This is a genomic window from Paenarthrobacter sp. 10N417 (assembly GCF_056394745.1).
The window spans coordinates 230,687-346,029 of sequence record NZ_JBFTIL010000001.1; the positions used below are offsets into that span (position 1 = coordinate 230,687).

Here is a 115,343-nt window from a genome sequence, read left to right on the forward strand (position 1 = left end):
GCGTTCGTTGTCTTGAAGTCTTTGATGGACTTATTGACTGCCAGGGCCGGTGCCCGCTGGACAAGGGCGAGGTTGAAGGCCTGGTCCACCATGTAGGCCCCAAGTGCAGCGTTGGCGGCGGCGACGTTATCCTGGTTGGCCGATTGGGCAGCGGAGATGAGCCGTTCATACTCCGGGCTTGTGAAATGGGTGCCGCCGTTGGGACGCAGATGTGCTGTTGCAGTTGCTGTCGTTGCCGGTGAAAGGCTTCCGAATCCTGTCCGGTGCAGGAACATCGGGCCCAGGGCGCCCTTGGAGTTGCGGGCGACGAAGTCTGTGGTTTCGATGACATTTGGCGTAGCCTTCAAGCCGGCTGCTTCGAAGTTGTTCCTGACAATGTCCAGGATGGCACGGGCCACGAGGTCTCCGGAATTGACCGTGAATGGAACCTCTGTGCCCGCCAGACCCAGTGCCTCGAGCTCCTTCTTGGCTTCGTCCGGTTTGTACGTGTAGGTATTTGCCGTCTTCTCATCCCAACCGGGGGTTCCCTTTCCCCACCATAGGTTGCTGACTTCAGCAGAGCCTTTGAATACCTGATCGTTGATGCGGTTCCTGTCGATGGCCTTGGCTATTGCCTTGCGAACCTTGAGATTGTTGAACGGCGCCGTGCTGGCATCCAAACCGACGACGAAGGCTTCGATACCTCCGCTGTTCGGGGTTTGGACGTCGCCTCCGGAGATGGTGGACAGATCCAACGGACTCAAGCCCTGGGTAATTTGGGACCGGTTGGACCGGGCGGCGGCGATCAGGGCCTGGGATTGGGTGATGATGGCGATTTCGACTGCTTCGAAGTGCGGGGCGCCGCTGACCCAGTAATCGGGGTTCTTCTCAAGCTGGACGGAGGCACCCGGGCTGAAGCTCTTCCACTTGTAAGGCCCGGTACCGACTACCTGCTTGCCGCCTTGAAGACCGTCCAGTGTTTTCTGGTCCACAACTGGAACGAGTTGGAACAGGTCGAACAGCTGGCTCGTGGGCTTGCTTAGCTTGAGAGTGACGGTGTTCCCCGAAGCAGAACCTTCCTGGATCAGATTGGCCACCGAGCGCAACTGGCAGCCAGCGGCTTCTTCCTTTGCCCGGTTCAGCGAGAAGACGACGTCCTCTCCGGTCATTTCCCTGCCGTCATGGAATTTGACTCCCTGACGGATCTTCAGCGTCGTGGTCAGTCCGTCCGCGCTGGTTTCCCAGCTTTGGGCCAGGACTGGCTGGGGCTTTCCGCTGGTATCAAGGTCTGTCAGGTGGTTGAAGACCAGTCGCTGCCACGGGCAGTTTGTTTGGTTGGCCTGCATGACCAACTGAGGCTGGGGGTCCGCCGAGGTTGCGATCACGATCTTTTTGAGCGCATTGCTGTTGCCGGCGGTGGAGGCTCCCCCCGAGGGGCCGCATCCAGTGAGGGCAAGAAGGGTTCCGGCTGTCGCCGTGAAACCGATGAAGCCGCGGCGGGAAAGAGCTGCCTCGGAGCGGAAGATGTTCGATTCTTTCATGGTTGAAACTCCTCGTTGAGTCGGTGAGATTTAGTCGGTGAGATGAGGTGGCGTCTGCCGATGGTGGATTAGATGACCGGCGTCGCCAGGGGTGCTGCGAAATGACAGGCCGAAGGATGCGGCGAGTCGTCACGTTGGATCAACGCCGGGACCTTCTCGGCGCAGATATCCTGCGCCTTCCAGCAACGGGTGCGGAACTTGCAACCCGAGGGCGGGTTGGAAGGGCTGGGCGGGTCACCTTCGAGGATGATTCTGGTCCTGTTGCCGCGTGCGCTTGGGTCAGGAATGGGCACGGCCGAAAGTAGAGCCTGAGTGTAAGGGTGGGTCGGATGCTCGTAAATCTGATCCGCGTCGCCGATCTCAACAATGTTGCCCAGATACATCACCGCTACCCGATCCGAGATGTGCCGAACAACGGACAAATCGTGGGCGATGAAGACGTACGACATCTGAAGCCGGTCTTTCAGTTCGGCAAGCAGATTCATCACCTGTGCCTGGACAGAGACGTCCAGGGCTGAGACCGGTTCGTCGCAGATGAGGACTTTCGGATTCAGGGCCAAGGCCCGTGCGATACCAATCCGCTGTCGTTGTCCGCCGGAGAATTGATGCGGGTACCGGTTTGCGTAGTCCGGGTTAATGCCCACGAGCTCCAGCAGTTCCCGGACCCTTGCCCGTCGTTCCTTTGCTGGCACCAGATCGGAATGGATCTCAAAGGGTTCAATAACGATCTGTCCGACAGTCATTTTGGGGTTCAGGGACGTGTACGGGTCCTGAAAGACCATTTGGATGTCCCGGCGGTGCCGGCGCATCGCTTTCGCTCCGAGGCCGGCGATTTCGTGGCCGAGGACGGAGATACTGCCTGCGGTGGGATGCTCCAGGCCCATCAGCATCCGGGCAAGAGTGGATTTTCCGCAGCCGGACTCGCCGACGAGTCCGAGCGTCTCGCCTTCCCGCAGTTCCAGGTCTATTCCGTCAACGGCTTTCACTGAATGACTCAGCCGCCTCACGATCGTTCCCGTGTGTATCGGGTAGTGCATCTGGAGCCCCGAGGTGCGCAGGACCGTTGCGGGTGAATCCTGGAAGGCCTGGTGGTCGGCGAGGGTGTGTGGATGGGTCGTTTTCATGAGGCCACGACCGCTTCCCAGTAGTGGCAGCGGCTGCTGCGTTCAGAGCTAATGTCGTAAAGAGGTGGTGAGTCTACCCGGCATTCTTCGCGGGCGAAACGGCACCGTGGCGCGAACGAGCAACCTGCGGGGAGCCTACTTAGATCAGGTGGCAGCCCGCCGATCGCAGCCAGTTCCGTACCTCTGTCGTCCAGTCGCGGGATGGATTCCAGGAGGGCCTTCGTATACGGGTGGGCGGGCCGGCGGTAGACATCGATAGCGTCGGCGCTTTCGACGATCTGACCGGCGTACATCACGGCAATCCGGTCTGCTATCTCCGCCACCACGCCCATATCATGGGTTATGAGGATTAGCCCCATATTTCGATCGCGCCGGAGGTCGTCGAGTAAGGACATGATCTGCGCTTGGACTGTAACGTCAAGAGCTGTTGTCGGTTCATCCGCGATGAGGACCTCGGGGTCCAACGCCAAAGCCATGGCAATAACTACACGTTGACGCATACCGCCCGAGAACTGGTGCGGGTAGTCATCCAAGCGACTTTTGGCATCCGGAATCCGCACAGCTTCGAGCATCTCAACTGCCTTGAGGCGGGCATCATGGCGGGACATTCCACGGTGAACGGTGAACATCTCGCTGAGCTGAAAACCCACCGTAAAGACAGGGTTCAGCGCGGACAACGCGTCCTGGAAGACCATCGCTACCTTCGTGCTGCGCAAGGAGCGTCGCTTCTTTTCGGGCAGTTTCAGCAGGTCCACACCATGGAAGCGGATGCTTCCTGACTTTACTTCGCCAGGCGGCACGTCCAGGATGCCCATGATGGTTTTGGCCGTGACACTCTTGCCGCACCCGGATTCTCCCAGCAGGGCAAGCGTCTCGCCCGCTTCGAGGCTGAAGCTTACTTTCCTCAGTGCATGCGCAACATTGTTGCGTAGGCGAAAGTCCACGCTGAGACTCTCGACAGCCAGCAACGGCGCTGCGTCGTCGAAATGGAGCCCGATTGGGGCTCTCTCCAGAAGTTTCACTATGATTCCAATCCCTTTACTGCTTCGGCCTGCTGGCTCGTGGGCGGGTCGCGACATTAACTGCGCTTTATCGGGGTTCAAATTTCGGAGGCCGGTGGCACCTACATGGGATCGTCTGTGATCGTCCATGTTGCGTCGCCGCATCTGTTTTTGTGGCAGCCGTCACAGCTGCTATTCACAAGCTAACACATTAGACCTCTAGAGGTCCAACCTGTGATAGAGTTCACATAAATTGCTGATGACAGAGCAACGAAGGAGTATCGCTATGAGAAGCAGTCACTATGCTTGGGCAGTCCCTTACCAACAGGAGACGGCGCCAGGCACCACTTTCGGACTGCCGGTCGGTGCTGAATGACGGACGAACGCGCAGGAGCAACACTGCTCTCCAAATATGCGGTTGACCGCCCCCTGAACGACACGTACCCCAAGGAGTTCACCGATGTTTGAGCGCCGTAGCTTGGCCGCCCAGGTCGCTGATTCCTTTCGTCAGCGAATCGGCGAGGACCTGCACCCCGGAGACAGGCTTCCAGGGGAAAAGGACTTGGCCGTCGAGTTAGGTGTCAGCCGGACAACCCTTCGAGATGCACTCCAACTGCTATGGAAGGAGGGAATCGTTGTCCGACGCCATGGCATCGGAACCTTCATCCGCGAGACAGGAGGGCCCGTACTGGTGAGTCTTTCCGACCTCGTAGCCCACAGGGACGTGATCCTTGCATCCGGGCACGAGCCAGCCATCGCCGAATTCGTGTTGACCCGATCAGTGCCTTCGCGAGACATCTCGTCGCTGATTGCGCTGGAAGACGGCGAAGAAGCGTGGAAAGTCGAAAGGGTCTTCTCGGTCGACGGCATTCGTGCAGTAAAAATCACTGACACGCTGCCCGTTAGCATCAACGGCGTCGCTCTCGATCTTGAACCACTCAAAGACATTGACGTGGACATGATTCACCTCCTCCAGGAACAGGCCCGGTGCCCTGTGCTCCTTCAGGACGGTGACCTGGACGTCGTACCCGCTTCCGAAGAACTCGCAACAGTATTTGATATCAAGCCAGACACCCCGCTCCTGAAGCTAACCCAGCTCAACTTCACAGACGAGGAACGGCCCTTTATGCATAGTGTGATCTACAACCGTTCGGATGTCATGAAGTTCAGGCTTATCCGCAGACCGTCGCACTAGCTAGTGCCGGTGTCACCGTTGCCCACACTTGAAAAGAGGGCAGCACTCCCGTAGCGCCGACACCCCCGGTGGACGGCCAGCGGGATGGGCGTACCGCCTCCCCTAGTGCGTGCCATGAACGGCTCGGACTGGACGAACAAAACATCAGGAGCAACGCAGCTCCAGCCAGATAGGTTAAGCCCAATGCCAGGACCAAACATTGTGTATATCCTCGCCGACGATATGGGGTACGGAGACCTGCCGTGCTTCAACAACCGATCACAGATTCCCACTCCCAACCTTGACCGACTCGCAGCACAGGGCATGCGCTTTACCGACGCCCACGCAACATCATCGGTCTGCTCTCCCAGCCGCTACAGTCTGCTCAGTGGCCAATATAACTGGCGATCCCGCCTCAAGTCCGGGGTGATCTGCCGGTGGGACGGCCCCGTTTTTGAGGATGGCGAAGTCACCGTCCCCAGTTTCCTGAAGTCTCAGGGTTACGACACGGCGTGCATCGGCAAATGGCATCTGGGCTGGAACTGGCCAACAACCACAGGTCGAAGCCCCAACCAGGTTTTGCCCTATGCAATCGACACCCCTGAAGTTGAGCTGCGCCGGGACGAATTCTGGAAAGAAATTGACTTCTCTGCACCGATCGCCGGGGGTCCCATTGAGCATGGTTTCGACACCTACTTCGGTGTAGACGTACCAAATTACCCGCCCTATTCGTGGTTCCAGGACGACCGGCTGACTGCTCAGCCGACTAGGCCCAAATCCGCCGTCATCTACGGTGACATCGGTCCCTCCGTTGAAAACTGGTCCCACGAAGCGATGCTTCCGGAGTTCACACGGCGGACCGTGGAGTACGTCGAGTCACACAGCAGCGATGCCAGCACGATAGGGAAAAATCCGTTCTTCCTCTTCCTTTCCCTGACCGCTCCCCACTCCCCCGTCAGCCCGGGGCCAGAATTCAGAGGTCGCAGCGGCATCGGCCCCTACGGTGACCTCGTTTCCGAAATCGACTGGCTTGTTGGTCAGGTCCTGGACGCGGTGGAGCGCTCAGGACTGGCCGATGACACACTGCTCATCTTCACCAGCGACAACGGACCTGAGCTGGGCACCAAGGACGATGAGGGGGCTTTCGAACGCGCCCGGCGCACCGGGCATTACAGCATGGGAGATCTCAGGGGGATCAAGCATGACGTTTGGGAAGGAGGCCACCGAGTCCCCTTCATTGCCTCATGGCCCGGCACAATTCCGAGCAACACGGTATGCAGTGAGCTGGTCAGCCTCATGGACCTTATGGCCACGTGCGCCGACATACTCCACGCCCCGCTGCCTTCCTCAGCCGGCCGGGACAGCATCTCCATGCTGCCTCTGTTGCAAGGCAACGCTGACCAGCCGTTGCGGGGCTCACTAGTCGGCCACTCGCGTAACGGGAAGTTCTCCATCCGGAAGGACGAATGGGTCTTCATCGACTCGCCGCCCTGTTCAGAAAATACGGAACCTGAATGGTTCCACACAGAACGCGGCTACCCGGACGATGACAGCGAAGCCGGCCTTTACAACCTGACCGAAGACATCTCGCAACGCGATAACAAACACTCGGACCAACCCGAAGTGGCACAGGTGCTGGGCCGGGAGCTGGAATCTGTTCGGTACATTGCTCCCAAGCGCAAAATCGCCCCATCCAGATCCAGCCCACAGTCATGATGAGCGCGCCAGCACCACGAACAGGATGCCTTACGCCGGCCAAAGAAGCCCAGGACCTGAAGATCAGAGTCCACAAGTATTCACCGGTGCCGTTGTACTTTCAAATCGCCGAGGCTATCTCCGCAGAGATACAGCTGAACCATCTGAACCACGGTGACAAGCTCAAGACCGAGCGGGAACTCGCACGGGAACTGGGAGTCTCACTCGGAACAGTCCGGCATGCCTTTCAACGCTTGGAAGACAACCATCTCGTGCATCGCAAGCAGGGATCCGGGACCTACATAGCCTGATGACCGCACCTTGGAAAGGAAAATCAGACGTGGATACCTCGTTCTTAGTGAAAGGCCCGCCCTCATGACGTCTGTGAAGAACTGCAGTCCCAGGGCTTGAAGCGCAATGAAACCAACTGTCATGCCAGTCCTTAGCGGTAAGAACCGCCTAAAAATTGCTTTACTCCTGGAGGAACACGGACTTCTCACCCCGACCGAACTGGCTCGGCTGCTTCACTGTACACAGGGTCACGTATCCAACGATCTGACAAGAATGCGCAGCCACGGGCTTGTCGCGGCCAGCGCTGAGGGTATTCACACCCGCTACCGGTTGCTGGAGACAGCTGCAGGCCGGATCGACGCCGCCGTTCGAAATTACAACACCGAAGAAACGATCATCGATGATGAACTTTTGCGCTGCCTCATCGAAAAGCGAACGGCTTCAAAGGGCCCTGCACCGGGCATGCCGGAACCAGCGGGCAACCAGGAGCGTAGGTCCGCGCCGCATCTTCAAACCGTCCATCATCCACTCCCTTGACCAGCCAACGACGTCTGCGAATTTTTCCAGTTAGTAAGCGCCGGAGCATCTCATCGCTACTACCGGCAGAGACATTTCATATCAGTGCACGGAGGAACCATGATGGTGACCGGATCCGGATCGCAGTCCATAGGAAAAAGCTGCTGCGCCCCGTCCCGCAAGAATGCAACACTAACCGCTGGGCAACCGCCCCTTGCCGGAGCGGCAGGCCGATTTGCAGAGCGTCCGCCACAAGTGCGCATCCCCGCTGGAACCTTCCTGATGGGCGATGCCTTTGATGAGGGCTATTCGAGCGACGGAGAAAGGCCAGTACACGCAGTTCACATAGATGCCTTCAGCATCGATTCCACCGCCGTCACCAACACCATGTTTGCCGAATTTGTGGCCGACACGGGATACCGCACGGATGCCGAAATTTTCGGATCCTCGGCCGTTTTCCACCTCCTCAAACGTGCGCCGCGTTCCAGCATTCTTGGCTTTGCCTCCGGCGCTCCCTGGTGGCTAAACATCCAGGGGGCTGACTGGGCCCACCCGGCCGGGCCCGCATCACACTGGAAGCACGTAGCGGATCACCCCGTTGTACACGCCTCACACAACGACTCCCTCGCATATTGCCGCTGGGCAGGACGACGTCTTCCGACCGAGGCCGAATGGGAATACGCAGCAAGAGGAGGCTTGGTGGGCCAACGCTACGCCTGGGGGAACGACCTCCGCGGCCCCTCAGGTGAACACCTCTGCAATATCTGGCAGGGCACCTTCCCCATCGAAAACACCACCGAGGACGGATTTGCCGGGACATCACCCGTCAAATCCTTCCCCGCCAACGGGTATGGGCTCTACGACGTCGCCGGGAACGTATGGGAATGGTGCGCCGATTGGTTCTTGCCGGGCTACTACCAGAACTCGCCCGCGACAAATCCTCAAGGACCAATCATCGGCGCAGGACGCGTGATGCGCGGTGGTTCCTATCTGTGTCACGACTCGTATTGCAACAGATACAGAGTGTCATCCCGGAGCTCAAACACTCCTGATTCCTCCAGCGGTAACTGCGGATTCCGAACCGTAGCCTTGCCTCCGGAACCACCGGCCTGAGCTGGCGAACAAATGGAAGACTCAACTGTGATCAACGAACCCACCGACCAGCCCTTCCAAAACAGAGCACGCTTCTCTTCTTGGCTCCTTAAGGGTGGCGCGGAGCCTGACCCCCGTTTCACGTTAGCCAACGAACGAACCTTCCTGGCATGGATCCGAACATCACTGGCCCTGCTCGCTGGCGGTGTCGCGGTCGAAGCATTCATGTCCGGGCTGTTTGCCCCGGAGTTGCGGAAGACCCTCTCCATCGTTCTGCTCACGATGGCACTGCTGATCAGTGCCGGGTCCTTGTTCAGATGGCTGAACGTCGAGCGCGCAATGCGTCGGAAGGCACCTTTGCCGCTACCTCTTATCACTCCTTTTTTAGCGCTGGGTGGCGCCGGCGTAGCCGCAGGCATGATCACGTTCGCGGCGATCCGCTAGAAGGCATCATTGACTACCGACTCCACCCGCCCGAGCCACGACGATCCCGGCCTGCAACCTGAACGAACTGACCTCGCGTGGAACCGGACAATGCTTTCAATGATGGCGTCGGCCGGCGTCTTTCTACGCTGGCTTCCCCAACACGGCTGGTTCGCCGGATGCCTGATAGCAACCGCCACAATCACCACGGTGGCAATCGGACTGGGACGGAAACGACGATTACAACGGGCCATCGAAGGCATCCATCAAGGCATCGTGCAACCCCCCGCCGCCACTGTGACTGCCTTAGCGGCCAGTGTCATCACCCTGTCATTACTAGGAATCTGCGCTATCTTGTTCAATTCTTTGGCAGTGTGAAGGGCGCAATTATAGCCGCGCTTGGCAGCACCTCCACCTCAGACGCTAATCAGGTGCAGGGTTGGTGACCCCATTTCGACCACATATCGAGGTGGCTTCTGGCGGCCCGTCTCACGGCGTGCCTGCATCTCTTGATAACTCCCGACGGGCCAGCGAGCTTCCTGATTGGACACTGTTCTCCACCCCAAAGCATGTTTGCGTGGCGTAGCCAAACAGGAGCACCGTCTTTCCGGAGTCGGGTTCAGCGGTATCCGGAAAGACGTGACGAGTCTGGCCAACTACACCCCAACCCGACATCAGGTTTGGGTGTGAACGCGGGTCAGAACAGGGTCCGCGGAGGCGTTAATGGACGGGTCCCGTGCATGCTCTTAGACTTCAGCCTGACGAACTGTGCGACCAGAACGGCCAGGCGCTGCCAGCGAGCAAGCTGCTGCGTGAAGTTTGACGGGGCGTTCCCGTTGCGTTCCAAAGTCCGATTCATGATCGGGTTCAACAGCACGTTGCGTGACCACCCCTACTCATCCTGACAGCCCGTGACATTAATGGGATCTTCATCTCACTCGGTGCTTCCTTGGGTCGGATCGTGCTTCGGCGCAGGCACCGCAGCAACAGTCAAGAGTGCAACAGCTTGTTGCACTTTTAGCGTCGCTGGTCCCGGCAATACTCGCTACCCGCTTGGGTGCTGCAACGTCACCTGACACTCAACCCACACCCTCATTAACCAGGTTATCGCCATGGCCGCGTCATCACGCTCAGAAAGCCCCGCAGATCTTCCGCGCCGGCTGCACCGCAAGCACCCACCCCGGCCCAGGAAAGATACCCCAGGACCTGGACGGGCCGCTCAGACCCGCTGCGTCCAAGACCAGTCATGTTGTTCTAAGCATGCCCGCCAATGAAGGTATGTGAGCAAACAATCCGAGGCGCACCCTGCACTTAGAAAAGCAGATTTAAGTGTGCAAAATGTGCACACCCTCTTTGGCCGGACAAACCCGGCAACCCGGCAATCGTTGCTGACTGACACTGGACCAGTTCGGAGCAGAATCTCACAAAACATTTGTCAAAGTCATGTCATCGGTACATGCACGGACCATGAAGTCGTGAACGGCCAACAGGGGCCGCCGCAACACCCACAAAGGATGACTGAATGACCCCACAACCCAGCCAGCGGAGCGCCCACCAGCCAGGGCACTGAACCCGCTCCCCCACCCAAACTGAACAGGCCGCACCCGGCGGCCAGGTACCATCCGGGACGACTAATCAGAGGCACGTGTCAAGCTTTGTACACACTTAAAAGCAAAAACCCCTCTGACGAGGGATTATGCCGTGCCCGAGGTGGGACTCGAACGCGATTCCCTGCCTTGTCATTGCTGGGAAGTCGCGGAAACCTGCGGAATCCGGGGCAGTCCGGCCGCTGTACGAGCCAGTCCGGGGCCAAAGGTGTGCACATTGTGCACACCTCCTTTTTACCCATACGGTTAGCCGGCTGGACGACGTCCCTGGCATGGGGATGCAGCGCACAGCGGGGCACGCGGAAAGTACGCATTGGTTGCCGGTGCTGGCTGTTGCCGAGCAAGACATTGGCATCAGATTTCCTCCTTTCGCGTGTTCATAGCGGTTCGAACAGACGGCGACATGACTTGGCGGCTCAGCGAACAACGGTTAGCTGACGGGCTCGCCCGCATGCGCGCCGACAACACATTTCAGATCCGCATCGACATGGCCCGAAGCGTCACCCTCCAGGTGTACGTGGGAGCAACTGGCATGAACGCAGACCCTGTCACTGCCCCCGAGCTACGACATACCTCCGCCTGGTCCCTCAGGAGAGTTACCGTAGTGCAGTTGCTGCAGAAGGGCAGCCAGTTGCCCGTCCACTTTGGGGATGCTGGTACCAAATCTGGCCCATTGCCCGCCGCACAGATGGCGACCCTCGTAGTCGCCGTTCCCGTACTGATACAGAATCCAAACATGTAAGTCCGAAAGAGGCGGATCCAGGAAGGGCGGCAAAAAATCGTTCACATTCGACGGCGGCATGTAGTGACTGAACTCGGCTGTCAGATTCTCCGGAGGCCCAAACGGGTACATCACCAGATGCTTGTGCGGGTACCCACTGAGCTTTTCGGCCAACGCTTGGATTCCGCCGTGCTGCTTCCTGGCTTTTTGCAGCGACTGTCCAAGTAACTGCCAAGGATCAACTGAAGAAGGACGGTGCACAACAGACCATTCGACGCGGTGGCGCCCGTCGGCTGGATGCCGGCATTGTTGAATGCAGTACGCCGTGACGCCACCGTCGAGCGCACCAAGGAAAAGCAGTGGGTTTGAAGCCCTGGCGGGGCCCAACGAATGCTCCGCTAACGGCGGCCAGTGTTCCTTGCAACAGTCGGCCGCTGTGAGCGCCACGACTTCTTCCTGGATCTCGTGCCATCGCTTTTTACCCGTCATTCCCAAGAGCGTGAACGGCACAGCAACCCGAACGCAGTGCGGTAGATCCAAAACAGGTACGGCGGTCAGATGCTGCCGCGCTTCCCGGGCCTTGCCAGGGACAGTAGTGATCACCTCAGCAACGTGCCGTCCCTCCATGGACAGGAGATCGGGCATGTTGTTCGCAGAGCCGTCATCGTAATGGCGGAGACCCAAGCCAAGCTCGGCTTCCAAAACGATTCTCGCGTGCTCTTCTTCCGGGCGAACCGACCATTCCCGTCCTGCCACTATCTTCCTCCCCCAACGATTCAGCCGTACGTTCCTGATCTCAACTTCCTCCCATGCTACGACGCATCGCCCCAAGCCCGATGGCCTCGTGCGATCAGCAACTTCAAAGTGTTTCCTGTGGCAACCGGCCTCCTGCGGCAGCGATCCAGGACGCATACCGGCTCTGGACTGTCATGCTGGGCAGCAATGACTACCCGACCGATTAGGACGCCCTGAAATTCGTCGCCTACTTCCAGTCGGCCCGTATTCGGGACCAGCTCATGGCCGACACCACAGCCATCGACCACCGTCGGCGGCAAGATCCGTGATCAGCGGGTAGATCTGTAGTGGTCATTTTGGGTTGATGTCCCTGGCCAGATGGGCAGCTGCTCGGCGCAGGACCTCGTTCTCCTGCTCCAGCAAACGGTTGCGCTTCTTCAGCTCGCGCATCTCGGCCGAAGAGCCACATCAATAACAGCCTGGCTGAACTCCGCCCCATAAGCCGTGGGCATGGTCAACATCCTTCCACGAGCACAGGCTCGCTAGGTCAAGGAGTCAACAAAACCCGGGGCAGTCCCCTGCACTCTTTGAACCCGCCGAGTACTCGTGCGGTCGATTGCCAGAACTGTTCTGTGGCTTTGATCGGAATCGTTTAGTCGCCCCGGCGCCCCTGTCCCACCGCATGTTCCCCCCAAGCCTGGACAGCGACCACACCCGTCCACTAATCACAAGCTTGATGCGATATGACGTGCCGGAAGGGATGGCCTTGAATCGAGGATGACGCCCATGGATGGTCTAACTAGTAGAACGGGCACGGCTAGACCGAAGCAAGCACTAGTCTGATTAATCGGAAAGTCGGGTCGCAGAAATTCAGGATGGATTTAGCACCTTGTGGATCTTGGTGCAGGTCAGCGTCCAACGTCGCAGGCGGCCCGGGAGTTGCCCCACCTCCCGATAGTGGCCGCACCGACGTCTCGGCGGTGTGGTCGCGGCTAAGTCCGGCAGTATCGTGAACGGGGTCGAGCAGTGCAGAAGTGACCGATCGAGGCCCCGCCGTCGAGGACCAATCCTGTCTCCGCGCGGCCACGGCTTGTTGGTCGCACCGTTTGACTCGTCCCCTTCAGGACGGAGTAGTAGATGCCCGGGCTCGGATCCTGCACGATGACCTGATGAAGGTTGGCGAATCGAGCCCACTTTCGTTCGGGGCTGGGCCGTCACGTTGCCTATCGATCACGGGGCGGTTTGGATCGAGGAACGTTAAGCGAGTGAAATGCCCCCATCCACGACCAGGGTGTGTCCGTTGACGTACGACGAAGCGTCTGATGCCAGGTACACCATGGCAGAGGCTATTTCTTCTGGTGTTCCGAGCCGTCGGCTTGGTGTCCGCGACATGTATTCGTCGTAGACCTCCGACGAAGACCGCATCCAACTGCTCATCGGAGTTTCGATGTAGCCAGGGGCAATCGCATTGACCCGCAGTCCCAGTGGACCCCATTCGACGGCGAGGCATGAAGTCAGGTGCGAGATGCCCGCCTTTGACACGGCGTAGTCGGCACAGTTCGGCCTGCCCTTCAATCCCGCATAGCTGGAGACGTTGATGATGGTTCCCTGGCCGATCTTGATCATTACCCGCGCGGCGGCCTGTGCTGCGAAGAAGGCGCCGCGCAGGTTCACTCCCATCGTGAGGTCCCAGGCCTCAGCAGTGATATCGATTGCCGGGGACCGCCTGAGCATTCCCGCGTTGTTGACCCAGCAATCCAGCCGTCCGGTTTGCGCCACAATCTCACCTGCCAAGGCCGCAACAGCGTCTATATCGGTGATGTCGATTTGTATGCTGGTAACTGAGTCCCTTCCGTTGTTCGCTTCCCGGGGAGTGTCCCGGTCAACGGCGAAAACTGAAGCGCCCTGGTTGACGAAAGCTTCGACTGCAGCGGCGCCAATGGCACCGTTAGCACCCGTTACGACGACTGTGTGGCTTTCAAATTGTTGAGTTCTAGCCTGCGGCGCGGTCATCGTACGGCACCTTCCATGTCCAGTGAGCCTGAGTTGTCGGTCCACAGTGGGGTGGGTCCACTGAGGTGCTGTTTAAACCAATCCGTCGCGGCCTTGCGGGTCTGTTCAAAATGGTCCGTGTAAACGGAGTAGTGGCCACCGGGTACCAACAGCTGTCGTTTGGGATGGTGGGCCCTTTGATATGCCTCCTGCTGTAGTCCGGATGGGGTGGTGACATCCGAGTCTGCGACGATCATGAGGAGAGGCGTGGGGGCGATTCTGGTAACGTACGTGCCGGGTTCATAGGTTCGGGCAAGCTCAAGAGATCGTACCGTCACCTCGTTTCTCCATGTGTCACAGACCTCGGACTGTCCCCCCATATATTCATAGGAGTCAGGACCGGGGTAGGCAACAGCAGCATGTGGATCTGCGCTGATCATAGGAATGGACTGGGCCGGCTCGCCGCGGAACCGCGCTTCCCGGTCTTCTTCAAACCACTGCTGCTGGGCAATAAGGTCTGTGGCCGAAGTACGTTGCCGCGCCGCCTGCCAGCCACTGATCGTTGGAACCTGGGAAACAACACATTTCACCCGCCGGTCTATGGCTGCAACCACCAGGGCATGTCCGCCGCTGTAGCTGCTGCCCCACAGGCCGATACGCTCGCCGTCGACATCACCCCGGGACCGAACATAACTGATAGCTCCCCGGAAATCCTCAACCTGACGGTAAGGATCAATTTCCTGCCGGGGCTCTCCGCCACTGGCGCCCAGATTGCGGAAGTCGAAGGTGAAAGCACCAAAGCCGGCATCTACGAAGGCGGCGGCATACTCTTCCAAGTCTCCGCCGGAGACCATGCCCCAACCGTGCGCCAAAACTATGGTCGGCCACGGGCTGCTTGAAGCATCTGGAGAGTAGAAAGTTCCACGGACTGTTGCCTCCTCGACAGAGAACTCCACGCGCTCCCCCCGAAGACCCGAGGGTGCAGAAAGGGAATCATCTATTGGCACGACACTCATCCTAAAAATCAACATAAATGAACAGTTGTTTAGAGACTAGCACTCATCGATTGCTCCGCCTAGCCCTCGCGGACATGAGGGTTACTGATCACCGTCCTCCCGCCAGGCAAGGCGCTGGGAATCCTTGGAGCTGATGGCCGGGGAAGCAGGAGTTCGGCTGGTGCCTGGAAATTGGGCTGTCGGCATGCCAGGCCTGATGCAGTTTGCTTTGCGTGCCCCACGATCGCACAAGTGCGATGCAGGGAGAGGAACGGGCGACAGCGATTTCGCTTCCCGTCCACAGGGGCTTTGCCCGGTCCGAATACTTCGTGAGGCTGGTGCGAACCGTCCATGGACGCGTGAGCCCTTGAACCTGGCGACGCCCAGCGCCGACTTCACGTTGAGCAGGCCGGAGTCAGCAAAGACGGGTGTCGGTGATTCCTAGTGTCCGAGAATGTGCCAGATGACCTGGAGATATTCTCTGACTACCGTTTCCGGATCGAGTGATGCCGTTTCGGGGCGAGGTTCAGCACTTGCTGAGTCACAGAGGACGAGGATTGCTCGTGCCTGAATTTCCGTACGGGCAGCGGCGTTTTCGCTTCTTAGTTGGGCAACTTCAGCGCGAATCGCCTCGTAGTAGCTGGCTCTGGCCTGCCTTAGGAGGGCGACAGTGTTGGGGTCGACAACCTGCAGAATGGTCTCGTTCATGAGCAGGGTGTCACTTGCCGCGGCGACGGCGCGGTTCTCCATCTGAAACTTGATATGCCTCCGGCATAGGCCCTTCAGTCGCGCATCCCGGCCTGGCGAATCCTGAGGGACCACCACGTCCAGCAGAAACTTCCGGTAAGCCCTGGCGAGGGCTGCAGAAAGGATCGCTTCCTTGGAGTCGAAATGCGCGTAGACGGCCCCCGGGGTGATTTTCACGGCGGCGGCCAGGGACCGTATGGTAGTTGCCTTGAAGCCGTCGGAGGCGAAAGCCGGCATAGCTGCAGCGAGGAGCCTCTCCCTGGTGTCCTTTCGCTCTTCAACTGACCCCGCGCTGGCCTCAGTCAAGCCTGTGATCAGCGATGAGAGCTCGTCACTTACCCCCTGCAAGCCCTCTTCGGCAATTGCGTMAAGAGTCATAACATTGCTTCCTTTTGTTTCTAACCGAACATGCGTTCAAGTACAGGATAGCCCCCGGCCCGGCCGACGAGGCACAAGGAACCCGGCCGCTGACGGCGTCCGGACATTCGCCATCGACCATTGACGGGCTATCTAAACTAATGTTCAATTAGTTTGAGTCGCCCAGGCGTAGGTCGACGATCCCCCTCGTGAAGCAAAGGAGCATCATGGCGAACATTGACTGGAATCGGGTGTCCAAAGGCGTTTCCCGTGAGAACGAAAAGATGATCTGGCGGCCGTACGGCATCCCGACGGTGATGGACCTGGAATCCACGTGTTTCCACGATGCGCCGATTTCTGAGCCGTGGAGCGAAGTGCCGCAGGAAATGATTGTATCCGTAGCCATTACTGGGGCATTTTTCCGCCACGACCAGAACCCGAACCAGCCCCTGACCACCGAGGCCATTCTGGCTTCGGCCCGTGAGGTCGCTGCTGCCGGTGCCAGTGCCGTGCATATCCACGTCCGTGACGATGACGGCTACAATGTCCTGTCCCCGGAACGCTTTGAAGCCGTAATCCAGCCCCTGCACGATGAGTTTCCTGATGTGCCCGTGGACGCCTGCTTGGTCCCGGCGCTGGATGGTGAATGGGACAAGATGAACCAGGTACTTGAGTCCGGGCTTCTTGATGCAGCCCCCATTAACACCACTGCCACCTACGTCGGCGATTCCCTTTTCGTCAAGCCCACTCCGATCCTGTTGGAAAAGACCCGCAGGATCCTTGAAGCAGGATCGGTGCCGGAAATCGCTGTTTACACCGATGCCGACGTTTCCAACGCCGACAGGTACCTGTTCAAATCGGGACTGTTGAAGAGCGGTGCAGTGTGGCTGGTCCTCCCTGCCCTGCCGGGATGCAGCCCCATGGAGAACCCGCGCCAGATGATCTCCGGCCTTACCCGTACTGTTGAAGCCATCCGCGACGTCGATCCGGAGGCTGTGATCATGGTCTGCGCCGCCGGCCGGGCCTCGACGTACCTGGCCACCCTGGCCGCCGTCATGGGCTTGCACATCCGCGTCGGCATGGAAGACACCTATTTCAAGTGGCCACACCGCGATGACCGCATTGAAAGCAACCTTGAGGCTCTCCGTTTGGCGCAGCAGCTAGCGGAAGTCGTCGGCCGCCGGGTCGCAACGCCTTCCGAAGCTCGGGCCATCATGGGCCTGAAGGAACGGACCGCAACAGCGCAGCCCGCTCAGTAGAGGCTCATGCATCCCCCTGTCTTTCAAAGGAGATAGATATGGAACTAAAGGGAACGGCCGCAATTGTCACGGGGGCAGGTTCGGGTCTCGGACTTGCCACGTTGCGCCGCCTCCTCTCCGAGGGCTGCGACGTGGTGGCCATCGACAGGAATATTGACGGGCTGAAGGACATCGGGGCGGACCTGAAAGCTGTTATCGCTGCAGATGTTACGTCCGCTGATGAGCTGGAGGCGGCATTCGAGCAGGCGGCTAGCGCCTGCGGCGAGATCCGGATCCTCGTCCACTGCGCCGGGGTCCTCGGCAACGGCGCAGTGCTGAGCCCCAGCAGGGGAACCCTGCCGCTGCAACGGTTCGCCGACGTCATCGCCGTGAACCTCACAGGCACCTTCAACAGCATTCGGCTGGCCGCGGAGCACATGCAGACGCTTCCGCCACTGGAGGACGGAGAACGGGGGGTCCTCATTACGACCGCTTCGATCGCAGCGTGGGATGCCCTTTCGGGCCAGGCTGCTTATGCAGCCAGCAAGGGCGGTGTGGCAGCTATGACCCTTCCGCTTGCCCGCGAACTTGCAGTGCACGGGATCAGGGTGATGAGCATCGCTCCTGGCATGTTCAGTACCGCATTGCTGGACAACATCCCCGACGAGACACTGGAGCACCTGGTTGCCGACGTGCCTTTCCCCCGGCGTGCGGGGCATGGTGACGAATTCGCTGAGCTGGCCGCGGCCATCGTCCACAACAAAATGCTAAACGGGGAGGTCATCCGACTCGACGGGGCCTTGCGGATGCGCAACCCGGACCGGCATGACGGCAGGTAGCAGTGACCGCTTATCGCGGTCACCCGGCAGAGGAAGGAACCACCATGAACGGTGCTGCCTACAACGGTGAGGAAGTCCCGCAAGGCCAACCACTCAGCGGGTTGATGCAGGACTGGCCCCTGACGCTGGACCGGATTCTGCGGCGAATGGAAACCGCAACCGCATCTGCGACGCTGTCCGTTGCAACGGATTCAGGAACAGCACGATATTCTTTCCGCGAAACAGCGCTCCGGGCACGGCAGCTTGGCGCGGCACTTCACGGGTACGGTATCGGACAGGGCGAGCGGGTGGCGTCCATCGGCTTCAACACCCGCCAGCATCTGGAGTTGTTCCTGGGGGTGCCCGCCAATGGAACGGTGTTGCACACGGTGAATCCACGGCTGAGCGAAGATCACCTCGAATACGTCATAGGGCACGGGGGCAGCCGCCTGGTCTTCGTCGATGCCCTGGTCGCCGGGCAGGTCATCCCGTTACTTAGGCGATCACCCCGGGTCGAACAGATCATACAAATCGAAACCGACGAATACGAGGAGTTCCTTGGTTCTGCACGCTCAAATCCCGGAGCGTCGGTGCCGCTGAATGAGCGGCAGGCAGCAGCACTCTGCTATACCAGCGGCACGACCGGGTTGCCGAAGGGTGTGTTGTACTCTCACCGTTCAAATTTCCTGCACGCACTCGGCATCTGTCTGGCTGACGGAATGGGCGTGGGAAGCAGGGACACCATCCTGCCTATCGTGCCTCTGTTCCATGCCAACGCCTGGGGCTTGCCCCACGCAGCGGGGTTGACGGGCGCCAACATCGTGCTGCCGGGCAGGGACACGTCCGGGGACGCCCTGGCGCGCCTCATCCATGCCGAAAAGGTCACGTTTACCGCTGGTGTTCCCACGGTACTGAGCTCGCTGCTGGAAGCGGCCAACCGGAATCCCGGGGTTTTGGATTCACTGGAAACCGCCGTTACCGGCGGTGCGCCGATGACGAAGTCGCTGTTTGACGGGTTTGCCCGCCATGGAGTGACTGTGTTGCAGGGATGGGGTATGACGGAGACCAGCCCCAACGTGTCGCTCTCCAGGCCGCCCCGGGAAACGGACGGGACTGCCCAGGCAATTCCCTACCTGCTGAGCGCCGGACGGCTGAACGCCATGGTCGATGCCCGTTTGGTCGATGCCGACGGGAAGGAGCTGCCCTGGGATGGCTCCTCGGCCGGGGAAATCCAGCTGTCCAGCCCCCATGCCGCGTCCGGCTACTTCCGCAACCCGGCCGCGGGAGACGAGCTAATGGACGGGCCGTGGCTCCGCACCGGTGATCTCGCGACGATCGACTCCTGCGGGTACGTACGGCTAAAAGACCGGATGAAGGATCTTATCAAGTCCGGAGGCGAGTGGATTCCGACCGCTGAACTAGAGGAAGTCATCCGTTCCAGTCCCCGAGTCGTCGATGTCGCTGTCGTAGCCCGGCCCGATGAACGATGGGGGGAGCGCCCGGTGGCCTTCGTGGTCGCACAGGCGGGATCCTCGATCGATGTCGCCGAGCTCAGGGGCTGCCTCAAGAGTCGCGTTCCCGGCTGGTGGATCCCTGACACGTTTGAGGTCATCGACAGTCTGCCGCTCACGTCTGTGGGCAAAGTCGACAAGAAGGCGCTCCGCAACCAGGTCAGTGCCGTATAGTGCGCTACCAGGTGATCAACAGAAAGTCTCCGCACCCTATGTGGGTGCGGAGACTTTCTGTTGGGTGAAGCCGTGTCCGGCATCCGCCGTTCCGTTTAGCTCAGCACGGCGTCCGCTTCGATTTCCACCAGGAGCTGGGCCGTGGCCAGGGACTGGACATGCAGGACTGCGGTTGCCGGCCGGATTCCGCTGAAAACCTCCCCGTGGATGCGCCCCACGGCTTCGAGGTCGGACATGTTGGTGAGGTAGATCCGAGTGCGGATGACGTCCTCAAAGGAGCCACCTGCCTCTTTCAGGGCGTCCCCGATGCGGTTGAATATTTCGCGGGTCTGGGCTGCGACATCGTCGCCGCCCACGGGCCCCGTGCCGGTATTGGCCGTGATGCCGGCAACGGCGACGTGCTTACCGATTCTGACGGCGCGGGAATAGCCCAGTAGGGACTCCCCTGTTGATCCTGATGAGATGTTTTGACGTTGGGACATTGTCGCTCCTTTTGTGGTGGCGGGCATGTAAAGAGCCGGTCGCCCGGTAGTGAAAGAGGGATAAGGAATGAGGAGCCCCTGCATCGGCATTTTGCGGACGCGGGGGCTCCTCAACGGTGGAGAAGGTGTCGGGGTGAACTTAGTGCTCAGGCAAGAACCGTGGAGCCCTCGTAGAGGAGTTCCGCGCGCGGGACGTTCCAGTGTTCAGCGACCAGGGAAAAGAACGGTTCGGTGTAGAGGATGCGTTCGGGCGGGAATACTCCTGCCGGCAGATCCCGTCCCATGGTGGTGGCCACGGTGACTGCGAAAGGGACACCGGTGCCGATGGCCATCGGTTCGGGTTTGTTGCGGGTAGCGGCGAACTGGGTGACACGCTGCCCATCGCTGCGCCCAGTCGCAGCGACAAAGTAGATGGGAAGGTCCTCCACCCCAGGGTACTGCGACGCATCCCGGGAGGCCTGGGCCCGGACCGTGGCGTCGCGGGCGACCAGGAGGTCGACGGCCTGACCCACCGTCAGCTCGCCGGATTCAATGCGTGCTTTGTAGATGCTGAATTCGGCGGCCCGCTCTGGGGTCACAAGGCAGAGGCTTCGGCAATCCCCCTTCAGCCTGAAGCTGCCGCGGAAGGTGATGGGTTCGGGATGGCCCACGATGTAGCCGCTGCCCTTACCCAGGCCCGGGATGTCGATGGGGTACGGGACGAGTGCGGGCATCTGGGCGTATTCACCGCCGTCCAGAACTGTCACCGTGCCGGTGATTTGTTCAAAGAAGTGCTCAAGTGCAGCCTGGCTTTGGCCTTTGAAGGACCGCAGAAGGTCCCAGTCCTGGTAACTACTGTTGAAGGACCATGCTGAGGTTACGTCTTCGATGTCGGTCAGTCCTCGGGTTGCCAGGACGCCGAGCATGTTCATGAATCCCGGACTCGCCCCGGCGCCGACGATCGCCGTGACGCCGGCGGCCTTGGCCTCGGCGTCCAACCCCAGCATCTCCAGGGTTGGCTCCGGATCGTCGCAAATGTCGTAATACCTGGTCCCGGTGGCGATCGCCGCCTTCAGGATCGGGACACCGAAGCGAAAAAACGGACCCACGCTGTTCATGACCACGTCAAAGCCGGCGAGGACTTCACGAAGCCGGGCATCGTCAGTTACATCCAGTTCAAGGGCGGATGCATTAATGCCGGCGAGCTTGAGCTCGTTGGCAACGGCTTCGGCTGCGGCCCTGTTCCGGTCCGCTACGACGATCTCGTCCGGCGTGGACACCTGCGCAAGGGTGCTGAGGGCCAGGTGGCCCATGGCCCCGGATCCCCCCAATGCCAGTATTTTCATTGCTTCTCCTCGAGGTCAAGCGGCTAAAGTATCTAAACAAACGTATGTTTAAGTTCTAGCCGCTACAGCACCGTAAGGCAAGGCCCTCCCGGTGGCTGCTTCATGAAAAATCTCATTCGAAACCGGGCCTTTACACGAGACCCATCTAACTGTACGTTTGTTTACGTAGCATTGAATCTGTGAGGAGCATCACCATGATCGACATAGCCACTTTGAAGCCCATTATCAGCGGGGACGAATACCAGTCGGGTTCCGACCTGGACGTTTACGAACCGGCCACGGGCAACGTTATCGGTGGCATTCTGGATGTGGGCGTTGAGGGCGTGGAAGCAGCCGTGGCCAGCGCCAAGAAGGCCGGCCTCTCCTGGCGGGCAACCACACCGAAGGATCGTGCAGTCAAGCTGCTCGCCATCGCCGACGCCATCGACGCCAACGCCGAGCAGCTGGGCACGTTGGAATCCCGCGACGTGGGAAAGCCCTTGGCTGACGCGATCGCGGAAATGCACTCCGCAGCCGACAAGTACCGGTTCTTTGCAGGCGCGGCCCGATCGATGACCACTCCTGCCCCCGGCGAGTACAAGCCCGGCATTACCAGTTTCGTCCGCCGCGAACCTGTCGGCGTCGTGGCCGCCCTGACTCCGTGGAATTACCCTATGGGCCTTACCAGCTGGAAAATCGCCCCTGCCCTGGCAGCAGGCAACACCGTCGTGCTTAAGCCGCCGACAGAGGCCTCACTGACCACGCTCTTCCTCGCCCGGCTCATCGCCGACATTCTCCCCGCCGGCGTCCTGAACGTCGTCACGGGCCGCGGCTCCGGAGTGGGCGCAGCCCTCGCCGGACACAAGGACGTCGGCCTTGTCTCCCTCACAGGCGGAACCTCAACTGGCAAGACCATCATGCGCCAGGCCGCCGACACCATGAAGATTGTCCACCTCGAACTCGGCGGCAAGGCCCCGGTCCTGGTCTTCAACGACGCGGACCTGGAGAAGTTCACCGCAACGATGAAGGGCGCCATCTACCGCAACTCCGGCCAGGACTGCACCGCGGCGACCCGCATCTACGCCCACGAGAGCATTAAGGACGAAGTCGTGGAGCGCGTATCTCACATCGCGAATTCCCTTGTGATTGGCAACGGCTTTGTTGATCCGTCGGTGGAGATGGGCCCCGTGGTTTCCCAGCGGCAGCAGGAGGTCGTGGCAGGATTCGTTGACCGGGCACGGGCCACCGGACACATCCGGGTAGCTGCCGGCGGCGGAAGGCCGGATCTCAGCGGCGCGTACTACTCCCCCACCGTTGTCACCAACGTGCGACAGGAGGACGAGATCGTCCAGGAAGAAATCTTCGGGCCGGTCGTATCGGTCAGCTCCTTCTCCACCGACGAGGAAGCCGTCGTCAAAGCCAACGGCGTCGCCTACGGCCTGGCCGCGTCTGTCTGGACGAAGGACGTGGACCGGGCACTCGTCAGCTCCGCCCTGATCGAGGCGGGCACGGTCTGGGTCAACGACCACGGCCCCACCACTGCGGAAATGCCCTTCGGCGGATACAAGCAGTCCGGGGTCGGCCGCGACCTGTCGATCCACGCTATCGAAGAGCACATGCACCTCAAACACGTAGCGATCTCCCATGGCCGCGCACTCTGAGCTTCCGGAAGGGGTAGACCTCATGAGCATCACCAATGACCCATCCCTGTCCCCTTCTACCCAAGACCGAATCAATAAGATCATCGCTGAAATGGACACGCCGGAGCTGCGGGGTGACCTGAAAATCACTTCCCTCTCCGGCGGGGCAAGCAATGTCAACGTCCGCATCGACTCGCCTGCCGGTTCCTACGTGCTGCGGGTCTGCGCTCCCGATGCCCAGCGCTGGGGAGTGGACCGAAAGGCGGCCCTCATCGCCCAGCACGACGCAGCAGCGCTGGGCTTGGCCCCCACGATCGTGGCCTCGCTGCTCCCGGAAGGGCACTTCCTTTCTGAGTACATCGCCTCCACTCCGGTGAACTCCGACGTGGTCCGCACAGAGAAGCTGATCCCCCTGGTGGCCCACACTCTGCTGGAACTGAAGAAGGGATCCACGACAGCCCGTGACTTCTCACCGTTCGATGATCTCCGCACCTTTGTGGAGCTCGGAGACGCCGAAGGAGCAAATGCTCCCGAGGACCTGGAAATCCTGCTGGCTGCCTGCTTCAGGATCGAAGCCCTTTTCGCCAACTCCCAGGCGCCGCGTGGTTTCTGCCACAGCGACCTGGTCCCGCAGAACTTCCTCCTCCTCCAGGACCGGCTCATGATGGTCGACTTCGACTACGCGGGTAACGGATGGGTAGCCTTTGAGCTGGGCTCTTTCGCCTGCCAGGCCGAGCTGAGCGATGAGGAAACCGAGCTGTTCCTTTCCAGCTATGACCCGAAATTCGGCGATGGCGAGCGGGCCCGCGTCGCACTCATGCGGCTGGTCGCCGGGGTGCGTGACGGGGCCTGGGCACTAATGGCAGAACCCATCCTCGGAAACGAGACCGTCCCGCTCGATGGGTGGACATACCAGAAGTACGCCCAGAACAACTTCGCGCAGGCCCGCGCCGTCATCGATAGCGGCGACTTCGCACGGTACCTGAAAGAGGCACGGAATGTCTCGCCACAAGCACGCATCTGAATGCACCCCCGTTGCGGGCTGCAGGGTTGGTAAGAAGATATGACGGACCTTACGGGTAAAACGATTGCCATCACTGGAGGGTCGCGGGGCCTTGGCCTTGAGATGGCCCGGACCGTCCTTGCACACGGAGCGGCAGTAGCGCTGATCGGACGCACCAAAGCGACACTTGAAGAAGCGGCCGGAAGACTCTCAGCCGGAGCAGGTACGCCACTTGGCAAAGGCTCGAGGATCAGCATCCATGTTGCTGACGTCGCAGATGACGCACAGGTCCGGGACGCCTTTGCTGGGATCCTTGACCATCATGGACGACTCGACGGCTTGGTCAACAACGCTGGCATCGCGGAGGAATACGCCTTTCTCGATACCCCCGCGGAGAGCTGGCGGCGTGTCCTGGAAATCAACCTCACCGCACCGTTCACCTGTATGCAGCACGCAGCGCGCGCCATGGGCCCGGGCAGCGCCATCGTGAACATCGCTTCCGTCGACGCCCATGGAGCCGACGGGCCCTACGCGAGCTACGTCGCAGCCAAGACAGGCCTCCTCGGACTCACCAGGGCCGCAGCAGTCGAGCTCGGGCCCCTTGGCATCCGGGTGGTCTCGGTGAGTCCTGGCTGGACGTTGACGGACATGGCGGCAGAGTCGGTGACCCCGGAAATGCTGCACAGCATGCGCACCAACTTCAAGCGCACACCCTTGGGCCGAATGAACACAAGCGACGAAGTCGCCAACACCGTCCTGTTCCTCCTGAGCGACCTGGCCTCCGGCATCACCGGAGAAGACATTCTCGTGGACGCCGGAACCAGGGCCAACCTCTACATTCTCGAGTCCCTCGAGACAGGAACACCCAGCGAAGAAGGATCTACTCCGTGACTATCAGAATTGCCGTCATCGGTGCCGGAACAGCCGGCTCCGGAGCAGCCCGCCGGGCAGTGGAACTCGGCGCCTCCGTTACCCTCATCGAACGTGATGCCCCGGCCAGCGGCTCGTCCGGGCGCTCCGCGGCCATCTACAACGTCCAGACGGTCGATCCCCTGCACATCGAACTGCGGATGCGGGCCCGCGAACTGTTCTTCCGTCTCGAAGCCGAGCACGGGCTTCCGCTCAAACGAATCGGCAACGTCCGTGTGGCTTGGAGCGATGCTGACCTCGAGCGCCTCGAAGCTGTCAACCAGGTTCAGCGGGAACTTGGCCTCGGTCCCGAAGATGCCCTGCTGATCAATCGCGAGGAACTTCAGCAGCTTGTCCCCGATCTGGACACCACCGACCTGGCCGGCGGTCTTTTCGGTCCCAGGGACGGCACCGTCAACGGTGAAATCATGTGCCAGGCGCTCGTGACCGAAGCCGTGGAACTAGGCGCCGTCTACAAGAAGGCAGAAATCCTCGGACACGTTCGGCAGGACGATGGCACACACCTGCTCAGCACATCCGACGGCCATGTGGTCGCTGACGTAGTCATCAACGCTGCAGGAGCATGGGCCGGCATTGTCGGCGACATGCTCGGACATCCCGTCCCGGTCCTTCCCCAGGTCCACGACATCGTCAAGGTAACGCTGGAAAAGCCGTTGAGCTACACCGTGCCAATGGTCAATCTGTACATGCCCGGTTCCGACGAGGAAGCCCTGTACTTCCGCCAGTTCGACGAAACCACCCTACTGGCCGGCTTCCACACCTATAAGGTCGTCGAAGGCCACCCCATCGCCGACCCGAACAACTTCCGTGGCGAAGTGGAACCGAGCTACGTGGCCGCTGTCCAGGAGGCCATCACCGAACGCTTCCATGTTCCCGGCATGACCGCCCACGCAGGCTGGACCGGCCTCTACCCCTGCACCGCCGACGAGGAATTCATCATCGGTCCCGAACCGGGCGACAACTCCGTGATCACCTGCACCGGTCTGGGCGGCGTAGGCGTGACCTCCGGTGCAATCGCCGGCTACAGCGCAGCCGAATGGGCCGTCACCGGCCAGCCCACAACCGTTCCCGGCGCCACACGATGGCTGCCGGGCCGCAAGAGCCTGAAAGGAACCACCAAATGAGCATTCTTCTGGTCAACGACGACGGAGTAGAGTCCCCCGGACTGCATTCCCTCCGGAACGGACTCATCAAGGCAGGGCACCGCGTCATCACCATGGCCCCGGCCGTTCCCCGCAGCGGGACCTCCCGCAGCGCCACTTTTCGGCCCCCGGTCCTGTTCACCCAGGTCGACGGCGACGAAACGAACCCCGTGTACGCCTGCGACGGTACCCCGACCGACTGCGTCCGGGTGGCTTTGATGTCCGACCTCGCACGTGACGTCGAACTCGTCCTCTCAGGAATCAACGAGGGCGGAAACCTCGGCGATGACTCGACTTACTCCAGCACCGTCGGTGCAGCCATCGAAGGTTCGCTCTTCGGCTTGCCCGCGATCGCAGCTTCCCAGCAGTCCCGAGACGGGCTGTTTCGTCTCGTCGACCTTGACGGCTACGACTGGGACTTCGGCGTCGACTTCACTATCTGGCTGGCCGAGGCAGTCCTCAAGGCCGGAATGCCTACCCGAACCGTGATCAACGTCAACGTTCCCGGCCAACCCAGCGGTGACGCAGCCCCCCTGCTGACCCGACTCGGAAAACGTGCATGGAAGCGCAATGAACTCCAGGTCGAGACCTACGGCTCACTCCGTGGTTACTTCACTTTTGGCGTCAACCACGAAGGAAGTGCCCCCTTCATCGAAGAAGAAGGCACCGATTTCGCGGCCCTGGCCCAGGGACGTGTCAGCCTCACCCCGCTGTCCGTCCACTGGTCAGAACCCCATGCCGTCCGCGAACTGCAGGACTGGCTGGAACAGTTTGTCGCAACAGGCAGCGCCCCCACCCCCCAACCTGCCAGCCTCAAGCAATAACCCCTACCCCTCCCCAACATGTTCAAGGGATACAGCTATGACTGAGATATTCCCGGCAGCGACCGATCTGAAAAAACCCCAAGGCTCTCACAAGCTGACCGGGACACTGAACACCGCAGACATCGTCTTCACCGTTCTGGCCTTCAACGCCCCGCTGTCCGTTTTTATCGGTTTCATCCCCGTTATCATCGGCGCCGGCAACGGGCTCGGCGCACCAATGGCCTATGCCGTTGCCGGCGCCCTGATCCTGCTCTTCACCGTCGGTTTCACCGCCATGGGCCGACGGCTTCCAAACCCCGGCGCTTTCTACGCCTACATCACAGCCGGCCTCGGCCGCCCGACCGGTCTGGGTGCGGCTTTCCTAGCCGTAATCTCCTACTTCTTCATCCTTGTCGGCGGCTATGCCTTCGGTGGCATAGCCCTCGAAACCCTGGTCAGGGACGTCTTCAACGGGCCCGACATCAGCTGGTGGGTCTGGGTCCTGGTGCTCATGGCACTGGCCGGAACCTTCGGCTACTTCCGCATCACCCTGTCAGCCAAAATCCTGACTTACTTCATGATCGCCGAACTGATCGTCATCATCGCCTATAACGCTGTCGTCTTCGCCACCGGAGGAGCCGAAGGCGTCTCCGCCGAACCGTTTATAGCCAGCAACATCCTCTCCGGCAACGTCGGTCTCGCCTTGCTGTTCGGCATCGTTTGCTTCTCGGGATTCGAGGCGACGGCGGTCTTCCGGGAAGAAGCCCGGAACCCCGCGCGGACCATCCCCCGGGCCACCTACATCGCCGTTGCCATGATGGCGGGCCTCTACGCCCTTTCAGCTTGGGCGCAGATTACTGGAGTCGGGGCAGGCCAGATCGTGGACCAGGCAGCGACCGACCCCACAGGAACCGTTCTGGCCTCGGTCACTGCATTCCTGAGCAAGACCGTGGCCGACATCGTGAACGTCCTGCTGGTAACCAGCATTTTCGCCGCCAACCTCGCCACGCACAACGTCACCGGAAGATACGTGTACTCCCTCAGCATGGACCGGATCTTCCCGGCCGCGTTGAGCGAGGTACACCACAAACACGGCTCACCCCACCGCGCCTCCATCGTGACCTCGGTGATTGCCGTGCTCTTCCTGATGGCACTCGTCCTGGCCAATGTTGACGGCCTCACCATCTACGCGGTGCTCATCGGGATCGGAGGCTACGCCCTGATCCTCCTGCTCCTGATGACCAGCGTCGCCGTCGTCCGATACTTCAGGATCCCATCAGCCGAACCTGTCTCGATATGGAAGCACACGGTCGCCCCGGCAGTTGCCGCCCTCGGACTGGTCGTTGCGCTCGTTCTAGCGACACAAAATGTCGCGGTCCTCATCGGTGGCGACGAAACCCTCGCAGCCGCTCTCATGGCTCTCTTCTACGGCTCCGTCGTCGTAGGGATCGTCTACGCGCTCGTCCTGCGCAAGAAGAACAATGCTGTTTACCTTCGCATCGGGCGCCAGGAACTGTAACTGAGGGTTGCAGAAAGCCCGCCACCTCTCCTAAAGGAAAATCCCGCATGACCACCAGCAGCACCGCCCACACTATTCACGGCTCTGCCGAGGAACTGGACAGAGCCGCCTGCTTTATCGGCGGTGGCGTGGCATCCGGGCTCAGGCGGGCTCTGCAGCCCCAGCCCCTCTCCTTCGATCATGGCTCGGGGAGCCACCTGACCGACGTCGACGGAAACGACTACATCGACTACGTGCTGGGTTGGGGCCCGGCGATACTTGGCCACAACCACCCAGCAGTGACTGAGGCCGTTCAGCATCAACTCCACAAGGGCCAGGTCTTCGGAGCCATCCACGCTGGGGAGCGCCGCGCAGCCGAACGTCTCCTGGACTGCCTTCCCGCGTTCGAACGCATACTGTTCAACAACACCGGCACCGAAGCAGTCCAGGGGGCACTGCGCCTGGCACGCGCAGCCACGGGAAAAAATCTCATCGTCAAATGCGCCGGCGCTTATCATGGCTGGCACGACACCATGCTCCTGAGCTACCACGGCCACCCAGGCGGCCACCGCCCCGTCGCCAACAGCCTCGGGCAAAACCCGCGCAGCCTTGATGACGTCCTCGTCGTCGAATTCAATGACCCCGCAACCCTCTCGGACGTTTTCTCCCGACACGGACAAGACATCGCAGCCGTCATCATCGACCCGATCATGTCCAACAGCGGCGTCATTGCACCCACCGTTGACTTCCTTCACGCCCTGCGGGAGGAATGCAACCAGGCCGGTGCGCTTCTGATCTTCGATGAAGTCATCTCAGGCTTCCGCGTCGGCCTCGGCGGCGCGGTGGAAGTCTATGGAGTCGTGCCCGACCTCGCCATTTATGCCAAAGCCATGGGCAACGGCTTCCCGATCAGCGCCATCGCCGGCCGGGCAGACGTGATCGATCTCGTCACCAAAGGCGTGGTCCACGCGGGAACCTACAACGGCAACGCCGCCGCGACCGCCGCGACGATCGCGACTGTGGATACCCTCGCCGAACCAGGTACATACGATAATCTCCGCGCGACAGCCAAGTCCCTGGCCACAGGTCTGCAGGAGATCTTCGCGGGTGAAGGGATAAACGTCAACGTCCACCATCTCGGCCCAATCGTGCAGCTTCTATTCGCCGACACGAGCCCGACCACAGCGGACAGGTTCGACAGCACCGACTGGAGTACCTGGGACCGGTGGACACGTTCCCTGTCTGCTCACGGTCTGTTCCTCCTGCCGCACGGCAGATTGTTCCTCTCCGTCGCCCACACCGCTGCAGACGTAGAAGCAACGCTGCAGGCCTTCAAAGCCATCGACCTTCAGGACACCACTCAATGACTAACCCCGCAGAGCACCCCTCGGACCGAACCGCCAGCCCCAGGCCCACCGCGCTCATCACGGGAGCAAGCGGAGGTATCGGCCTCGCCGTCGCACTGGAATTCGCAACGACTCACAACATCGTGGCCATCGACCGGGACGAAGCCCGGCTCGCGGACCTGGCAACTGAGGCCGACCTCCGAGGTGCTCAAACGCTCACCCGCGGCGCGGACGTCACCGATGAACAAGCCCTGATCACCATCGTCGCGGAAGCGGAGCAGGCCTTCGGTTCACTGCACGCCGTCATCGCCTGCGCCGGCATTGCCCCCAGCGGCACTGTTGAAACCACTACACTTCAGGACTGGCAGCGGGTCCTCGCGGTCAACCTCACCGGCGCCTTCGTCACCGCCCGCACCACCATCCAGTCCCTCAAGAAATCCAAAGGTTCCTTCATCGCCATCGCCTCCGATGCAGGAACCACCGGCGCCCAGGACCTTGCTGCCTACGTCGCCTCAAAGCACGGAGTTGTCGGGCTCATAAAGTCCATGGCACTGGACTTCGGACCCGACGGAGTGCGGTCAAACGCTATCTGCCCCGGCTTCGTCGAAACAGCAATGATGAAGCACATCTTCAAAGAGTCCCCTGAAGGCACCGAAGACTATTACCGGAACACCGTGCCGCTCGGACGCTTCGCGCAGGCCATCGAAATCGCAGGAATTGCCCGGCACCTCACCGAATCCACCTACGCCAACGGCATGACGTACGCGGTGGACGGCGGGTCCACCGCCGGCTACTTCCAATCCTCCACGTCGCCCCAGAACTAACCGCCCCCTCGCCTCAATAAGGAACCTCTCCTCGATGTACACCCACCGCAAAGAACAGGACTCGAGCAGCCTCGAGACCAACCAGCTCGTAGGCGTAGAAGAACATGGACGACCGAAATACCCAGCGACCATTGACGCCAAGACCGAAGACTCCACTGTCCTTTCGATACTGCCGCACGGGGACCACCACCGGGCCATCCATTCCGTAGACGGCGCAGTGCTTGACCCGCAGCCAACACACGCACAGCCCTAACTAACCACGGACCGACATACACGGTAGCCCGAAAGGAATGGTTCAGCCATGACAAAGACGTCGCTCAAGAACAAAGAACTGGACATCAGTACCTCCACCGATGAACACAACCGCGCCAAGGCAGTGATCCCCGGCGGGCTGGTCTCTCTCGTCCGGCGTAGGGACCACCAGGTGGTCTTCGAACGGGGCGAGGGAGCCTACCTTTGGGACGTTGACGGTAACCGATACATTGACTGCGTCATGGCGCACGGTCCCGTGCTCCTGGGACATGCCCACCCTGAAATAAACCGTGCCGCCGCCCGCTCCCTTGACAACGGCATCCAGTTCGGCGGATCAACCCCGGGGGAAACTGCGCTGGCGGAGGCAGTCCTTAAGCAACTCGGATACGCCGACAAGGTCACCTTCATGACCACCGGCACCGAAGCCGTCCAGCTAGCCATCAGGGTGGCCCGGACAACCACCGGCCGAAACCTCATAGTGAAATTCCACGGGCACTACCATGGGTGGATTGACCCGGTCTACGTCAACATCCCTGGCTACGACGTCCAGGGCCCGTCCACGCAGGACGGCGCTGGGGGAGCTCCCGGAAGCCTGGCAATCCAGCCCGCAGTGGACGGCTCGGCTATCCCCGAAGGCATACTGGTCACGACCTGGAACGACCTGGACGGCTTCGCCCGCCTCATGGATGAGATCGGAGACCGGACAGCTGCGGTCATCATGGAGCCCTTCCTCACCGGTTTCGGAACCTTCGAACCCGCCCCCGGCTACCTCCAGGGCTTGAAGGACATCTGCCATGACCACGGGGCGCTGGTGATCTATGACGAGATTGTCACCGGCTTCCGGGTGTCCCCGTCTGGGGCCGCGGGCATCGTTGGCGTTTCCCCGGATCTGGGCACCTACGCCAAAGCCATGGGCAACGGCTTCCCCATCAGTATGGTTGCTGGGACGCAGGAAGCGATGGCATGCCTCGAAGACGGAACCGTGCCAGCGGCAGGAACCTACAGCGGCACACCGGCCTCCGTCGCCGCCGCAAGAGCAACACTGGCCGAGATCGCTGAAGAAGGACCCAGCTTCTACGCCTATCTCGACCGCATCGGCTCACAGTTGCGCCAAGGGCTCGAACAAGAAGGACAGTCACGGTCCATTTCCATCAGAGTGAACCAAATCGGATCACTCGTCCAAATCCTATGCGGGCTGATCGAGGATCCCCGATCAGTCGAAGGAGCCTACGCCTCTGACCGGGACTTCGTCACCGAAATCTGTGAAGCCATGATCGGCCGCGGCATTTACATGACCCGCAAGGGCCTCATCTTCCTGAGCAGAGCACACACGACGGCCGACATCCAGGAGATCGTGTCCGTATTTGGCAAGGCCTTGGACAGTGTCCAGCGTGGGGCATGAGTTCGAGTGTTGCCGGGATGTGGCGTTCACACTTATATCGGGAGAAGCAAGGATATTTGCGGCCCGGGACCCGTCCGGGGGAGGACTACCTTAATAACCGACAGCCCCCGGCAAACAACATTCCGCCACGGGCAGAGCCGCAACAAACTCACATTTTCACCAGACGCAATGTGGGCAGGCACGCCTTCCACCGCAACCGGAACGGCCAAACTGGTATTTTTCCGTGATTTAGGAAGACAAAGGTAGCACTTTTCGCAGTGACGCTCTGGCCCAGCCTTCATCCAACGGTTCGTCCAGGCCCAGGCCGTACAGCATGATTCCGTCGAACATCGCAATCACCAGTCTGATGTCGTCCTCAGAAAGGTGAGGCCTCAGTATCCCCGCAAACGCGATCTCCCACCTTTGATTTAAGGGGCGCAAGGCCGGTCGCCGGTAGGCCAGAACATGCACTTCATATTCAAGGATGCTCACATCCCGCCTGTCGTTGGTGTAGAGAAGCACAAGGTCCACCAGCGCGTTTTCGAGGTCTTCGCGCAGGTCCCATGAAAGGCGCCACTGCTCAAGGACACGCAGTTCGCCTTCGCTGATCCACTCCAACGCGGCGGCCAGCAGGCCATCCAGATCATCAAAATGGTAGGTAATGGATCCCAGAGGCACGTCGGCGTAGGCAGCAACGGCTCTGTGGTTGAGGGCCAAGATCCCATCACGCTCAAGCACTTCAGCCGCGGCTTGGGTCAGGCGTTTCCTCCGGTCCGGATCATGCCTTCTGGGACGGCGCACGGCTTTTGCTGGGTTTGTGTTTGCTTCCACAGGCGGAGTGCGGGGTGGCTTGGCGGAGCTCAGTTGACCCGAGTCATTTCCCATCGAGTTGATCTCCTGCACCTGCGGCGGTCACTGGCTTGTTTGAGTCGGTACGGCCCGTTCTCGCATCAGTTTCCAGGCGTCGTCCGGTCCGGCTGCGGCGGGCGGCACCGCGCACCGAAGACTGTTTACCAGGGCTAACAATTCTCGCTGTAACCAATTGTGGTAGGGAATCCATCATCCGGAGCACTTTCAGCGAAACATGCAGGTCGACGACGTCGTCCATGCAGTCCAGTCGGAGGCCCGTGAGTTCGGTGACTCGGCCTAGTCTGTATCGCAGTGTCTGGCGGTGAACCCGTAGTTCAGTGCTAGCCGACTCCCATGAACGGTTGGCTTCCAAAAAAACTTCCGTTGACCGCACCAAGTCACTGCGGTGGCCCACGTCGTACTGGAGTAGTGGGCCTAGGACCGATTCAACCAATTCTTTCGCTTGCTGCAGGCTAACCGGAACCAGTCTGCGAGCCGCATGGACTCTTTCTTTATTGCTCTCGGAGTCCAGCTGCCTTCGCCATGCGGCGGACTGTGCCGCGTCAATCAACGAGTCCAGCGCCCAAAAGGGTTCACTATCGAAAAACTGGTGGTCGCCAGAACATGCCAGCCAACGCTCGTCGAATTTTTCGCCTCCGACAAGGACCGACGCTCCCCCGTCGTATTTGAGTGCCAGATGAGGAATGCTCTGCTGCCCGAGTCTGCTTCGAAGCGTGGCACAGTCCTCAGCGCGGCAGTCGATCATTCTCCATGGTGCAAGACCCAGGCCACGCCGGGCCAATGACGACATCATGGTTTCGCTATCGATGTGGCCGCTGAAGTACTCCATCATGTTCTCCCGCAGCGCATCGGCGTCGTGTTCATCCTGGAGACGACTGCGCTGCAGCTCGGCAGAAAAGAAGGAGCAGAGTTGCTCCAGCGCCTGCCCACCTAAGAGCGTCTGTGCCGTTGAGACCCATAGGGAAACGTTGTGTCCGCCCACAGGGCACACAAAGTAATCGAGGCCATTGAGTGTTACGGTCTTGCCGCCTGTGGAAGGCCCATACTTTCTCCGCGTCTGGCATATGTCCTGACCGGCGGGTGACCGGGTCAGCAGAGACATGCCCGTGAGGTGGTCGACGAGTTCGATCCGCACCCCCACGATCGCCGATACGTCGTCGCTCAAAAACACCCGGACTTTTTGGCTGTCGGCCCCGTTGCAAGCCCTGTACACCTCAATGACTTTGAGCAAGTCGTCCCAGGCGTGCTCGGCTACGTGGGCGGCTACGGCGGCGAAGGGCGTCGCCCATTTGACCTGAAGCAACGGGAAGCCGAGCCTGTTGGCGGTCTCTCGCATCGCCGTTCCAAATACGAGCCGCCCCTTTGTGTCCGATACTATGAGCCCTGCCATCCCCTGACGGTCAAGAAGCTGGACCAGAAGCTGCTGCCGATGGCTGTCGACCGGCAGAGCCGTGCTGGGCAACATAAGGAGTTCGCCAGCGGCAAGCCAGCGCCAGGGTTCCGGTTCAGAGCAAACATTTGCCGCTTTAATAGCCCGCCCCTCGCCCGCACGCCCAGCTTCAAGCCAAATCCCTATCGAGGGGCAATCAATGAGTTCTCGAATGGTCAGCATCTTCGCTCCTGCATCTGCATCGTTATGAACGATTGTACATATGGGTGGGATGTGTGCCACAAGTATGAACAGATCAACGATATTCATGGGTCTTCCGGCAAATCTAAGCTGGCTGAAGCACCCCCGCCTCCCGGTCGGGCAGATCCACGGCATGTGGGCCGCTCCCGTAGGGGTGGAGGCGTCGAATGCAATCCGCTGCATTACCTGGACCGATGCGGCCTTGATCTACGAACAGGAACCACACCATGAGCTACGTTTGGACCCCGGAACAAATCCAACGGTATTTCGGGTACTACGACGGACTCGCGACCCGGAACACATACTCCTACCTGACGTTTTCCACGACGCCGGAGTTCGCCCACGCCGTCCTGCCACCCTGCCTTGAACCGACAAATTCCCCTGAGATCACGGTCTCGTTCATGTCGTTCATGGAAGTGGCGGATGGGCGCACGAACAGAACCGGCAGGGACCGGTGCGCCATGATCCACATCAACGCCAACTTTGGCGAAGTCGAAGGTATCTACTACCTCACCGTGCTGGAGACGGAGGAAGTGAATCTGGAAACAGGGCGGGAACTTTGGGGCATGCCCAAGAAGCTGGGTACCATCGACTCTTTCGACGATGGTGAGACGCTTTTTGCAGTAGTCGAACGCAAGAACCACCGGATCATCGAGTTCGAAGCCGAAATGGGCATGGAGGAGGGCAGCCAGCCCTTCCAGGAAGAGTTCTACTTCGAACTCCGCGGACACTTCGGCGCAGACGGATTCAATCTCCAAAACCGCGAGCTAGTCGTCTTCAAGCTGGGTTCGACCGTCAACCGCTACCGGCCACTCCGTAACCCCCATGTCGTTCTCCAAGGTTCGCCCTGGGATCCAGGCGTCGGGACTGTCCCCCTGGGAGAATTCACGACCGGGGGCATGACTGGGGGCCGAATGACGTGGGACATCGTCGACGTGATCAACCTCAACGAGGACGGCAATGACTACGCTCCGTACATCCTCGGTCGTCTTTATGACGACTGGCCGGACCTGCGCAGCGACGACAGCCGCCGTCCCAACATCGATGCATCCCGGGATGCTCGATCCGAATTGGCCTCGGCCTGAACCATGGGTCAGCGGCAACCGGGATGCTTTAGGCCAAGCCATTGGTGGCAGGGCTTTCAAGATAGTCAATGGAGACTCTCATGACACAAGACAATGCTGTTAGTTCCCAGCAAACAAATGAATCAACACTTCGTCACGGTCAGACGTCACTTTTCTCGGTGACCGTGCTTGGATTGTCCGCCCAACAGATCGGCCCGGGTGTTGCCTTGGCCGGGGGCTACATGATCGTTTACGCCGGAGACGCCTCATGGGTGTCCATGCTGATTGCGCTCATCGGTGCCTGCACGATCGGGGCGATGGTGACGACCTTTTCCCGGCGTCTTGTCGCAACAGGCGGCTTGATGTCGTATGTTGCCTCGGTGCTTGGGCCGTACGCCCGCGCTCTGGTCGGCGCCGGGTATATTCTGGGCATCCTGATCGCAGTCGCGGCGGTAGTGACAGGGGTCGTGATCTTCAGTTCCAGCTTCTTGGTGGAAATGGGAATAGACTGGGCCGCGACACCCGCCGGGCAGGCACTGTCGGCTGTTGTCATAGCAGTCGCTGCAGGTGCGATCGCTTATCGGGGCGTGGACGCATCCGTAAAAGTCTCGGCGGTGCTGTCGTTCATCGGCATCCCCTTCGTCATCTGGGTCACCGTGGCCGCAGCGGGAGCAACCGAAGGCTATTCCTTGGCTCCTCAGTTCAATTTCTCCAGCGACACGATGTCATGGGACACAATCCTTCAAGGCACGTTGATCGCGATGGCCTACTTCGTCGGCTTCGAGGGTCTCAGCGCCATGGCAGGCGAAACCAAAGATCCCAAGCGTAATGTTCCACGCCTGGTCGTATGGCTCCTCGGTATCACGGGTTCAGCATACATTCTCATCTTGTGGTTTCAGATCCCGTCCTTGGGCGCCGGCCTCGACCAACTGGCCGCCGGCGAGTCACCGGCCGCCGTCCTGGCCCACCTCGGTGGGGTTGAATACCTGGCAGCTCCGCTGGATCTTCTTCTGGCTGCAGCGACGTTTGCCGGCCTCATCGCAACTTTCAACTACGGCTCGCGCATCGTGGCAACTGCAGCCTCGGCAGGTCTCCTGCCTCACCGCCTGTCACATATCCACAAGCGTCACCGCTCCCCTTCCGCTGCGGTGTTCTTCATGACGTTTATAGCGGCCGGACTGCCCATTGCCCTGCAGTTCGTCTCCGCTGCACCGCCGCTGGAATCCTCCGTGTATCTATATACACTGTTCTCCTACTGCTACCTGCTCCCGTATGTCGTAGGGGCTGTGGCTGCCGTTGTGTTGGTCGTCCGTGAAGATCGATCCAACCCGGTTCTCATCGCTGTGTTTGTGATCGGCGGAGCCGCCTGTGCCTACTTGCTGTACTACGCCCTCACAAGCGCAGGGGAAGGCATCTTCGGGGCCCTGCCTTGGATCGCCCTGGCCTTGACGGCCGTAGCCTTTCTGGCCTTCGTGGTGGCCCACAAGCGACGGCCCGCGGCAGAAGACGAACTATCTGATCTCCTGTAGCAACCGTCAACCACCTGTGCGGGTGCGACAGCGCTAGAAAACCGAACGCCACAGCAAATCGAGCCCATTCTGTGGCTGGTGGGACAGCGAACCAGGTTTGTTACGCAAGGGCCCGTGATTAGGACAGGGACCGAGGACACCATGGTGTCCTCGGTCCCTGTCGGCTTGCAGGGCGAACGGGGCAACATCCCAATCAGTTTGATCAAGACGAGGAAACGTCCATTGAGGCCTTACTCGCCCTACCCAAATGCTTCGTGCAGAACCGACCGATCAGGTCGTCGACGGCGGTCCCGCGGCCGGATACCTGGAAGTCGAGAACCAAGTCCCATGGGCTCGTGCTTACCAAATGTCATGCCACGGCGGCCATGGAGAACGCCAGTTCCTCAACACGTGTAATCCGCACATTCTCTACTACCGGCCCCCTCCCTGTCGCCCGCGCTGTTCGCTCAGACCATGAAACGTTCGCCTGCTCGCAGGTAAGAGACGGCGTCTCCTGTAGTGAATCACCGTTACGCGCTATTGCACACCCTGAGTTGTCAGTGCTGTCGGACCGCTGCCCAACACGTACGAAAGTGATCAGAACGGTCAAAACGAGGACCTACCCGTTACGGTGATAACCATCACAAATTTTTGCATGAGTATGATGACCCTCACAATTTCATTGCTTCGTACTATTGGGTGGCGCAGCGAGTGGTGGTTTTGTTGGTGTTAGCACCCTTGCAGCCCTAGACCAAGGGCGCTACACCAGCTAAGAAAGGGCATCTCATGCCGGGATATGTGAAGACCAAAGAAGAAGTTCAGAGGATCGAGGACTTCGTTGCGCCGTCCAGGTTCACTTGCGACGAAATCGGCGTCTATTTCAAGACGACGTGGGACTACGCCAAGTCTGTCCTTCCTCCCATCTTTGAGCCCCTGGGCGACGAAGAAGCCGGGACTTGTGACGCATACGCGAACGTCACCCAGTACGAAAGCGCCTACTGCGGAACTTTCGACGGAGCCATCGTTTCCATCCTTTGCAAGTACGGTGACATCGAGGGTTACTGGATGTTGACCGAGATCATTTCGCCCGAACTTCCCGTGGCGATCGGACGCGAGCTCTGGGGTGAAGTCAAGAAAAACGGCAACGGACGGATCTGGCGGGATGGTGCAAACGTCCGCGCGACGGGTGACCGACGTGGTATCCAGGTCATGGAAATCAACGCCGACATCACCGGCCCTGACCAAGGACCACACGTTGTTGACAGCAACGGGTTCGACATCAAGATGTTCCCCCACTCCAACGGGCGTGGCCTCCAGTACCCGCCGCTGTTGAACATTTGGGACATCAAGTACGAGTACACCTCCTACCGCGAAGGCACCGCCACTCTCGAGTGGGGTCACTCCAAGTGGGACCCTACGGACACCATCCCCATTGTCTCCGTCGACAAAGCCATTGACGCCCAGTTCGCCGGTTACTGGCCCCTCGGGCAGCAGATCGAACTCGAGGATCCCGATAACGTCTACGCCGGGTACATGTGGGGTCGCGGCTTTGATGATCCGACCTGGATGCCAATCGCCCACCGCTTCAAGGGCCTGGACCAGTTGAACCCTGATCCTGACCGTCAGACAGCAAAACTCAACGCCTAAAGCCGCCGAGAATCCAGGCTTCAAATTGACTTCTCCGAGATGGAGCCTGGATCTCTGGGGGGCTGCCGGGCCCGAAACCGGCATCCCGCTCCATCCGATCATTGGAAGGAACCCGCAATGATGTGGCCGCTTCTCATACTCGCTATAGCAGCAGAGGTTGCGGCAACAACCTTGCTGCCGAAAACCAAAGAATTCCGACGATTGAAACCCACACTCGTCGTTGCCTGTCTGTACACGATCGCTTTTGCGCTGCTTGCCCAGATACTCCGGTTCACTGACATGGGGATCGCATACGCACTCTGGGCCGGCCTGGGAACAGCAGCCATCGCGGCTGTGGGGATCATTTTCCGCGGCGAGCAGGCTAGTTGGAAGCATGGCCTAGGGATGGTTTTGGTCGTGTCAGGCATCGTGGCACTGAACCTTCAATCCCATTGACCCACATTCAATCGATGGCAACATCCCTGTAAGGACGAACATCATGCACACCAACAAACGGCTCGAAGGTATGACGGTCCTGATTACCGGCGGCGCCCGCGGCATGGGTGCAAGTCACGCAGAGGTTCTCGCTCAGCATGGAGCACGGATTGTCATCGGTGACATCCTTGACGGCATCGGTGATGAATTTGCAGAAGCCGCAAGTGGGCGGGGCCTGTCCATCCGATACGTCCACCTGGATGTCACTGACGAAGCATCATGGGCAGACGTGCTCACGGATATCAATGGTTCCGAAGGCGAAGTCAATGTTCTGGTCAACAACGCCGGTATCACTGGCGCACCGGGAGGCTTCGAAGTCGAAGACCCGGCAGCCTGGAGCAAGACCGTTGCTGTGAACCAAACAGGTTCCTACTTGGGCATGCGCGCGGTTGTCCCCTCGATGCGCCGCGCTGGGGGTGGTTCCATCATCAACATTTCCTCCATCCTCGGTTACATCGGCGATGGGGAGTATTTCGCGTATAACGCGACGAAGGGTGCGTTGCGGCTTATGACCCGCAGCGCCGCAGTAAAGCTCGCACCTGACAATATCCGGGTAAACACCGTGTGCCCGGGAATGGTGCGTACACCGATGAACGAAGCGGAGGTCGACGCTGACTCCTACGTCGCAGCCACGCCCATGAAGCGGATGGCTGACCCGGCGGAAATCTCCAACGCAGTCCTGTTCCTGGCCTCCGGCGAATCATCCTTCGTCACCGGCACGGACCTAGTAGTGGATGGAGGATACCTTGCACTCTGACGAGCAAACCCTTCCCCACGAGCGCACTGGAATCCCGGCCAGGAAAATGCCGATGAGGGGCTGGCTGTTCCTTTCCGGGGCAATTGGCGCCGAGATTACCGGCACAATACTTCTTGATTACTCTGAAGGATTTCAGCTCCCCGTACAAACTACGACGGCGCTCACACTCTATGCACTCTCGTTCTACCTCTTAACACATGCCCTCAGGTCTGTCGCTCTGAGCATTGCCTACGCCACATGGTCGGGCATCGGCACCGTCGCCGTGGCAGCCGCCGGAGTCCTCCTGCACAACGAAGTGGTTTCCTGGGGGAAAGCCGCCGCCATCGCCGCCGTGATAGGCGGAGTTGTTCTTATCAACTTCGCCAACCGTCAGCAGCAGCCGCCACCCGGAGCCCATCCGGCCCCGGAACAGGCCCACTGAAGAACCTTGTCCCTTCTACGCAACTTCACCTGCTTGATTCTGGGGACTCAGCAGGACCTCGTTGCACTCCCTCCACCCGCGCAATCCCGCGCTCATATCCTTAGTCAAATTGGAGCCAGTCATGAGCACCGTTAACGATCTAACGGCCGTCCCCGATTCAGAACCAGGGGCACCAGCCTCCGGCCGCCGACTCACCGGCAAACTCAGCACCTTCGACATCGTCTTCACCGTCCTGGCGTTCAACGCGCCCCTGTCGGTGTTCGTCGGGTTCATTCCAGTCATCATCGGCTCCGGCAACCAGCTAGGGGCTCCAACCGCCTACCTGGCCGCAGGAGCGTTGATTCTGCTGTTCGCTGTCGGATTCACCACCATGGGCCGGCACCTTCCGAACCCGGGAGCCTTCTACGCCTACATCACTGCCGGCCTCGGAAAGCCACTGGGACTAGGGTCATCCTTCTTGGCCGTTGTTTCGTATTTCTTCATCTTGGTGGGCGGTTACGCCTTTGGGGGCATTTCCCTGGAGGCCCTCGTCACGGACGTTCTGGGAGGGCCCGAGGTACCGTGGTGGGTCTACACATTGGTGCTGATGACAGCTGCCGGGACTTTGGGCTACTTCAAGATCAGCCTCTCGGCCAAAATCCTCACTATCTCAATGATCTGCGAAGTGATCCTGATGGTCGCCTTCGACATCGCAGCCTTCATCAACGGGGGCCCTGAAGGCATCAGCGCCAAACCCTTCGAACCGGCAAACATCGTCTCCGGCAACATCGGCCTGGCCCTGCTGTTCGGCATCGTCTGCTACGCCGGATTCGAGGCGACCGCAGTCTTCCGAGAAGAAGCACGCGAACCCGAAAAAACCGTCCCGCGGGCCACCTACATCGCGATCCTGTCCATGGGCGCCATCTACGCCCTGACCGCTTGGGCACAGATCACGGCCATCGGCACGGGAACCGTTGTCGAAGCCTCCGCGACCGACCCAACCGGAACCGTTCTGACGGTCGTCTCCCAGCTTCTGGGCAAAATCGTCATGGACGTCATGATCGTGCTCCTGTGCTCCAGCATCTTCGCGGCCAACCTCGCAACACACAACATCAGCGCACGCTACCTCTACTCCCTGAGCGTCGACCGTGTGTTCCCGGCCGCACTGAGCCGCGTACATGGCAAACACGACTCACCGCACGTGGCCTCACTGTCGACCAGCGTAATCGCTTTGATCTTCCTCGCAGTCGTTGTCGCCGCCGGAGCAGACGGAGCCACCCTATATGCCGTCCTTGTAGGCGTCGGCGGATACGCCCTGATCCTCTTGCTGATACTCACCAGCGCAGCCGTGGTGGTCTACTTCCACAAACGCCCGGAACTGAAAGTCAACCGCTGGAAGTCGCAGATGGCTCCCGTCCTGGCAACCCTGGGATTGATCGTCGCCGGCGTGTTGGCCACTCAGAACATCGCCATCATGATCGGCGGCGACGAAGCCCTAGCCACATTCCTGATGGCGTTGTTCTACGGATGCATCGTCCTTGGGATCATCCTTGCCCTGATCTTCAAGCGCACAAAGCCTGAAACCTATGCACGTATCGGCCGCCAGGACCTCTAAACGCCCTCAAACCCATCGATAAAGGAACCGAACATCATGACTTCCACCAACAAGCCTGTCGCTCTTGTGACCGGAGCAGCGGGTGGCATCGGCAGGGCAACGGCGCTGAACCTGTCCCGGACCCACACGGTCATCCTCGTGGACCGCGATCAGAATCAGTTGGAGAAGTCCGCGAATCTCATCTCAGAAGCCGGAGGAAGCCCGGCTGCGTTCGTCGCCGACGTCACGGATTTGAACTCGATGCAAGGCGTCGTACGCGACGGCGAAGCGTTCCTGGGACCCATTAGTGCAGCCATTGCCTGCGCCGGGATCGAAGTACAAGGCAGCGTCCTGGACCTGACATTGGAGGAATGGAACCGTTCCTTGGCGGTCAACCTCACCGGTTCTTTCGTTACGGCCAAGACCACCATGAAATCCCTCATCGCCAGCAATGGAACTTTCACAGCCATCGCTTCCGACGCCGGTACCAACGGCGCGCAGGGCTACTCAGCGTACGTCGCCGCCAAGCATGGTGTGGTTGGTCTGATTCGATGCCTGGCCTTGGATTTTGGACCGGCAGGTGTCCGGAGCAACGTGATTTGCCCGGGATTCGTGGAGACGCCCATGGCACGACGTCTGTTCGCCCAAAGCTCCGAGGATGAGGTGCAATTTTACAAGAGCTCGGTGCCGCTTGGACGCTTCGCCAAGCCTGAGGAGATCGCGGAGACTGTTCGGCACTTTGTGGAATCCACGTATGCCAACGGCAATGTCTACGCGATCGATGGCGGGGCCACCGCCGGCTACTTCGTGGGTGAGCCGTTCCAGCAGACCCACGTCGCCTCCTGACTTCACAGGGAACGGCTCTGTTGTGCAGCAACGCTTTCACCAGCTGCATAACGGAGCCGTTGGTGTTTAAGGACGTTTCCGACTAAAGAACGTCCCCTGCTGCAGCACCTTCCCGGGGACGATGACGAGAAACCGTTCCACCCCTACTCTTCGAATCATCTTGCATTGATATAAGAAGGTCCGATTTTTCTGACATTTACAGTATGGAGATGCCATTCCGGCTCATCTAAATTCGAAGGTACTCAGCTGTTAGCCCACTATTCGCTGATTCGACATTCTCCCCCATCGCGGTTGGCGTTTCTTCACGTACCCCCTGCTTTGATGGGCTTCCCCTAGGAGCAACCTATGGAGCACGATCCCACACGAGAAGTGATTCTCTCTCTCAGCTGTCAGGACACTGTCGGTATCGTCCATGCCGTTTCAGGTTTTCTGGTCGAACAAGGCTGCAACATCCTTGCCAGCCAGCAGTTTGATGACGCATCAATAAATCGCTTCTTCATGCGCGTCCAAGCGAGCTACCCGTCTTCCGTCGCCATCGGCGACTTGAGGGCGGCTTTTCAAGCAACGGCCGATGAATATGCCATGAATTGGACCATGTCCGACGCTACCAACAGGCCACGGATTGCGCTCCTTGTCTCGAAGGCTGAGCACTGCCTCAACGACCTGCTCTTTCGCTGGAGGGCAGGACAGCTAAAGGTTGACTTCCCCTTCATCGCGTCCAACCATGTGACCCTGCAGCCGGTGGCCGAGGCGAACGGCATCCCGTTCTTCCATATCCCGGTCACCCCAGAAACAAAACGGGCAGCAGAGGAGAAGCTTCTGGCGCTGCTCGCCGAACACCAGGTGGACTTGACTGTTCTGGCCCGGTACATGCAGGTACTCAGCGATGACCTCTGCAGCGAACTTGCCGGCAAGGCAATCAATATCCATCACTCGTTTCTTCCCGGCTTTAAGGGCGCCAAGCCCTACCACCAGGCTTTCGACCGCGGCGTCAAGCTTGTCGGGGCCACCGCACACTATGTGACAGCTGAACTCGACGAAGGCCCGATCATCGAGCAGGAAGTGCTTCGTGTAGGCCACGACTACAGCCCCGCTCAACTGGCAATCACCGGGCAGGACGCCGAGCGCCTTGCCCTGGCACGAGCCGTCCAGTGGCACGCCGAACAACGAGTCCTGCTTAACGGCAACCGCACTGTTGTCTTCAACTGACGAACCAACGACATCCCTGCGCCCCTTCCAGGGGGCACCCACCCGAAGAGAAGTGAGTATTACCATGGACCGCCTCGTCGACCGCACCATCAGTGCAAAAGCTTTTACAGACTCATCCCGGGATCCCCTGCCCCAACGGGTACGGACGGTCGTCGTCGGTGGTGGGATCGTAGGCAGCAGCATCGCGTACCACCTGGTAGCAGCAGGTGACAACGACGTTCTGCTGCTCGAAAGCAACGTTCTCGGCAGCGGAACCTCATGGCACGCGGCCGGTCTTGTGACAGGGGCGCGCGGCTCCTCCACTCTGACCAAGCTGGCCAAGTACGGCCTGGAGATGTACGCCCAGCTCGAGGAGATGTCCGGCATTGACGTGTCCTTCCAACGATGCGGATCTCTGAGCGTCGCCCGCACACCTGGGCGCCTCGATGAGATCCTTTACGCCAAAGACGTCGCCGACCAGCAGGGTGTCCGCACCGAACTGCTCAGCGAAGAACGCTTTGCAGACGTATGGCCCTTGGCCAGCCATGCAGGGGTTCTCGGCGCATTGCTGCTTCCAGATGACGGACACATCAACCCTGGCTACGCCACCATCGCATTCGCCAAGCTGGCTCACCAGCTGGGCGCGCAGATCCGCGAAGGCGTGACGGTCGAGAAGATCCTGCAGGAGGACGACAAGGTCGTGGGCGTCCGCACGACTCAGGGCATTGTCGAGTGCGACCGGGTGGTTCTGGCTTGTGGACTGTGGACACGGGACCTGGCCCGCAGCGCCGGAGTTCATGTGCCGCTGTACGCCGCCGAGCACGTACATGTCCGGTCCGGCCCGATAGATGGTGCCGCGCCCGAGCTGCCCGTTTTCCGCGATCTCGACAGCAGCTACTATCTTCGCCACGAACAAGGCAGCCTGTTGGTTGGCGCCTTCGAACCGGACGGGCTCCCCCGCCCGGTAGAAGACATCTCGACAACCGGTTTTGCCGAATTTGATCCTAACTGGCATCATTTCGCACCGATCCGGGCGAAAGCTGAAACCACTGTCCCGATGCTGTCCACGGCCGGATATGACCGTTTCCTCAACGCACCAGAGAGTTTCACTCCCGATGCGAACTTCGCCATTGGGGAGACCTCGGAAGTTGCCAGCCTCTACGTCGCTGCTGGTTTCAATTCCCAGGGCATCATTTTCGCCCCTGGGGTCGGTAAAGAGCTTGCTGATTGGATCATCTCAGGAGCTACCCGCTTTGATTCTTCCAGTGTCGACGTCCAGCGCTTTTCGCGCCATCAGAACAGCCGCAAGTACCTGCAGGCCCGGACCAAGGAAGGTCTCGGTCGGCTTTATGCCATGCACTGGCCGAACCTGCAGATGGAGACGGCACGGAATGTACGCCGGACGCCTCTCCACCACCGGTTGGCCGAACTCGGGGCGTGTTTCGGGGAAGTCAATGGTGGCGAACGCGCGAACTGGTATGGGGATCCGGGGACACAGCCTGCCTATGACTACAGCTACGGTCGCGCCAACTGGTTCTCGAGGGTCGCGGAGGAACACAAGGCCGCGCGCGAAGGTGTGGTTTTGTTCGACCTGAGCCCTTTCGCAAAGTTTGAGGTCGCCGGCCCCGACGCGTTGGCCGTGTGCCAGCAGGCTGCCACAGCCGACATTGACGTTGAGGTGAACAAAGCTGTCTACACACTGTTCCTCAACAACGCCGCAGGAATTGAGCTCGACGGCACCATCACCCGCCTGGGAGAGGACCGGTTCCTGGTCGTGACCCCTTCCTTCACACAACAAAAATCGCTGGCGTATCTGAAGCGTCTCGCAAAGGGCAGAGCCGCATCAGTGTTTGATTGCACAGCCGCCTTGGCCACCATCGGAGTCATGGGGCCCAAGAGCCGGGAGCTGCTTTCCCGTATCTCCCCGGAGGACTGGTCGGATGAAGCCCAAGGGTACACACACGGCCGTACCGTAGAAATCGCCGATGGATACGCGTACAGCTTACGGGTCAGCTTCGTCGGTGAACTCGGCTACGAGCTTTACCCCAGCGCAGACCTGGCTGTAAACATTTTTGACGCTCTCTGGGAAGCGGGCCAAGACCTGGGCATCCGTTTGGCCGGCTACCACGCGCTGGACTCTCTCCGCAGTGAGAAGGGGTTCAGGCACCTGGGCCACGACATCGGCCCGATCGATGATCCGTATTCGGCAGCTCTTCGTTTCACCGTTGCTCTGGACAAGCCTGGCGAGTTCGTTGGGAAAGATGCGTTGCTTAAACTCGATCCTTCAGCCCCGGAGCATCGGACCGTCTACATCGCACTTGAAGACCCCGAGCCGGTGTTTGTCCACGACGAGACCGTCTACTGCAATAACGTCCCCGTTGGCAGGATGACCAGCGGAAGCTACGGGCACACGCTGGGGAGGGCCGTGGGAATCGCAGCAATCGAGCCGGACACGGACCTAACTGGTTCGTTCAAAGTGCAGTGCAAGGGCCAGCTTTACCCGGCAACTGTTTCCCGGCGTCCGTTCTACGACCCTAAGGGCGAACGTCTCCGCGGCTAAGAGTCTCGCAACCACGTCCGCAGCTCCATCAGGAGCTGCGGACACAATGCCTGCCCGGGTGAATCCCGGTGCCCCATGAAAGGAATGACCGATGTCAGAGAACGTATTGGAACGGGAAAACTCCGTTGCCCACCACGGTTTGGGCCGCGTCCTGGACGGTAAAGCCATGGCTGGAACCATCAAGGGCGAGCTCGCCGAACGAGTAGCCGCATTGAAGGAAGCCGGCGCGGCCGTAGGCCTGGGCACGGTCCTGGTCGGGGATGATCCTGCGAGCCACTCGTATGTGGCCGGTAAGCACCGCGATTGCGCAGAAGTGGGTATCGAATCAATCCGCAAAGATCTTCCCGCTGACATTTCACAGGACGAGTTGGAAACGGTCCTGGATGAACTCAACGCTGACCCGGGCACGACCGGATACATTGTCCAGCTCCCGCTGCCGGCGCACATTGATCAGAACGCTGTCCTGGAAAAGATCTCGCCCGAAAAGGACGCCGACGGTCTGCACCCGATTAACCTTGGCCGGCTCGTGCTGAATGTCGCAGGTTCGATCGACTCTCCCCTACCCTGCACACCCAGTGCCATCGTTGAGCTCCTGTCCCGGCATGGGATCGCGTTGCAAGGCTTGGAAGTGCTTGTGATCGGTCGTGGTGTGACCGTTGGCCGGCCGCTTGGCCTGTTGCTTACTCGCCGCGCCGTCAACGCCACGGTGACACTTGCCCATACAGGCTCGGCCGATCTGGGCAAACTCATCTCCCGCGCTGACGTTGTCGTTGCCGCGGCCGGAGTGCCGGGGATGGTCAAGACCAACCAGCTCAAACCGGGCGCGGTAGTCCTTGACGTTGGTGTATCAAGAACAGTGGACGATGCTACCGGTAAGTCCAAGCTCCAGGGTGATGTTGAGTCCGGGGCCGACGCTGTAGCGAGCTGGTACTCCCCGAACCCCGGCGGCGTTGGACCGATGACCAGGGCTATGTTGCTGGTCAATGTCGTGGACATTGCTGCACGAATGGCCTTGAGCGCAGACTAATTTGACCATCAACCCATGCTTCGTCGTCCCCAGCGGCTGCGCAGGCTCGCAACAAGCTCACTACTCCCGCTGAGCATAACGACGAATACCGGCGGTCGGGCATGGATCGGTCCGCCACAGCGAAGTGCCCCGCTTCTGAGGAAGCGGGGCACTTTCGTTGTCACTGCCCTGGCCATAAATCGGCTCCTGCCTTTGGAAATGAACCTGGGGATCAAACAGCAGCAGCGCGGGTCTTTTACGGCCCGCGCTGCTGCTGTTTTGTGTCAGACTCTGTAGAGGGTCAGCAGATCTTCGCTCAGGTGCAGGGAACTCCATCCGATGGGTTCGCTCCGGAGCCAGATGATGCTTCCATCTTCGAAGAGCGCGTCCACGACGGCGCGGGTGATCCGGCCATCGCCGGGATCGACAAGTACTGGCTGGCCAAGAGTCAGCTCCTTCCAGTCGGAGATTTCATTGGTCCGGGCGCGATCCGCGGCCGTGGTTCGGCTCATGGCTGCTCGGTTCCTTCTGTGCGGGGAGCGATCCAGAGGGTCTTCATGTTGGTGAATTCGCGGATGCCGTGACGACCGAGTTCGCGTCCATAACCGGATTTCTTGATGCCGCCAAATGGCAGGCGTGGGTCTGAGACCACCATGCCGTTGATAAAGACCGCTCCAGCGTCGAGGCGGCGCACAATGTCCCTGGCCTTGTCTGTGTCCTTGGTCCACAATGAGGCCGCCAGTCCGAATTCTGTCTGGTTGGCAAACACGATCGCTTCTTCGGTGGACGCGGCACGGGTAATGGCAGCGACCGGGCCAAAAGTCTCTTCGTCGAAAGCCGCCTGCCCCGGGACGACACGATCGATGATGGTTGGCGGGTAGTAATAGCCAGACCCTGCAGGAAGCTCTCCTCCCAGCAGGAGCCGTCCACCGGCTTCCAGGGTACGTTTGACCTGATCGTGGAGCGTGGCCCGGAGGTTCTCCCTGGCCATGGGGCCGATATCGGTTGCAGGGTCCAGCGGGTCACCGAGAATCAGTTCCCGGGCTTGGATTACAAATTCAGCAACGAACTCGTCAGCGATGTCGTCGGCAATGATGAAGCGTTTGGCATTGATGCAGGCCTGGCCGGCGTTGGTGAAACGGGCCTTGACTGCCGTCCGGGCCGCTTCCTTGATATCGGCGTCCGACAGAACGATGAACGGGTCGGAACCGCCGAGTTCCAGAACCTGCTTTTTCAACGCCGCTCCGGCCTGCGAAGCAACGATGGCACCAACCTGAGTGGAGCCCGTCAGCGCGACGGCGGCGATCCTGTCGTCGGCAATGATGTCAGCGACCCGCTCCGGTTCGATCAGGACCGTGGCACAGAGGCCGGGCGCCAAGCCTGCCCTGTCCAGGATGTCCTGAATAGCCAACGCCGAGCGTGGAACGTTGTTCGCGTGTTTGAGGATTACCCCGTTTCCAGCTGCCAGCGCAGGAAGCGCGAAACGGAAAAATTGCCAGAAGGGGTAGTTCCAAGGCATGATGGCCAGCACCACGCCCAGGGGCTCGTAGGCGACGCCGCTCTCTTGAACACCTGCGTCAATGGATTCGAAATCCAAGAATCTCGCAGCATTTTCCGCGTAGAAGTCCGCCGTAGCGGCAGACTTTTCAATTTCGGCCCTGGCCTCGGAAATGGGCTTACCCATTTCAAGGGTGATCAGATGCGCATATTCGTTGACATTCTCACGCAGGATCTTGGCTGTGTTCCGAAGGATTTGCACGCGATCCTCTACCGGTATGAGCCGCCAGGCCCTCTGAGCATCAACGGCGGCAGTGAGGATCCCGTCCAGCTGGAAGTTTGAGTGCGTATCGAATGTTTGCAGTTGTTTGCCCGTAGCCGGGTTGATCGTGGAGATCATGGGATTCTTCCTTTGGGAAAGCGGATAAATGTCCCGTTGTTGGACCAGTCCGGGCAACCGCGGGAAAGTACTCCGCCGCCGTGTTCCGGCTGCGCTTATCAGTCAGAACACGGCGGCAGCTTGGGCTGGTTTACCAGTTCCGTCGCACCAAAGAGGTCATCCGTGCGGCCGTGCCAACAAGGTTGAGAACTTGTGGTCCGATGACCTCAGGTGTCCTAGGGTCAGGCTCCTGCAGCTGCATATGAGTGGGAGCTCTGGTCAGCAGATTCTTCGCTGGTCTGGGCACCCTGCCAGGCTTCCTTGTCCTGGTAGGGGAACCACCAGAAGTCGTGGCTGGAAGCTGCCGGGTCGATCATGACGAGCTTGGTGTGACGGAACGTATCCAGGCCCTCGGCACCGAGTTGGCGGCCGATGCCGGACATCTTACGACCACCGAAGGGGCCTGCGTCATTGTCGAGAATCGGAGCGTTGATCCAGACCATGCCACTGACGATTTCGTTGGTGGCCCGGGTGATTTCTTCGACGTCCTTGGAGTACAACGTGGCGCCAAGGCCGAACGGGGAGTCGTTGGCGACTTTCAGGGCCTCTTCGAAGCTGGAGACCTTGTACACCGGAGCGACTGGTCCGAAGACCTCAGTGGTGAAGAGGTCCATGTCAGGGCGCAATCCTTCAAGAATGGTGGGTGCGTAGAAGAACCCGTCCTGCAGTTCCCCACCGAGGTTGAGCCTGTTTCCGCCGAGAGTGACGGTGGCGCCTTGTTCGACGGCCCGGGCTACGAGCTGTTCAACACGGGCAACCTCTCGTGCGTTTTCCATGGGGCCGAAATCGACCTTGTCGAGGCCGTGTCCGATGCGCAGCTGCTTGACGTTGGCGATGAAGGCTTCCATGAACTGCTCGTAGACGTCTTCGTGGACGAGGATCTTCTCGGCAGAGGTGCAGACCTGGCCAGCGTTAAAGAAGGACGCAAAGGTTGCCGCGCGGGCGGCGACGTCAATGGGAGCAGACGGCATCACCAGGAAAGCGTCACTGCCCGAGGCTTCAATGAGGTGCGGCTTGAAGTGTTCGGCACAGGCACGAGAAACGGCCTGGCCAGTGGCGACGCTGCCGGTGAAGGCGATCATGTGGGTATTTTTGTGGGAAACGAGCTGCTTTGCGGTGTCGGCTCCACCGGAGACGCACTGGACCAGTCCGGCTGGCAGGTGACGGAAGGCCCGCATGAAGGAAAGAGTGGTCAGTGAGGCGTTTTCCGAGGGCTTGACGATCACGGAGTTACCCGCTGCCAAGGCGGCGGCAGCGGACCAGATGAACAGCAGGATCGGGAAGTTCGCGGGCAGGATGCTCACCACCGTACCCATGGGTTCTTTCAGCGTGTAGTGGGTCTGCCCAGGAACGGTAGAGCCAAGAACCGAGCCAATGGAGTGCCGGCCAAGTTCTGCGTAGTAGTCCACTGCCGAGACCGACCACATCAATTCGTCGGCGCTTTCCTTGTAGGGCTTGCCGGTTTCAAGGGTGAGAAGTTCCGCGATTTCGGGAGTGAGCTTCTTGATCTCAGCGGCTACTTCGTGGAGGATCTCCGCGCGCTCAAGTGCAGTCCGGGCGTACCAGGCTTTCTGGGCGGCGTTGGCTGTGGCGACAACGGCTTCGATGTCGTCGTGGCCGACCTCGGCCATTTGGCCGATGACTTTGTTGTTGGAGGGATCCACGACGTCTCGGCCCTGCTCTGCGGGGACGTATTCCCCGTTATGGAAAAAGGTGTTGCTGACTCGAGCGAATTCGAGATTGGCATTCATGAGTGATTCCTTACGTTGTTCATTGGTGAGGTAAGAAGTAAAGCGAGTGGAGAGGCCAAGCTGGTGTCGATGGTTGGTTTGTTGGTGAAAGCCCTACTTTGTCCGGACGATGGAATACGACTTCACGAGCTCTCTTTGTACCTTCCACCGGCCCGTCCATCCTTCCGGGAGGGCCACAACGGTCCCGGTCCGGAGCTCTATTTCCTGCCCTGTGTCCTCGATGAGTTGCCCATGGCCCTCTATGATGTGGATGAACTCCCGGTAGCCGGTCAGTTTGGTGGTGAATTCGCCGGGAGCGACCTTCCAAAGCCCAGAGTCCGTGGTGGGATCGCTATAGAGCACCAGCGTGCTGGCTGCCGGCTCTCCCGAAATAACGCGTTCGGGACTGATAGCGACAGGTGCCGGCCACTGGATATCATCCGTCGTTGTTACTGCCGTGGTCATGCGCTGACCGCCTCGGCCTTTGGGCCCCGAACAGCGGTTCGGATCCTGGCCGCTGCGCGTTCGCCGCTGCGCAGTGCACCTTCCATCAGTCCGGTGAAGTCCGGATCAGCGTATTCACCTGCGAAGAAAATGCTGCCCACAGGGCGTTCGAGCTCTTCTGAATCCTGTTTTCCGCCGCCAGGGGCGAAAGCGCCGTAAGCACCGCGTGCGAGAGGGTCGTTGCGCCAAACGGTGGTTACGGCCTCGCTGTCGCTGAAGTCCAGTTCCGGGCGAATGTACCGGGCATGGGTGATCCAGGCGTTGAAATCCCCGTCGCCTTGTGCACGATCCAAGGCCCCAGGGGAGCCCATGAAAGAATTGAGTACAGGAGTGACCGTGCCTGTGTTATCCAAAGCAGTCCAAGTCCAGAACCGACCGTTCGTCGACATAACCGCACTGGTTTTTGGGACGGACTTCAAGGGAAGGTGAAGCTTTGCGGCATGTCCTTGCAGGACCCGGTTCAGTGCAGCTTTCTTCCACCCGGGAACCGATATAGCAATCGCGGACGGGTCACGCACGATAGATAACGGAAGGGCTGCAACAACTGCATCGTAGACGGCACTGCCGGTCGATGTTTCCACGAGTACTTCGTCCCCGAGGTCGGTCACGGAGTGAACGGATTCCCGGTAGCGTACAGCAGTGCCAAGACGTGCGGCCAGGGCCCTTGGGAGTTCCTGGTTTCCGCCGCTTATTCTCCAGCTCGGGCGTGGTTCGAAAGAAGCTATGTGCTCAAGAGTGTCAGCGCTGACTTGATCTGCCGCAACGGCGGTTGAGATTTCGATGCGCCCGCGGAGTGCATCAACGAGCCGGTCGTTGCCTTCCAAGCGTTGCAGGACGGTTTCTGCTGATGGCGGGGATGGGTAAGTCCGGGCGATGGTTGCAGCAGCCCGGCCTGCTTCGACCACGTCCTGGGTGCTGATTTCGGGAGTGTCCGCCAACGCTCGAACGTAGTAGCTCATGCCGGTGTCCACGAGCGAAAGACCGGTCAAATCCAGTAACCGCCGCATCGTCGTGTAGCCATGCAAGACGAACTCCGCGCCTCGCTCGATGACGCAGGGCCGGTCGTGGCCGGCAGTAATTGTCTCTGACCATACACGGCCACCGGACCGGTCCCGAGCCTCGAAAACGGTTACATCGAATCCATCGGCTTTCAGCTGCGTGGCAGCTGCCAGACCGGCGAGTCCGGCGCCCAGTACCGCGACGCGCGAACCTTCACGAAGTGCGCTCATGATGCAACCTCCATCCAACGGGCCAGGGTTACGCGCGCCCGGACACCACTTCTCCACGCTGCGGCCCGCACCGCGGAGGAAGGGGCAATATCTGAGGCCATGTCTGAGTCATCTCCTTTGATGAGTTTTGTTGTTGTGTGACTCACAGTAATGACCGCAACATCAGAGATGTATCGTACAGAAGTAAGAATTTTGAGGCCTATTAGTATAGGTGTAATGTTTTAGAGATGGAACAGTCAGTGCTGACGGTCAACGACCTCGTGGAGACTCAAAGCTTGGGAACCCGCGTACTCGCCGGCGCGAGCGGTCTCGAACGCCAAGTCCTTTGGGCCCACAGCTGTGAACTCAACGACCCGGCGCGGTGGCTCGGTCCCCACGAACTCCTCATGACCGTCGGTCTGTGCGTTCCGCAAGGAGCTGAAGATCAAAGCGAGTTCATCCGCAGGCTGCATGAGGCCGGTCTTGCGGGCGTGGCCCTCGGCGACCACCCCAGTCTCCCGGCACTGACGCAAGAGCTCCTGGATGAAGCCGATAAATTGGGCTTTCCTGTCCTTCTGACAGCCGAGGAAACACCGTTTGCTGCAATAGGCCGCACCGTCGCGGCTGCCACAGCCACCACACAAACACTTCAAGTCCTCAAGCTCAGCAAGCTATACCAGCTTTCAACTTACGCGCACGCGGACCCCGAACGCCTCATAGACGACTTGCAAGCCCTTTTCAGGTCTCGACTTACAGTCCAGGACGTCCATAGCGGCCTGACCATCCTAGAAGGACCACCGCTCCCCTCACTGACCTCAACCGCACGGCAACGCTCCTACACACTTCCCGGCGAGCGTGGCGTCAAACTGCTGGTTGGGGAATACCCTGGTGAGGAAATCAGCAGTTTTCTGCTGATTCACATTCTTCAGGTCGTGGACGTGGCCGTGAGCCAACTGTTGACTTCGATCCGGGAACGCGCGGAGCGCTACAGGATCATGCTCGAAGCGATTTTGGAAGGACGCATTCCTGAGAATATCGATGATGTCCTCAAGCCCAGCGCCATGACTGAAGGGTACAAGATCGTCGCCATCAAAACCGACGATGGGCCGAAAGCAGCAAGGGCGATTTCTATCGCCGCGCTGCCCGTCCTTACGGGAGCGGGACGGAAATCATACTTTCTGATGGCTCCCGAGCCGTCTCTTTCCGACACGCGCAAACTCATCGAAGACCTCGGCATCCGCGCCGCAGCGTCCTCGACATATATGGATGTCCGGGATGCAAAAGTCGCAGCCGAGGAAGCTTATAAAGTCCTATCCTCCGGTGGGGCCAACGACAACTGGGTAGACTTTTCAGGGGCACCGATATCGCTCCTGGCCAGATCAAGGAAAGAAGCGGCTGGCATCATCCAGCAAGTGCTCGGAGAACTGGCAGCCGCCGATCCGAAAACAACGGCCCTGCGGAACACGCTCTTCAGTTTTCTCGAAAATGACCGCCGATGGAACGAAACGGCGGCAGAACTGGGAATCCACCGCCAGACGCTGTCTTACCGACTGTCAAAAATCAAAGAGACAACCGGAAGAGATACGTCGTCATCGGCCGACTTCGCCGCCCTCTGGCTTGCCTATCAAGCATGGCTGTCCTATCCGCCAGTGAATGGATAGCAGCACAGGGGCTATTACGATTCGGTGCAAGCGTCAGGCCGCACTACACCCGAGGTCATAGACCTCATCCTGACAGTCCGACGGATTCGAGACAGCGAAGCGCCGGAACAGCGCCATGGTTTTCGCMTGGTCATGTCGTCATATCCGGCGAGCGGAATGAACACGTGACGGCAAGAAAGAGAGCAGACCGTGGTCAGAAACAAAACAGACTTAAGTGTGCACACTGTACACACCCCCTTTGGCCCGACAAAGCGACTCTTCGCCACCGGCACAGGCACGGAAATCTCATGGCTGAAACCGACGAAACAAAAATCCATCGAAGTCATGTCGTATCTAATCCATTAGCCCATGAACATGTGTAGGCCACTCCAGACCTACCGGACAGAACCGAAAGAAGGAATCGACATGACCCCAGCTCAGAGCCAGCGGAGCGCCCACCAGCCAGGGCACTGAGCCCGCTCCCCCACCCCAACTGAACAGGCCGCACCCGGCGGCCAGGCACCATCCGGGACATTGAGGCAGAGGTACATGTCAAGCTTTGTACACACTTAAAAGCAAAAACCCCTCTGACGAGGGGTTATGCCGTGCCCGAGGTGGGACTCGAACGGGATTCCAGGCCTTGCGAACACTGGGAAATGGCGAAAACGTGCGGAATCCGGGGCAGTCCGGCGGTTGTACGAGGCAGTCCGTGGTGGAAGGTGTGGACATTGTCCACACCTCCTTTTTGCCGCTGTCGGTGATTGCCGGGACCCCGACCGCGGCCCACGAAACACGACGCACAACGAAGGAGACGCCCGGCACACCGCGGCTACCGGAACTTCCCGTAGGGGTTGAGCAAAGACCCTTCATTAGATTTCCTTCCTTCACACGTTCATAGCGATTCGACCCACGGGCAACATGACGTTACAAGACACTCTGAGACACTCACCGAGAGCTCCAACAACGTCCCGACCCGCTCCCCACAGGGTCATTACTGCCATTCGTTTCGCGGCGCACACAGGGCATGCGGTTCGTTCCGCCTTCGGAGTCGTGACGCACGGTTGACTTGCCTAACCCAACCCATGCTCAATGAGACTCCCCCGGTGCCACCAGCCATCACGGGTAACCCTAGATCGCAAACGAACAACATGCTCCGGGTTCTGCCTAGTTGCTGTTTGGCGCAATTCTGACCCCACTCATAAGAGCCAAGAGAGATCAGCCGCCGCTCATGCCCTTCGTGCTTGGCGTTCGGCATCGGGTGTCGTGTTGCGGCCTGACTCTCTAGAACCGATAGGTTTCTGGGATGGAATCAGAACAAATGAGGATCGATGAAGTTTTGGAGAGCTTCGGTGTGACCAGAGGCCGCGCTGACAACGTTAGGGTCGGCATCCGATCTTTCACATTGTTCAGCGGTGACCAGATTCATTTGGACCACCCCGGCGTGACCGTAGTCGTCGGCGCAAACAACTGCGGCAAGTCGACTCTCTTGGCCGAGTTGAACGCCCATCTTATCGCCCGAAGCCACGCAGCCCCTAGGATTATCGGGTCTGTTGAGGTCATCAACGACGGTGAACTGGAGGACTACGCCGACTGGCTAGCCCGGAATGCGCATCTCATGACGTTGGATCACACTGGTCCCATCTTCAGCAGGCTAGGAGCGACGGTAGAGGTCCGGTCCCTTCAAAGCCACGTTGGATATAGCCCCAGCAGCGCATTCCCCGCCGACTTCTTCGTAAAGTTCCTGCGCTCCGGTGACCGCGAGATCAGGGGATCTATGCGGAAGGAACTTGTACTTGGACCGCCTGAAGATGCTTTGCAAATGCTGTCAGGCAGCACATCGTTGATGGATGAACTCAACGCCATCACCTACAAGATCCTGAAGCAACGGATCGTTCATGATGACCTTAACCAGCACACGGTTCTGAGAGTTGGGGCGACGACTGTCCCCTATCCGGAAGGCCGCCACGATGACGCCACGGCCTACCAGACGGAGGTAAACTCGCTTCCCTTGCTCAATGAGCAAGGCGATGGGATGCGTAGCCTGATGAACATCCTTATTCCTCTAGTTACAGCAACATACCCTGTTCTCATCATCGATGAACCAGAAGCATTCCTCCACCCTCCTCAAGCATTCGCACTGGGGCAGGAACTTGGCAGAATTGCCGGCGCCAAGAATGTACAGGTCGTTTTGGCAACTCATGATCGTCACCTGCTGGCCGGATTGGTCAACGCGGATGCTCCGCTCTCAGTGGTGAGATTAGTTCGCGATGCCTCCAACACGGCCAGAGCCCATCAACTGCGTTCGGGAGACCTACGCGACGTCATGAAGGATCCAGTCCTGAAGTACAGCCACGTGCTTGACGGGCTTTTCCATGAGGTTGTTATCCTGGCCGAAGCTGAACGTGATTGCCGGTTCTACGAGGCGGCAATCGATGCCCACGATAGCGCAAGTCCTGAATCCGACGGCGGCCGCTTGCCCCTGCCAGTGACCGAGATCCTCTTTATCCCAACTTCGGGGACTAGCTCGATGCCGCGCGTCGCGAAAGCTCTGAGATCCTTGAACGTGCCCGTCATGGTCTGCGCGGATCTCGATGTCCTGGACAACGATTCTGTGCTCAAGAACATCTTGGAATCCCTAGGCCAATCCTGGGCCGATCTCGCGAGCGACTGGCTGACCGCCATCAAACCACTCAATGATGCAATAAGCGCCGAACCTTTGGCCGCAGTCAATCTTAGGGTGAAGAAGGTTTTCGACCGGATTCTGAAGGACAATCATCTCGCGCTCTACGATGGAGATGCAAAGAAGGCTGTCGCCGAGGCCCTGCGTGCGCCCAGCAGGCCGTGGGACGAAGTCAAGCATCACGGCGTGGATGAACTCATGCGAAGGAATAAAGGCAACGCCGAGGCGGTAAGACGGCTTCTCGACGGCCTTGCAAAGCGAAACTTCGTCGTTGTACGTGCGGGTGAGCTCGAAAGCTTTGGCCACGAGCTGGGAGCTTACAAGGGCAAGAACTGGTTGCCGGCCGCGTTTGAGGCGGACTTGCAGAGGTCACCGAAAGTCCAAGAGCACGTGCGCCAGTTGCTTGCCGTCGCAGTGCCGCTAACTTCTCGCGCTAACCAAACAGCGGATGGGTGGCCAGTGTCGCGTTAACACTTCTTGTATTACTGCCAAATACTGTGGCAGAGGTTGGACTCGAACGCGATTCCCGGCCTTATCATTGCTAGGAAGACGCGGAAACATGCGGAATCCGGGCCGGTTCGGCGGCTGTACGGGGCAGTCGGCGGCGAAGGATGCGCACATCGTGCACGCCCTCTATCCGGCACCCATCTATTTCGAGCCTTCACCGATGACATGGCGCGAGAAGCGTCAAAACTTCCGAATCGATGATTTGACGGAGCGAACGTCACAACGCGGATAGGGCAAGAATCTTTCATTCCGTCGGCTGCCTTTTCCGCCTCCGTGGCTGGCCCGAACCTTGGCCGCAGGATCTCCATCCGATACGTCCGAGACGACTCCCCCGGATGACTCCGATAGCCGGTGTCACGACCAGGGAGCGCTCAGAAAACCGTAGGAGCTGATAGGAGTTCCCCGCGAGTCCGCACTTACAACTCGAGGGCTGGAACCGATCGCCACCCGCGACTTATGAATAGGCCTGCTTAGTGTGGGTGACGCCGGCAGATGCGACATGGGTACTTCATTCCCCACGACCGCAAAGCTTGAGCAACCCTGCGCGAGCCGCGGGAAGCATTGGCAGATTCATGGCCCCCTCATGCGACTCCCACCGAACCTCGATCAGTTCCTCCGTTTGTACGCGTACCTCGCGACTACCCACTCGCGCCGACCAGACATACATGTTTCCGGGCCCCCTATCACGGGGGCTTACTGAGACAGGTCTGAGGTCCTTCCGATCCAGCACAATGCCCGTTTCCTCGCGGACCTCCCTGATCGCAGTCGCCAGCGGATCTTCATCGGAAGGTTCGGCCTGCCCTCCCACCGGATGCCAAAAGCTAGAGTACCTGTGCGTCCGAGCCACAAGAATGGCGCTGTCATTCTCAAGGTAAACGAACGACACCCATCGATCATTGGGACTTTCAGTCGAATACTGTGCATCCAGCTCCCTGACGACCGAATAGAGGTCCGGCAACGACTCTCTGCGGTTAACCAGCTCTTCCGCGGATTCCGAAGGGGCCAAAACGCGGGAAGCGTTCCCTTGAACTTCTTCAGTTGCAGCCAGTGTCACCGCATAGCCTACGTTCGAAAATGGACGAGTTTCATGAAACTGACCGACAGGTAGCAGGAAAGCAGGATCGACAGCTGACCTTATTTCCGTCGAAACCTCCTTTGGGCGAAGCCGTTGGTCCAGGCGTCGAAGAACACTCTTCCCAACCCCAATGTCGCTGGCAACCCCGTAAGCGTCCCAAGTTGGACCCGTGTCTGAGGAATGGACATCGGCAAGCACATAGCTCACCTGCTCCACTTTGCCGAGCAAGACCTTGGTCCAGATAGTCCATCCATGCGAATGTACACGTTGATCTATCGTGCGGCGTTGGGCCGCAAAGCGGTCGAATGCGTCACGGCCCGGCCAGATATGTACTCTTATTCCCCAACCCGGAAAGGCGAAAATAGGCAGCCGTACGACAATGAAGCCGTACGGATGGACATAGGCATTTTCTTCTGCCCCGAGAACTTCTGATGAGAAATCGACCCAAGTTTGACTGGACAACCACGATGGTAAATCCTGAGGTTCAGGCATAAGGATCCTTTGTCTTTTTTATAGTTTTCAACAGTTGCTTATCAAGAACCGGATCTAGAACATCGCGCAATCCCAACTGCCTAAGAGCTGCATCAATACTCTTCAGGTCCAAAAGTGTCGTAATTGTTAGATCATTCAGCGTCAGCAAAGAGCAAGCCTTCGAGCTTAGCTGGAGATCCTCCATAACCGATCCATAGAAGGTGCTCCTTGAGGAAAAGAAGATGGCATCTTGATTGGCCTTTTCACGCGTAATGACACAACCACTGTCGGAAAGATCGGTGGTGAAAGCCGATAGGCTAGAACGAAGGTAGATCTTCGCCTCAAGGTTGGTGGTCCGGGCGGCTTCCGTCGCCACGAGAAGTATCGTAGCCAAAACCTCAATCTTCGCAGTTTCGTTGGTCCACTTGGCATGCCTTGTTGGGCTTATATCCTTTCGGTATACAACGAAGCTCGATATGGTTGTGATATCCCTGGGGTCCAAAAGTTCCAATGAAATGTTTGTTGGCCCTCCAGCGCTTCTTGCCCTTTTCTTGAGCTCAGGAAAGACCTTGTTTCTAAAATATCGCCCCGTATGACCACGATAACTCCACCTGCTAGCATTGTCTAATAACTCTTTCAAGTGGCGTGCAATCAGCGAAGGAGACAGAAGATCCATGGCCCCCAATTCAAGTTGACGCTTTGGAAAAAAGAAAGCCACGAATAACATTAAAATTACTGTTGAGGCGGTGACACCTATGAGCGAATCAATGATTTGCGATAAACTAGTGAGTGGCGTGACCTTAACCTCAGAATCCAACGCGGGCAAAAGTTCCAGTCGCACATAGACGAGCCCAGCAACCAACACAAGTAGCGATATAAAGTAACCTCGCCAGGTTACGACTATTTCCTTCAATTTATCCCATCCTTCGACCAGCACTCTGTAAGTTGCTGAATACCCACTGCCTGGTAGTCAGTCACGGCTGCACAGAAGCCATTCTCGTACATAACTTCCCAATCTACGAAGATGCGATAATGACTGAAAGGTGCAGGCACTTCCCGACCGAATCCGCCGAAGGGATAGCTCGGGTGAGCTCTTGCGACGTGCATGACTTATCCGGAAGCAGCGAGTGACTCCAAGGAGCAGCGCGGTGTTGTAGCCGTAGTGGTCGATAATTCTCGCGCCCCTGAACGCCGACCGACACCCCTAAAGCGACTTCCAGTGCTTTAGACATCCGCGGCCGGAGTGCCGCTGGCGGATAGGGTACGGGACGCTTCCACCCCGATAGACAGAATGCCGATAATGGCGCATATGTGGGGACTGAAAGCAGTCCCCCGGCCCATCCGGCGCAGCGGCCCCGCCAAGCGATGCCACATGCCGAAGACTAGGGCCGCTCAGTCATGACGCTGCACATCGGGCTGCCCATGAATAGGCAGAAGCAACAACGCTGTTTGTCATTCTGATATCCCGATCATCGCTGGGTGGCCCTTCGCGCAGCCAGGGCGCTACCGCGCCGGACCCAAACCGGAAATTTCGCTCGGCGCACCTACGTCGCCAATCTCCTCTTGAAACTTCCGGCCCTGTCCCGGTACCCCAAGTTGCTCCGGCCTTCCCCAGCGCGCAGGTCTCCTATCAGAACGACCCACAGGACCAACGACCACAGTCTCACCTATAAGGGCAAAGGAACAGGACAATGAATGCGCTCACCATCAAAGACCCGGCAGACCTGCTGAGCTTCATCGGGCACACCCTCGGCTTCTGGCCCAACGAGAGCTTAGTCTGCATCACCCTGGACAAAGGCAAGGTCGGGGCGACCCTCCGCATCGATCTCCCCCGACAACCCGGAACAGAACTCACCTATGCCAAGACTATCACCAGTTATCTCACCAGTGACACCAGCGCGACAAGCATCGTCTTCGCCCTCTACACCTCCCAGAACTGCGAACCAGGTCAACCCAAACCCCACGCAGCCACCATCGCCGCACTCACCGGAGTCCTCGCCGAAAACGGCATCACCATCCGCGACGGGATCTTCGTCAGCGACGACACCTACTCCCCCTACGACAGCGAACCCGGACAAGACATCAGCCTGCCCATCAGCACCACGGAATACAGCCGCGTCAACGCCGAATTCATCTACCGCGGCAGCACCATCGAACCCACAAACCGAATCACCCTCCCAACACCGACCCGCGAAGCAGACAATGCCACCGCCGTCGAAAACCGCATGAACACCATCCGAGTCCAGGCACCCCACCAAGCCGCGCTTCAAGCCAGCCAGCTCTGGACGGGCATGCTGGATTCAAACGACTTCCCGACCGACGAAGACTGCACCATGCTCATCGCGAACTTCCAATTCCCCCACATCCGCGACCGGCTTATGGCAGATATCCCCGGCATCGACGAACCACCGCAACACATCCTCTTCGCCCAAACCGCCACGGCACCTCAATGGTCGCGGATCGAATGGGCACAACAACTACTCATCCATGCCTACACACGGACCAGCCCCCAACACGCAGCACCTATCCTCACCACCATCGGCTACATCAGCTGGTGGGAAGGCCGGGGATCCAAAGCACACCAATACATGCAACTCGCCCTCGACACAGACCCCGGATACCGCTTCGCCAGACTCACCGACCAAATGCTCGGAGCCGGAATCATCGCCGGCTGGAACACCAACAAAAACACCGCCTACAAAACCCACCTCGACATGCCCTGAGGCATTGGTGTCCGAGTCCCAACAGGTTGACCGAATCTCCGATATCGGTGTTTGAGAATGGCTGGTGGCCTGTAGCCGGGGCTGTTTCTTCTATCATTTGTCGCCTTTTACCAACTCGCAAAGTCCGAACTGTTCACTTGCCTAAAGCTGGGAGCATCAGCCTCTGGCTCCCAGCTTCAGGAAACACGCCTCGGTTATTGACTATGAGCTCGCGAGACGAAGGAGGCGACGTGCAGCACGCCGCTCAGCTTGGCGGTCGGGGTCAGCTGTCGGCGAGGCGAGTAGCAGGCTCTGCGTATATTCGTGCTGTGGGTTGGTGGTGACGTCCGGGGTCTGCCCGGTCTCGACTAGTTCGCCTTGGTACATGACTGTGACGCGGTGGCTGATGTGCCGTACCACTGACAGGTCGTGTGTGATGAAGAGGTACGCGACGCCGGTACGGCGTTGTAACTCGATGAGCAGGTCGAGCACTCGTGACTGAGTGGTCAGGTCCAAGGCCGAAACGGGTTCATCACAAACGATCAGTCGCGGCTTCAGAGCCAGAGCCCGGGCAATGGCAATTCTTTGACGTTGCCCGCCGCTGAACTCTTTGGGATAGCGCTGCGCGGCGTTCGCCGGCAGTCCTACCGAGTCCAGCAGGTGCCGCACCGAGTTTCGAGCCTCCTGCGCCGATGTTCCTTGAGCGATAAGCGGCTCAGCCAGGATGTCGGCAATCTGCAGGGACGGGTTCAACGAGGTATACGGATCCTGAAAGATCACCTGAATGTCGCGTGCAAGCGGCCGTCGTTTGCGGGAACTCAGGTGGGTGATATCGCGCCCGTCGAACGTTATCGTTCCGCCGGTCGGTGTAGCCAGCCCCAGTACCGCCCTCCCAAGGGTCGTTTTTCCTGACCCTGACTCCCCGACGACGCCCAGCGTCTCGCCCGGGGCAATGTCGATGGAAACGCCGCGGAGTACCTCCGGTGACGTTCCACGGAATCCGACACCAGGGTAGCGGAGTCGGAGGTCGGAGACGGTTAGCAGTGCGTTGCTCATCGAGCATTCTCCTTGTGCAGAGCCAGCGACCCCGCTGGGGGCGGGTCTGAGCGAGTCGTGTTCTCGTCCAGAATCGCGGCAATCAGTTGTTGAGTGTATTTCTCGGATGGCGCGTGGAAGATCGCTCGAACGTCGCCCGCCTCCACCATTTCCCCGTCTTTCATCACAACCACGCGATCACAGAGATCGGCGACAACCCCGAAGTTATGCGTCACGAGTAGGACTCCCATGCCGAATTCGGCTTGCAGGTCACGCAGAAGGTCGAGGATCTCAGCTTGGACGGTTACATCGAGGGCAGTGGTGGGTTCGTCGGCGATGAGCAGTTTTGGCCGCGATGCAACGGCGCCAGCGATGAGAACCCGTTGGGCCATGCCACCCGATATTTGATGGGGGTAAGACTTGAAGGTGCGAAGCGGATCGGGAATGCCAACACGGGCGAGGAGGGACAGAATGTTATCGCGAGCCTCCTTCTTCGACATACCGGCTATCAGGGGTTCGACGAGTTGGCTTCCGATGGTGAAGGACGGGTCCAGATTCGACATCGGCTCCTGGGGGATGTAGGCGAGGACACTGCCCCGTATCCGCCGCAGTGAGCGGTCATTCTGTACAGAGATAGGTTCACCAGCAACTTCGAGTAAATCGGCGCTGACGCGGGCTTGACGAGGTAATAGCCCGAGAATGGAGAAGGCCGTCTGGGTCTTTCCGGACCCGGATTCCCCCACGACACCTACTACTTCGCCCAGGCTGACGTCCAGTGACACCCCTTTGACAACGCTCTTGTAGGTGCCATCGGCCTGCGGATACTCGACCCTGAGGTTTCGCACCGTGAGCAGGTTGCCTTTCGTTAACGATGTGTAGGGGTTGCTAATGGGTCCTGCTGCACCATCCGTGGTACTGAGTTCATCTTTTGGCGGCATCGCTGAGCGCGCGCGCGGCTTCTTTGGGACGGCGTTTGGAGCTGCGAGGGAGTCGCGGTAGGCGTTGGCCAGCATGACCAGAGCACCGGTCATGATGGCCATGAAGAGGGAGGGCCAGAGCATCTGAATTGGATGCTGGTAGATGTTCAAGAACGCAGCTCCGGCCATCAAACCGAAGCTCGGAAGCTGGCTGGATCCGAGGCCAAGGAATGCCAGGCCCGCTTGGATGCCGATCGAGGCGACCGCGAGAAACGCGGAGGCGATAATGATGGGACCTCGGACGGCATAGAGAACGTGACGGGAGAGGATACGGACGTTGGAGAGTCCTGCAACGCGTGCGGCATCCACGTATAGTTCGTTTCGGACTCCAAGGACAAGGTTGCGAACCAGACGATAAATGCCGGCCGAGATGAAGATACCGAAGACGCCCATCATGACCTTATAGTCACCGCCGGAGATGGGGTAAAGAATCATTACAAGGATCAGCGCTGGGAAGGTCATGACCAGGTTGAACAGCCAGGACAAGGCTGCGTCTGTGCGCTTTGCAAGGTAGCCGGAGATGAGGCCGAACACCGTACCGATGGATACTGCCACCCCTGCCCCGATTAACCCTGAAATGACGGAGACGTTGATCGCGACCAGACTGCGTGACCAGATGTCACGACCGTACTGATCGGCGCCCAAGATGTAATCCGGGGAGAAGGGAGGTGTGTTGACCGCTTTCAAGGAACTGAAATTGGGATCGTGCACACTGAGCACTGGCTCCAGTATTCCGAGCACCACGACGGCAGCCAGAAGAAGGAGCGCCCCCAGTCCGAGGGGATTTCTGAGGAGTCTCGCAAACGACCCTTTGCGACGCTCTTCAACAGGGTTTGGATCGAGGGTGGGTTCGGGGAGTGTCATGCGAGCCTCGCTTTGGGGTTAAGCCAGCCGTTGGCAAGATCGACTAGGAGGTTGACCACCACGACTATGAGAATTCCGAAGAGGGAAGCCCCAAGTAGGGCAGGAAGGTCTCCGGTGACGGTCGCTTGGTATCCATAGGTTCCATAGCCGGGCAGAGCGAAGATTTTCTCCGCGAAGAGGGCCGCTCCAAACATTCCGATGAATTGAAGGGAAAAGGTTGTAAAGGCTGGGCTTGCAGCGTTTCGGAGTGCGTGCTTCAACAGCAGTGAGCGTTCAGGCACTCCTCTACTGCGCAGCGTCCTGATGTAGTCCTTCTCGAACTCGTCGATCATCGAACCGCGGACTTGGGCGGCCAGAGCCGCGATTCCACCGATCGCAAGAACGATCGCGGGAAGTATGACTCCTGCGAACCAACGCGTTGGGGAATCACTCAGGTCGGTATAACCCACCGCTGGAACCCACTTCAGCGAGACCGCAAACAGAAACACCATTCCCAGGCCGAGGATCAGCGTTGGGAAGATAAAGGTGATCACTGAGATGAACTGCAGGATCTTGTCAAGGATTCCCGGGCGTGCGGCCGAAGCCACACCCAGGATTGTGCTGAAGATCAGCATGAGGGCAGCGGCGACTAGCACGACAGACAGCGTGACGGGCAACCGGGTTGCCATAGCGTCCACAACGGGCTCGTTCGAGAAGTATGACCGGCCCAGATCGCCCTGTACCACGTTTGCGAGCCAGTTGAGATATTGCTGCCCCACGGGCAGGTCAAGGCCCAGCTGCGCTTCCAACTGGGCGATTGCTTCCGGCGTCGCCTTCTTACCAAGGATGTTGGTGGCTACAGGGATGCCTGCGCTGTACGTAAGGAAAAACGTGATTGCAGTAACGATGAGGATCAAGACTACGCCATGCCCTAATCGCCGAATCATGAAAGAGAACATGCATTCGCTCCTATGAAGGGTGGCGTGGAGCGACGCTCCACGCCACCTGACTGATGCTTCTATGAACCTGCAGGGGCGAACGGCCGGACAGTCTGCCCGTTCACCAAGGGCGCGGTGTACTTGACATCTTTGGTCACGGCGTAGAACCCCGAGGTGTAGCCGACCGGCGCAGCCCAGCCGTCCTCGACCAAGTACTCATTGACTGCTCGCCATGCATCCGTCTGTTTCTCAGCGGGGGCGCTGTTCGCAGCCTTCATCAACTCTGTCAACTCAGGAGTCGTGTGATTGAAGGTGTTGAATATTCCGACCAGGCTTCCAGTCAGGTCCTGGGCATCGTTGCTCGTGAGCCCGTTATAGAAGAAGAACGCCCCGTAATTGCCCGTGAAAATCTTGGGAAACAGGTCCTGGAACTGGATGGGTTCCCACGTCACTGTGATGCCAATCTCGCCGAGAGCCTGCGCGATCGCTGACTCGTACGTTGTAGTAAGAGCAGTACTGGGCATCTTCATCTCAAACCCGTCGGCATAACCGGCCTCGGCCAGAAGTGCTTTGGCCGCTTTAGGATCGTAGTCATTGACCTTCAGAAGATCTTCACTAAAGACCTGGCCGCGTGGACTGACCAACTGATTGGAGGGATACGTGCCGCCTTCACCGAGGGACTCCGCCATCAGCGATCGATCGAAAGCCATGTTGATTGCCTGGCGGACACGCTTGTCTTTCAGGGCTGGAATGATGTCCCCGTTCCGATCAATCAACCAGAGCGCGGCGATACCCGATGGAGTGCCTTCACCAACAGTGAACCTGTCCTGCGGGAACTGGCTCCTCTGGTCAGCCGAAATGTTGACGAAATCGAGCTGGCCGGCCTGCATCGCATTCTGTTGCGCAACCGGATCTTCGATCACCCGGAATTCCACGGTGTCGTAGGGATACGCCGCCGCGTTCCAGTAATCCGGGTTACGTTTCAGTGTGTAGACAGCACCCACCGTGGTCGAACTGTCATCAATAACATAGGGCCCGGATCCCACCGGCTTCAGCTTAGAACTCTCCGCGGTGAGGACCTTCGGGGCACCAATGGCCCCGATAGTTGAGGTCAGTATAGGGAGCAGCGCCGCATCCGGTTCGGACAGGCGCAGGACCACAGTTGACTTGTCCGGAGCTTCCACACCGCCGATCTTGGTGAGGGAACTGGCTGTTGCGGGGCCAGTTCTCGCCACCTCAAGCGACGCCGCAACCGCGACGGCGTCCACTGGTTCCCCATCGGTGAATTTCATACCCTGACGGATCTTGAACGTGAGTGTTCTCAGGTCTTCCGAGTACTCCCACGTCTCTGCAACAGCAGGGACGATGCTTCCGTCCAGGTCCCTACCGACAAGGGTGTCGTACACCGAGAGGAACATGTAGGCCTCGCCGCCTGGCCAGTTTCCGATCTGGAAGTTGCCAGGAGCGGTCGTTAGCGGAAGCTGGAGAGTCTGACTCCCAGCTTCACCAGAATCGGGCCCGGGGTCGCTTTTCGAGGAGCATCCTCCAAGTGTGAGCGCTGTAACAGCGGCAACAACCGCCGCGAGACGCCTGTATCTCATTTTCACGTTGACTACCTTGTCTGCTGTGGAATGTGTGGCTACCGGCCTAGTTGCCGGCGTGGATTGGGGTGAACTAGCGCGCGCTATCCCCTTAGCTCACCCGACTATACGGGCGACAGTTAGCGCGCGCAAGTGCTTTTCGTGAGATTACTCACATCCCAAAACTGTGCTCTTGTGCCAAATCGCTCCGCGGTCAGCTGTCAGAGTGCGGTCGTCAAGTTCTTGAGACAGGTTCGTTGTTTGTTTTGGGTTAGGCGGCCAGGGGTTGGTGGGCGCGGGTTTGGTATTGGGTGTGGGCTTTGGCTGGTGGGATGCCGCCTGCTCTGCGGTTGGGCCGGCGGCGGTTGTACCAGGCCTCGATGTAGTCCATGACTCCGGTGCGGGCAGCGAGCCGGGACGCGAAGCGTTGGTGGTGGTAGAACTCGGTTTTTAGGTGGGAGAAGAAGTTTTCCGCGACTGCGTTGTCCCAGCAGACACCGACCTTGCCCATGGACTGGGTGAGCCCGTTAGCGCCGCACCATCTCTGGAATTCATCAGAGGTGTATTGGGTTCCCCGGTCTGAATGGAACACCACCGAGGTCCCGGTCAGGTGGCCGTGGTTCCGGGCCATCTGCAGGGCCGCGGTGCACAGGCTCGCGCGCATGTGTGCGGCCATGGACCAGCCGATCACCATGCCCGAGAACAGGTCGATGACGGTGGCCAAGTACAGCCAGCCCTCACCGGTGCGCAGGTAGGTGATGTCACCAACGAGGCGGGTTCCGGGCACTGTTGAGGTGAAGTCCCGCTTGCCCTTTGCGTCGAGCATGTGGTTCTCAATATGAGCTGTTTTGGCCTGCGGGTCCTGGACCGTGGTGGCCTTCCAAGCCCGGGTGCGGACCGCCCGCAGCCCGTGCTCGCGCATCGCACCCACCGTCGGGGCTGAGACCTTCACCCCGCCCTCGTTCAAAAGCAAGGTGAGCTGGTCCCGGCCCGCACGGCCTTCCTCTTTCGTGTAAAGCGTGGTCACCGCCGCAGCGAGCTGCTCGTGCCGTACCACCCTCGCCGACGGGCCCGCGGGATTCCGCCACCGGTAAAACGAGGCCCGGGAAACCTTCAACACCCGGCACAGCCACACCACCGAATGGTTGGCCTTCTCCGCTTCGATGAACTCGTAGAAGTCCTCTACTTTTGCTTCGCGGCAAAGAAGGCGCTGACTTTTCCCAGGAACTCAACCTCAGCCTTCAACCGCGCGTTCTCGGCCAAAGCCTTCTGGTGCTCTTCCCATTCCACGGGCCCACGATCGGGCACCGGGACCAGTGCCGGACCACCAGGGGAACGCTGACGGGCCCGCGCAAGCCAGTTGCCCAACGTGCTTTCCTTCACCCCGATCTCCTCAGCTACCTGTTTCACCGACCGATCCGAGGACAACACCAACTGCACCGCTTCCTCACGGAACGCAGCATCATATTTTCTTCTGGGCGTGGTCATCTGGAGCGAATCTCCCATCAAGCTGTCTCAGAAAACCATACGACCGCAGAGAGCGCTGTCCTGTCGCCCCGGGCATAGGAATTGGCGATGAAGTGCCGTTGCGACACTTGGCTGCTGGAGTGGCCGCTCAGATGGTGGTCTTCTTGGCGCACTTGCCGTGACCTGCCGTTCTTCGTCAAGTAGACCCCGCTCGCGACACCAGTCCCCATCCCGTCACCAGGGCGACTAGAAGAACCACGGGCACCATGGAGCGAATACAGAGGCCCTAGCGCTCATGCGCACGAGTGCGCGGGAGCGTGCGCAACGGCATTGCGCACGCTCAGGTAAAGAATCTTGATTGATGCAGGGGAAGGCTTTCAATGGCCTCGAATTGAGGGCTCACGAACAGACTGTCCACCTCGACGGTCTCCACGCTGGCGCCGATCTCACGGAAGAAGGCATGGGTTCGTCTCGCGGTGACGGGACGGCGACGTGGTATCGCCTTCTCGACGACTAGCACGAGGATCTGAGCGGCCAATCCGAGTCCCAGATACAGCCTCCTCTGCCAGGGAGGGTGCGTGGTCACGGTGGAAATCAGAATGGACGCGAGGGCGATTGATGGTGCGCCGGCGATGGGCGTCCATTTGTAGCGACCGCATTTGGAGATCATGAAGCCGCTACCACCCGCGACGAAGAGTGCTCCTGCGAGCATCGTCGGCAGCAACAACACCGATTCGGTTGCGTTGATGCGGTTTACGATCTGCAAGGAGATCGGCATGTAGCCGATGGCTCCAAACATCGCGACGCCCGTCATCGGCCCGGCAATCGTGGTGAAGCTGGAGTTCCGGTCCCGAAACAGCGCGAGAGCGGGACGACTGGTTCTACCGCAAGCGATTTCGCCCACAACGCAATGGAAGCGACCGCGATGATGATCGCTATCGTTGCGGGGCGAGCTTCAGGCCGGTTTGGTCCCGCCCCACGAAGTGCCTAGCGCGACGAAATTATTGCAAGGACATCGATGGAAGACTCTCCCCTGACCGTGTTGGAAATCTCGATGAACGCAGCGGCGGCGATAGCCCGACACACGACGGGACATTGGTCCAAAACGTCCACGACAGGACAGGACATCGGTGAAGAGCCCGCCCACCATTCCCTGCGCGGCGCGGCCAGAGAGAGGAGTGTCCGCATTCGCCGTCCTGCCGCCGTGGTTTGATCCTAAGACGAAGATGTTGAGGGCGGCAAGAGCGCTCGTCCTGTCGATCAGGTCACCGACCTTTCCCTACACAGGCATCGCGATTGTTGCACCGAGGATGTAGGCAGTCTCCACCCAGAGCATGTGCGTCATACCATTGAGCTCACCACGTACCAATAAGCGTCTGATCGAGCGAAGACAGGAACATCGCCACGACAAGGGCGAGGAAAACCGGGACAACCCAGGTTTCCTTGACAGGCCGCGCCCGTCTTACGCTTCCTGCGGTGGCGCACACTGCCTGTCCATCCCGGGAACCGCGCTCATGATCGCAGCAGCCCCCTCAAAATCCCCCAGCGGCCCCTTGGGACTCCCCAGTAATTACTGAATCATGCTCCTGACCGGCGGTGCATGTTTCTGGTGCTTCTGTGCGGGTCTGGACATCGACCGAAACGATGACTGCAGGCAGCCCTACAGCACTGACGGTGATCTTGACGTGCCCGGCAGCATCGGGACGGATGATCGCGAGCACGCGACCGTCGTACGTGCCATGCGTGTCCTGGTCGAAGCGTTCGGTCGTGTCGGGCCGGCCGCTGCCGAGGGCGGCCAGCGATCCAGTGCCACAGACCTTGACCGTGACAGGCCGGTCTGCATCATTCACGAGGTTCCCGTCGCGGTCCCGCAGTTCGATCTCGGCGAAGACGAGAGCTCCGTCGCGCAGTTCGACCACCGATTTGTCCAGCCGGACATCGAGCATGATGTCCTCGGATGCTGACCGCAGCTCGGTGCGGCCCACCTCTGCCCCTCCTGTGATGGCGATAGCGGCTAGCTCCCCCTTCTCGTACGGAAGCTCGAAATCCGCCACGAACGCCCGACGGCCGCCGACCGGGTTGCGTGCCACGGTGCGGCCGTTCAGCTGTAGCTCGACCTCATCAGCGTTGCTGTAGACCTCCAGGATCATCGGGGTGCCCTGTGTGATGTTCCAGCTCCAACTGGAGACGGCGTCGGTCCAGCTCCATTGGCCGAGCGTGAAGTTGCGGCCGTGGTTGGCAGGGCGGCGGACAGCGATGTACGGGGTAGTGCGCAAACCGAAGACAGTTTCGCGATAGAAGGACATCGGTCGGCGGCACCCGGTCATGTCGAGGTCGGCCGACCAGGAGGTCAGCCACGGGTACTCGCCGTCGAATGCGTCCGATTCGCCCTCGTACCGGACACGACCGACGCCAACTTCACCGAGGTAGTCCCAGCCGGACCAGGTGAAGTCGCCAATCACGTGCGCGTTGTCGATCACGAGCTTCCAGTTCGCATCGATCCRGGATGGGAACGTCTCGGTACCGACGACGATGCGGTTGGGGTTCTCGCGTGCCTCCATCTCGTACCTGACGTCGCCATAATTCAGACCTACGACATCAAGGAGGGCGAAGGACTCCGCCGTGGCCTCCGTCACCAGCGATGAGACCATGACCTGGTCCATGAAGTCGTCGGTATTTCCCATCAGGGCGTTGACTCCGCCATCGGCTTCATCCTGCTGGGCATGTGCGGTCGCCTCGGCGATCATTACCGCCATCTCGCTAAGTGCCGAGACAAACCCATTGATCCCGTTGGTGATAAAACGGGTGTCATCTAGCTCGCGGATCTTTTCTGAAAGCTTGCGACCCCACTGGCTACCGATCGGGTTCCCGGTCTCCGGGATCTCGTTGCCGATGGAGTAAAGGATCACGCTGGGGTGGTTAAAGTCAGCGGCAATCATCGCTTCGACATCGCGCTCCCACCATTCCGGGAAGGCGAGGGCGTAGTCGAAGGGCGATTTCGATTCGGTCCACATGTCGAAGGTTTCGTCCATGACGAGCATGCCGAGCCTGTCACACGCATCGAGCATGGCGGCGCTCATCGGATTGTGGCTGCTGCGTATCGCGTTGAACCCCGCCGATTTCAGCAGGCGGATGCGGCGTTCCTCTGCATCGGCGAAGGTCGCGGCTCCTAATATGCCGTTGTCGTGGTGAATGCACGCCCCCCGGAGCTTCACGGTCTCGCCGTTTATTCGCAGGCCGTTGTCCGGATCCAGCTGCAGAGTCCGGATCCCGAAAGGGGTGGCGCGGATTTCAGGTTCCCCCCCGGCGCCGTCGAGTCGGGTGCGGGCGGAGTAGAGCGCCGGGTTGTCCACATTCCACCGCTGCGGGTTCGGAACATACATTCTCTGACGGACGACGCCGTCGGACTGGGGCAGGACGGTGACCGGGCTGGTCTCGGCAGCAACAATCTGGCCGTCCGGGTCGAGGATCTCGGTTGTCACGATCGTCGTGCCGGTGGTCAATCCCGAGTTCCGCACACGCGTGGCTGAAGTGATGACCGCTCGGTCACTGTCGATGTCTGGGGTCGTGATCCGGATGCCGCCCTGCTCGGTGATGTGCATGCGGTCGCTGACCCATAGATGCACCTCTCGGTAGATGCCGGCACCGCTGTACCACCGCGAGTCATCGTGTGCTCTGGCATCCACGCGGATGGTGTTCTCGGCCCCGTACTTCAGGTGGCTATCAAGGGACACTACAAAGGCTGCGTACCCGCTGGGACGTTGGGCGATGAAGGCTCCATTTACGTAGACCATCGCGTCCCGGTAGACGCCCTCGAACTCTAGAGCGACATGCTTGCTCACCCACTCCTCCGGCACATCGAGCGTCGTTCGATACTCAAAGGCGCCATCAGGAAAAAACGCCCCGGCCGCACCGCTCGAGGCATCGGCTCGACGATCCAGGCCGAAAATTGCGTCGTGGGGCAGACGGACGGAGTGCCCAGGCTCGGACTGTCCTTGGACGTCAGCAAAGATGCTTGTCTTGCGGCGGCAGGACCAGCCCTTGTTGAAAGGTGTGCGAGTCATGACTGTCTTTCTTTTGAGGGGAGGGTGGGAAGCAGGCTCAACCGATGGTTCCGGACGGCGACAGGTCCGCCGCCCAGGAATGCAGGGTGAAAGGCGCCACCTGCGGTACCGCTTACTGACACCGTCTTATCGCAGAGGCTAGAAGGGGGCTGGTGTGCCGCTCTGGAACTGGACGTATCAAGCGGGAAGGGCTCGGCACTGTGTCGCGACAAAAGGGCCTCTGGGTGTTAGAAGTGGGTTCCGCCGTCGATGCGGACCTCTGTGCCAGTAATGAACTTGCCGTCGTCACTGGCCAGCATGGCTACTACTCCGGCAACCGCCTCCGGCCCTGCGAACCCCTCCCCTAGTGCTGGGGTTAGCTTGCCGAACAAGCTGAAATCGGCATCCTCAGGAAGGCCAGGCCCCTGGCTTTGTTTGCTCTGACCGGTTCCGTCCGTCATACCGGACGAAATTGAGCCGGGCTGGACAGCAGTGAACCGGATTCCTTCTCTTGCGTACTCGGACGCCAGCGCATGCGTCATCGACTGAATACCGCCCTTGCTCGCTGCGTATGCCGCCATATAAGGGTGAGCAAACGCTGCCGAGGTCGAAGAGAAGTTGACTACTGCCGGTGCGTTGCTCGCCCGGAGGTGAGGAATGGCTTCCCTGATGACCAGGAACGTTCCTACCAAATTGACGCGAATGACCTGCTCAAACAGGCTGAGCGCCGTCTTTTCGGTGTGCGAGGACCGCAGAATGCCTGCCGCATTGACTAAGACATCCAAGCCACCCAATCCATCAACGGTCTGGGCGAGACCCTGCTTCACCGATTCCTCATCACCAATATCCATTGTGAGTGTTGTCAGCTGCCCCAACAGAGGGCCTGCTGCGGTCCTGGTGTCTTCCAGGCCTGCCTCCGATACGTCCGCGGCAACAACGCGTGCGCCTTCAGACAACAAACGCAGCACGGTAGCCTGGCCTATGCCTGATCCCCCACCTGTTACGAGTACTCGACGTCCGTCAAAACGATTCATGTTTCTCCCTGTATCTATACCGGAGCCCAATGGGCATATTTATCTACAGTCCAATTCCCTGATCTCGCCATACGAAACGTCCAGGCTGAGACTGAGGGTGAACTCGTGCATGGAATTTCTCTTGAATTGCGGTTCTCAACCGAGACTTCGAAAGATCCTCAACTTAGACACCCGAGATGGGAGTCGTGCACTTCAACTTGGAAGTCAGTTCATCGCTCACACGACTCGGTCTCTTCGTCTTCTGGTTTGAGTCTTGGGTCCACTTGCGGTTCAGTTCGCAAAAACTTTTCCCGTTTGGATGGTCTTTTCGGCGCGCACGTCATCACTGCCGAACCCGATCATGATGGTCACGTCACCTGGTTCAAGCATCCGCTGATCCTCGGTGATGCTATAGGCGAGCCGGGCTAGGGGGATCGTGAAATCGAGTGTCTTTTGTTCGCTGGCGGTCAGGGAGATCCTCTGAAAGTCGATGAGTTGCCGTACCGGGCGGACGATTGTTGCGGCTTCATCGCGAGCGTAGACCTGAAGGACCGTGTCGCCATCGACGGTGCCGGTGTTATAGACCGTTGCCCGGACCGTCACTTCCTCCGCTCTCACTATCACTTCTTCAAGGGTTGCCTCGAACGTGGTGTAGCTCAGTCCGTGGCCAAACGCGAACAGCGGTGAATTCTCAGCCAGATCGGCATAACCGTGGCGGACCCCGGTGGGGTGGTCGTAGCCGCTGCCGAAACTGTGCCCGTGATAGAGGGGAATCTGACCAAGATGGCGGGGGAAAGTGGATGGTAGCTTCCCGCTCGGGTTGGTCGCTCCAAACACGACGTCGGCTATGGCCGGTCCTGCGTGTTCGCCGAGCAGCGGGGCGACGATGGTTGCAGCTGACGCCTCGACGACGGGTTCGATGAGCAATGGCCGGCCAGTGATGATGATGGTGACAACATTCTTGCCCAGCTTGGCTAGTGCGAGTATGAGATGCTCTTGGTTGCCGGGAAGGGATACGCGGGCGCTGGTCCGGCCTTCGCCGGCTGTGTGATTCCCCACCCATCCGGTGCGCTCACCAACGACAGCGATGACCGTGTCCACGCCCTCAAAACGGGCGGCAAGCTCATCTTCGCGGATCTGAGGAGCGTCGTGCTCGACGCTACCGATGGGGTGGTAGACCGCATCGGGGGMGGTCTCGCGGATCGCATCGATTATGGTCACGGCGGCGGGATGGAGCTGCCGTGCCTGAGTTTCAAAGGCGGGCTCGATTCCAGGTAGGCGGGTCTGGAAGAGGTCGGTGAATATGGCATTTTCGGGGTCGATTCCCGGGACTTTACCGGACATGATCTCCATGATGCCAAGCGGCTGCTCAGCGTTGGCGACAGCTGTGTAGGCACCAAAATTGATGCGGATCTCATCAGCAACTTCACCTACCACGGCGATCGGTCGAGAGCGGTTCAATGGAAGGATACCTTCGTTGGCCAGCAGTACGATGCCTTTGCTGGCGATTGAGCGCGCCAGGAAGGCGGCTTGGTGTGGCTGTGGGTCTTGTGCCTCGCGGAGTTGTGGCTTGGGCGTCATCGCCGGTACAAGACCGAGCCGGGCCTTTATCGCCAGAACGCGTTCGACGGCAGTGTCCAGAACCTCTTCGGCCAGGCGGCCGCTAGTGATCTCGTCATGCAATGAACCGAAAGTTTCATTTCCGGGTAGTTCAACGTCGAGCCCGGAGGTGAGCGCTTGAGCCGCCGCTTGGCCGGGGGTTGTGGCTGTGTGATAGGTCTTCAACAGCATGCTGACAGCGTCGTAATCACTAACCACGACGCCCTCGAAACCCAGTCTGTTGCGCAGGAAGTCCGTGARAAGCCACCGATCTGCAACGGATGGAACCCCATCTATGTCGTTATAAGAGTTCATCACTAAGGACAATCCTGCTTCACGAATGGCTCGGCGGAACGGTTCCGCGTAGACATCCACGATGGCACGCCGGCCAAGATGGGACGCGGCTTGATTCAAGGCGCCTTCCGACGCTCCATACCCGAGGAAGTGCTTGGCGGCCGCGAGTACGCCGGAGTTATTCTGTTCACCTTGCACGCCGCGGATGTACGCTGTTCCGATTTGGGTGATGAGTTCGGGGTCTTCACCATATGTTTCGTGGACGCGGCCCCAACGGAGGTCTCGAGCAACGTCGAGAACGGGCGCGAATGCAAGGTGAACCCCGGCGGATCGCATCTGCTCGCCGACGGCGTTGCCGACCTTACGGATCAGACTGGGGTCCCACGTTGCTGCCTGCGCCCATGCCGTAGGGAACTGAAATCCTTGTGCGTGAAGGAACCCGTTGATGCCTTCTCCGTGGATCAGGGCTCCAATTCCGAAAGGGCTTGTCGCCTTAGCATGTTCCTGAAGCTGCACAAGGTCTTGCGTGAAGCCAGCGAAGTCAGGGTTGAGTAGCCACGTCAGAGACACGTGGCCCACCCCGTGCGGGCAAAGCTGTTCAATTCTGGACAAATCAAAACTGGCCATTGTCGAGGACTCTTGATCCGTCGTGTTGGGGTCAATGAGGTCGAAGATGGAGATGCCGTGCAGTTGGGCAACCTTTTGGTCCAGGTCCATGCGCCGGACGATGGAGGAAATATCAGTCATGGGCTTCCTTACGTCAATGAAGGTGTTGCGACGGGCACTATCCGTGCAGTTAAAGAACTAAAGTAGGCGAGCCTGCCGAGCAGCGTGTCAGTCGTAACGGGGGCATGAGCAAGACCTGCGGGGACCGTGCGTGCTCTAGGCCCAGCGGCTCGGCGCCTAATACGACTCACCGTCTCCCCCCACATTCTGTTTGAGAAGACAGGCGATTGATGCACCCTCGTTATTTGGCATAAGAGACTCCGTTGTCGTTCTTGATCAAAACGCATCCGTAATGAGAAAAGTGAGACTAGCACGCTCTAGCTGGTCAGGTACAGTCATCGACCTAAGCCGCGGCTTCGGGGCAGGGGCGTCAAGGCTCACTCGCCTCTGGGGAAGAGGCGACGAGCAGCGGGCGGGGCGAGAGTGTCATAACTGAGAACCGCTTCCGACGCCGAGGATCTCAGGGATTCCCAGGGGTCGAAGGCATCCGAGCATGGCCAACAAACGGAGCAGCGGGAGACATCGCGACGGCGCCCCTGGGGCTAGGTCGATTCACGCCTGACAAGAGCGGCGATAAGGGCGGGTTGCTCAGCGGGCCCTGTCCGACCGTCGATCATACCCAGGGCGATCATTGCTAGTTGACGCCCAAGACCCTCAATATCAAGCCGGATTGTTGAAAGGCTGGGGACGAAGAGCTCACCCCAAGGATTGTCGTCATGGCCAATGACGGCCAGTTCGCCCGGGACGGAAATGCCCTCACGCAGGGCGGCAGCGACCACGGCCGCGGCAGTTTCGTCGTTGTAGCCGACTATCCCCGTAATGCCGTTTGACAACCACTGCTGCACCGCCAGCCGTGAAGAGGAGTCGTGCGGGTTGATGAGGCGTTGATCTGGCGTTGCCAAACCCAGGGCCGCCGCGCGGTCGCGAACGACATTGAACCGGGCCTCGACAATGGCCGCCAGGCGGGCATCAGAGGGTGCCGCGAACGCTATCCGACGATGCCCCAAGTCGACAAGGTGCTTCAATTGGAGTTCAGGGCCGGCGACGATGCTCGGTTGGGTCTGCCACTCGACCGGCTCGGATGAAGGGTCGGGAACGATTGCGGTTATACCACTCGCTCGCATCGAAGCCACATCGCGCGCAGAAAAAGGTAGTAGGCCAATCACCACGTCGGGGTCGAGGGCCTCCCAAAGGGGTCTCACCGCATTGCTCTCGTGCAGGGTGTATGTAACGAGGGAATATCCGGCCTCCTCCAGGACTTTGGATGCCTCTGCAACATGGCGGCTCAAACTGTGTTCTATCGGCCAGTTTGGCAGCACCAGCAGAACTATTCTGCTGCGCCCCCGCGCGAGGGCCTGGGCTGCTGAGTGGGGGCGGTAGCCAAGGCGCTCCGCCTCGGCAATGACCCGTTGGCGCGTTGCCTCGGAAATTGTCTGACCGCGTGTCTTGTTCAGAACGAAGCCGACTGTCGCTCTGGATATGCCCAAGGATTTGGCCACATCCGCGGCAGTGACGCGCTTACTTTTTATCTCCACAGTCATGTCAAGATCCTACCTTGCACGTGCTAGTAACTTCGGGTTAGCATGTATCAGCTAGCACGCGCTAGCGGCGTGTATCACTTTTTCGCTATCGCATCGACAATGGAGTCACCATTGATGAATTCACCGACGGGCAGCACTTCGCGTTCTGACGCCACTTTGCCCCACCCTGTTCCCCAGTCCGAGGTCACGGCGGAAGTTCTTGACCAGCAGTTCACATCAAGCAAGACCCCCCTGACTCCGGTCGGCAAGCGCTACATATGGCTGATGGTCCTCGCCCAGTTCGGTGTATTCGTCGCTTTCATCACCCCATTGGCCATTTCTTTGGCAATTCGGGTGAGTCAGCTGGCACCCGGACGCGAGGAATACCTCGGCTATATCACCGGCGCAGGCGCCTTCGCAGTCATGCTCACTGCGCCATTCCTCGGCGTAGCCAGTGATCGGACCCGCACCCGGCTCGGCCGCCGCCGGCCGTTCATGATCGGCGGGATGATCCTTGGAACCATCTCCTTGGTTGTTATGGCGGTTGCACCAAACGTGCTTGTGCTGGGAGTGGGCTGGGTCCTCGCCCAGCTTGGCTGGGGCCAGGTGCTGAGCAACCTGGTGACGTCAACTGCAGACCTGCTACCTGACACCCAGCGCGGGAAGGTTGCCGGGCTTACTGGTTTTGCCACCCAGGTGGCACCTGTCGCTGGGGTGGTGCTCGCTGGTAGCTTCGCTACCGACAACCTGCTTCTTTTCCTAGTCCCCGGCGCTGTCGGCGTGCTCCTAACTCTGCTGTTTGTTCTCCTGGTGCACGAAAAGGACAGCCGGGGCAACATTTTCGGGGACAAGCTCAACCTGGCCGCACTGCTCCGGAAGTACATTTACAACCCGAAGCAGTATCCTGATTTCTCTTGGAACTGGCTGGGACGCTTTCTGTTCTACTTCGGCCTTACCCTGAACACCACCTTCACTGCGTTCTTCTTCGCTTCCCGTCTCGGTGTAAGCGTCGCCGAGGTAGCCGGGACCATCGCCGTCCTTTCCCTGGCAGGGATTCTCGCCACGACACTCGGCGCCATTGGCGGCGGGTTCATCTCGGACAAACTGCGGCGCCGTCGCGCCTTCGTTTTCGGTTCCGGCATCATCTTTGGCGCGGGCGCCATCCTTATGGCGTTGTCTACCGATATGCCGATGCTTATGGCAGGTTCTCTCCTCGGGTCGCTTGGAATTGGAGCTTTCTCCGCGGTGGACCAAGCCCTTCTGCTCGATGTCCTTCCTGAGCGGGACACGGACGCGGGAAGATTCATGGGCATTACAGGGTTCGCCACCTCCATCCCGCAATCTCTCGCACCACTCATCGCCCCACTGTTCCTTGCCGTCGGTGTCAGCGCCCCAGGTGAGAAGAACTACGTTTTGCTCTACATCTTCGCTGCCGCATGCACCTTCCTCGGCGGGCTCGTCGTCCTCCGTATCCGATCCGTCCGCTAAATATCCAACTTTTGAGGAATCCTTTATGACCCGCAACTGGACCGGCCAGTTCATCACCCCCATTACGTCGCACGGCCAGGAGAACGACCCGGCCGTGTACCTCCGCCGTGAATTCGAAACTTCTGAGCGCCCGGCGCGCGCCACCTTGCACATCACCGCGTTGGGGATTGTCGAACCACACCTGAACGGCAGCGTTGTGGGCGATGAAGTCCTCGCACCTGGCTGGACGTCTTACCGGAATCGCCTTGCTGTCAGCAGCCATGACGTCACTCATGCAATCGTGCCGGGAGCCAACGTTGTCGGCGCCATCCTGGGACAGGGGTGGGCGATTGGCCGGTTGGGGTGGGAAAACAAGAGACACCACTATACGGACCGCCCCGCCCTGTACTTAGAGCTAGTTCTTGAATACGCAGACCGGACAGAAACCCTCACTAGTGACGGCTCCTTCCGGGCGGGCACCGGCGGCGTCCGTGCCAACAGCATCTACGACGGGGAGAGCTTCGACGCAAGACTCGAACCGGACGGCTGGGACCGCGCGGGCTTCAATGATTCAGCCTGGAGCGCTGTTGAGTCCTTCGAATGGCCCCTTCACGCACTGTTTGAAGCCACGGCTGAACCGATACGCCGGATTGAGGAACTCGCCCCGGTAGAAATCCTCACTACCCCCGGCGGCAAGACTGTCGTGGACTTCGGACAGGTCATCTCCGGGTGGGTTCGCCTCACCGTGCAGGGCGATGCCGGAACGACCATTACCCTCCGGCATGCCGAAGTAATGACGGAAGGAGAAATCGACGTCGAAACCCTGCGCACAGCGAAGGCGACCGACCACTACACGCTCCGAGGTGGAGAAACCGAAACCTGGGAACCACGGTTTACATTTCACGGTTTCCGGTATGTCGAACTCGATGGATGGCCAGGAAGTGTCGAACCGGAGTCACTCCGCGCAGTTGTGGTGCACTCTGACATGCGGCGCACGGGATGGCTAGAGACCTCTAACCCTTTGCTGAATAAGCTGCATGCAAACGCGGTCTGGTCGATGCGGGACAACTTCGTGGGGGTCCCTACTGACTGCCCTCAGAGAGACGAACGACTGGGCTGGACCGGTGACCTGAACGCCTTCGCCCCTACCGCCGCTTTTCTCTATGACGTTCGCGCAGTATTGGGCTCCTGGTTGAACGATCTCGCCGTCGAACAGGCCGAAAAAGGCTTCGTACCATGGGTAGTCCCCGACGTCCTCTCCACCCCGTCTTCCCCAACAGCGCTGTGGAGCGATGTAGCTGTCAGCCTGCCATGGGCCCTCTACCGCGAATACGGTGACAAAGCGATCCTCGCAAGCGCCTACGACTCCATGGCTAGTTATATCCGACAGGTCGCAAAGCTGCTGGACGAAAACGGTCTGTGGAGCAGTGGCTTCCAATACGGTGACTGGCTGGACCCGGACGCCCCCATTGACAACCCCGCGGGCGGCAAGACCGATAGGCACCTCGTCGCCTCGGCCTACCTATGCCGCACGACCAGCGAGATGGCCGACACCGCCACGATCCTTGGCAGGGCAGCGGACGCGGACGAATTCACAGCCCTTGCCGCCCGGGTCCGCAACGCTTTTATCGACGAGTACGTCACCAAAAACGGCAGGCTCGTAGACCAAACCGCCACCGCCTACGCCCTGGCAATCACCTTCGGAATCCTCGACACCGAACAGCAGAAGGTAGCAGGAAAAGTTCTCGCCACCACCGTCGCCAAATCCGGATACCGTATCTCCACTGGGTTCGCCGGTACCCCCTTGGTCACCGACGCACTCTCAATGACCGGTCATCTCGACGAGGCCTACCTCCTTCTACTCGAAACGGGTTGCCCTTCCTTCCTCTATCCCGTCACGATGGGAGCGACGACGATTTGGGAACGCTGGGATTCCATCCGTCCCGACGGAACCATCAACCCTTCAGGAATGACCTCCCTGAACCACTACGCCCTGGGCGCTGTATTGGACTGGATGCACCGCACCATCGGCGGGCTTACCGCGTTGGAACCCGGATACCGGCATGTGCGCATCGCACCCCAGCCCGGCGGAGGACTGACCTATGCGCGCCTCCGCCACGACACCGTTCATGGAGAAGTTCGCATCGCATGGTCCATCACGGACCGAGCTATGTCCTTGGAAGCCCGCATTCCGGCTGGAACTACTGCAGAGGTCACACTCCCGCTGCACCCTGACTCTCCCACAGTCAACATCAGCGGTGGAACCCACCAGTGGTCCTATGACATGCGAGAAGACGCAGCCACTGATGCCGTCTTCACCTTGGATTCAACGCTGGGCCAGATCGCCGGCAATGCCAAGGCATGGCGTGCCTTTACAGACGCCTTCTCCAGCCACTTCCCCGGAGTCCCCTTGGACGGAAACGGCCCCGAGGCTGCCGTCATGTCCGTGCGTACCATGCTGGACTACGTCCCCGGCGCATCCGACAAACTCAAAGACGACCTTTCTTCAGCACTGACTTCGGTTTCCCAAGGAGCTCACGCATGACCGCGCCCGACTTGTCCACTCTCACCCTTGAAGAGAAGGCATCCCTGTTATCAGGGAAGGACTTCTGGACTACCAAGAGCATTGATGCGGCGGGCATACCCTCGCTCGTCATCACCGACGGGCCTCATGGAATTCGCCGGCAGGACGCCGCAGCCGATCACTTGGGCATCCATGATAGCGTCCCGTCCACCTGCTTCCCGCCCGCCGTGGCCGTCGGCTCGAGCTGGAACCCTGAGGCGGCCGCCAAGGTGGGTGCCGCCGTCGGCCGGGAAGCCCTGGCTCTCGGGGTATCGGTCGTTCTGGGACCCGGGGTGAACATTAAGCGCTCCCCGCTGTGCGGGCGGAACTTCGAGTATTACTCCGAGGATCCCCTGCTCTCCGGCGTCCTCGGTGCCGCTCACGTCACAGCACTGCAGGAAACGGGCCCCGGCGCTTCCGTCAAGCACTTCGCAGCCAACAACCAAGAAACTGAACGGATGCGCATCAGCGCAGAAGTCGATGACAGGGCCCTGCGCGAAATCTACTTCCCGGCCTTTGAACGAGTCGTCACCGAGGCTCGCCCAGCCACAGTGATGTGCTCATACAACAAAGTCAACGGCGTCTACGCCTCCCACAACGCGTGGTTACTGACCGACGTACTGCGCGGCGAATGGGGCTTCCGGGGCGCCGTCATCTCCGACTGGGGTGCTGTGAGTGACCGGGTCGCTGGTGTCGCCGCCGGCATGGACCTCGAAATGCCGGGCAGCGGCGGAGGCACAGACAAGCAAATCGTCGACGCTGTCCGCAGTGGCATCCTTACCGAGGAACAAGTTAACGACTCTGTGCGCCGTGTCCTTGCACTGACTGACCTACCGGGCGGAAAGGCAACTCGGACGCTGCCTGTCGATGAGCACCACGCACTTGCCCGCGAGGTCGCAGCAGAATCAATCGTGCTGCTGAAGAACCGGGGCGCCCTGCCACTGCGAGGCGGACAACGCATTGCCGTAATAGGCCCCTTTGCTGTATCTCCGCGATTCCAAGGCGGGGGAAGTTCCCACGTCAACGCTAGGCGGACTGATTCGGCTCTGGACGAGCTCACGGCCCTGGCGCAAGACTGCAACGCCACAATCGACTACGCACCGGGTTTCTCTGTCGAAGAACCGGACGTTGCCCTACTCAAAGACGAAGCCCTAAGTCTGTCTAAAGCCGCCGACGTCGCAGTGGTTTTCGCTGGGCTCAGCGAACGTGAAGAGTCCGAAGGCTTCGACCGGACCGTTCTTGAACTGCCCGCCAATCAGGTCGAACTCATTCGTGCCGTGGCTTCGGTCGCACCGAAGACAGTCGTTGTGCTATCCAACGGCGGGGTCGTCTCACTTGAAGAATGGCATGATGATGTGGACGCCATCGTTGAGGGCTGGCTGCTGGGGCAAGCCAGCGGAGGGGCAATCGCCGATATACTCTTCGGTGCTGTCAACCCGTCTGGGCGCCTTGCCGAAACCATTCCGCTGCGCCTGGAGGACAACCCAAGCTGGCTCAACTTCCCAGGAGAGCAGGGCCATGTTCGCTACAGCGAAGGCGTCTTCGTCGGGTACCGTTACTACACCACCGCCAACCTAAAGGTCCGCTACCCATTCGGACACGGACTGTCCTACACCACCTTCGACACCTCAGCCTTGAAGGTCGAAACACTCTCCGACGATAGTGTCACCATTCAAGTGACCGTCACAAATACCGGGAATCGGCCCGGCAAGCACGTGGTTCAGGTCTACGTCGCAACTACAACTGGCCCCGTCCGCAGGCCCTTGCGTGAACTGCGCGCATTCACCAAAATCAGCTTGCAGGCCGGTGAAAGCAAGGAAGTCAACTTGACCCTGGACCGCCGCGCCTTTGCCTACTGGGACATTGAGCTGGGCCGCTGGGTTGTGCCGGCAGGAACGTACACAGTGCAGGTATGCTCCGACGCTTCCACCGTTCTGGCAGAACACGAAATCACCCTTGCCGGGGACAGTATCATCCGCGAACTCACCCTGGACTCCACCGTCGGGGACTGGTTTAGCCATCCGGCCGTCGGCCCGGCCCTCATGACAGGCCTTACAGCTTCCATGACCGACGAACAGGCACAACACGCACAACAGAACCCCGACGAACTCAAAATGGTCGAATCCATGCCGATGCAGCAGTTCCTTGCATTCACCAACGGAGCCTTTCCGCCCGAAGCCCTCCAGTCAATGATGGAGCTCAGTAAAAAGGAAACTGTGGCCTGACGACCAGCGGCACCAACGGCGCCGTTCCCTACACCAATGCCCGGACAACCAAGGCTCCAGTGAAAGTCGACGAAACGAGCACGGTGGATGAAACAGGTTCCACATTCGGCACAACACCTTGCTTCTGGCAGCCGACGGTAGTGGGTAGCCCAGTGGAAGTTCACCATCTCGGGAAACACGGAAATGTGGGAACCGGCCAGCAGTTACCGGCCTGTCGACCCGCAGCGCACCACGTTCCGAGAGACCCTCAACCCAACCCCTATGCGCGCCTTTACAGCGATATCTAACCAGACACTGGAGTCTCGATGCCAGACCTTGCCCTCACCACCCATGAATCCGATGTTCTTGCTGTCGGTTTGAAAACCGCCGCCCAGCATGAACCCTTGACGATCGACCACACGCACCCCGTCCTTTCGTGGAGGATCAAAGGCGCAGCAGAGGTCAGCGGCTTCGAAATTGTGATGGAGAAGACATCCGGGCGACCGAATCCGCTAGAGGTCTGGGCTTACGAGAAGTGCGGGGAGGATGCTTACGGGGAGGTCCGCTACGGCGGCGACGGGCTGGAGTCGGCCTCGTCCTACCGCTGGCGTGTTCGGCTGGCGGTAGGCGGCAAAGGGCACGGTCCTTGGAGCGCTTGGGCAGTTTTTGAAACAGGTTTGCTGAAGGCATCCGACTGGACGGCGGCGTGGATTGCCGACGGTGGCGCGAGTGATCATCGTCCTGTTTATCTATCGGGACGAATTGCAGTTCCGGAGGGCGTGGTCCGTGCTCGCGCCTACGTTAGTGCCCTGGGGTGGTATCGGCTGCTTGTTGACGGCGTCGATCTCACCGGCCCGGCCCTCGTGCCTAGGTTCACACCTTTGGACCAAGAGGTGGAATACCAAGGGTACGTCCTTAATGAAGCAGGAGGGTCGGATTCTCTGGAGTTGATGATCGTGGTGGCCGACGGCAGGTTCCGCGGCGCGCTAGGGATGCATAACCGTCGCGATGTTTACGGCGATCAGTTGGCCGGCCTGGTCCAGATTCTGTTCGAGACCGCGAACGGTGAGCGCGTGTGGGCCGGATCGGACACCTCCTGGAAAGCAACGCACGGTGAAATACTGGCATCGGATCCCAAGTTTGGTGAAACGGTCGACTTGCGCTTGGAGGTTGACGCCGCGGGCAGGCTCGATGAATCGATCAGTCGCAGGGTCATTATTGCTCGTTCTCACGAGCGCCGCCTGGTGGCAGAGTCCACACCCCGGGTTCGATCGGTAGCTGAGCTGAATGCGGTATCCGTGACCCGGCGCGAAGATGGGTCCCATATCATCGACTTCGGGCAAAACTTCGCCGGCATTGTACGGATCCGGGTTTCCGGACCGAACGGCGCCTTGGTGACGCTGCAGCACGCCGAGGATCTTGACGAGCAGGGAAATCTGGCCTGGGCCCATCTTGATCGTGAAGGTGCCGCCGATTCCAGTCGGCCACAGCGATTCCAGCGCGACGAGTTCGTCATGAACGGCTCAGTCCAGTGGGTGCAACCCTGGTTTACAATCCACGGATTCCGGTACGTGCAGGTGCATGGCCTCGATGAGCTTCGGTCCTCTGACGCTGTCGGAGTCGTGCTCTCCTCGGTGGCGGATCCTGCGGGCACGTTCGAGTGCTCCAACCCACTCCTGACCAAGCTCTGGCAGAACGCTTTCTGGAGCCTGCGTTCGAATTTCACCGATGTGCCGACAGACTGCCCAACCCGTGAGCGGGGCGGGTTCACCGGCGATGCGATGCTGTTCGCGCCCGCGGCGACTCGCCTCGCGGATGTACAGACGTTTCTGCGCCGTTATGTTGCCTCGGTAGCTCTCGAGCAGCTACCGGACGGTCGTGTCCCGATGATTGCCCCTGCTGAATACTCGGATTTCAGTGGAGGGCCCACCCAGAAAGACGATCAGGTCGCTAGCGCCGTCGGCTGGGGTGACGCCACGGTCCTCCTACCCTGGACGCTGCACGAGGTCTACGCCGATGAGCACGTACTGGAAGCTCAGTTCACCTCAATGCAACGGTGGCTCGCGTACCTTGAGCAGGGTGGCGCCCGCGAAGGGTTTATCTGGGGCGAATGGGTACGTCCGGGTGAGGACACCATGGCTGGCCTCATGCGTGACAACGCCGAGAATCGCCTTAATATCGGACTTGCTTACTACGCTCACAGCGCGCGCCGGCTCGCCGAGATTGCCCGTGTTCTTGGACACGAACAGGAAGCAAAGGGCTATGCCGAAATATCGCGGAACGCGATTGCACAGTGGCAGTCCGCAGCGGTCGCCGCGGACGGTCAAATTGGCACCGGCTTGCAGGACGACTACGTGCGTGCACTCGCGTTCGACTTGCTGCCCGATAAAGATCGTCTCTCCGCACTGTCACGCCTCCTCAAACTCATCGAAAAGTCGGAAGATCATCTCGCGACGGGATTCTTAAGCACCCCGATGCTTCTCCCCGTACTAGCCCGCTTCGGGCGCGCCGACGTTGCGTACCGGCTCCTGCTCCAAACCACAGCACCTTCGTGGCTAGGCATGGTCGAGGCAGGGGCCACCACAATCCTGGAGCATTGGTCAGAACCCGGACCTGACGGCATTCGAGAAGGTTCTTCAAATCACTACGCCCTAGGCTCGGCTGTCGAATGGTTGAGCTCCGGGATCCTTGGCATCGCCGCCACCGCGCCCGGATATAGGCGCGTTCGGATCGCCCCGGCCATCGGCGGCGGCCTCACTTTCGCGGAGGGGTCGATCGAAACTCCGCACGGCTTAGTTGAGGTTTCGTGGAAGGCGCAAAACGGACACCTACGGGAGCTAGCGGTGACGCTACCGACAGGGGTCTCCGGCGAAATCGTCCATCCTGATGGCTCGGTTGTGGAGGCGCATGCCGGAAGGACTCTGCTCGTCTTCGATGACGAGCGCCAGGAGTGAACTCGAAAGGTGTAACGATCCTTTAGGGACTGTGTATGCCGCATCCGTTACTCCGCATGAGCATTGTCCGGGAGACTGTCACTGCTTGTCGCTCAGCAAGATCGGCTCAGCAGTAAACGGTATATGACGCCACGATGGGGGCCAGTCTGAATCCTCGGCAGCCATGTTATGGCTGCCACTCTTTGCTGCCACACGCACAGACTAAGGTCTCGACTCTGCCGTCCGCGGTCCTGCAAATGTTGTTGGTGACGGATCCTCGCACGCCGACGCACCAACGGACTGTGGCCCGGAGGCAATGGCGATGATGCCAAAACCACGCCCATGAAGTTCTGGTGGACCAAAGGATATTGCGACTACCACCCGTAGGAGCCCGGCGGCTCCTTGATCGGCCAGAGCTATGAATACCGCCCCCGGCCTGCACCAGCGCGGGCGTAACGGCCCCAACTCTGTCAAGGAATCATGGACCCCGTACCGACGGGGGGCGGTTCATACATGAGACCCAACACTGCATGTGCCTCGGCCAGCATCCTCTAGCGGGACACTCGATGAAACTAGGAACCGCACAGCGAGCACATGGTCGGATCCTAAGTCAAGAAAAGCTGGGTCCCCAGCATTCCACGGAGTACGCCTGCTCAGCAAAGGCTGGGACCGCATGATTCGTCAACCGGTGATGCAGCAATTCGCAACTAATCGCATGCCCAGGTGGATGTTGAGCCGAGCGATCTAGCGGAGACGGATAGAAGGAACCCTTGCTGGGCTCGGTGCCCTTCCGTGCTTTGGCACGGAAGGGCACCGAGATTGCGGAGGATCAGTCGGCACTTTGCCGCCCCAGTCCCGCGTAGACAGCTGGACGCTTGGAGCGGAGAAAGAGCGCGTAAACGATGCCGCCGAAGAACAGGGCGAAGGTAAAGCTCATGAAGATCACAGTGAGCAGGGCTGAACCGCCGATCAGTTCAGGGTAGTTGGTGATAGCCAGGTACGTAATGACGCCGAGGAAAATGACACTGACCAGTGGAGCTATGATGCTCTTCCAAATAGATTCAGGTGCAAAGCTGCGGCGCCGCAGGAAGTAAACGAGCACAGCAAAACTCGTAATGAACATCAGGAGCAGCACTGCAAAAGTACCGCTTCCGCTGGCAATTGGATAAAGGACATCAGGCGCTACGCCCAGAACTGTGAAGACGACCGTAGCGGCACCCCAGATAACTCCAACGGCCAGTGCTGAAACGAACGGTGACTTGTGCTTGGGATGCACCCGCCCAAGAACCGTTGGCAACGCGTGATCTCGCGCCAATGCAAAGCTGTACCGCGCCGCGATGTTCTGGATCGACAACATGCACGCGAGTACCGACGTAATGAGCAGCACCACAGCAATATCCGCAAAGATCTTCCCAACCAGAGCTGCAACGGCGTCGTTGAAGAGGTTCACAGTATTGGACTCCGCCGCGGCCTGTACGTTGTCAGGGCCCAGGAAAGCAATGAACGCCCACGCCGCAAGGGCATAGAAGAGCCCAATGCCGACAACTGCGATGTAGGTCGCCCGGGGTATGGTCCGGTCAGGGTTCTTGACCTCATCCCGATAAATGACCGTGGCTTCAAATCCGAAGAAGTTCCCGACGGCGAACAGCAGCGCCAGGCCCAGAGTTGCATCTCCGAGGGAGGGAAGGGCAAAGACCGCTCCCTGAACTGTCTCCATCCCGTTGGCTGAGAAGGACGCGATGTCAAACACCACCACCACGGCCACTTCCAAGAGCATGACGACAGTGAGCACCTTCGCCGAGAGGTCGATGCGGTTATACGCAAGGAGTGTGGTCACAGCGATAATGCCTAGCGCGTACCAATACCAAGGGACATCCGGGCCATTCAGCGAATTCATGACGAAACCGTTAAGGGTCACACCGAAGAACGAAGGTGCAAAGAATCCGATGAAGATGTAGCCAAACAGCGCAAGAAAGGCGCCTCCAAGACCAGCAGGCTTTCCCAAGCCGGCCGTAACGAAGGAGTAGAAGCCGCCAGGTCCCTTGACGCTCCGGCTCATCTTCACAAAGCCCACAGAGAACATCAGCAACATCAGAGTTATAAGGACATAGATAGCTGGGGCGGTCTGGCCGCTGAACATCAGGAGAACGGGGAGAGTTCCCGCCACGGTGGCCAGAGGTGACGAGAATGCCAGCACGTTCATCACAAGTTCCCCCACCCCCATGTTGCCGCTGAGTCGGGTTTCCTGGGCATGGCGCGTCGCCTGAGGAGCGTCAATTGTCTTGTGTTGCATGTAGGCCTCGTCACTTGGTTATGAGTTCCGAATCACAGTATCGATGCTTGGCGTCGCGCCCTTGTGCCACCTTGGGACACCTTCCAATGGATGCCCCAGCGCGACCGAGTAGGCCGCACTATTGCCGCTAGACGGCACTTCGGATTTCGGCGTTGATCTCTGTGATGGAAAGGGTCAGTGCCACGGCCCGGTCAGTCAGTAGAGAAAGTTCCCGGTCTCCGCCGCTCCGATCGGCCCATCGACCAACACCATCAAGCAAAGTGAGTATCTGTTGGACGGTAGAGGCCGAGAGCTTGAGCCCCATCTCATCGGCTGCGGCAATGTACATGTCCTGGTGGAGACTGGTCCAAAGGTCGGCCTCTGCGCGGACCTCGTCCTTTAGAAAGCGTGCCACCTTATCCGCAGCGATCAGGAGGTCCCATATATTCGGTTCGGGTCTTCGCAGTTGCTGAGCCAGGTGGCCTTGGACAAGCGCAGCCCAGTACTCCTCGGCAGACGTCGCCTTCTCGGCTCCGGCCAGAAGGTCATAAGCGAAGGTATGCGTAAACCACCGGAGCGACTCCGCCACGATCTCGTCTTTTCCCCCCGGAAAGCTCGAGTAGATGCTGGGTGCTTGCATACCGACCTCCCTGGCTAAGGTGCGCAGGCTGACTGACTCAAAACCGCGGGTCGCAGCGAGTTGCAGGAAGCCTGCCACGATTCGGCGCCGGGTCGGAGTCTGCATTGACCAATCACGCCCTGACAGGAATTTTCTGACAGCGGCGTTAGCTTGCAGTCGCGGCGACTCGCTCACATCACCCACCCCGTTGATCGACAGTGATGACTCCAGCGTAGCTAACGAACACTCGTTAGCCCAGAGGGAGAACCCAACCGTTTTCTCAGCCATATATGATCGCCCATTCGCAGGAGCGCGGCAGTTCCGACCGATCTCTCGGTCACCCGCCCGATGATAAGTTCGTCTGAATAGGCTGCGCGGCTGGCAATGGTCAGGCCCGCACCAGATAGGGTCAGCGACCCTGGAGGCACAGCCCGTTTGGATCTGCTCGCCTGAAGTGTTTGGAGGCCACTGTCCGACCACGGCAATTCGAGGAGCGCAGATGCCCCGGGCTCCGAGAACATTCTCACAGTGTGTCTACTTCGGCAGATCCGCCTGATCAGGGTGCTTTCCGACGTACCTAAAACGACGCCTGCCATAGCCAGATCCGGTCCCGCCGGACCTCCAAACGTGATCGGCAAGATGTGCGTTGATGGACGATGCTCGCCATGGTCATAGGTGACAGTTGAATAGGCAGCCGCTAGGAAAGCCTCGAGGTCCTTCGCACCTATGGAACGCTCGTCGTAGTCGAGAAGGACGCCATCTTTCATCTTCTTAAAATTATTGATTGCGACTGATTCAAGAGACTGGACGGCCTCCATGAATGCTTCTACGTATGGACCAGGAACAGCCGGCGCCAGTATCTCCACCAGCAGCTTTCCAGGTTCACAGGCAATGAAAGCCAAATCTTGGAGACTCACCACGCCCTCAGTTCTCCTGCGAAAGGAAAGAAGGCGGGCCGTAGCGCTTGAACACAGTGCCAGGAACAAGCGCTACGGACCGCAGCTTGGAGGGTCTACATGCCCCGAATCGGCCACGGCCACGCATCACTCGTATCGCGGCCCTCCGACATTTCCTGAAGGAGTCGATGAACAGTTCTGCCAGACCGCTTTAGTGCATGGTCGCTGCGCTCTCCGGAATCCGTCTCACTGGAGTGAGGTGAGGTTCGCAGCCACTCAACGTGGCGTCCTTGTGCGAGCTTCCTGTTCATCATCGGGATCAACCCTTAAGAATTAGTTGTGCCTTTTGGTCAATTCCAGTTTGGGTTCCTGCAGACCTTTCCATCCGTGTCAGTTTGAGACACCGCACAATAGAATTCACGGACTCAACGCGAACTGATACTGACAACAAAGATGAAGATCCCGGACGCAGCAATCAGAAGCGCCGCTGCACGAGGCGGGACGCTGTGGACACCTCGCATTGTTGCTGTAGCCCGGGGCTGCGGGCCAGGCTTGACCAAGTGGTCGCCAACCAAACGCAACCCGGCAGCCACTAGAACCAGGAAGACCCCAAAGTACTCCATTCAGTCCGCCCATCGGGCGCTATACGGATCCAGCGCCACGGCCAGATGCTTGCTGGTGTATTCAGGGTCCACCTGCGAGACCTGCATGGCACAACTGAAACCGTCCGTAAGTACGAGTGCACCATCATCAGCCTGACCAATTGATGGAATGATCGAGTGCTCCGCAACTTTCATCGACATGTCAAAGTGCTCTGCCTCGAAACCGAAGTTGCCGGCCACACCACAGCACGAGGACGATTCCACCAGGTTGGAAACTCCCCAGGCTTCCAGGACCCGTTTCTGGGCGCCCGAACCGAACACAGCATGCTCATGGCAGTGCGTTTGCAATACAGCTGATTCGGGCGGCAGGGCCTTTGGTTTCCATCCTCGCGTAACGGCCTCGTCCACGGCGACGGCGAAGGATCGAACTCTGGCCGCGACCCTCGCAGCAGCGTCGCCGCCTACCAGTTTCGGACCCTCGTCCCGGATGGTGGCAGCGCAACTGGGTTCAAGGACAACAATGTCCCGCTCCGTGCCGTCGTCGAACTTGCTGATCAACTGAGCCAACCGCCGTCGGGCCCCTTCGCGCTGCCCGGTGGAGATCCACGTCAGACCGCAGCAGGCGTCCGGCGTACAGCCTACAGATTTGCCTGTGTCACGGAGCACGCGGGCAGCAGCCGGAACCACCTCGGGCCTAAAGGCGCGGGTAAAGCTGTCGATAAACACCAGGATGTCGGCATTGTCCGCAAATTTTGCTTCCCGGAGCCGCTTCCGGATCCTGCCGTTTGCCGCAAAAGCCGGGAGTTGTCGTCGGGCACTGATGCCCAGCCACTCCCCCGCAAGCCTGAACGGCCGGAATGATGCTCCCAGGTTGGCCAGTGGCGCCACCCGCGTCAGCAACGGAAGCCACCGCGGCAGCCACCCAATGGAGTAATGCGTGAACGGCCGGATCCGCCCACGATAGTACTCATCGACCAATTCTGATTTTGCCTCGGCAATGTCTACACCTGTGGGGCAATCCGTGGAGCAGGCTTTGCAAGAGAGGCAAAGGTCCAGGGCCTCCCGGACTTCCGGGCTTGACCAGCCATCCTTGCTGCTGCCGTTTGCCCGGGTCAGTTCCTGCAGCACCCGCGCACGGCCACGGGTCGAATCCTTTTCATCCCTCGTGGCCCGATAACTGGGGCACATAAATCCGCCGTTGGTGGAACGGCACCTGCCCACTCCGATACAGGCGTGGGAGTTACCCACAAATGGACTGGAGACCTTCAGCAGTTCGCTATTTCCAGAGGAAAGCACGACGGCGGCACCCGGGTCTGCGGTCAGCTCACCGTGAGTGCGTCCAGGCTTGACGACACCTTCCAAGGCCAGCGAGGCAGCGAAGGGAACTGGATGAACGATGATCCCGGGGTTGAGGATTTGTGCCGGATCCCAGAGGTGTTTGAAGGCCCTGAAGATGCCGATCATCTCCCGGGAATACATGACTTCCAGCAATTCGCTGCGTGCCCTGCCGTCGCCATGTTCGCCGGACAGCGAGCCACCATGGGTCACCACCAGGTCAGCCGCGTCACGGGTGAAGTCACTGAAGACCTTACGTCCGGAGTCGCTGCGGAGGTCGTAGTCCAACCGCATGTGCACACACCCTGCTCCAAAGTGGCCGTACATGAGGGCGGTGTAGCCGTACCTTTTCACCAGTGGAAGAAGGTCCGCCAAGTAGTCGGCAAGCCGTTCAGGGGCCACAGCAGAATCTTCCCAACCGGGCCACGTTTGAACTCCGTCGATCCGCAGCGACGAGAGTCCGGCGCCGTCTTCACGTACCCGCCACAGCTTTCCTCGCTCAACAGGGTCAGTGACGATCCTGAAATTAACAACGCGCCCGTTCGCGCCGAGCTTGTCGGCCAGTTCCTGACAGGAAGTGTCGGCCAGCTGCAAAGTGTCAGCCGAAAACTCCACCATGAGGAAGGCACTCCCCCCAGGCAACGACTCAACGCTGGCCGCTCCTCGCCGGTGCCTCATGATGTCCACGATCGAAACATCCAGCCCCTCGATGGCGCTCGGCTTGGCGGACAAAATGGTCATCACGTCACGGGCAGAATCAATGGTGTCGCGATATCCCAGGCAGAGCAGTGCGGTGGTGACGGGCTTCGGCACGAGGCCCACCTTTGCCCGCACGATGACAGCGCACGTACCTTCGCTGCCTGCCAATGCGGCGGCCACATCGAATCCGTGTTCCGGCAGCAGATGGCCCACGTGGTACCCGGAAACCTGTCGGGGAATGGCCTGAAGTTCAACACGTAGCCTGGCCATGTTCTTTGCGGCCAAAGCCTCCAGGCCCTCGGTGAGCTCCAGAGCGCGAGCAACGGAATGGGTGTCAGATTCGTCAACAGCGCGGAGAAAGCCACGCCCGGCCCTCAGGTAAGCGCCGTCAGCAGTGACAAGATCCACTTCCCGCACATGATGCGTCATGCGCCCATAGGCCACAGAGTGATTTCCGCAGGCGTCATTGCCGATGGAACCACCGATGGTGGCCCGGCTCAGGGAGGAAGGATCCGGTGCAAATGTCAGAGTACCCGTCGTGGCCTTTTCAACGTGGGCGCGCAGCTCACCGAGGACAACCCCAGCGTCGGCCCAAACTGTTCTATCTTCGGCGTCGAGAGCCCCTACCGCATTCATGCGGCGGGAGAGATCCATCACCAAACCGTCGCCGATGGCGTTCCCTGCCATCGAGGTACCCCCGCCGCGAGTCGTCATCGGCACTGCCAATGCCGAACATAGGCGCACGACTGTTCGTACGTCATCGACACTTTTGGGGAAAGCCACGGCGGCGGGTCTTACCCGATAATTCGATGCATCGTAGGAGTACTCAGACAGCCTTCGCGAAGAGTCGTCCACCTCCACGCCGTGATGCTCCAACCGGGCGAGCAACTGCCTCAGAGCCGTGTCGCCGTTGTCACCATGGGGCATGGTTGCGTTCTCCATTCGTAGGTTTCGGGAAGAAGTGTAAGCAGCCGCGGTATGCCCTGGATTGTGCCAAAACAGAACGGGCACAGCGGACGAATCCGCTGTGCCCGCTTGACTGATCTCGCTGCTTACTTCAAGAACTCGGAAAGGTTGTCCTTGGTGATGAGCGTGAATGGCAGCGTGTAGCGGTTCTCCACATTGCCGCCCTTGAGGAAGTCAGTGACAACTTCAACTGCCTTGACGCCCTGTCCAGCAGAGTCCTGTCGGACGGTAGCCGACATTGTCCCGGCTTTGATGTCCTGCATGGCTGGTTCAGTACCGTCGACGCCGACTACGGCCTTGAACTCGGCAGTTCGTCCCGCGTCAGCGATAGCGGAGGCTGCACCGATGGCCATTTCGTCATTGTTGGCCACTACGGCGTCGATCTGGCCGGCGCTAAAGCGCTGAAGCGTGTCTTCCATGTTGCGCTTGGCGTCGTCACGGCTTCCCTTCGCCTGGAATTCAGCCACGATCTTGAAGTTCTTGTTGATCTTGCTGTCGAAGCCGTTCTTGCGGCGATCGGTCCAGGAGGCACCGTAGGTGCCCGCGGCGAACACAATGTTGCCGCCCTCCGGAAGAGCCTTGTTCAGGTACTCAGCCTGCATTTCACCGGCCACGGTGTCATCCACACCGATGTAGCTCTTGTATCCAACGTCCGAACCTTCGGCGAACTCGGTGGACAAAATGAACAGCGGTATGTTGGCCGCGATGACACGCTTCGCTGCGTTCTGGCTGGCCTCGCCATCCAAAGGCTGCATGATGACGGCGTCTACCTGACGGGTGAGAAGATCTTCAACCTGGTTGAGCTCACTTCCTACGTCCTTCTTGGAGTCGGTGRTGTTGAGCTTGACGCCCTTTTCATCGGCAGTCTTCTTCATGGCGTCCGTCATGTGCGCCAGGTCCGGGTCCTGAAGGTCAAGAACCACAACGCCAATGTTGTAGGACTTGCCTGCAGCCTCCGACGTGCCGGGGGTGCTACTCCCCCCGCAGCCGGTGAGTGTGAGGGCTCCAGCGGCCAGCATAGCGGTGGTTACGGCGAGCTTCTGTCGCATTCCCATGATGGTTCCTTTCAATGGTTCTGATTGCTGAGGAGATTGTTGGTTCTGTGTTCCCCATTGGGTTCGGGGCATTTCGGTTATTGCAGTGGCTAGTCAGACTTCCACCGGTTCAGCAGCACGGCGAGCACCAGGATGATGCCTTGAACTCCTTGCTGGTAGTACGACGAGACCCCCATCAGGTTCATGCCATTCATGACCACGCCCAGCAGGAGGACACCGATGACCGTTCCGCGGATGGTGCCTACGCCACCGAAGAGACTCGTTCCTCCAATGACGACAGCGGCAATCACCTGAAGTTCGTATCCAGTTCCGGCAACCGGCGCCGCGCCGTCCAAGCGCGCAGTGAGAACCAGACCTCCCAGGGCGGCTGTCACGCCACCGATGAGGTAAACGGTGAAGAGCACCCGGCTGGTGGAGATGCCCACTTTCTTGGCGGACTCTTCGTTGCCGCCTACGGCATATACATGCGAACCGAATTTGGTTCGGCTGAGGACAAACTCACAGATAACTGCGGCGATCAAGAAAATAATCACTGGGACAGGAACCGGACCGATGAAACCCGACCCAAGCCATTCAGCTGGTCCGCTCAGCCCGGAAACAACCTGCCCGTCCGTCATGACCAGAACTGCCGTGCGGGCAATGGCCATGGTTGCCAGTGTTGCCAGGAACGGCAGGATGGCTCCCCAGACCACCAACGCTGCGCTCAGGAATCCAACCAGCAGGCCTACTGCGAGGCCTGCAACCAGCGGCAACCAGAAGGCACCACCACTTGCCGGGGCCAGCAAGGCGAAAGTCATACCGGCCAAACCCACAATTGAACCGACAGAAAGGTCAATGCCGGCGGTGATCATAATGAACGTCATCCCGAGGGCGATCAGTCCTATGATGGACGACTGCCGGACCACGTTGACGATGTTGTTCAGGGTCAGGAAGTTTGGCGCAGCAGCCGCGAGGAAGATAAGGATTACCACGAAAAGGATGATGATCCCATAGTCACCAATGAAGCGCTTGACCTTGGTGGCAGTCATTCCCTCTTTAAGGTCAGCGGGTCCGAGCTTTGTCTTGATATTTTCCATGGTGAGACTCATGAGTGGCTCGCATTCGTAGTGCCAGGAGCGGCCATCACATCAACGACGTCCATCGATGAGGTGCTTCCGATCTTGCGGCGGTTGTCGGGGATTCCGGCGCCGTCGTCGATGTAGTCATCCAACGTGCCGTGGGAGATGAGGTGTGCCACCTGTGCTTCGGTAACCTCACCAACCCGGAAGCGACCCACTACTTGGCCTTGGCGCATCACCGCGAAACGATCTGCCACGGCAAATGCCTCATCCAGCCGGTGAGTGATGATGATGACGGCGATGCCGAGATCTTTGAGGCGCTGGGTCACTTCAATGAGCTTGTCCACCTTGGCCACCGACAGGTTTGCCGTGGGCTCATCCATGATGATCAAGCGGGCATCGAATGCCAACGCCCTGCCAATGGCGACGGCCTGACGCTGTCCGCCTGACAATCTCTTGACCTTGAGACGTGGATTGATGGGGATGTCCAAGCGTTCGAGTACCCGTTTGGTTTCGAGTTCCATCTTTTTGCGGTCGATGATCCGCAATAGGGGGCCGAGGATGTTCTTCTGCGGCTCCCGGCCCAGGAAGATGTTGGAACGAACATCAAGGTTGTCCGCCAAGGCGAAGTCCTGGTAGACCATCTCCACGCCCTGATCGCGTGAAGCTGATGGGGTTGGGAACTCAGTCGCTTTGCCGTCCAGTTCGATGGAACCTCGGTCTGGTTGGTACACGCCCGTCAGTACCTTCATGAGCGTAGATTTGCCGGCGGCATTGTCGCCCAGCAGTGCGAAGGTCTCGCCAGGCTGGACATCGATGCTGACGCCGCGCAAGGCGGACACTGCTCCGAATGTCTTGTGTATGTCCTTGAGGGCGACCAGTGGAGGGGTCGCCGGTGGTGCTTCGGTCATCTCATCCTCGTTCGTTAGGGCCATGCGAATGATCCGGTGAAACACTTGAGGCGCGGTCCATCAAACTACGTTGTTTGACCTGCTGATTCGGGATGGTTCTAAAGCCCCGAGCCGCGTGACCTTCGCCACACTGTTTCACTTACTAGAACTTTGACGGATGAGCGTTCCGTGGATGTGTGCCACTTTGGAACACGAGAATGATACGCTTCAATTACTTAACTAAAAATAGCTTCCAGCGAGAATACTGGAAGCTAAAATCAGCTGCTTACGGCCACGCAACGAGGCTGTAGCCGTCGGCTACGTGAAATAGTCGACGCTCACCCACCGAGAGAACCCAGACGATATCCCCGTCGGGAGTCGCGTCGTCAACGTATCCGTCATAGGGAGGCCAACCAGGCCTCTGCAAACGGACAGCGTCGCCAGGCTCCACCTTCTCCCAGAACCCGGCGGGCGGTGTCCAGCTGGCCTGCATTGAGTTCTCTGACTTATGGGCTGCGTTCATGTCCAGCTACCCATCCTTTCCATCGGCACCGCAACTCCAGCGTTCTGACAATTAAAAATGCCCGACCTGGGCCGCAGTTGTCGTTGCGGGAACATCTGCGGCCCAGGGCAGGCGGCCTTGTTTCCTGATTAGCTCAGGTCCACTTCAACGGCAGTGCCGGTTCGGGCGGATTTCTCCGCAGCATCCGCAAGAATCAATGCCGCACGGCCGTCCTCGAACCCGGGACTCCTGGAAGGCAGGCCTCGAACAGCACGGAGGAACTCTGCAACTTCCAGTCGATAGGCCTCTGCATAGCGCTCCAGGAAGAAGTCCTGGTATGGCCCTACGGACTCAACGGATCGAGGACCCCAGTGCCGGACGAGGTTATCGTTCTTATTCCCCACCTGCAGCAGCCCCTTTGACCCGAAGGCTTCGATCCGCTGGTCATAACCGTAGGCTGAGTGGCGCGAATTGATGATCGTCACGAGTTCATCGTTGGATCCCCGCAAGGTGACAACGGTGGAATCGAAATCGCCCGCGTGACGGATGGCGTCGCTGAATACGTTTGCACCCTGCGCTGAAACTTCAACGATATTTGGAATGAAGTATCGTGCCATATCAAGGTCGTGGATGGTCATGTCCCGGAAGATTCCGCCGGACTGGGGAAGATAGGCTGTCGGAGGCTCCCCCGGGTCCCGGCTGGTGATCAGCAGCTGCTCCAGAACTCCTATTTCCTCAGCGGCCACGCGGCGTTTCAGCTCCACGAAATGGCGGTCAAAGCGCTTGTTGAAGCCAAGGGCAACGGGAACGTCTGACAATGCCGCTATCTCCCGAAAAGCGTTCACGCGGGAAATTTCCAGGTCGATCGGTTTCTCACAGAGGACTGGCACTTCCGCCTCGATCGCCTTTGCGACGAGGTCCAAATGAGTCGCCGTGGGAGAGGCCACGATGACAGCATCGATCTCACCTGAAGCGAAGACTTCATCAGGATCGTCGGTCACCCGACCACCGAATTCAGCTGCGGTTTCTTTAGCACCTTCGATGAAAGGATCACAAACCCAAGACAGCGTAGCCTCGTCCAGGGTAGCCAAGCTCATGGCATGTACTTGGCCTATGCGCCCGGTTCCGAACAGGCCGACTCTGATTTGATGCGTCATTGCAGATCTCCAGGTCTATATGGAAGCGGAACCCTTTTTGTTAGTCGATCTTTTGCCGGCCCAAGCGCGCATAAACATCAGGCCGCTTGGAACGCAGGAGGTATGCGTAGACAATCCCGCCGAAGAACAAGGCAAAAGTGAAACTCATGAAGATGGCAGTCATGACTGCCGACCCACCGATAAGTTCCGGGTAATTTGTGATGGCCAAGTAGGTGATGAGCCCCAGGAAAAAGACGCTGACAATCGGAGCCACGATGGTCTTCCAGACCGAATCCGGGTCCACCCGCCGGCGGCGAACGAAATATACAAGCACGGCAAAGCTGGTGATGAACATCAGAAGCAGGACTGCGAAAGTGCCACTCCCGCTTGCTATCGGGTACAAGGCCTCTGGGGCTACCCCAATGACGGTGAAGACGACGGTTGCGACGGCCCACAACAGGCCAATGGCCAATGCCGACATGTAGGGCGACTTATGACGGGGATGCACGCGACCTAGAATCGAGGGCAACGCTCCGTCGGCGGCCAGCGAGAAACTGTACCTGGCGGCGATGTTCTGGATCGAGAGCATTGACGCCAGGATCGAGGTGATGAGCAGGACAATAGCAATATCCGCAAAGATCTTTCCCACCAGCACCGTGGCACCATCGTTGAACAGGTTCACTGTGTTTGCTGCGGCTGCATCCTGGACTTTGTCAGGACCGATGAAGGATGTGTAAGCCCACGCCGCCACAGCGTAAAACAATCCAATGCCCACCACTGCAATGTACGTGGCCCTGGGGATGGTGCGATCCGGGTTCCTGACTTCATCCCGGTAGATGACGGTCGCCTCGAACCCGAAAAAGTTTCCGACGGCGAACAACAACGCCAGCCCCAATCCGGCATCGGTGATCCATGGCATCGAGAAGCCGATCCCCTGTACCGCCTCTGCGGATCCTGTGGAGAAGGCCGCAACGTCGAAGATGATGACAACTGCAGATTCAAGCAGCATCACAACGGTCAGGACCTTTGCCGAGAGGTCAATGCGGTTATAGGCCAAGAGGGTGGTGATGGCGATGATGCCGAGCCCGTACCAATACCAGGGGATGTCGGGCCCGTTCAGTGTGTTGACCACGAAGCTCTGGAGCGTGAGAGCGAAAAGGGACGGTGCGAAGAACCCTATGAAGATGTAGCCAAAGAGCGCCAGCAGTGCTCCCCCGAGGCCCGCAGGTTTACCCAGGCCGGCTGTGACAAATGAATAGAAACCGCCGGGAGCTTCAACGCTGCGGCTCATCTTGACGAAGCCGACTGAGAAGATCAGCAGCATGAGCGTCACCAGAAGGTAGATGCCCGGTGCCGTATGGCCGCTGAAGAGAAGCATCACAGGCAGTGTGCCTGCAACGGTCGTCAGCGGTGATGAAAAAGCGAGAACGTTCATCACGAGCTCGCCTACGCCCATGTTGCCGCTGAGCTTGTGTTCCTGGGTTTGAGCCGGCGTTTTCGTCGTACCTCTTGGTGTGCTTGACATGTAATCCTCGTCGAGAAATTTTGAGTGCTGAATCACAGTACCGACGGGGATCGTGGAAGCACTGTACCAGCTTGGGACACGGGATCCCATGGGATATTCCGGCCTGTTCAGCTCACGAAATATCCCATGGGAAAAGGCTTTATCAGGGCCTTTCGGACGCCATGGCAGAAGCAGACGGATCAAGTTTTTTCAGGTCCACCACATCATTCAAGGGCTCATTGGCCTTCCAGAAACTGAGGTTCCGGGCAAAACAATCCACCACTTTTCCCCGCCACCCGATCAGGTCCCCGGAGGCATGAGGTGAGACCAGGATGTCCCGCCGGCTCCACAGCGGATTAGCAGAATCCAATGGCTCATGCTCAAAGACGTCCAAGGCTGCGCCGCCTAGGCGGCCGGAGTCAAGTGACTCCAGAAGGTCTTGCTCCACCACTACCGCCCCGCGGCCCACATTTACCAAGCGAGCTCCGGGCTGCATTTTCTTGAATCGCGACGAGTTGAACAGGCCGCGGGTTTCTTCTGTGAGCGGCAATGTCAGGACCACGTCATCAGCGATGCCCAGGAGCCGGTCAAGGTCATCAAAACCGGAGATGTGTCCCAGCTGTGCGTCATTCCTCGCAGATCGACCCACAATGTCGACGTCCATTCCGGCAGCACGGAGGAGAAGGACGGTTTCGCGGCCCACCGGTCCCGGCCCCACAACCAAGACCTTCCGGCCCAGCAGTGGCTCGGTTTCGCGGTGCTGCCATGTCCGGGCCTGCTGAAGCTCGATGGTGCGGCGCAAATCCTTGGTAAACATCAGCAACACCCCCAGGACCCACTCAGCGATGGGGCGCTCACACACGCCGCGGGAGTTGCTGACCACAATGTCGCTGTCGATGATCTCCCTGGTCATGAGGCTGTCCACACCGATGCTGGACGTGTGTATCCAGCGCAAATCGCCGGGTCCTACTTCCCGAAGGAGTTTGGTCCGGAAATCGTTCAGGAACAGGACCTCTGTTCCTGGCTGGGCGGCCCGAAACTCATCTGCAGTGCGCACCACCGCGACATCAGCTTCGGCTTCCAACCGTTCAAGCGGAGGCAGCGGCCGGCCCTCCTGAACAATCACCATCACTTTCGGCCGCGACACAGCTTCCCGGGCCTTCCCCTCATCGGCACTCCCCCGGGCGTTCTCGTGTTCGGATGCGTAGCTACTCACCAGCCGCCCTGCCAACCGCTCATGAGGCCATAGGGCAAACGCTGTGGTTCCTCATCGGGAAGGCCCTTGAGGAAGTCGAAGTCACAGCCTTCGTCGGCCTGGTTGACGTGATCGATGAAGAGCCGTCCGTAGCCACGCCGGTATTTCGGTTCGGGGAGCTTGAGTTCGGCAAGTCGGCTCTTGATCTCATCAGCGGGGATATCCAGGTCCAGGCGCTGGTTCTCTACGTCCAGCACAATAGGATCCCCGTCCCGGACTATCGCCAGCGGTCCACCCACCGCCGCCTCAGGCGATACGTGCAACACTGTGGTTCCAAAGGCGGTGCCGCTCATCCTGGCATCGGAAATACGGACAATGTCACGGATGCCGCGCCGCAACAGCCTTTCGGGAATGGGCAGCATGCCCCATTCAGGCATCCCGGGAGCTCCCACGGGCCCGCTGTTTCGCAAGACCAGAACAGAGTCTTCGGTGATGTCCAGCTCGGGATCGTCAATCCTGCGCCCAAGATCATAAATGTCCTCGAACACCACCGCCGATCCCTTGTGCTGCAACAGATCCTTGGATGCCGCGCTTCGCTTGATGACCGCACCGTTGGGTGCCAAGGAGCCGCGGACGACGGCGATGCCTCCGGAGGCATCAAACGGGGCTTCGAGCGTGCTGACCACTACGCCATCGGGTTCGGGGGCCGAGTTGTAACCATTTTCGAGGGACTCACCTGTGACGGTAATGGCGTCCTTGTTCAGGAGCGGCGCCAATTCCTTGAGTACCGTGGAGATGCCGCCCACCTGGAACAGCTGCTGCACCAAGTACTCGCCCGAGGGGCGGACGTTGACAATGCGAGGCGTACGTTGCGAAATCTCATGGAAGCGATCCAGCGGCAACTCGTAACCGACGCGCCTCGCGAGCGCCAAAAGATGCACTACTGCGTTAGTGGAACCACCCACGGCCATCAGGAGGGTGATGGCGTTATCGAACGCCTCTTTCGTCAATATTTCGCTTGGCTTTGGTCCCTGTGACATGGCCATTTCAACTGCCCGGCGTCCTGTGGCTTCGGCAGCTTGGGCACGACGCGCGTCCACGGCCGGGATTGATGCAGTGCCCGGCAAACACATGCCGAGCGCCTCAACCAGCGACGTCATGGTAGAGGCGGTTCCCATTTCGCTGCAGTGTCCAGCAGAGGGCTTGGCAGCCGACTCAAGCTCGTCGAAGTCAGCCTCGGTGATCTTTCCTGCACGCAGCTCATCGGCATACTTCCACGTGTCCGTGCCGACGCCAAGCTGCTTACCACGGAAGTGCGCCGGCTCTTGGGGCCCACCGGTGAGCATGATGGTCGGGACGTCCGCACTCGCAGCACCCATGAGTTGGGCTGGAACGGTCTTGTCGCAGCCGCCCAGGAGCACGATGGCGTCCAACGGGTAGGCGCGGATGGATTCTTCAACGTCCATGGCCATGAGGTTTCGGAACTGCATGGCTGAAGGCTTCATGAGACTCTCGCCCAGGGAAATGGTGGGGAACTCCAGGGGCAGCCCACCGGCCATGAGGACACCGCGCTTGACAGCGTCGGCCAGCAGCTTGAAGTGAATATTGCAGTTGACAAGCTCCGACCACGAGTTCGCGATGCCGATGACCGGTTTGTCCTTGAGTGCGAAGCGGGAGAAGCCCTCAGCCTGAATCGCTGTTCGGTGAACGAATCCCGTGAGGTCGTGGGGTGCAAACCAGCGCGCACTGCGGAGGTCCTTATAGCTCGACTCTTCCATGTCTTTTAGCTCCTTGGGCTTGATCGGTCTTGATAGGTAATTGGTGACGATGCCTACGCGGCCGAGGTACCGCCGTCGAACGCCATGCTGGTTCCGGTCGCAAAGGTTCCGTCGACCGCCAGGAAATAGATGGCTGCTGCCACTTCGTCGGGATCCGCGAGACGGTTCAGCGGCACAGTGCTCTCTTTCAATCTCCGGGCCTCTGTTGGGTCCGGCGCCGCGGCCAGGCCTTCACGCACCATGGGCGTGTCAATCGGTCCCGGGCAAACGGCGTTGACTCGGACCAGTGGCGCCAGTTCCAGTGCCATGGCCCGGGTGAGTCCCACAACGCCTGCTTTCGCCGCGCAGTAGTGAACAAGGCCTGGCACGCCCATGGCGGCGAGATCGGATGCGACGTTGACGATCGAGCCGCCCCCGGACCGTCTCATGTGGAGTGCAGCCTCCCGCGCCACGTAGAAGGTGCCGGACAAGTTTGTTTCCAGCACTTCGTGCCAGCGCCCTTCGGTAAGGTCTTCCAACGCAACATGTCCGGCTACACCCGCAGCGTTGACCACTACGTCCAAGCCACCTAGTGAGTGGATCGCGCCCCGCACGGCGTTCTTGACCTCGCTGGCAGCGGCGACATCGGCAACCACCGTGTGGGCGCCGGCGTCGATATCTTCTGCCACACGCTGCAATTCCTCAGAACGCCGGGCCAGCAACGCGAGCCGGTGACCCCGCTTGCCGAAGAGTCTTGCGGTCGCTTCCCCAACGCCTGAGGTTGCACCAGTGATGAGAACCCGAAGGGGTTCCGTTCGGGTTTGTTGCTCGCGGTCCATCATCGGCGACGGCTCCTCTTGCTTGGCAGTGGCGGACTAGTACGTCCCACTAAAACAGCGCGCAGCTACCCCCAGCTGTCTCACATTGAGACACAGAGCACACGGACAACGTTCCTAGGCTGATCAACAGATGCCGCCGTCAGTCTGCGGCACAGCACCGCGGGACAGCGGTAGAGACTAAGGAGCGCTCTTGGAACAGCAAAACCGCCTTGGGGTTGGCCTGATTTCGGTCGGATGGATGGGGAGACTGCATTCCCGCGCGTATCTGGCGACCAAGCAGTTCTTTCCTGAACTGCCCCGCCATCCAGAACTGGTGATCGCTGCCGACCCGGACGATGCCGGCCGCCATCACGCCGAAGACGCGCTCGGCTACAAGGAAACAGCCACGGACTACCGCAAAGTGCTGGAAAACCCGGACGTGGATGTCGTATCTATCTGCTCACCCAACTTCCTTCACCATGAAATAGCGCTTGCCACCATCGAGGCAGGTAAACACTTCTGGATTGAGAAGCCCATGGGCCGCAGCGCCCAAGAGTCCCGTGAGATTGCCCAAGGGGCTGAGGCCGCTGGCCTCATCACCTCCGTTGGGTTCAACTACCGGCACGCCCCGGCAGTGGCCGAAGCGCGCAGGCTGATCAGGTCCGGAACTCTGGGCAAGATCACCAATGTGCAGATCCGTCTCCTCACCGGATACGCCTCGGATCCAAACCAAGTCTTCACCTGGCGCTATGAGCAGGCACGTGCAGGATCCGGCGTCCTGGGCGACGTACTGAGCCACGGTTTCGACCTCGCCCAGTTCCTGGTGGGTCGCATCACGTCACTGAACGCCGTCACCGAGACATTCATCAAGGACCGGCCGCTCCCCGCTGGCAACTCCTCGAATTCCTTCGACATGGGTCAGGCTTCCGAAGTCACCCGAGAGGTGGAGAACGAGGATTACACGGCCATGCTTGCCCGTTTTGAGGGTGGAGCAATCGGCATGTTCGAATCCACCCGTGTCGCCATCGGCCCACACGCCGAGTACATCATCGAGGTCTACGGCACCGAGGGATCATTGCGTTGGAATTTCGAACGAATGAACCAATTGGAACTCGCCACCGACCGCACTGGCTATCGAACCATCATGACTCCCCCGTCCTTCGGCGAGTTCGGCCGCTTCCAGCCCGGACCCGGCCCCGGCATCGGCTTCAATGACCTCAAGACCATTGAAGCGGCACTCTTCTTGCGTTCGGTGGCCGAAGGGAAACAACTGGGTCCGTCCGCCGCGGATGGCTGGTCAGCCTCCGAACTCGTTGATGCCTCGTTGCGTAGCGCCGGCTCCGGCGACTGGGTCCAGATTCCGGAGGTTTCCGGGAAAACCACCTACCAGGCCTAGGCACAACCTCACTCCACCCGCAATAAAAGGAGGCCGGATCGTCAATGATCCGGCCTCCTCTTGTTGCGTTGTTAATTACTTGGCGAAGCGGAACAACTTCTTGTTGGCGAACTCGAGCATGCCCACCTTGCCCAGTTCCCGTCCATAACCGGACTTCTTGACACCACCGAACGGTACATCGGCTCCGCTGAGGTCGTAGGCGCCAATGAACACCATTCCGACGTCGAGCTGGTTCCCTACCCGCTCGGCACGCTCGTGGTCATCACAAATCACCACGGAACCGAGGCCATACGGCGACGAATTCGCGAGTTTGATGGCTTCCTCATCGCTGCTGACCTTGTAAAGCTGGGCAACCGGTCCGAAGAGCTCTTCACTGTAGACGTCCATGGCAGGAGTGATATTGGTAATCACTGTTGGGGTGAAGACGTTGCCCTGCGGTTCGTTATTGCCCACCAGGATTTCGGCACCTTGATCGATGGCTCCCTGTACCTGCCCCTTCAGGAACTTAGTGGCTGAATCTGAAGACATCGGGCCAAAGTCGCCGTTATCGTACGATTGGCCGGCAATGGCTGCCTTGAACTTTTCGGAGAACTCATCGAAGTGCTTATCCAGCACGACGATTCGCTTCGAGCCGTTGCACGACTGACCGGTGTTGCCCATCCGTCCCATGACAGCTTTTCGCACTGCTTGATCCAGGTCGTCCGTGTCGAGAACAATGAATACGTCGGCACCGCCGAGCTCCAGCACGCACTTTTTCAAGGCACGGCCTGCCTGCTCAGCCACGATTGCGCCTACCTGCTCGGAGCCAGTGAGAGAAACGCCTTGGATGCGGTCGTCCGCGATGATGTCTGAGATCTGCTGATGTGTGGCGAAGAGGTTGACGTAGGCGCCGTCCGGGAAGCCGGCGTCGCGGAACAGCTCTTCAAGTGCCAGAGCAGATTCCGGGCATTGGCTCGCGTGGCGGACTATCACGGTGTTGCCCAGGATGATGTTGGGAATCGCGAAGCGTGCCACCTGATAGTACGGGTAGTTCCACGGCATGATGCCCAGAACTACGCCCAGGCCTTGGTACCGGAAGAACGTCCGCAGACCATCGGCTACCTCAAGGTCCTCGTCGGCCAGCCATTCCTCTGCGTGCTCGGCGAAGGCTGCGGCGATGGAACCGGAGAACTCTGCTTCTCCGGCCGCCTGCGCGAGGGGCTTGCCCATCTCCCGGTTGATGATGGCTGCCAGCTTGTCCTTGCGTTCCACGAAGAGTTCGGCCAGGCGCTTGGCCAAAGCAGCCCGCTCAGCCACTGTGGTGGTGCGTGACCAGTCCTGGTAGGTAGCCTGGGCTGCGGTCAGGCCGGCTTCTACCTCTGCATCTGTGGCCGCTGGGTATTGTGCGTGCTTGGTTCCCGTGGCTGGATCAATAACGGTAAATGCGCTCATGTTGGTACTCCTTTGTCAGTATTTAGGCTGAGTATGGTCCGGTAAATGGGTCAGGCGGGACCGTCGCATGACGGCCCCGCCTGTTGCGCTTAGCGCCGGTCAGGTGCAGTGGTGGCTGCGTAGAAGCGCTGGCGGGCGCGGCCCTCCAAGTGCTTTGCAGTACCCTCCTGGCTGCCCGGACGCTGCGAGGTCATAGGCACTCCCACGTCCCAGAAGGCTCCGCTGCCGGACAGGTAGCGCCAAGGCTCCACCCGAGCGACGATCACTGCGGGGCCGTCCCCTTCCTTGGCCTCCTTGAGCGCATTCTGGAACTCCTCAACGGTGGAGGTGGACCAAGCTGCACATCCCATGCTGGCGGCATTGGCGGCAATGTCGAAGTCCAGAACTGCCCCGTCAAGGCGACCGGACTCAGTGCTGCGTTCCCGATACTGTGTCCCGAACTCGCGCCCGGGGCCACCCTTGGAGACCTGTAGCGGCCAGATGCACTGGTGTCCGCGGTTGTCGATCACAATGGTGATGATCTTTTTGCGTTCCTGTACGGCTGTGACCAGCTCCGTTGGCTGCATGAAGTAGGTGCCGTCACCGATCAAGACGTAGACCTCTCCCGGCGCGTCCCCACGTGCGATCCGGTAGCCGAGGCCGGCCGGAATCTCATGGCCCATGCACGAGTTGGCGTACTCGAAGTGGATTTCGGCGCCGTTGGAAGTATCCCAGGCCTTGTGGATGCCCTCAACCACACCACCGGAGCCCAGGATCAGTGCGTCCTGGTTGGTTGCGGTGCGGTTCAGAACGTCGATGACCTGGGCTTGGCTCATGTTTTCACCGGGGAATGCCTGAAGATCGTGCTTGCGCACCTCAAGGGTGGCCTTCCGAGCGTCCGCGATCTCGCTGCGGTAATCAGCGGAGGTACCGAAGGCAATGGCTGCCAGTCGTTCCCGCAGCGCCGCAAGCGAAAGTTTCGCATCGCCGATGACCGGGAATGAACCCATCTTGTGCGCGTCGAACGAGCCAACGTTGAGGTTGACGAACTTCACGTTGGGGTTCTGGAACAACGAGTGTGAAGCGGTGATGAAGTCCTGGAGGCGTGAACCAACAGTAATGACAACATCAGCGCCATCGGCGATTTCGTTGGCTCCCACCGTTCCGGTCACACCCAGCGCACCCAGATTGAGCTCACTGATGGGGCCGCTGCCCTTGCCTGAATAGGTTTCCGTGACCGGGATTCCGAAGTCGGCGCTGAAGCGTGCCAGTTCGTCCTGGGCCTTCGAGTACCGGACACCACCTCCTGAAATCAGCAGGGGACGCTCGGCGTTCGCGATGATGTCGGCAGCATCGCGGTATTCGTCCTCCACAGCCGGACGACGACGAATGTGCCACACCCGCGGTGTGAAGAAGGACTCCGGGAAGTCGAACTCCGCGCCCTGAATATCTTGCGGCAGACAGACCACGACGGCGCCGGTTTCCACGGGATCGGTAAGGACACGCATGGCCTCAGGAAGGGTGGACAGCAGTTGGGCCGGATGAGTGATGCGGTCGAAATAGCGGCTGACCGGACGGAAGCAGTCGTTGGCGGAGACGTCCCTCTCTACCGGATGCTCAATCTGCTGCAGCACCGGATCACCAAAACGGTTGTTGATGATGTCGGCAGGGAACAGAAGCACGGGGAGGCGGTTGGTGGTTGCCGTCGCGGCCCCGGAAACCATGTTGGTAGACCCCGGCCCTGCGGAAGCCGTGCACGCAAGGGTGGCTGCGCGGTTGGAAGCCTTTGCGAAGCCAATGGCTGCATGGACCATGGACTGCTCATTCTTGCCCTGGTAATGGGGGAAATCTACGCCATACTCGTCGATTCCCTGCGCCAATCCAACGGAATTTCCGTGGCCAAAAATGCCGTACATGCCGGGAACGAGGCGACGACGCTCACCGTCCAATTCGCTGTATTGGACCTGAAGGTATTCAACGATTGCTTGTGCGACAGTGCGGCGGCGGACGGCCTTGTTGTCGACCACGGTGCCGATGTCAGCAGCGGCTGTGCTAGTCATGCGATCTCCTAAATTCGAAGGTGCGTCGGCATTTGCAAACCGATTCGCCCGAACTTCAGGTTTTCACCGTCGGGGGGCCGTGGTGTGTCCCACTTTGATACGCGGCGGGGTTTCCTCCGCGGTAAATCAGTAGAAGGCAGGAAACAGCAGCCGACGGCGGTACGCGTGTACCGCCGTCGGCTGCTGTTTTCTTGGTGACTTTTTAGTCGAAGCGGTAAGGCTCCTGCGGCCCCACAGAAGGCAGTGGACGTGGCCGCTGGCAGGTGCTTTCGATCTCGATGTGGCGGCTCTGCTCCGAGGAGGCCTCGAAGGCGAGCAGGACTTCGAGTACGTGGTAAGCGAAGTCCCCTCCTGTGCGAGGTTCCAAGCCCTTGCGGATGGCATAGCCGAATTCAGCCAAGCCGATGCCCCGGTAGGCGTCGTCCCGATGTGTGATGGGCGTTTCGCGCCAGTCGCCTCCACCCGGAGGAGTCATGTCCAGGGCCAGGTCACCGGGTTCACCGCGTCGCAGCACGGGAGCGCCGGAAAAGTGGTCCGGGTTCGGTGCAGCCAAGGAGCCCCCTGTTCCGTAGACCTCCAAATGCGGCAGATTGTGATTCCAAATGTCCCAACTCACCATGACGGTGGCGGTCGCACCGGACTCGAAGTCGAGAGTGCCGGTGACGTGTGTCGGGGTCTTGATGTGGATGACTTCGCCGTCTTTGCCCGGACGCGGCCGGGTCTCAGATGAACGCGGTGTTGTGGCAGAAACGCGTTTCACGGGACCGAAGAAGTTCACCAGGTTGGTGATCAAGTACGGCCCAATGTCCAGCATGGGGCCGGCGCCGGGGCTGTAGAAGGGGTCAACGTTGGGGTGCCAGTGCTCGTAGCCGCGGCATGCGAAGGATGCGAAAGCGGCTACAGGCTCTCCGATCCAACCGTCATCGATGAGCTTGCGGCTCGTCTGCATGCCGGAGCCAAGGAAGGTGGTGGGGGCGGATCCCACTTTGACGCCTGCCTCCCGGGCGGCATCCAGAATCTGCTGTGCTTCCTCGAGGGAAGTAGCGAACGGCTTTTCCGAGAGGACGTGCTTGCCGGCAGCGATCGCTTGGAGTGTCACAGGTGCGTGGAGCTTGGGTGGAGTGAGGTTCAGGACCAGCTCAACCTCGTCATCGGCCAGAAGCTCATCCGGTGAGAGCGCCTTGGCAACCGAATACTCCGCTGCCCGGGCTTTTACAGCGTCCGGGTTCACGTCGGCGAGTGCCACGACGTTCACGTCCGGGTGGACACCGATCTTGTCCAGGTATTGGTTGAGAACGTTTCCGACGCCGATAATGCCGACTCGAATGGGTTCCATGTGATTCTCCGTCAGTAGTTGGTGAAACCTTCCGGGGCGAGGACTATACCCCGCCCCGGAATCAGTTGCTATGGCTGGTACTTCTAGCTGGCCAGGCGCGATTCGCGCGTCTTGGCCGTTGCTGCTTCGTCAATGCCGCCGTCGGTAATAACGACTCCGTATTGTGCAGCGGCCGCTTCCAGGGAAATCCGTGATTCGCGGTAGTCGTCCAGGACTGCGAGGACGTCGCGTTCCAGCGGGTCACCGTATCCACCGCCTCCAGGGGTGATGGATACGACCTTTTCGCCGGACTTGAGATCGTAGCGACCCACCACGGGGATCTCGCGACGTTCACCGGTAGTGAGATCCTCAACCCAGGTTGACGGCTTGGTACCATCGTGGCCGCCGCGGACCCCCTTCGGCGGGTTGATCTTGCCCTCGATTCCGTACGTCAGCGTGACGCTTTCACCGCGGGGTTCCATGGTCACACGGGTCGCGAGGCCACCTCGTTGCCTTCCTGCTCCCCCGGTATCAGCAACCAGGGTGCGTTCGTGAACCAAGATGGGGTAGCGCTGCTCATCTACCTCGACGCTGTCGTGGTAAAGCAGTGCGCCGCAGACGGGTCGCTGATACGTAGGCCAGCCGTCAACGTAGGGTGTAGCTGGTCCACCGACGCCGCCAACAAGGATCTGGTTGACATAGGCGTTGCCGTTACGTTCGTCTATACCGGAGATGACAGATTTTGCCGGTGCCTGTCCCGCCGCTCCCTCGGCCGTGCCGTAGCCGTCCTCTATTTGGGAGAACGCGGCTTGAACGATGTTGACAACCCGGTCGGCGAGGTTGGTGGTGCCCGATGAGCAGGAGTACGGGTGTTTGGGAACTCCGACGGCGCAGCCGTCCCGGAGCAGAACTTCCACTCGACGGAAGGTGCCTGCGTTGCTCGGAAGGTTCTCCGGGATGCCGGAGAGGATGCCGGCCAAGGCAGCACCTGTAGCCGTGGCCTTTGTGAGGTTCAGGCCATTGGGGAGATTGTCCGGGTTGTCACGCAGGTCAATGACGATCTTGCCCTGTTTGGGCTTCACTTCAACGGTTGCCTGCAGGTGCACGCCGTCCGCGCTGGTTCCGGGGAAGGGATCGTGGACCGAGGAGCCATGGAGGACGTACTCGGGCAGCGTTTCGATCGCAGTCGCGGTGAGGCGTTCCGAGTAGTCGAACCAGGCATCCACGAAGTCCACCAGGTCTTCGACACCAAACTTCTCGGCGAGTTCGTGAATGCGGCGTTCGGCGATGCGCGACGCACCGACCGATGCCAGGTAGTCCCCGTACCACTGGTCAGGCACACGGATGCGGGACCGGCACATACGGATGATGTCGTCGATGTCCTTATGGTCACGCTGAACACGGACACACGGGAAGATCAGTGCACCTTCTTCATACACATCCCGTGCTGTGGCGAAGAAGGTGGTTGGCAGCGAGTTGCCGCAGTCGGCCTGGTGGGCCTTGGTGACTGCCGTGAAGAGGTGACGTCCATGGACGAAGATCGGAACGAGGATCACATGGTCGGCAGCATGCGAGTTGCCCATGTAGGGATCGTTGTGCAGGAATGCGTCACCTTCACGGATGTCGTCGTGCAGCTGCACCATGTCCTCGCCGAGCGGTCCGGCGCCGAAGACGTGCACCGGTACGCCCTCTGCTGCTGCCAGCAGCTGGTTATCAGCGGTCAGAACAGCACACGAAAAGTCGCGGGCAGTGTTGATGACAGAGGAACGGGCGGAACGCAGCAGGCCGTTGGTCATCTCGCGGACAATGCCGTCGAATGCATTAGCGAGGACCGAGAGCTTTACGGGATCGAATTCGCGTGTCATGGTTACGCCTCCTTACGGGTGAGGTAGATATTGGATCGTTCGTCGAGCGTGGCGTTCCACTCCGGTGGCACCACGATGGTGGTTGTGGGCTGGTCGATGACAGCAGGGCCAACGATCTTGTCCCGGGGGGCAAGGGTGACTCCGCGGTATCGCTGGGTGCTGAAACTTTCGCCCCCGAACACAATGGAGTCCGTGCGGTGGACTTCAGTCCCGCGGCCCACTTCGGCTTGATCTTTTGTCAGCTCAGGCCGCGGGATTTCGACCCTGACGCCCCACGTGATGATCTCCACGCGGCTGTCCGGATCGTGCGTGCCGTTGCGGCGATCGTGCTCTTCGTGGAAGGCACGCTCAACGATGCCCGCTGCATCACTGGCGGTATCGGGCGCAGCGTCCAAGTACACACGCAAGTCCCAGGCCTGGCCCGGGTAGCGGGCGTCAACAAAATAGGTGACGCTGGGAGCGGCGCCCACACCATCGAACCTCTTGGCGAATACCTCGGCCTTGCCCGTTAGCTCCTCAACGGCCCGCGAAGCGGAGCCAGCGTCGAAGCTACGGGTGTCGTTGTGCAAGGGCGAGAGGAATTCCGTAGCAATCGGAGCGCGATGCGCGCCGTAGGCCGCGAGCACGCCCGCGGTCGCGGGAATCAGGACGGTATCAGCTTCCAGGAGCACGCCGATGGCGGCCGCCACCATGGCACCTGCACCGCCGCCCGCCACAATCAGGGCACCTCGAGGGTCAACACCCTGTTCCAAGGAAGCTTGGCGGATTGCTGTTGCCATGTGGTTGGCGGATACATCCAAAATGGCCTGTGCCGCCTGCAAGGTGTCCATGTTCAAGGGGCCAGCGATGCGGGTATCGATGGCGCGGATGGCAGCCTCACGGTTCAACGTGAATCCGCCTTCAAATCCGTCAGCGTCAAGGTAACCCAAAGCGACGCAAGCGTCCGTGACGGTGGGTTCCTCGCCACCGCGACCATACGCGGCCGGTCCGGGAGTACTACGGGCACTCTGCGGACCCACACGAAGCAGACCGCCGCCGTCGATCCATGCGATGCTGCCACCGCCGGCGCCAATGCTGGAAACAGCCACCGAGGACAAACCTGTCAGGTGGCCCACAAAGGGCTCTCCCAGCCAGGCTTCCCTGGTGTGGCGAACGACGCCCTGTTCAACCAAGGACACGTCGAACGTGGTGCCACCCATATCGCAGACCACCACAGTGTCGCGCTCGGGAGCAGCGGCCGCACCAACCAGCGGTGCCATGGAAGGGCCGGAGTTCAGCAACAATACCGGGCGGTCCAGGACATCCACGACGTCGAGCACGGCGCCTTCGGAGGTCACTACCAAGAGGTCACCGCCAAACCCATACTCCTGGAGGTCGGAACGCAATTTTCCAAGGTGGTCCGCCATCAGCGGCTTCAGGGAGGCATCAATCGACGCTGCCGAGGAACGGCGGTATTCGCGAATTGTTGGGTTGGCCTCATTGGACAAGGTGTACGGCACATCGGGAAGGATCTCTTGGATGAGTTCCGCAACGCGCTTCTCGTGGGAGTCGTTGATGATCGACCACAGGAAAGAAACGGCCACTGCCTCGATTCCCTGTTCTTTGAAGGAGCCGAGCACTTCGCGCACCTTCGCTTCATCCAGCGGCACCAGGACATCACCCTCGGCGGAAATCCGCTCCGTGATTTCGAAGGTCAAGTGACGCGGGATGTACGGCGGAGGGTAGGCAGCTTTGGAGTCAAAAGCATCCCGGCGTCCGCCTTCGCGAAGCAGGAGGGTGTCGGCGAATCCGTCAGTGGTCAAGAGAGCAGTCTTGGCCACCTTGCCGGTGAGAACTGCGTTGGTAGCGTGCGTTGTGCCGTAAACAATCACGTCTGCATTGCGCAGGACGTCATCACCGCTCCAGCCAACCGACTCGGCAGCCCTGCGGACTGAGGCTTCAAAGCCAGTGAAAACGCGGTCATAGGTGGTTAGGGCCTTGCCGACCGCCATGTCGCCTGTGTTCGAGCCGACCACCACGTCCGTAAACGTGCCACCGGTATCGACGGCGATGCGGTACCTCGCTTCACCTGGTTGTGTCTGTACTTCACTCATGGTCATCTAACTTTCTTAGAGTTGGAGGGGTTAAAGCTGGGGCTTGCCGACGCGGTTACGAAGCAGGCCCACCTTGTCGATCTCGATTTCCACCGTGTCGCCCGGTTCAAGCCAGACTGGAGGATTCCGCTTGGCACCAATGCCTTGTGGTGTGCCTGTGGCGATCACGTCTCCCGGTTCGAGAGTGAGGAAACTCGAAAGGTAGGAGACGATGCGGGCTATGGAGAAGATCTGATGCTCGGTATTCGAGCGCTGCACTTCGATGCCATTGACCCGTGTCGCGATGTCCAGCTTTTGCGGGTCTCCCACTTCATCCAGCGTGACAATGGCGGGACCCCACGGGGTTGAACCGTCCACGGCCTTAC

87 protein-coding genes (2 of these 87 running past the window's edge) are annotated in these 115,343 nt (G+C 59.7%); 40 read left to right on the forward strand and 47 right to left on the reverse strand.

The features are described 5' to 3' along the window. From AC1DCM_RS00965 to AC1DCM_RS00975, 3 genes are all read right to left on the reverse strand, one after another. Positions 1–1,520 carry the 5' portion of an ABC transporter substrate-binding protein gene (locus AC1DCM_RS00965; RefSeq protein ID WP_442016875.1) on the reverse strand. The gene continues 40 nt to the left of window position 1, outside the view, so 1,520 of the gene's 1,560 nt are visible here — the first part of the coding sequence; its start codon is at positions 1,518–1,520; the stop codon falls past the left edge of the window. Between the two features lie 68 nt (positions 1,521–1,588). Further along, positions 1,589–2,644, reverse strand: coding sequence for an ABC transporter ATP-binding protein (locus tag AC1DCM_RS00970; RefSeq protein ID WP_131134362.1), 1,056 nt, complete (start codon positions 2,642–2,644; stop codon positions 1,589–1,591). After that, on the reverse strand, positions 2,641–3,666 hold the full coding sequence (locus tag AC1DCM_RS00975; protein ID WP_442016874.1) for an ABC transporter ATP-binding protein: 1,026 nt from the start codon (positions 3,664–3,666) through the stop codon (positions 2,641–2,643). The genes AC1DCM_RS00970 and AC1DCM_RS00975 overlap by 4 nt, the downstream gene beginning before the upstream one ends. A gap of 439 nt (positions 3,667–4,105) precedes the next feature. On the opposite strand from AC1DCM_RS00975, the gene AC1DCM_RS00980 reads away from it, so the two are divergent. The 7 genes from AC1DCM_RS00980 (at position 4,106) to AC1DCM_RS01010 (ending at position 9,214) form a co-directional block, all read left to right on the forward strand. Next, positions 4,106–4,840, forward strand: coding sequence for a GntR family transcriptional regulator (locus tag AC1DCM_RS00980; RefSeq protein WP_442016873.1), 735 nt, complete (start codon positions 4,106–4,108; stop codon positions 4,838–4,840). 183 nt (positions 4,841–5,023) lie between these two features. Continuing rightward, entirely contained in the window at positions 5,024–6,535 is a 1,512-nt protein-coding gene (locus AC1DCM_RS00985) for a sulfatase family protein (protein ID WP_442016872.1), read from the forward strand. Between the two features lie 86 nt (positions 6,536–6,621). Beyond that, positions 6,622–6,825: a GntR family transcriptional regulator gene (locus AC1DCM_RS00990; protein ID WP_477516974.1), complete on the forward strand. Its 204-nt coding sequence runs from the start codon at positions 6,622–6,624 to the stop codon at positions 6,823–6,825. A gap of 121 nt (positions 6,826–6,946) precedes the next feature. Then, on the forward strand, positions 6,947–7,342 hold the full coding sequence (locus AC1DCM_RS00995) for an ArsR/SmtB family transcription factor (protein WP_442016870.1): 396 nt from the start codon (positions 6,947–6,949) through the stop codon (positions 7,340–7,342). A 102-nt stretch (positions 7,343–7,444) separates the two neighbouring features. Beyond that, positions 7,445–8,434 (forward strand): formylglycine-generating enzyme family protein, encoded by a 990-nt coding sequence (locus AC1DCM_RS01000; RefSeq protein ID WP_442016948.1) that lies wholly within the window; start codon positions 7,445–7,447, stop codon positions 8,432–8,434. A gap of 12 nt (positions 8,435–8,446) precedes the next feature. Then, complete coding sequence (locus tag AC1DCM_RS01005; RefSeq protein ID WP_442016869.1) at positions 8,447–8,857, forward strand: YidH family protein; 411 nt, start codon at positions 8,447–8,449, stop codon at positions 8,855–8,857. 9 nt (positions 8,858–8,866) lie between these two features. After that, positions 8,867–9,214: a DUF202 domain-containing protein gene (locus AC1DCM_RS01010; protein WP_442016868.1), complete on the forward strand. Its 348-nt coding sequence runs from the start codon at positions 8,867–8,869 to the stop codon at positions 9,212–9,214. Positions 9,215–11,005: 1,791 nt separating this feature from the next. Here AC1DCM_RS01010 and AC1DCM_RS01015 read toward each other — a convergent pair. From AC1DCM_RS01015 to AC1DCM_RS01030, 4 genes are all read right to left on the reverse strand, one after another. Next, on the reverse strand, positions 11,006–11,920 hold the full coding sequence (locus tag AC1DCM_RS01015) for a hypothetical protein (protein WP_442016867.1): 915 nt from the start codon (positions 11,918–11,920) through the stop codon (positions 11,006–11,008). A 1,236-nt stretch (positions 11,921–13,156) separates the two neighbouring features. Next, entirely contained in the window at positions 13,157–13,912 is a 756-nt protein-coding gene (locus AC1DCM_RS01020) for an SDR family NAD(P)-dependent oxidoreductase (RefSeq protein ID WP_442016866.1), read from the reverse strand. Then, positions 13,909–14,898 carry an alpha/beta hydrolase gene (locus AC1DCM_RS01025; protein ID WP_442016865.1) on the reverse strand — a complete coding sequence of 330 codons (990 nt, stop codon included), beginning with the start codon at positions 14,896–14,898 and terminating at the stop codon, positions 13,909–13,911. The genes AC1DCM_RS01020 and AC1DCM_RS01025 overlap by 4 nt, the downstream gene beginning before the upstream one ends. Before the next feature lie 429 nt (positions 14,899–15,327). Further along, positions 15,328–16,011 carry a TetR/AcrR family transcriptional regulator gene (locus AC1DCM_RS01030; protein ID WP_477516975.1) on the reverse strand — a complete coding sequence of 228 codons (684 nt, stop codon included), beginning with the start codon at positions 16,009–16,011 and terminating at the stop codon, positions 15,328–15,330. A gap of 206 nt (positions 16,012–16,217) precedes the next feature. On the opposite strand from AC1DCM_RS01030, the gene AC1DCM_RS01035 reads away from it, so the two are divergent. The 3 genes from AC1DCM_RS01035 to AC1DCM_RS01045 are packed head-to-tail and all read left to right on the forward strand — an operon-like array spanning position 16,218 to position 19,731. Then, positions 16,218–17,249 carry a beta-keto acid cleavage family enzyme gene (locus AC1DCM_RS01035; RefSeq protein WP_442016863.1) on the forward strand — a complete coding sequence of 344 codons (1,032 nt, stop codon included), beginning with the start codon at positions 16,218–16,220 and terminating at the stop codon, positions 17,247–17,249. A 38-nt stretch (positions 17,250–17,287) separates the two neighbouring features. After that, positions 17,288–18,067 carry an SDR family NAD(P)-dependent oxidoreductase gene (locus AC1DCM_RS01040; protein ID WP_442016862.1) on the forward strand — a complete coding sequence of 260 codons (780 nt, stop codon included), beginning with the start codon at positions 17,288–17,290 and terminating at the stop codon, positions 18,065–18,067. 44 nt (positions 18,068–18,111) lie between these two features. Next, positions 18,112–19,731 (forward strand): long-chain-fatty-acid--CoA ligase, encoded by a 1,620-nt coding sequence (locus AC1DCM_RS01045; RefSeq protein WP_442016861.1) that lies wholly within the window; start codon positions 18,112–18,114, stop codon positions 19,729–19,731. A gap of 95 nt (positions 19,732–19,826) precedes the next feature. On the opposite strand, the gene AC1DCM_RS01050 is transcribed toward AC1DCM_RS01045, so the two are convergent. Then, positions 19,827–20,213 carry a RidA family protein gene (locus AC1DCM_RS01050; RefSeq protein ID WP_442016860.1) on the reverse strand — a complete coding sequence of 129 codons (387 nt, stop codon included), beginning with the start codon at positions 20,211–20,213 and terminating at the stop codon, positions 19,827–19,829. A gap of 146 nt (positions 20,214–20,359) precedes the next feature. Then, positions 20,360–21,538, reverse strand: a complete 1,179-nt coding sequence (locus AC1DCM_RS01055) for a saccharopine dehydrogenase family protein (RefSeq protein ID WP_442016859.1) — start codon at positions 21,536–21,538, stop codon at positions 20,360–20,362. Between the two features lie 194 nt (positions 21,539–21,732). Between AC1DCM_RS01055 and AC1DCM_RS01060 the strand changes: the two genes are divergently transcribed. Genes AC1DCM_RS01060 through AC1DCM_RS01105 form a run of 10 tightly spaced genes read left to right on the forward strand, consistent with a single transcriptional unit; the run spans position 21,733 to position 32,357 of the window. Continuing rightward, positions 21,733–23,178 (forward strand): aldehyde dehydrogenase family protein, encoded by a 1,446-nt coding sequence (locus AC1DCM_RS01060; protein ID WP_442016858.1) that lies wholly within the window; start codon positions 21,733–21,735, stop codon positions 23,176–23,178. A 22-nt stretch (positions 23,179–23,200) separates the two neighbouring features. Beyond that, a complete protein-coding gene (locus tag AC1DCM_RS01065) occupies positions 23,201–24,181 on the forward strand; it encodes a phosphotransferase (protein ID WP_442016857.1) in 981 nt (326 codons plus the stop codon). Positions 24,182–24,220: 39 nt separating this feature from the next. Beyond that, entirely contained in the window at positions 24,221–25,051 is an 831-nt protein-coding gene (locus tag AC1DCM_RS01070; RefSeq protein ID WP_442016856.1) for an SDR family NAD(P)-dependent oxidoreductase, read from the forward strand. Further along, complete coding sequence (locus tag AC1DCM_RS01075) at positions 25,048–26,214, forward strand: NAD(P)/FAD-dependent oxidoreductase (RefSeq protein WP_442016855.1); 1,167 nt, start codon at positions 25,048–25,050, stop codon at positions 26,212–26,214. Before AC1DCM_RS01070 ends, AC1DCM_RS01075 begins: the two co-directional genes overlap by 4 nt. Beyond that, entirely contained in the window at positions 26,211–27,056 is an 846-nt protein-coding gene (surE, locus tag AC1DCM_RS01080) for a 5'/3'-nucleotidase SurE (protein ID WP_442016854.1), read from the forward strand. Before AC1DCM_RS01075 ends, surE begins: the two co-directional genes overlap by 4 nt. Positions 27,057–27,093: 37 nt before the next feature. After that, complete coding sequence (locus tag AC1DCM_RS01085; protein ID WP_442016853.1) at positions 27,094–28,554, forward strand: APC family permease; 1,461 nt, start codon at positions 27,094–27,096, stop codon at positions 28,552–28,554. Between the two features lie 47 nt (positions 28,555–28,601). Then, positions 28,602–29,900 carry an aspartate aminotransferase family protein gene (locus AC1DCM_RS01090; RefSeq protein ID WP_442016852.1) on the forward strand — a complete coding sequence of 433 codons (1,299 nt, stop codon included), beginning with the start codon at positions 28,602–28,604 and terminating at the stop codon, positions 29,898–29,900. Then, positions 29,897–30,703, forward strand: a complete 807-nt coding sequence (locus tag AC1DCM_RS01095) for an SDR family NAD(P)-dependent oxidoreductase (RefSeq protein WP_442016851.1) — start codon at positions 29,897–29,899, stop codon at positions 30,701–30,703. The genes AC1DCM_RS01090 and AC1DCM_RS01095 overlap by 4 nt, the downstream gene beginning before the upstream one ends. 34 nt (positions 30,704–30,737) lie before the next feature. Beyond that, positions 30,738–30,956 (forward strand): hypothetical protein, encoded by a 219-nt coding sequence (locus AC1DCM_RS01100; protein WP_442016850.1) that lies wholly within the window; start codon positions 30,738–30,740, stop codon positions 30,954–30,956. A gap of 48 nt (positions 30,957–31,004) precedes the next feature. Beyond that, positions 31,005–32,357 (forward strand): aspartate aminotransferase family protein, encoded by a 1,353-nt coding sequence (locus AC1DCM_RS01105; protein ID WP_442016849.1) that lies wholly within the window; start codon positions 31,005–31,007, stop codon positions 32,355–32,357. 228 nt (positions 32,358–32,585) lie between these two features. On the opposite strand, the gene AC1DCM_RS01110 is transcribed toward AC1DCM_RS01105, so the two are convergent. Continuing rightward, positions 32,586–33,221, reverse strand: coding sequence for a TetR/AcrR family transcriptional regulator (locus AC1DCM_RS01110; RefSeq protein ID WP_477516976.1), 636 nt, complete (start codon positions 33,219–33,221; stop codon positions 32,586–32,588). Continuing rightward, positions 33,211–35,019, reverse strand: coding sequence for a helix-turn-helix domain-containing protein (locus AC1DCM_RS01115; RefSeq protein WP_477516977.1), 1,809 nt, complete (start codon positions 35,017–35,019; stop codon positions 33,211–33,213). The genes AC1DCM_RS01110 and AC1DCM_RS01115 overlap by 11 nt, the downstream gene beginning before the upstream one ends. A 44-nt stretch (positions 35,020–35,063) precedes the next feature. On the opposite strand from AC1DCM_RS01115, the gene AC1DCM_RS01120 reads away from it, so the two are divergent. From AC1DCM_RS01120 to AC1DCM_RS01170, 11 genes are all read left to right on the forward strand, one after another. After that, positions 35,064–35,921 (forward strand): acetoacetate decarboxylase family protein, encoded by an 858-nt coding sequence (locus AC1DCM_RS01120; RefSeq protein ID WP_442016847.1) that lies wholly within the window; start codon positions 35,064–35,066, stop codon positions 35,919–35,921. Positions 35,922–36,001: 80 nt separating this feature from the next. Further along, positions 36,002–37,429: an APC family permease gene (locus AC1DCM_RS01125; protein WP_442016846.1), complete on the forward strand. Its 1,428-nt coding sequence runs from the start codon at positions 36,002–36,004 to the stop codon at positions 37,427–37,429. 765 nt (positions 37,430–38,194) lie between these two features. Continuing rightward, positions 38,195–39,055, forward strand: a complete 861-nt coding sequence (locus AC1DCM_RS01130) for an acetoacetate decarboxylase family protein (protein WP_442016845.1) — start codon at positions 38,195–38,197, stop codon at positions 39,053–39,055. A gap of 117 nt (positions 39,056–39,172) precedes the next feature. Further along, positions 39,173–39,490, forward strand: coding sequence for a DMT family transporter (locus AC1DCM_RS01135; protein WP_442016844.1), 318 nt, complete (start codon positions 39,173–39,175; stop codon positions 39,488–39,490). A 43-nt stretch (positions 39,491–39,533) separates the two neighbouring features. After that, complete coding sequence (locus tag AC1DCM_RS01140) at positions 39,534–40,286, forward strand: SDR family NAD(P)-dependent oxidoreductase (RefSeq protein ID WP_442016843.1); 753 nt, start codon at positions 39,534–39,536, stop codon at positions 40,284–40,286. Continuing rightward, positions 40,276–40,707, forward strand: coding sequence for a DMT family transporter (locus tag AC1DCM_RS01145; protein WP_477516978.1), 432 nt, complete (start codon positions 40,276–40,278; stop codon positions 40,705–40,707). Before AC1DCM_RS01140 ends, AC1DCM_RS01145 begins: the two co-directional genes overlap by 11 nt. Before the next feature lie 121 nt (positions 40,708–40,828). After that, positions 40,829–42,301, forward strand: a complete 1,473-nt coding sequence (locus tag AC1DCM_RS01150) for an APC family permease (RefSeq protein WP_442016841.1) — start codon at positions 40,829–40,831, stop codon at positions 42,299–42,301. A gap of 36 nt (positions 42,302–42,337) precedes the next feature. Next, complete coding sequence (locus AC1DCM_RS01155; protein WP_442016840.1) at positions 42,338–43,126, forward strand: SDR family NAD(P)-dependent oxidoreductase; 789 nt, start codon at positions 42,338–42,340, stop codon at positions 43,124–43,126. A gap of 345 nt (positions 43,127–43,471) precedes the next feature. Next, positions 43,472–44,335 (forward strand): formyltetrahydrofolate deformylase, encoded by an 864-nt coding sequence (purU, locus tag AC1DCM_RS01160; protein ID WP_442016839.1) that lies wholly within the window; start codon positions 43,472–43,474, stop codon positions 44,333–44,335. 52 nt (positions 44,336–44,387) lie between these two features. Then, entirely contained in the window at positions 44,388–46,874 is a 2,487-nt protein-coding gene (locus AC1DCM_RS01165) for a GcvT family protein (RefSeq protein ID WP_477516979.1), read from the forward strand. 91 nt (positions 46,875–46,965) lie between these two features. After that, positions 46,966–47,901 (forward strand): bifunctional methylenetetrahydrofolate dehydrogenase/methenyltetrahydrofolate cyclohydrolase, encoded by a 936-nt coding sequence (locus AC1DCM_RS01170; protein ID WP_442016837.1) that lies wholly within the window; start codon positions 46,966–46,968, stop codon positions 47,899–47,901. Between the two features lie 263 nt (positions 47,902–48,164). On the opposite strand, the gene AC1DCM_RS01175 is transcribed toward AC1DCM_RS01170, so the two are convergent. From AC1DCM_RS01175 to AC1DCM_RS01195, 5 genes are all read right to left on the reverse strand, one after another. After that, a complete protein-coding gene (locus AC1DCM_RS01175) occupies positions 48,165–48,392 on the reverse strand; it encodes a hypothetical protein (protein ID WP_442016836.1) in 228 nt (75 codons plus the stop codon). After that, positions 48,389–49,777, reverse strand: a complete 1,389-nt coding sequence (locus tag AC1DCM_RS01180; RefSeq protein ID WP_442016835.1) for an NAD-dependent succinate-semialdehyde dehydrogenase — start codon at positions 49,775–49,777, stop codon at positions 48,389–48,391. Before AC1DCM_RS01180 ends, AC1DCM_RS01175 begins: the two co-directional genes overlap by 4 nt. A 221-nt stretch (positions 49,778–49,998) precedes the next feature. Continuing rightward, complete coding sequence (locus AC1DCM_RS01185; protein ID WP_442016834.1) at positions 49,999–51,567, reverse strand: aldehyde dehydrogenase family protein; 1,569 nt, start codon at positions 51,565–51,567, stop codon at positions 49,999–50,001. Positions 51,568–51,660: 93 nt separating this feature from the next. Then, positions 51,661–52,011 carry a cupin domain-containing protein gene (locus AC1DCM_RS01190; protein WP_442016833.1) on the reverse strand — a complete coding sequence of 117 codons (351 nt, stop codon included), beginning with the start codon at positions 52,009–52,011 and terminating at the stop codon, positions 51,661–51,663. Continuing rightward, positions 52,008–53,279 carry a flavin monoamine oxidase family protein gene (locus AC1DCM_RS01195; protein ID WP_442016832.1) on the reverse strand — a complete coding sequence of 424 codons (1,272 nt, stop codon included), beginning with the start codon at positions 53,277–53,279 and terminating at the stop codon, positions 52,008–52,010. The genes AC1DCM_RS01190 and AC1DCM_RS01195 overlap by 4 nt, the downstream gene beginning before the upstream one ends. A 227-nt stretch (positions 53,280–53,506) precedes the next feature. On the opposite strand from AC1DCM_RS01195, the gene pmfR reads away from it, so the two are divergent. Both pmfR and AC1DCM_RS01205 read left to right on the forward strand, forming a co-directional pair. Beyond that, positions 53,507–54,919: a transcciptional activator PmfR gene (gene pmfR, locus AC1DCM_RS01200; protein ID WP_442016831.1), complete on the forward strand. Its 1,413-nt coding sequence runs from the start codon at positions 53,507–53,509 to the stop codon at positions 54,917–54,919. 1,282 nt (positions 54,920–56,201) lie between these two features. Continuing rightward, entirely contained in the window at positions 56,202–58,049 is a 1,848-nt protein-coding gene (locus AC1DCM_RS01205; protein ID WP_477516980.1) for an ATP-dependent nuclease, read from the forward strand. A 544-nt stretch (positions 58,050–58,593) separates the two neighbouring features. Here AC1DCM_RS01205 and AC1DCM_RS01210 read toward each other — a convergent pair. Continuing rightward, on the reverse strand, positions 58,594–59,652 hold the full coding sequence (locus AC1DCM_RS01210) for an NUDIX domain-containing protein (RefSeq protein WP_477516981.1): 1,059 nt from the start codon (positions 59,650–59,652) through the stop codon (positions 58,594–58,596). After that, on the reverse strand, positions 59,645–60,544 hold the full coding sequence (locus AC1DCM_RS01215) for a hypothetical protein (protein WP_477516982.1): 900 nt from the start codon (positions 60,542–60,544) through the stop codon (positions 59,645–59,647). The genes AC1DCM_RS01210 and AC1DCM_RS01215 overlap by 8 nt, the downstream gene beginning before the upstream one ends. Positions 60,545–61,322: 778 nt before the next feature. On the opposite strand from AC1DCM_RS01215, the gene AC1DCM_RS01220 reads away from it, so the two are divergent. After that, positions 61,323–62,354, forward strand: a complete 1,032-nt coding sequence (locus tag AC1DCM_RS01220; RefSeq protein ID WP_477516983.1) for a DUF4192 domain-containing protein — start codon at positions 61,323–61,325, stop codon at positions 62,352–62,354. 201 nt (positions 62,355–62,555) lie between these two features. On the opposite strand, the gene AC1DCM_RS01225 is transcribed toward AC1DCM_RS01220, so the two are convergent. The 6 genes from AC1DCM_RS01225 to AC1DCM_RS01250 form a co-directional block, all read right to left on the reverse strand. After that, the gene (locus AC1DCM_RS01225; RefSeq protein WP_477516984.1) at positions 62,556–63,389 is read right to left on the reverse strand and encodes an ATP-binding cassette domain-containing protein; all 834 of its coding nucleotides are present in this window, start codon (positions 63,387–63,389) and stop codon (positions 62,556–62,558) included. Next, complete coding sequence (locus AC1DCM_RS01230; protein ID WP_477516985.1) at positions 63,386–65,209, reverse strand: ATP-binding cassette domain-containing protein; 1,824 nt, start codon at positions 65,207–65,209, stop codon at positions 63,386–63,388. The genes AC1DCM_RS01225 and AC1DCM_RS01230 overlap by 4 nt, the downstream gene beginning before the upstream one ends. Continuing rightward, positions 65,206–66,147 (reverse strand): ABC transporter permease, encoded by a 942-nt coding sequence (locus AC1DCM_RS01235; RefSeq protein WP_477516986.1) that lies wholly within the window; start codon positions 66,145–66,147, stop codon positions 65,206–65,208. The genes AC1DCM_RS01230 and AC1DCM_RS01235 overlap by 4 nt, the downstream gene beginning before the upstream one ends. A 59-nt stretch (positions 66,148–66,206) precedes the next feature. Beyond that, a complete protein-coding gene (locus tag AC1DCM_RS01240) occupies positions 66,207–67,727 on the reverse strand; it encodes an ABC transporter substrate-binding protein (protein ID WP_477517160.1) in 1,521 nt (506 codons plus the stop codon). Positions 67,728–67,977: 250 nt separating this feature from the next. After that, a protein-coding gene (locus AC1DCM_RS01245) for an IS3 family transposase (protein ID WP_477516987.1) occupies positions 67,978–69,194 on the reverse strand; the annotation gives its coding sequence in 2 pieces (ribosomal slippage) (positions 67,978–68,927 and positions 68,927–69,194; 1,218 coding nt in all). A 319-nt stretch (positions 69,195–69,513) separates the two neighbouring features. Next, positions 69,514–69,987, reverse strand: a complete 474-nt coding sequence (locus AC1DCM_RS01250; RefSeq protein WP_477516988.1) for an MFS transporter — start codon at positions 69,985–69,987, stop codon at positions 69,514–69,516. A 204-nt stretch (positions 69,988–70,191) separates the two neighbouring features. On the opposite strand from AC1DCM_RS01250, the gene AC1DCM_RS01255 reads away from it, so the two are divergent. Continuing rightward, positions 70,192–70,386, forward strand: coding sequence for a hypothetical protein (locus tag AC1DCM_RS01255; RefSeq protein WP_477516989.1), 195 nt, complete (start codon positions 70,192–70,194; stop codon positions 70,384–70,386). A 319-nt stretch (positions 70,387–70,705) separates the two neighbouring features. Here the strand turns inward: AC1DCM_RS01255 and AC1DCM_RS01260 are convergent, their stop codons facing one another. The 4 genes from AC1DCM_RS01260 to AC1DCM_RS01275 all read right to left on the reverse strand — a co-directional run bounded on the left by AC1DCM_RS01260 (position 70,706) and on the right by AC1DCM_RS01275 (position 78,389). Continuing rightward, a complete protein-coding gene (locus AC1DCM_RS01260) occupies positions 70,706–73,237 on the reverse strand; it encodes a glycoside hydrolase family 2 TIM barrel-domain containing protein (protein WP_477516990.1) in 2,532 nt (843 codons plus the stop codon). A 227-nt stretch (positions 73,238–73,464) separates the two neighbouring features. Next, positions 73,465–74,250: an SDR family NAD(P)-dependent oxidoreductase gene (locus AC1DCM_RS01265; protein WP_477516991.1), complete on the reverse strand. Its 786-nt coding sequence runs from the start codon at positions 74,248–74,250 to the stop codon at positions 73,465–73,467. Positions 74,251–74,520: 270 nt separating this feature from the next. Beyond that, the gene (locus AC1DCM_RS01270; RefSeq protein WP_477516992.1) at positions 74,521–76,869 is read right to left on the reverse strand and encodes a glycoside hydrolase family 3 N-terminal domain-containing protein; all 2,349 of its coding nucleotides are present in this window, start codon (positions 76,867–76,869) and stop codon (positions 74,521–74,523) included. A gap of 521 nt (positions 76,870–77,390) precedes the next feature. Beyond that, the gene (locus AC1DCM_RS01275; RefSeq protein ID WP_477516993.1) at positions 77,391–78,389 is read right to left on the reverse strand and encodes a LacI family DNA-binding transcriptional regulator; all 999 of its coding nucleotides are present in this window, start codon (positions 78,387–78,389) and stop codon (positions 77,391–77,393) included. 114 nt (positions 78,390–78,503) lie between these two features. Between AC1DCM_RS01275 and AC1DCM_RS01280 the strand changes: the two genes are divergently transcribed. From AC1DCM_RS01280 to AC1DCM_RS01295, 4 genes are all read left to right on the forward strand, one after another. Then, positions 78,504–79,856 carry an MFS transporter gene (locus tag AC1DCM_RS01280; RefSeq protein WP_477516994.1) on the forward strand — a complete coding sequence of 451 codons (1,353 nt, stop codon included), beginning with the start codon at positions 78,504–78,506 and terminating at the stop codon, positions 79,854–79,856. Positions 79,857–79,881: 25 nt separating this feature from the next. Next, positions 79,882–82,380, forward strand: a complete 2,499-nt coding sequence (locus AC1DCM_RS01285; RefSeq protein WP_477516995.1) for a glycoside hydrolase family 78 protein — start codon at positions 79,882–79,884, stop codon at positions 82,378–82,380. Further along, on the forward strand, positions 82,377–84,623 hold the full coding sequence (locus AC1DCM_RS01290; protein ID WP_477516996.1) for a glycoside hydrolase family 3 C-terminal domain-containing protein: 2,247 nt from the start codon (positions 82,377–82,379) through the stop codon (positions 84,621–84,623). Before AC1DCM_RS01285 ends, AC1DCM_RS01290 begins: the two co-directional genes overlap by 4 nt. A 305-nt stretch (positions 84,624–84,928) precedes the next feature. Then, the gene (locus AC1DCM_RS01295) at positions 84,929–87,556 is read left to right on the forward strand and encodes a family 78 glycoside hydrolase catalytic domain (protein WP_477516997.1); all 2,628 of its coding nucleotides are present in this window, start codon (positions 84,929–84,931) and stop codon (positions 87,554–87,556) included. 808 nt (positions 87,557–88,364) lie between these two features. On the opposite strand, the gene AC1DCM_RS01300 is transcribed toward AC1DCM_RS01295, so the two are convergent. The 13 genes from AC1DCM_RS01300 to AC1DCM_RS01360 form a co-directional block, all read right to left on the reverse strand. Next, positions 88,365–89,828: an APC family permease gene (locus tag AC1DCM_RS01300; protein WP_477516998.1), complete on the reverse strand. Its 1,464-nt coding sequence runs from the start codon at positions 89,826–89,828 to the stop codon at positions 88,365–88,367. Between the two features lie 127 nt (positions 89,829–89,955). Further along, positions 89,956–90,714, reverse strand: coding sequence for a TetR/AcrR family transcriptional regulator (locus AC1DCM_RS01305; RefSeq protein WP_477516999.1), 759 nt, complete (start codon positions 90,712–90,714; stop codon positions 89,956–89,958). Beyond that, positions 90,663–91,244 (reverse strand): carboxyltransferase domain-containing protein, encoded by a 582-nt coding sequence (locus tag AC1DCM_RS01310; RefSeq protein ID WP_477517161.1) that lies wholly within the window; start codon positions 91,242–91,244, stop codon positions 90,663–90,665. The genes AC1DCM_RS01305 and AC1DCM_RS01310 overlap by 52 nt, the downstream gene beginning before the upstream one ends. 701 nt (positions 91,245–91,945) lie before the next feature. Then, positions 91,946–94,885 (reverse strand): FAD-binding and (Fe-S)-binding domain-containing protein, encoded by a 2,940-nt coding sequence (locus AC1DCM_RS01315; protein ID WP_477517000.1) that lies wholly within the window; start codon positions 94,883–94,885, stop codon positions 91,946–91,948. Positions 94,886–95,010: 125 nt separating this feature from the next. After that, positions 95,011–95,979, reverse strand: coding sequence for a sugar ABC transporter substrate-binding protein (locus AC1DCM_RS01320; RefSeq protein WP_477517001.1), 969 nt, complete (start codon positions 95,977–95,979; stop codon positions 95,011–95,013). An 89-nt stretch (positions 95,980–96,068) separates the two neighbouring features. Next, positions 96,069–97,067, reverse strand: coding sequence for an ABC transporter permease (locus AC1DCM_RS01325; protein WP_477517002.1), 999 nt, complete (start codon positions 97,065–97,067; stop codon positions 96,069–96,071). Continuing rightward, the gene (locus AC1DCM_RS01330) at positions 97,064–97,948 is read right to left on the reverse strand and encodes an ATP-binding cassette domain-containing protein (protein ID WP_166660247.1); all 885 of its coding nucleotides are present in this window, start codon (positions 97,946–97,948) and stop codon (positions 97,064–97,066) included. The genes AC1DCM_RS01325 and AC1DCM_RS01330 overlap by 4 nt, the downstream gene beginning before the upstream one ends. Positions 97,949–98,213: 265 nt before the next feature. Then, positions 98,214–98,450: a hypothetical protein gene (locus tag AC1DCM_RS01335; RefSeq protein WP_231342981.1), complete on the reverse strand. Its 237-nt coding sequence runs from the start codon at positions 98,448–98,450 to the stop codon at positions 98,214–98,216. Positions 98,451–98,578: 128 nt separating this feature from the next. Beyond that, complete coding sequence (gene iolG / locus AC1DCM_RS01340; RefSeq protein WP_477517003.1) at positions 98,579–99,586, reverse strand: inositol 2-dehydrogenase; 1,008 nt, start codon at positions 99,584–99,586, stop codon at positions 98,579–98,581. Between the two features lie 40 nt (positions 99,587–99,626). Next, complete coding sequence (locus AC1DCM_RS01345; RefSeq protein WP_477517004.1) at positions 99,627–101,090, reverse strand: APC family permease; 1,464 nt, start codon at positions 101,088–101,090, stop codon at positions 99,627–99,629. 142 nt (positions 101,091–101,232) lie between these two features. Continuing rightward, a complete protein-coding gene (locus AC1DCM_RS01350) occupies positions 101,233–102,285 on the reverse strand; it encodes a D-2-hydroxyacid dehydrogenase (protein ID WP_477517005.1) in 1,053 nt (350 codons plus the stop codon). Then, a complete protein-coding gene (locus AC1DCM_RS01355; RefSeq protein WP_253467989.1) occupies positions 102,282–104,042 on the reverse strand; it encodes an IlvD/Edd family dehydratase in 1,761 nt (586 codons plus the stop codon). The genes AC1DCM_RS01350 and AC1DCM_RS01355 overlap by 4 nt, the downstream gene beginning before the upstream one ends. 53 nt (positions 104,043–104,095) lie before the next feature. Further along, entirely contained in the window at positions 104,096–104,863 is a 768-nt protein-coding gene (locus AC1DCM_RS01360) for an SDR family NAD(P)-dependent oxidoreductase (RefSeq protein ID WP_024820603.1), read from the reverse strand. A 187-nt stretch (positions 104,864–105,050) separates the two neighbouring features. On the opposite strand from AC1DCM_RS01360, the gene AC1DCM_RS01365 reads away from it, so the two are divergent. Then, positions 105,051–106,235: a Gfo/Idh/MocA family protein gene (locus AC1DCM_RS01365; RefSeq protein WP_477517006.1), complete on the forward strand. Its 1,185-nt coding sequence runs from the start codon at positions 105,051–105,053 to the stop codon at positions 106,233–106,235. A gap of 75 nt (positions 106,236–106,310) precedes the next feature. Here the strand turns inward: AC1DCM_RS01365 and AC1DCM_RS01370 are convergent, their stop codons facing one another. The 6 genes from AC1DCM_RS01370 to AC1DCM_RS01395 form a co-directional block, all read right to left on the reverse strand. Then, on the reverse strand, positions 106,311–107,666 hold the full coding sequence (locus AC1DCM_RS01370; RefSeq protein ID WP_024820601.1) for an aldehyde dehydrogenase family protein: 1,356 nt from the start codon (positions 107,664–107,666) through the stop codon (positions 106,311–106,313). Positions 107,667–107,755: 89 nt separating this feature from the next. Further along, the gene (gene iolD, locus AC1DCM_RS01375; RefSeq protein ID WP_477517007.1) at positions 107,756–109,705 is read right to left on the reverse strand and encodes a 3D-(3,5/4)-trihydroxycyclohexane-1,2-dione acylhydrolase (decyclizing); all 1,950 of its coding nucleotides are present in this window, start codon (positions 109,703–109,705) and stop codon (positions 107,756–107,758) included. Between the two features lie 202 nt (positions 109,706–109,907). Then, on the reverse strand, positions 109,908–111,041 hold the full coding sequence (locus tag AC1DCM_RS01380; protein WP_429329723.1) for a Gfo/Idh/MocA family protein: 1,134 nt from the start codon (positions 111,039–111,041) through the stop codon (positions 109,908–109,910). A gap of 83 nt (positions 111,042–111,124) precedes the next feature. Beyond that, positions 111,125–112,885 carry a hydantoinase B/oxoprolinase family protein gene (locus AC1DCM_RS01385; protein ID WP_477517008.1) on the reverse strand — a complete coding sequence of 587 codons (1,761 nt, stop codon included), beginning with the start codon at positions 112,883–112,885 and terminating at the stop codon, positions 111,125–111,127. 2 nt (positions 112,886–112,887) lie between these two features. Then, positions 112,888–114,978 (reverse strand): hydantoinase/oxoprolinase family protein, encoded by a 2,091-nt coding sequence (locus AC1DCM_RS01390; protein ID WP_477517009.1) that lies wholly within the window; start codon positions 114,976–114,978, stop codon positions 112,888–112,890. A 30-nt stretch (positions 114,979–115,008) separates the two neighbouring features. Next, positions 115,009–115,343: the end of a fumarylacetoacetate hydrolase family protein gene (locus AC1DCM_RS01395; protein WP_477517010.1), read on the reverse strand. The gene runs 565 nt beyond the window's last position; the window shows 335 of its 900 coding nt (coding positions 566–900); its start codon lies beyond the right edge, outside the window; its stop codon occupies positions 115,009–115,011.

Excerpts from the sequence above, each read along its gene's own strand:
- AC1DCM_RS00970 (WP_131134362.1), bottom strand. The coding sequence starts at position 2,644 with ATGAAAACGACCCATCCACACACCCTCGCCGACCACCAGGCCTTCCAG.
- AC1DCM_RS00980 (WP_442016873.1), top strand. The coding sequence starts at position 4,106 with ATGTTTGAGCGCCGTAGCTTGGCCGCCCAGGTCGCTGATTCCTTTCGT.
- AC1DCM_RS00985 (WP_442016872.1), top strand. The coding sequence starts at position 5,024 with ATGCCAGGACCAAACATTGTGTATATCCTCGCCGACGATATGGGGTAC.
- AC1DCM_RS00995 (WP_442016870.1), top strand. The coding sequence starts at position 6,947 with ATGCCAGTCCTTAGCGGTAAGAACCGCCTAAAAATTGCTTTACTCCTG.
- AC1DCM_RS01000 (WP_442016948.1), top strand. The coding sequence starts at position 7,445 with ATGGTGACCGGATCCGGATCGCAGTCCATAGGAAAAAGCTGCTGCGCC.
- AC1DCM_RS01005 (WP_442016869.1), top strand. The coding sequence starts at position 8,447 with ATGGAAGACTCAACTGTGATCAACGAACCCACCGACCAGCCCTTCCAA.
- AC1DCM_RS01020 (WP_442016866.1), bottom strand. The coding sequence starts at position 13,912 with ATGACCGCGCCGCAGGCTAGAACTCAACAATTTGAAAGCCACACAGTC.
- AC1DCM_RS01035 (WP_442016863.1), top strand. The coding sequence starts at position 16,218 with ATGGCGAACATTGACTGGAATCGGGTGTCCAAAGGCGTTTCCCGTGAG.
- AC1DCM_RS01040 (WP_442016862.1), top strand. The coding sequence starts at position 17,288 with ATGGAACTAAAGGGAACGGCCGCAATTGTCACGGGGGCAGGTTCGGGT.
- AC1DCM_RS01045 (WP_442016861.1), top strand. The coding sequence starts at position 18,112 with ATGAACGGTGCTGCCTACAACGGTGAGGAAGTCCCGCAAGGCCAACCA.
- AC1DCM_RS01050 (WP_442016860.1), bottom strand. The coding sequence starts at position 20,213 with ATGTCCCAACGTCAAAACATCTCATCAGGATCAACAGGGGAGTCCCTA.
- AC1DCM_RS01055 (WP_442016859.1), bottom strand. The coding sequence starts at position 21,538 with ATGAAAATACTGGCATTGGGGGGATCCGGGGCCATGGGCCACCTGGCC.
- AC1DCM_RS01060 (WP_442016858.1), top strand. The coding sequence starts at position 21,733 with ATGATCGACATAGCCACTTTGAAGCCCATTATCAGCGGGGACGAATAC.
- AC1DCM_RS01065 (WP_442016857.1), top strand. The coding sequence starts at position 23,201 with ATGAGCATCACCAATGACCCATCCCTGTCCCCTTCTACCCAAGACCGA.
- AC1DCM_RS01070 (WP_442016856.1), top strand. The coding sequence starts at position 24,221 with ATGACGGACCTTACGGGTAAAACGATTGCCATCACTGGAGGGTCGCGG.
- surE (WP_442016854.1), top strand. The coding sequence starts at position 26,211 with ATGAGCATTCTTCTGGTCAACGACGACGGAGTAGAGTCCCCCGGACTG.
- AC1DCM_RS01085 (WP_442016853.1), top strand. The coding sequence starts at position 27,094 with ATGACTGAGATATTCCCGGCAGCGACCGATCTGAAAAAACCCCAAGGC.
- AC1DCM_RS01090 (WP_442016852.1), top strand. The coding sequence starts at position 28,602 with ATGACCACCAGCAGCACCGCCCACACTATTCACGGCTCTGCCGAGGAA.
- AC1DCM_RS01095 (WP_442016851.1), top strand. The coding sequence starts at position 29,897 with ATGACTAACCCCGCAGAGCACCCCTCGGACCGAACCGCCAGCCCCAGG.
- AC1DCM_RS01100 (WP_442016850.1), top strand. The coding sequence starts at position 30,738 with ATGTACACCCACCGCAAAGAACAGGACTCGAGCAGCCTCGAGACCAAC.
- AC1DCM_RS01105 (WP_442016849.1), top strand. The coding sequence starts at position 31,005 with ATGACAAAGACGTCGCTCAAGAACAAAGAACTGGACATCAGTACCTCC.
- AC1DCM_RS01110 (WP_477516976.1), bottom strand. The coding sequence starts at position 33,221 with ATGGGAAATGACTCGGGTCAACTGAGCTCCGCCAAGCCACCCCGCACT.
- AC1DCM_RS01115 (WP_477516977.1), bottom strand. The coding sequence starts at position 35,019 with ATGCAGCGGATTGCATTCGACGCCTCCACCCCTACGGGAGCGGCCCAC.
- AC1DCM_RS01120 (WP_442016847.1), top strand. The coding sequence starts at position 35,064 with ATGAGCTACGTTTGGACCCCGGAACAAATCCAACGGTATTTCGGGTAC.
- AC1DCM_RS01125 (WP_442016846.1), top strand. The coding sequence starts at position 36,002 with ATGACACAAGACAATGCTGTTAGTTCCCAGCAAACAAATGAATCAACA.
- AC1DCM_RS01130 (WP_442016845.1), top strand. The coding sequence starts at position 38,195 with ATGCCGGGATATGTGAAGACCAAAGAAGAAGTTCAGAGGATCGAGGAC.
- AC1DCM_RS01135 (WP_442016844.1), top strand. The coding sequence starts at position 39,173 with ATGATGTGGCCGCTTCTCATACTCGCTATAGCAGCAGAGGTTGCGGCA.
- AC1DCM_RS01140 (WP_442016843.1), top strand. The coding sequence starts at position 39,534 with ATGCACACCAACAAACGGCTCGAAGGTATGACGGTCCTGATTACCGGC.
- AC1DCM_RS01150 (WP_442016841.1), top strand. The coding sequence starts at position 40,829 with ATGAGCACCGTTAACGATCTAACGGCCGTCCCCGATTCAGAACCAGGG.
- AC1DCM_RS01155 (WP_442016840.1), top strand. The coding sequence starts at position 42,338 with ATGACTTCCACCAACAAGCCTGTCGCTCTTGTGACCGGAGCAGCGGGT.
- purU (WP_442016839.1), top strand. The coding sequence starts at position 43,472 with ATGGAGCACGATCCCACACGAGAAGTGATTCTCTCTCTCAGCTGTCAG.
- AC1DCM_RS01170 (WP_442016837.1), top strand. The coding sequence starts at position 46,966 with ATGTCAGAGAACGTATTGGAACGGGAAAACTCCGTTGCCCACCACGGT.
- AC1DCM_RS01175 (WP_442016836.1), bottom strand. The coding sequence starts at position 48,392 with ATGAGCCGAACCACGGCCGCGGATCGCGCCCGGACCAATGAAATCTCC.
- AC1DCM_RS01180 (WP_442016835.1), bottom strand. The coding sequence starts at position 49,777 with ATGATCTCCACGATCAACCCGGCTACGGGCAAACAACTGCAAACATTC.
- AC1DCM_RS01185 (WP_442016834.1), bottom strand. The coding sequence starts at position 51,567 with ATGAATGCCAATCTCGAATTCGCTCGAGTCAGCAACACCTTTTTCCAT.
- AC1DCM_RS01190 (WP_442016833.1), bottom strand. The coding sequence starts at position 52,011 with ATGACCACGGCAGTAACAACGACGGATGATATCCAGTGGCCGGCACCT.
- AC1DCM_RS01195 (WP_442016832.1), bottom strand. The coding sequence starts at position 53,279 with ATGAGCGCACTTCGTGAAGGTTCGCGCGTCGCGGTACTGGGCGCCGGA.
- pmfR (WP_442016831.1), top strand. The coding sequence starts at position 53,507 with ATGGAACAGTCAGTGCTGACGGTCAACGACCTCGTGGAGACTCAAAGC.
- AC1DCM_RS01205 (WP_477516980.1), top strand. The coding sequence starts at position 56,202 with ATGGAATCAGAACAAATGAGGATCGATGAAGTTTTGGAGAGCTTCGGT.
- AC1DCM_RS01210 (WP_477516981.1), bottom strand. The coding sequence starts at position 59,652 with ATGCCTGAACCTCAGGATTTACCATCGTGGTTGTCCAGTCAAACTTGG.
- AC1DCM_RS01220 (WP_477516983.1), top strand. The coding sequence starts at position 61,323 with ATGAATGCGCTCACCATCAAAGACCCGGCAGACCTGCTGAGCTTCATC.
- AC1DCM_RS01225 (WP_477516984.1), bottom strand. The coding sequence starts at position 63,389 with ATGAGCAACGCACTGCTAACCGTCTCCGACCTCCGACTCCGCTACCCT.
- AC1DCM_RS01230 (WP_477516985.1), bottom strand. The coding sequence starts at position 65,209 with ATGACACTCCCCGAACCCACCCTCGATCCAAACCCTGTTGAAGAGCGT.
- AC1DCM_RS01235 (WP_477516986.1), bottom strand. The coding sequence starts at position 66,147 with ATGTTCTCTTTCATGATTCGGCGATTAGGGCATGGCGTAGTCTTGATC.
- AC1DCM_RS01240 (WP_477517160.1), bottom strand. The coding sequence starts at position 67,727 with ATGAGATACAGGCGTCTCGCGGCGGTTGTTGCCGCTGTTACAGCGCTC.
- AC1DCM_RS01250 (WP_477516988.1), bottom strand. The coding sequence starts at position 69,987 with ATGACGGGCGTCGCGATGTTTGGAGCCATCGGCTACATGCCGATCTCC.
- AC1DCM_RS01255 (WP_477516989.1), top strand. The coding sequence starts at position 70,192 with ATGGAAGACTCTCCCCTGACCGTGTTGGAAATCTCGATGAACGCAGCG.
- AC1DCM_RS01265 (WP_477516991.1), bottom strand. The coding sequence starts at position 74,250 with ATGAATCGTTTTGACGGACGTCGAGTACTCGTAACAGGTGGGGGATCA.
- AC1DCM_RS01275 (WP_477516993.1), bottom strand. The coding sequence starts at position 78,389 with ATGACTGTGGAGATAAAAAGTAAGCGCGTCACTGCCGCGGATGTGGCC.
- AC1DCM_RS01280 (WP_477516994.1), top strand. The coding sequence starts at position 78,504 with ATGAATTCACCGACGGGCAGCACTTCGCGTTCTGACGCCACTTTGCCC.
- AC1DCM_RS01285 (WP_477516995.1), top strand. The coding sequence starts at position 79,882 with ATGACCCGCAACTGGACCGGCCAGTTCATCACCCCCATTACGTCGCAC.
- AC1DCM_RS01290 (WP_477516996.1), top strand. The coding sequence starts at position 82,377 with ATGACCGCGCCCGACTTGTCCACTCTCACCCTTGAAGAGAAGGCATCC.
- AC1DCM_RS01295 (WP_477516997.1), top strand. The coding sequence starts at position 84,929 with ATGCCAGACCTTGCCCTCACCACCCATGAATCCGATGTTCTTGCTGTC.
- AC1DCM_RS01300 (WP_477516998.1), bottom strand. The coding sequence starts at position 89,828 with ATGCAACACAAGACAATTGACGCTCCTCAGGCGACGCGCCATGCCCAG.
- AC1DCM_RS01305 (WP_477516999.1), bottom strand. The coding sequence starts at position 90,714 with ATGGCTGAGAAAACGGTTGGGTTCTCCCTCTGGGCTAACGAGTGTTCG.
- AC1DCM_RS01310 (WP_477517161.1), bottom strand. The coding sequence starts at position 91,244 with ATGGAGGCCGTCCAGTCTCTTGAATCAGTCGCAATCAATAATTTTAAG.
- AC1DCM_RS01315 (WP_477517000.1), bottom strand. The coding sequence starts at position 94,885 with ATGCCCCATGGTGACAACGGCGACACGGCTCTGAGGCAGTTGCTCGCC.
- AC1DCM_RS01325 (WP_477517002.1), bottom strand. The coding sequence starts at position 97,067 with ATGAGTCTCACCATGGAAAATATCAAGACAAAGCTCGGACCCGCTGAC.
- AC1DCM_RS01330 (WP_166660247.1), bottom strand. The coding sequence starts at position 97,948 with ATGACCGAAGCACCACCGGCGACCCCTCCACTGGTCGCCCTCAAGGAC.
- AC1DCM_RS01335 (WP_231342981.1), bottom strand. The coding sequence starts at position 98,450 with ATGAACGCAGCCCATAAGTCAGAGAACTCAATGCAGGCCAGCTGGACA.
- iolG (WP_477517003.1), bottom strand. The coding sequence starts at position 99,586 with ATGACGCATCAAATCAGAGTCGGCCTGTTCGGAACCGGGCGCATAGGC.
- AC1DCM_RS01345 (WP_477517004.1), bottom strand. The coding sequence starts at position 101,090 with ATGTCAAGCACACCAAGAGGTACGACGAAAACGCCGGCTCAAACCCAG.
- AC1DCM_RS01355 (WP_253467989.1), bottom strand. The coding sequence starts at position 104,042 with ATGGAAGAGTCGAGCTATAAGGACCTCCGCAGTGCGCGCTGGTTTGCA.
- AC1DCM_RS01360 (WP_024820603.1), bottom strand. The coding sequence starts at position 104,863 with ATGATGGACCGCGAGCAACAAACCCGAACGGAACCCCTTCGGGTTCTC.
- AC1DCM_RS01370 (WP_024820601.1), bottom strand. The coding sequence starts at position 107,666 with ATGAGCGCATTTACCGTTATTGATCCAGCCACGGGAACCAAGCACGCA.
- iolD (WP_477517007.1), bottom strand. The coding sequence starts at position 109,705 with ATGACTAGCACAGCCGCTGCTGACATCGGCACCGTGGTCGACAACAAG.
- AC1DCM_RS01380 (WP_429329723.1), bottom strand. The coding sequence starts at position 111,041 with ATGGAACCCATTCGAGTCGGCATTATCGGCGTCGGAAACGTTCTCAAC.
- AC1DCM_RS01385 (WP_477517008.1), bottom strand. The coding sequence starts at position 112,885 with ATGACACGCGAATTCGATCCCGTAAAGCTCTCGGTCCTCGCTAATGCA.
- AC1DCM_RS01390 (WP_477517009.1), bottom strand. The coding sequence starts at position 114,978 with ATGAGTGAAGTACAGACACAACCAGGTGAAGCGAGGTACCGCATCGCC.